The organism is Kibdelosporangium philippinense, from assembly GCF_021390435.2.
In the GTDB taxonomy this organism is placed as follows: domain Bacteria; phylum Actinomycetota; class Actinomycetes; order Mycobacteriales; family Pseudonocardiaceae; genus Kibdelosporangium; species Kibdelosporangium philippinense.
Map to the genome: position 1 here is coordinate 1,112,506 of NZ_JAJVCN010000003.1, position 111,819 is coordinate 1,224,324.

Annotated in this window: 122 protein-coding genes and 2 pseudogenes (2 of these 124 cut by a window edge); 52 read left to right on the top strand and 72 right to left on the bottom strand. The window is 64.9% G+C overall.

Annotated features, from left to right (window positions below):
* The 5 genes from LWC34_RS37125 to LWC34_RS37145 form a co-directional block, all read right to left on the bottom strand.
* Positions 1-1,316 carry the 5' portion of a molybdopterin oxidoreductase family protein gene (locus LWC34_RS37125; RefSeq protein ID WP_233730961.1) on the bottom strand. 667 nt of this gene lie to the left of the window's left edge, so the window shows 1,316 of its 1,983 coding nt (coding positions 1-1,316); the start codon lies at positions 1,314-1,316; its stop codon lies beyond the left edge, outside the window.
* Between the two features lie 151 nt (positions 1,317-1,467).
* Entirely contained in the window at positions 1,468-2,262 is a 795-nt protein-coding gene (locus LWC34_RS37130; protein WP_233729906.1) for a TIGR02569 family protein, read from the bottom strand.
* A 123-nt stretch (positions 2,263-2,385) separates the two neighbouring features.
* Positions 2,386-3,567, bottom strand: a complete 1,182-nt coding sequence (moeZ, locus tag LWC34_RS37135; protein WP_233729907.1) for an adenylyltransferase/sulfurtransferase MoeZ — start codon at positions 3,565-3,567, stop codon at positions 2,386-2,388.
* A 75-nt stretch (positions 3,568-3,642) separates the two neighbouring features.
* Positions 3,643-4,737 (bottom strand): DUF3152 domain-containing protein, encoded by a 1,095-nt coding sequence (locus LWC34_RS37140; RefSeq protein WP_233729908.1) that lies wholly within the window; start codon positions 4,735-4,737, stop codon positions 3,643-3,645.
* 51 nt (positions 4,738-4,788) lie between these two features.
* The gene (locus tag LWC34_RS37145; protein ID WP_233729909.1) at positions 4,789-5,748 is read right to left on the bottom strand and encodes an alpha/beta fold hydrolase; all 960 of its coding nucleotides are present in this window, start codon (positions 5,746-5,748) and stop codon (positions 4,789-4,791) included.
* 108 nt (positions 5,749-5,856) lie between these two features.
* Between LWC34_RS37145 and LWC34_RS37150 the strand changes: the two genes are divergently transcribed.
* Entirely contained in the window at positions 5,857-6,483 is a 627-nt protein-coding gene (locus LWC34_RS37150) for a TetR/AcrR family transcriptional regulator (RefSeq protein ID WP_233729910.1), read from the top strand.
* Between the two features lie 52 nt (positions 6,484-6,535).
* On the opposite strand, the gene LWC34_RS37155 is transcribed toward LWC34_RS37150, so the two are convergent.
* On the bottom strand, positions 6,536-7,444 hold the full coding sequence (locus LWC34_RS37155; RefSeq protein WP_233729911.1) for an AurF N-oxygenase family protein: 909 nt from the start codon (positions 7,442-7,444) through the stop codon (positions 6,536-6,538).
* Between the two features lie 59 nt (positions 7,445-7,503).
* Here LWC34_RS37155 and LWC34_RS37160 point away from each other — a divergent pair, with 59 nt between their 5' ends.
* Positions 7,504-8,205, top strand: coding sequence for a TetR/AcrR family transcriptional regulator (locus LWC34_RS37160; protein ID WP_233729912.1), 702 nt, complete (start codon positions 7,504-7,506; stop codon positions 8,203-8,205).
* Positions 8,202-8,504, top strand: a complete 303-nt coding sequence (locus tag LWC34_RS37165) for a DUF4873 domain-containing protein (RefSeq protein ID WP_233729913.1) — start codon at positions 8,202-8,204, stop codon at positions 8,502-8,504. The genes LWC34_RS37160 and LWC34_RS37165 overlap by 4 nt, the downstream gene beginning before the upstream one ends.
* Before the next feature lie 56 nt (positions 8,505-8,560).
* On the opposite strand, the gene LWC34_RS37170 is transcribed toward LWC34_RS37165, so the two are convergent.
* Positions 8,561-8,791 carry a DUF3107 domain-containing protein gene (locus tag LWC34_RS37170; protein ID WP_233729914.1) on the bottom strand — a complete coding sequence of 77 codons (231 nt, stop codon included), beginning with the start codon at positions 8,789-8,791 and terminating at the stop codon, positions 8,561-8,563.
* A 39-nt stretch (positions 8,792-8,830) separates the two neighbouring features.
* Complete coding sequence (locus tag LWC34_RS37175) at positions 8,831-9,502, bottom strand: ferritin-like fold-containing protein (protein ID WP_233729915.1); 672 nt, start codon at positions 9,500-9,502, stop codon at positions 8,831-8,833.
* A 212-nt stretch (positions 9,503-9,714) separates the two neighbouring features.
* Here LWC34_RS37175 and LWC34_RS37180 point away from each other — a divergent pair, with 212 nt between their 5' ends.
* The 3 genes from LWC34_RS37180 to LWC34_RS37190 are packed head-to-tail and all read left to right on the top strand — an operon-like array spanning position 9,715 to position 13,598.
* Positions 9,715-11,337 (top strand): DEAD/DEAH box helicase, encoded by a 1,623-nt coding sequence (locus LWC34_RS37180; protein WP_233730962.1) that lies wholly within the window; start codon positions 9,715-9,717, stop codon positions 11,335-11,337.
* A gap of 45 nt (positions 11,338-11,382) precedes the next feature.
* Positions 11,383-12,732: an Rv3212 family protein gene (locus LWC34_RS37185; RefSeq protein WP_233729916.1), complete on the top strand. Its 1,350-nt coding sequence runs from the start codon at positions 11,383-11,385 to the stop codon at positions 12,730-12,732.
* Positions 12,729-13,598: an alpha/beta fold hydrolase gene (locus tag LWC34_RS37190; RefSeq protein WP_233729917.1), complete on the top strand. Its 870-nt coding sequence runs from the start codon at positions 12,729-12,731 to the stop codon at positions 13,596-13,598. The genes LWC34_RS37185 and LWC34_RS37190 overlap by 4 nt, the downstream gene beginning before the upstream one ends.
* On the opposite strand, the gene LWC34_RS37195 is transcribed toward LWC34_RS37190, so the two are convergent.
* From LWC34_RS37195 to LWC34_RS37205, 3 genes are all read right to left on the bottom strand, one after another.
* Positions 13,595-13,966 carry a hypothetical protein gene (locus tag LWC34_RS37195; RefSeq protein ID WP_233729918.1) on the bottom strand — a complete coding sequence of 124 codons (372 nt, stop codon included), beginning with the start codon at positions 13,964-13,966 and terminating at the stop codon, positions 13,595-13,597. The two genes, LWC34_RS37190 and LWC34_RS37195, sit on opposite strands and share 4 nt — an antisense overlap.
* A 452-nt stretch (positions 13,967-14,418) precedes the next feature.
* Positions 14,419-15,252 carry a RecB family exonuclease gene (locus LWC34_RS37200; protein WP_233729919.1) on the bottom strand — a complete coding sequence of 278 codons (834 nt, stop codon included), beginning with the start codon at positions 15,250-15,252 and terminating at the stop codon, positions 14,419-14,421.
* Positions 15,253-15,261: 9 nt separating this feature from the next.
* Positions 15,262-15,891, bottom strand: coding sequence for a MarC family protein (locus LWC34_RS37205; RefSeq protein ID WP_233729920.1), 630 nt, complete (start codon positions 15,889-15,891; stop codon positions 15,262-15,264).
* Between the two features lie 154 nt (positions 15,892-16,045).
* Here LWC34_RS37205 and LWC34_RS37210 point away from each other — a divergent pair, with 154 nt between their 5' ends.
* From LWC34_RS37210 to LWC34_RS37220, 3 genes are read left to right on the top strand one after another with little or no spacing between them, the layout of a single operon-like run.
* On the top strand, positions 16,046-16,438 hold the full coding sequence (locus LWC34_RS37210; protein WP_233729921.1) for a GntR family transcriptional regulator: 393 nt from the start codon (positions 16,046-16,048) through the stop codon (positions 16,436-16,438).
* Entirely contained in the window at positions 16,435-17,310 is an 876-nt protein-coding gene (locus tag LWC34_RS37215) for an ABC transporter ATP-binding protein (RefSeq protein ID WP_233729922.1), read from the top strand. The genes LWC34_RS37210 and LWC34_RS37215 overlap by 4 nt, the downstream gene beginning before the upstream one ends.
* On the top strand, positions 17,307-18,311 hold the full coding sequence (locus tag LWC34_RS37220; protein ID WP_233729923.1) for an ABC-2 membrane transporter-related protein: 1,005 nt from the start codon (positions 17,307-17,309) through the stop codon (positions 18,309-18,311). Before LWC34_RS37215 ends, LWC34_RS37220 begins: the two co-directional genes overlap by 4 nt.
* A 58-nt stretch (positions 18,312-18,369) precedes the next feature.
* Here the strand turns inward: LWC34_RS37220 and LWC34_RS37225 are convergent, their stop codons facing one another.
* Genes LWC34_RS37225 through LWC34_RS37235 form a run of 3 tightly spaced genes read right to left on the bottom strand, consistent with a single transcriptional unit; the run spans position 18,370 to position 20,021 of the window.
* Positions 18,370-19,242 (bottom strand): PHP domain-containing protein, encoded by an 873-nt coding sequence (locus tag LWC34_RS37225; RefSeq protein WP_233729924.1) that lies wholly within the window; start codon positions 19,240-19,242, stop codon positions 18,370-18,372.
* Between the two features lie 35 nt (positions 19,243-19,277).
* On the bottom strand, positions 19,278-19,838 hold the full coding sequence (locus LWC34_RS37230; RefSeq protein WP_233729925.1) for a PH domain-containing protein: 561 nt from the start codon (positions 19,836-19,838) through the stop codon (positions 19,278-19,280).
* Between the two features lie 18 nt (positions 19,839-19,856).
* Entirely contained in the window at positions 19,857-20,021 is a 165-nt protein-coding gene (locus LWC34_RS37235) for a hypothetical protein (RefSeq protein ID WP_233729926.1), read from the bottom strand.
* 144 nt (positions 20,022-20,165) lie between these two features.
* Here LWC34_RS37235 and LWC34_RS37240 point away from each other — a divergent pair, with 144 nt between their 5' ends.
* Positions 20,166-20,591 (top strand): NUDIX domain-containing protein, encoded by a 426-nt coding sequence (locus LWC34_RS37240; protein WP_233729927.1) that lies wholly within the window; start codon positions 20,166-20,168, stop codon positions 20,589-20,591.
* A gap of 5 nt (positions 20,592-20,596) precedes the next feature.
* Here LWC34_RS37240 and LWC34_RS37245 read toward each other — a convergent pair whose 3' ends face one another.
* Together LWC34_RS37245 and LWC34_RS37250 are read right to left on the bottom strand one after the other, a co-directional pair.
* Entirely contained in the window at positions 20,597-21,691 is a 1,095-nt protein-coding gene (locus LWC34_RS37245; RefSeq protein WP_372496701.1) for a DUF2332 domain-containing protein, read from the bottom strand.
* Positions 21,691-22,194, bottom strand: coding sequence for a MaoC family dehydratase (locus LWC34_RS37250; protein ID WP_233729928.1), 504 nt, complete (start codon positions 22,192-22,194; stop codon positions 21,691-21,693). Before LWC34_RS37250 ends, LWC34_RS37245 begins: the two co-directional genes overlap by 1 nt.
* A 300-nt stretch (positions 22,195-22,494) precedes the next feature.
* Between LWC34_RS37250 and corA the strand changes: the two genes are divergently transcribed.
* Together corA and LWC34_RS57295 are read left to right on the top strand one after the other, a co-directional pair.
* The gene (gene corA, locus LWC34_RS37255; protein ID WP_233729929.1) at positions 22,495-23,565 is read left to right on the top strand and encodes a magnesium/cobalt transporter CorA; all 1,071 of its coding nucleotides are present in this window, start codon (positions 22,495-22,497) and stop codon (positions 23,563-23,565) included.
* 77 nt (positions 23,566-23,642) lie between these two features.
* Entirely contained in the window at positions 23,643-23,777 is a 135-nt protein-coding gene (locus tag LWC34_RS57295) for a hypothetical protein (RefSeq protein WP_284051792.1), read from the top strand.
* On the opposite strand, the gene LWC34_RS37260 is transcribed toward LWC34_RS57295, so the two are convergent.
* The 3 genes from LWC34_RS37260 to LWC34_RS37270 are packed head-to-tail and all read right to left on the bottom strand — an operon-like array spanning position 23,774 to position 26,051.
* Positions 23,774-24,571, bottom strand: coding sequence for an ESX secretion-associated protein EspG (locus tag LWC34_RS37260; protein WP_233729930.1), 798 nt, complete (start codon positions 24,569-24,571; stop codon positions 23,774-23,776). The two genes, LWC34_RS57295 and LWC34_RS37260, sit on opposite strands and share 4 nt — an antisense overlap.
* A 52-nt stretch (positions 24,572-24,623) precedes the next feature.
* Entirely contained in the window at positions 24,624-24,950 is a 327-nt protein-coding gene (locus LWC34_RS37265; protein ID WP_233729931.1) for a hypothetical protein, read from the bottom strand.
* A 12-nt stretch (positions 24,951-24,962) separates the two neighbouring features.
* Entirely contained in the window at positions 24,963-26,051 is a 1,089-nt protein-coding gene (locus tag LWC34_RS37270) for a WXG100 family type VII secretion target (RefSeq protein WP_233729932.1), read from the bottom strand.
* 89 nt (positions 26,052-26,140) lie between these two features.
* Between LWC34_RS37270 and LWC34_RS37275 the strand changes: the two genes are divergently transcribed.
* The 3 genes from LWC34_RS37275 to LWC34_RS37285 are packed head-to-tail and all read left to right on the top strand — an operon-like array spanning position 26,141 to position 28,948.
* Positions 26,141-26,812, top strand: a complete 672-nt coding sequence (locus LWC34_RS37275; protein ID WP_233730964.1) for a metallophosphoesterase family protein — start codon at positions 26,141-26,143, stop codon at positions 26,810-26,812.
* A complete protein-coding gene (locus tag LWC34_RS37280) occupies positions 26,802-27,638 on the top strand; it encodes a chromosome partitioning protein ParB (protein ID WP_233729933.1) in 837 nt (278 codons plus the stop codon). Before LWC34_RS37275 ends, LWC34_RS37280 begins: the two co-directional genes overlap by 11 nt.
* Positions 27,638-28,948 (top strand): hypothetical protein, encoded by a 1,311-nt coding sequence (locus tag LWC34_RS37285; protein ID WP_233729934.1) that lies wholly within the window; start codon positions 27,638-27,640, stop codon positions 28,946-28,948. The genes LWC34_RS37280 and LWC34_RS37285 overlap by 1 nt, the downstream gene beginning before the upstream one ends.
* Here the strand turns inward: LWC34_RS37285 and LWC34_RS37290 are convergent.
* The 5 genes from LWC34_RS37290 to LWC34_RS37310 all read right to left on the bottom strand — a co-directional run bounded on the left by LWC34_RS37290 (position 28,923) and on the right by LWC34_RS37310 (position 34,664).
* Positions 28,923-29,906 carry a hypothetical protein gene (locus LWC34_RS37290; RefSeq protein ID WP_233729935.1) on the bottom strand — a complete coding sequence of 328 codons (984 nt, stop codon included), beginning with the start codon at positions 29,904-29,906 and terminating at the stop codon, positions 28,923-28,925. The genes LWC34_RS37285 and LWC34_RS37290 overlap by 26 nt on opposite strands.
* A 483-nt stretch (positions 29,907-30,389) precedes the next feature.
* Positions 30,390-31,571, bottom strand: a complete 1,182-nt coding sequence (locus LWC34_RS37295) for an ABC transporter ATP-binding protein (RefSeq protein WP_233729936.1) — start codon at positions 31,569-31,571, stop codon at positions 30,390-30,392.
* A gap of 2 nt (positions 31,572-31,573) precedes the next feature.
* The gene (locus LWC34_RS37300; RefSeq protein WP_233729937.1) at positions 31,574-32,416 is read right to left on the bottom strand and encodes a carbohydrate ABC transporter permease; all 843 of its coding nucleotides are present in this window, start codon (positions 32,414-32,416) and stop codon (positions 31,574-31,576) included.
* A complete protein-coding gene (locus LWC34_RS37305; protein ID WP_308200190.1) occupies positions 32,416-33,351 on the bottom strand; it encodes a carbohydrate ABC transporter permease in 936 nt (311 codons plus the stop codon). The genes LWC34_RS37300 and LWC34_RS37305 overlap by 1 nt, the downstream gene beginning before the upstream one ends.
* Positions 33,348-34,664: an ABC transporter substrate-binding protein gene (locus LWC34_RS37310; protein ID WP_233729938.1), complete on the bottom strand. Its 1,317-nt coding sequence runs from the start codon at positions 34,662-34,664 to the stop codon at positions 33,348-33,350. Before LWC34_RS37310 ends, LWC34_RS37305 begins: the two co-directional genes overlap by 4 nt.
* Positions 34,665-34,979: 315 nt before the next feature.
* Here LWC34_RS37310 and LWC34_RS37315 point away from each other — a divergent pair, with 315 nt between their 5' ends.
* On the top strand, positions 34,980-36,368 hold the full coding sequence (locus tag LWC34_RS37315) for an IS1380 family transposase (protein ID WP_233723285.1): 1,389 nt from the start codon (positions 34,980-34,982) through the stop codon (positions 36,366-36,368).
* Between the two features lie 153 nt (positions 36,369-36,521).
* Here LWC34_RS37315 and LWC34_RS37320 read toward each other — a convergent pair whose 3' ends face one another.
* Both LWC34_RS37320 and LWC34_RS37325 read right to left on the bottom strand, forming a co-directional pair.
* Positions 36,522-37,046 (bottom strand): YflT domain-containing protein, encoded by a 525-nt coding sequence (locus LWC34_RS37320; protein WP_233729939.1) that lies wholly within the window; start codon positions 37,044-37,046, stop codon positions 36,522-36,524.
* A 50-nt stretch (positions 37,047-37,096) separates the two neighbouring features.
* On the bottom strand, positions 37,097-37,555 hold the full coding sequence (locus LWC34_RS37325) for a winged helix-turn-helix transcriptional regulator (protein ID WP_233729940.1): 459 nt from the start codon (positions 37,553-37,555) through the stop codon (positions 37,097-37,099).
* Between the two features lie 85 nt (positions 37,556-37,640).
* Here LWC34_RS37325 and LWC34_RS37330 point away from each other — a divergent pair, with 85 nt between their 5' ends.
* On the top strand, positions 37,641-38,174 hold the full coding sequence (locus LWC34_RS37330; protein ID WP_233729941.1) for a DUF899 family protein: 534 nt from the start codon (positions 37,641-37,643) through the stop codon (positions 38,172-38,174).
* A gap of 50 nt (positions 38,175-38,224) precedes the next feature.
* Here the strand turns inward: LWC34_RS37330 and LWC34_RS37335 are convergent, their stop codons facing one another.
* The 9 genes from LWC34_RS37335 to LWC34_RS37370 form a co-directional block, all read right to left on the bottom strand.
* Positions 38,225-39,418, bottom strand: coding sequence for an acyl-CoA dehydrogenase family protein (locus LWC34_RS37335; RefSeq protein WP_233729942.1), 1,194 nt, complete (start codon positions 39,416-39,418; stop codon positions 38,225-38,227).
* A 76-nt stretch (positions 39,419-39,494) separates the two neighbouring features.
* On the bottom strand, positions 39,495-39,647 hold the full coding sequence (locus LWC34_RS37340) for a hypothetical protein (RefSeq protein WP_233729943.1): 153 nt from the start codon (positions 39,645-39,647) through the stop codon (positions 39,495-39,497).
* Between the two features lie 90 nt (positions 39,648-39,737).
* Complete coding sequence (locus LWC34_RS37345; protein WP_233729944.1) at positions 39,738-40,520, bottom strand: slipin family protein; 783 nt, start codon at positions 40,518-40,520, stop codon at positions 39,738-39,740.
* Between the two features lie 66 nt (positions 40,521-40,586).
* Positions 40,587-40,910, bottom strand: coding sequence for a hypothetical protein (locus LWC34_RS37350; RefSeq protein ID WP_233729945.1), 324 nt, complete (start codon positions 40,908-40,910; stop codon positions 40,587-40,589).
* Positions 40,911-40,937: 27 nt separating this feature from the next.
* Entirely contained in the window at positions 40,938-41,240 is a 303-nt protein-coding gene (locus LWC34_RS37355; protein ID WP_233729946.1) for a hypothetical protein, read from the bottom strand.
* Positions 41,240-41,524 (bottom strand): hypothetical protein, encoded by a 285-nt coding sequence (locus LWC34_RS37360; protein ID WP_233729947.1) that lies wholly within the window; start codon positions 41,522-41,524, stop codon positions 41,240-41,242. The genes LWC34_RS37355 and LWC34_RS37360 overlap by 1 nt, the downstream gene beginning before the upstream one ends.
* A gap of 144 nt (positions 41,525-41,668) precedes the next feature.
* Positions 41,669-41,863, bottom strand: coding sequence for a DUF4276 family protein (locus LWC34_RS57300; RefSeq protein WP_284051793.1), 195 nt, complete (start codon positions 41,861-41,863; stop codon positions 41,669-41,671).
* 20 nt (positions 41,864-41,883) lie between these two features.
* On the bottom strand, positions 41,884-42,327 hold the full coding sequence (locus LWC34_RS37365) for a DUF4276 family protein (protein WP_284051794.1): 444 nt from the start codon (positions 42,325-42,327) through the stop codon (positions 41,884-41,886).
* On the bottom strand, positions 42,320-43,411 hold the full coding sequence (locus LWC34_RS37370; protein WP_233729948.1) for an AAA family ATPase: 1,092 nt from the start codon (positions 43,409-43,411) through the stop codon (positions 42,320-42,322). The genes LWC34_RS37365 and LWC34_RS37370 overlap by 8 nt, the downstream gene beginning before the upstream one ends.
* A gap of 171 nt (positions 43,412-43,582) precedes the next feature.
* On the opposite strand from LWC34_RS37370, the gene LWC34_RS37375 reads away from it, so the two are divergent.
* The 3 genes from LWC34_RS37375 to LWC34_RS37385 all read left to right on the top strand — a co-directional run bounded on the left by LWC34_RS37375 (position 43,583) and on the right by LWC34_RS37385 (position 47,011).
* Complete coding sequence (locus tag LWC34_RS37375) at positions 43,583-45,040, top strand: IS1380 family transposase (protein ID WP_233722402.1); 1,458 nt, start codon at positions 43,583-43,585, stop codon at positions 45,038-45,040.
* Between the two features lie 176 nt (positions 45,041-45,216).
* Complete coding sequence (locus tag LWC34_RS37380; protein WP_233729949.1) at positions 45,217-46,485, top strand: magnesium transporter MgtE N-terminal domain-containing protein; 1,269 nt, start codon at positions 45,217-45,219, stop codon at positions 46,483-46,485.
* On the top strand, positions 46,478-47,011 hold the full coding sequence (locus LWC34_RS37385) for a DUF1003 domain-containing protein (protein ID WP_233729950.1): 534 nt from the start codon (positions 46,478-46,480) through the stop codon (positions 47,009-47,011). The genes LWC34_RS37380 and LWC34_RS37385 overlap by 8 nt, the downstream gene beginning before the upstream one ends.
* Here LWC34_RS37385 and LWC34_RS37390 read toward each other — a convergent pair.
* The gene (locus LWC34_RS37390; RefSeq protein ID WP_233730966.1) at positions 47,002-47,421 is read right to left on the bottom strand and encodes a MarR family winged helix-turn-helix transcriptional regulator; all 420 of its coding nucleotides are present in this window, start codon (positions 47,419-47,421) and stop codon (positions 47,002-47,004) included. The genes LWC34_RS37385 and LWC34_RS37390 overlap by 10 nt on opposite strands.
* A gap of 152 nt (positions 47,422-47,573) precedes the next feature.
* On the opposite strand from LWC34_RS37390, the gene LWC34_RS37395 reads away from it, so the two are divergent.
* A complete protein-coding gene (locus LWC34_RS37395) occupies positions 47,574-48,698 on the top strand; it encodes an Mrp/NBP35 family ATP-binding protein (protein WP_372496703.1) in 1,125 nt (374 codons plus the stop codon).
* A gap of 468 nt (positions 48,699-49,166) precedes the next feature.
* On the opposite strand, the gene tatB is transcribed toward LWC34_RS37395, so the two are convergent.
* From tatB to sigE, 4 genes are all read right to left on the bottom strand, one after another.
* On the bottom strand, positions 49,167-49,559 hold the full coding sequence (tatB, locus tag LWC34_RS37400) for a Sec-independent protein translocase protein TatB (RefSeq protein ID WP_233729952.1): 393 nt from the start codon (positions 49,557-49,559) through the stop codon (positions 49,167-49,169).
* Positions 49,560-49,597: 38 nt separating this feature from the next.
* Positions 49,598-51,103: a S1C family serine protease gene (locus LWC34_RS37405; protein WP_233729953.1), complete on the bottom strand. Its 1,506-nt coding sequence runs from the start codon at positions 51,101-51,103 to the stop codon at positions 49,598-49,600.
* Positions 51,104-51,224: 121 nt separating this feature from the next.
* Positions 51,225-51,821 carry a hypothetical protein gene (locus tag LWC34_RS37410; RefSeq protein WP_233729954.1) on the bottom strand — a complete coding sequence of 199 codons (597 nt, stop codon included), beginning with the start codon at positions 51,819-51,821 and terminating at the stop codon, positions 51,225-51,227.
* Positions 51,818-52,399, bottom strand: coding sequence for an RNA polymerase sigma factor SigE (gene sigE, locus LWC34_RS37415; RefSeq protein ID WP_284051846.1), 582 nt, complete (start codon positions 52,397-52,399; stop codon positions 51,818-51,820). The genes LWC34_RS37410 and sigE overlap by 4 nt, the downstream gene beginning before the upstream one ends.
* A 217-nt stretch (positions 52,400-52,616) precedes the next feature.
* Between sigE and LWC34_RS37420 the strand changes: the two genes are divergently transcribed.
* Both LWC34_RS37420 and LWC34_RS37425 read left to right on the top strand, forming a co-directional pair.
* Positions 52,617-53,270: an O-methyltransferase gene (locus tag LWC34_RS37420; protein ID WP_233729956.1), complete on the top strand. Its 654-nt coding sequence runs from the start codon at positions 52,617-52,619 to the stop codon at positions 53,268-53,270.
* A gap of 44 nt (positions 53,271-53,314) precedes the next feature.
* Positions 53,315-54,192, top strand: a protein-coding gene (locus LWC34_RS37425; protein WP_233723324.1) for an IS5 family transposase whose coding sequence is annotated in 2 segments (ribosomal slippage) — positions 53,315-53,653 and positions 53,656-54,192 — 876 coding nt in all. Because the reading frame shifts where the segments join, the coding sequence is not laid out codon by codon here.
* A gap of 15 nt (positions 54,193-54,207) precedes the next feature.
* Here LWC34_RS37425 and LWC34_RS37430 read toward each other — a convergent pair.
* Positions 54,208-54,606 carry a hypothetical protein gene (locus LWC34_RS37430; RefSeq protein WP_233729957.1) on the bottom strand — a complete coding sequence of 133 codons (399 nt, stop codon included), beginning with the start codon at positions 54,604-54,606 and terminating at the stop codon, positions 54,208-54,210.
* Positions 54,607-54,669: 63 nt separating this feature from the next.
* Positions 54,670-55,887: a glucose-1-phosphate adenylyltransferase gene (glgC, locus tag LWC34_RS37435; protein ID WP_233729958.1), complete on the bottom strand. Its 1,218-nt coding sequence runs from the start codon at positions 55,885-55,887 to the stop codon at positions 54,670-54,672.
* A 103-nt stretch (positions 55,888-55,990) separates the two neighbouring features.
* Here glgC and glgA point away from each other — a divergent pair, with 103 nt between their 5' ends.
* Positions 55,991-57,169, top strand: a complete 1,179-nt coding sequence (gene glgA, locus LWC34_RS37440; protein ID WP_233729959.1) for a glycogen synthase — start codon at positions 55,991-55,993, stop codon at positions 57,167-57,169.
* A pseudogene (locus LWC34_RS37445) lies at positions 57,120-57,503 on the top strand (GtrA family protein); the annotation flags it as partial. The gene glgA and the pseudogene LWC34_RS37445, both read left to right, overlap by 50 nt.
* Before the next feature lie 11 nt (positions 57,504-57,514).
* On the opposite strand, the gene LWC34_RS37450 reads toward LWC34_RS37445, so the two are convergent.
* Positions 57,515-58,666, bottom strand: a complete 1,152-nt coding sequence (locus LWC34_RS37450) for an MFS transporter (protein ID WP_233729960.1) — start codon at positions 58,664-58,666, stop codon at positions 57,515-57,517.
* Between the two features lie 79 nt (positions 58,667-58,745).
* Between LWC34_RS37450 and LWC34_RS37455 the strand changes: the two genes are divergently transcribed.
* Entirely contained in the window at positions 58,746-59,624 is an 879-nt protein-coding gene (locus tag LWC34_RS37455) for a LysR family transcriptional regulator (RefSeq protein WP_308200191.1), read from the top strand.
* A 32-nt stretch (positions 59,625-59,656) separates the two neighbouring features.
* On the opposite strand, the gene LWC34_RS37460 is transcribed toward LWC34_RS37455, so the two are convergent.
* The 6 genes from LWC34_RS37460 to LWC34_RS37485 all read right to left on the bottom strand — a co-directional run bounded on the left by LWC34_RS37460 (position 59,657) and on the right by LWC34_RS37485 (position 63,561).
* Positions 59,657-61,129: a leucyl aminopeptidase family protein gene (locus tag LWC34_RS37460; RefSeq protein ID WP_233729961.1), complete on the bottom strand. Its 1,473-nt coding sequence runs from the start codon at positions 61,127-61,129 to the stop codon at positions 59,657-59,659.
* Positions 61,130-61,228: 99 nt separating this feature from the next.
* Positions 61,229-61,396: a DUF3117 domain-containing protein gene (locus LWC34_RS37465; protein ID WP_084429709.1), complete on the bottom strand. Its 168-nt coding sequence runs from the start codon at positions 61,394-61,396 to the stop codon at positions 61,229-61,231.
* Positions 61,397-61,690: 294 nt separating this feature from the next.
* Positions 61,691-62,236 carry a DNA-3-methyladenine glycosylase I gene (locus tag LWC34_RS37470; RefSeq protein WP_233729962.1) on the bottom strand — a complete coding sequence of 182 codons (546 nt, stop codon included), beginning with the start codon at positions 62,234-62,236 and terminating at the stop codon, positions 61,691-61,693.
* Positions 62,233-62,544 (bottom strand): DivIVA domain-containing protein, encoded by a 312-nt coding sequence (locus LWC34_RS37475; protein WP_233729963.1) that lies wholly within the window; start codon positions 62,542-62,544, stop codon positions 62,233-62,235. The genes LWC34_RS37470 and LWC34_RS37475 overlap by 4 nt, the downstream gene beginning before the upstream one ends.
* 16 nt (positions 62,545-62,560) lie before the next feature.
* A complete protein-coding gene (locus LWC34_RS37480; RefSeq protein ID WP_233729964.1) occupies positions 62,561-63,241 on the bottom strand; it encodes a permease prefix domain 1-containing protein in 681 nt (226 codons plus the stop codon).
* Positions 63,223-63,561 carry a PadR family transcriptional regulator gene (locus LWC34_RS37485; RefSeq protein ID WP_033389537.1) on the bottom strand — a complete coding sequence of 113 codons (339 nt, stop codon included), beginning with the start codon at positions 63,559-63,561 and terminating at the stop codon, positions 63,223-63,225. The genes LWC34_RS37480 and LWC34_RS37485 overlap by 19 nt, the downstream gene beginning before the upstream one ends.
* A gap of 106 nt (positions 63,562-63,667) precedes the next feature.
* Here LWC34_RS37485 and LWC34_RS37490 point away from each other — a divergent pair, with 106 nt between their 5' ends.
* From LWC34_RS37490 to LWC34_RS37560, 15 genes and pseudogenes are all read left to right on the top strand, one after another.
* Positions 63,668-64,897: a cytochrome ubiquinol oxidase subunit I gene (locus tag LWC34_RS37490; RefSeq protein ID WP_233729965.1), complete on the top strand. Its 1,230-nt coding sequence runs from the start codon at positions 63,668-63,670 to the stop codon at positions 64,895-64,897.
* 14 nt (positions 64,898-64,911) lie between these two features.
* Complete coding sequence (gene cydB / locus LWC34_RS37495; RefSeq protein WP_233729966.1) at positions 64,912-65,907, top strand: cytochrome d ubiquinol oxidase subunit II; 996 nt, start codon at positions 64,912-64,914, stop codon at positions 65,905-65,907.
* Complete coding sequence (gene cydD / locus LWC34_RS37500; protein WP_233729967.1) at positions 65,856-67,421, top strand: thiol reductant ABC exporter subunit CydD; 1,566 nt, start codon at positions 65,856-65,858, stop codon at positions 67,419-67,421. The genes cydB and cydD overlap by 52 nt, the downstream gene beginning before the upstream one ends.
* Before the next feature lie 101 nt (positions 67,422-67,522).
* Positions 67,523-68,400, top strand: a protein-coding gene (locus tag LWC34_RS37505; RefSeq protein ID WP_233723324.1) for an IS5 family transposase whose coding sequence is annotated in 2 segments (ribosomal slippage) — positions 67,523-67,861 and positions 67,864-68,400 — 876 coding nt in all. Because the reading frame shifts where the segments join, the coding sequence is not laid out codon by codon here.
* A 105-nt stretch (positions 68,401-68,505) separates the two neighbouring features.
* Positions 68,506-69,921, top strand: a complete 1,416-nt coding sequence (locus tag LWC34_RS58250; RefSeq protein ID WP_233729968.1) for an amino acid ABC transporter ATP-binding/permease protein — start codon at positions 68,506-68,508, stop codon at positions 69,919-69,921.
* Between the two features lie 119 nt (positions 69,922-70,040).
* Positions 70,041-71,357, top strand: a complete 1,317-nt coding sequence (locus LWC34_RS37515; RefSeq protein ID WP_233729969.1) for an MFS transporter — start codon at positions 70,041-70,043, stop codon at positions 71,355-71,357.
* Positions 71,311-72,486, top strand: a complete 1,176-nt coding sequence (locus LWC34_RS37520; RefSeq protein WP_233729970.1) for a radical SAM protein — start codon at positions 71,311-71,313, stop codon at positions 72,484-72,486. Before LWC34_RS37515 ends, LWC34_RS37520 begins: the two co-directional genes overlap by 47 nt.
* Positions 72,487-72,491: 5 nt before the next feature.
* Complete coding sequence (locus LWC34_RS37525; RefSeq protein WP_233729971.1) at positions 72,492-72,752, top strand: acyl carrier protein; 261 nt, start codon at positions 72,492-72,494, stop codon at positions 72,750-72,752.
* On the top strand, positions 72,749-73,987 hold the full coding sequence (locus LWC34_RS37530) for an ATP-grasp domain-containing protein (protein ID WP_233729972.1): 1,239 nt from the start codon (positions 72,749-72,751) through the stop codon (positions 73,985-73,987). Before LWC34_RS37525 ends, LWC34_RS37530 begins: the two co-directional genes overlap by 4 nt.
* Positions 73,977-74,927, top strand: coding sequence for a Gfo/Idh/MocA family protein (locus LWC34_RS37535; RefSeq protein ID WP_233729973.1), 951 nt, complete (start codon positions 73,977-73,979; stop codon positions 74,925-74,927). The genes LWC34_RS37530 and LWC34_RS37535 overlap by 11 nt, the downstream gene beginning before the upstream one ends.
* 317 nt (positions 74,928-75,244) lie before the next feature.
* A pseudogene (locus LWC34_RS37540) lies at positions 75,245-75,589 on the top strand (helix-turn-helix domain-containing protein); the annotation flags it as partial.
* Complete coding sequence (locus LWC34_RS37545) at positions 75,481-76,230, top strand: IS630 family transposase (RefSeq protein WP_233729974.1); 750 nt, start codon at positions 75,481-75,483, stop codon at positions 76,228-76,230. The pseudogene LWC34_RS37540 and the gene LWC34_RS37545, both read left to right, overlap by 109 nt.
* Positions 76,166-77,269 (top strand): condensation domain-containing protein, encoded by a 1,104-nt coding sequence (locus LWC34_RS37550; RefSeq protein ID WP_308200192.1) that lies wholly within the window; start codon positions 76,166-76,168, stop codon positions 77,267-77,269. The genes LWC34_RS37545 and LWC34_RS37550 overlap by 65 nt, the downstream gene beginning before the upstream one ends.
* Entirely contained in the window at positions 77,266-78,171 is a 906-nt protein-coding gene (locus LWC34_RS37555) for a phosphotransferase family protein (protein ID WP_233729976.1), read from the top strand. Before LWC34_RS37550 ends, LWC34_RS37555 begins: the two co-directional genes overlap by 4 nt.
* On the top strand, positions 78,168-79,190 hold the full coding sequence (locus LWC34_RS37560) for a hypothetical protein (RefSeq protein WP_233729977.1): 1,023 nt from the start codon (positions 78,168-78,170) through the stop codon (positions 79,188-79,190). Before LWC34_RS37555 ends, LWC34_RS37560 begins: the two co-directional genes overlap by 4 nt.
* A gap of 74 nt (positions 79,191-79,264) precedes the next feature.
* Here LWC34_RS37560 and LWC34_RS37565 read toward each other — a convergent pair whose 3' ends face one another.
* On the bottom strand, positions 79,265-80,179 hold the full coding sequence (locus LWC34_RS37565) for a glucosyl-3-phosphoglycerate synthase (protein WP_233729978.1): 915 nt from the start codon (positions 80,177-80,179) through the stop codon (positions 79,265-79,267).
* Positions 80,176-80,991 (bottom strand): dihydropteroate synthase, encoded by an 816-nt coding sequence (gene folP / locus LWC34_RS37570; RefSeq protein WP_235730609.1) that lies wholly within the window; start codon positions 80,989-80,991, stop codon positions 80,176-80,178. The genes LWC34_RS37565 and folP overlap by 4 nt, the downstream gene beginning before the upstream one ends.
* A gap of 157 nt (positions 80,992-81,148) precedes the next feature.
* Here folP and LWC34_RS37575 point away from each other — a divergent pair, with 157 nt between their 5' ends.
* Entirely contained in the window at positions 81,149-81,817 is a 669-nt protein-coding gene (locus tag LWC34_RS37575; RefSeq protein WP_233729980.1) for a lysophospholipid acyltransferase family protein, read from the top strand.
* 230 nt (positions 81,818-82,047) lie between these two features.
* A complete protein-coding gene (locus LWC34_RS37580) occupies positions 82,048-83,514 on the top strand; it encodes a Dyp-type peroxidase (protein ID WP_233729981.1) in 1,467 nt (488 codons plus the stop codon).
* A gap of 41 nt (positions 83,515-83,555) precedes the next feature.
* Here LWC34_RS37580 and LWC34_RS37585 read toward each other — a convergent pair whose 3' ends face one another.
* Positions 83,556-84,089 (bottom strand): LOG family protein, encoded by a 534-nt coding sequence (locus tag LWC34_RS37585; RefSeq protein ID WP_233729982.1) that lies wholly within the window; start codon positions 84,087-84,089, stop codon positions 83,556-83,558.
* Positions 84,089-84,844, bottom strand: a complete 756-nt coding sequence (locus tag LWC34_RS37590; RefSeq protein WP_233730968.1) for an LOG family protein — start codon at positions 84,842-84,844, stop codon at positions 84,089-84,091. Before LWC34_RS37590 ends, LWC34_RS37585 begins: the two co-directional genes overlap by 1 nt.
* A 215-nt stretch (positions 84,845-85,059) precedes the next feature.
* Between LWC34_RS37590 and LWC34_RS37595 the strand changes: the two genes are divergently transcribed.
* Complete coding sequence (locus tag LWC34_RS37595) at positions 85,060-87,255, top strand: M4 family metallopeptidase (RefSeq protein ID WP_233729983.1); 2,196 nt, start codon at positions 85,060-85,062, stop codon at positions 87,253-87,255.
* Here the strand turns inward: LWC34_RS37595 and dapE are convergent.
* Positions 87,245-88,309: a succinyl-diaminopimelate desuccinylase gene (dapE, locus tag LWC34_RS37600; protein WP_233729984.1), complete on the bottom strand. Its 1,065-nt coding sequence runs from the start codon at positions 88,307-88,309 to the stop codon at positions 87,245-87,247. The two genes, LWC34_RS37595 and dapE, sit on opposite strands and share 11 nt — an antisense overlap.
* A 66-nt stretch (positions 88,310-88,375) precedes the next feature.
* Between dapE and LWC34_RS37605 the strand changes: the two genes are divergently transcribed.
* Genes LWC34_RS37605 through LWC34_RS37620 form a run of 4 tightly spaced genes read left to right on the top strand, consistent with a single transcriptional unit; the run spans position 88,376 to position 91,016 of the window.
* The gene (locus LWC34_RS37605) at positions 88,376-88,633 is read left to right on the top strand and encodes a DUF6364 family protein (protein WP_233729985.1); all 258 of its coding nucleotides are present in this window, start codon (positions 88,376-88,378) and stop codon (positions 88,631-88,633) included.
* Positions 88,630-89,067 carry a PIN domain-containing protein gene (locus LWC34_RS37610; RefSeq protein WP_233729986.1) on the top strand — a complete coding sequence of 146 codons (438 nt, stop codon included), beginning with the start codon at positions 88,630-88,632 and terminating at the stop codon, positions 89,065-89,067. The genes LWC34_RS37605 and LWC34_RS37610 overlap by 4 nt, the downstream gene beginning before the upstream one ends.
* A gap of 24 nt (positions 89,068-89,091) precedes the next feature.
* On the top strand, positions 89,092-90,069 hold the full coding sequence (gene dapD, locus LWC34_RS37615; RefSeq protein ID WP_233729987.1) for a 2,3,4,5-tetrahydropyridine-2,6-dicarboxylate N-succinyltransferase: 978 nt from the start codon (positions 89,092-89,094) through the stop codon (positions 90,067-90,069).
* A 26-nt stretch (positions 90,070-90,095) separates the two neighbouring features.
* Entirely contained in the window at positions 90,096-91,016 is a 921-nt protein-coding gene (locus LWC34_RS37620; RefSeq protein WP_233729988.1) for a CHAD domain-containing protein, read from the top strand.
* A 32-nt stretch (positions 91,017-91,048) separates the two neighbouring features.
* On the opposite strand, the gene dapC is transcribed toward LWC34_RS37620, so the two are convergent.
* Positions 91,049-92,173 carry a succinyldiaminopimelate transaminase gene (gene dapC / locus LWC34_RS37625; RefSeq protein WP_233729989.1) on the bottom strand — a complete coding sequence of 375 codons (1,125 nt, stop codon included), beginning with the start codon at positions 92,171-92,173 and terminating at the stop codon, positions 91,049-91,051.
* Complete coding sequence (gene fdxA, locus LWC34_RS37630) at positions 92,134-92,460, bottom strand: ferredoxin (RefSeq protein WP_233730969.1); 327 nt, start codon at positions 92,458-92,460, stop codon at positions 92,134-92,136. Before fdxA ends, dapC begins: the two co-directional genes overlap by 40 nt.
* Before the next feature lie 156 nt (positions 92,461-92,616).
* On the opposite strand from fdxA, the gene LWC34_RS37635 reads away from it, so the two are divergent.
* Positions 92,617-93,342 (top strand): GNAT family N-acetyltransferase, encoded by a 726-nt coding sequence (locus LWC34_RS37635; protein ID WP_233729990.1) that lies wholly within the window; start codon positions 92,617-92,619, stop codon positions 93,340-93,342.
* Here LWC34_RS37635 and LWC34_RS37640 read toward each other — a convergent pair.
* From LWC34_RS37640 to LWC34_RS37695, 12 genes are all read right to left on the bottom strand, one after another.
* Complete coding sequence (locus tag LWC34_RS37640; RefSeq protein ID WP_233729991.1) at positions 93,324-94,094, bottom strand: hypothetical protein; 771 nt, start codon at positions 94,092-94,094, stop codon at positions 93,324-93,326. The two genes, LWC34_RS37635 and LWC34_RS37640, sit on opposite strands and share 19 nt — an antisense overlap.
* A gap of 3 nt (positions 94,095-94,097) precedes the next feature.
* A complete protein-coding gene (locus LWC34_RS37645) occupies positions 94,098-94,820 on the bottom strand; it encodes an MBL fold metallo-hydrolase (protein WP_233729992.1) in 723 nt (240 codons plus the stop codon).
* A 503-nt stretch (positions 94,821-95,323) separates the two neighbouring features.
* Entirely contained in the window at positions 95,324-95,542 is a 219-nt protein-coding gene (locus LWC34_RS37650; protein WP_233729993.1) for a hypothetical protein, read from the bottom strand.
* Positions 95,543-95,755: 213 nt separating this feature from the next.
* Complete coding sequence (locus LWC34_RS37655) at positions 95,756-96,145, bottom strand: hypothetical protein (RefSeq protein WP_233729994.1); 390 nt, start codon at positions 96,143-96,145, stop codon at positions 95,756-95,758.
* Positions 96,145-96,987: an N-acetyl-1-D-myo-inositol-2-amino-2-deoxy-alpha-D-glucopyranoside deacetylase gene (mshB, locus tag LWC34_RS37660; RefSeq protein WP_233729995.1), complete on the bottom strand. Its 843-nt coding sequence runs from the start codon at positions 96,985-96,987 to the stop codon at positions 96,145-96,147. The genes LWC34_RS37655 and mshB overlap by 1 nt, the downstream gene beginning before the upstream one ends.
* A 9-nt stretch (positions 96,988-96,996) precedes the next feature.
* Positions 96,997-98,004 carry an ABC transporter ATP-binding protein gene (locus tag LWC34_RS37665; RefSeq protein ID WP_233729996.1) on the bottom strand — a complete coding sequence of 336 codons (1,008 nt, stop codon included), beginning with the start codon at positions 98,002-98,004 and terminating at the stop codon, positions 96,997-96,999.
* Positions 98,001-99,116 (bottom strand): ABC transporter ATP-binding protein, encoded by a 1,116-nt coding sequence (locus LWC34_RS37670; RefSeq protein WP_233729997.1) that lies wholly within the window; start codon positions 99,114-99,116, stop codon positions 98,001-98,003. Before LWC34_RS37670 ends, LWC34_RS37665 begins: the two co-directional genes overlap by 4 nt.
* Positions 99,113-100,027, bottom strand: a complete 915-nt coding sequence (locus LWC34_RS37675; protein ID WP_233729998.1) for an ABC transporter permease — start codon at positions 100,025-100,027, stop codon at positions 99,113-99,115. Before LWC34_RS37675 ends, LWC34_RS37670 begins: the two co-directional genes overlap by 4 nt.
* A complete protein-coding gene (locus tag LWC34_RS37680) occupies positions 100,020-101,018 on the bottom strand; it encodes an ABC transporter permease (protein WP_233729999.1) in 999 nt (332 codons plus the stop codon). Before LWC34_RS37680 ends, LWC34_RS37675 begins: the two co-directional genes overlap by 8 nt.
* Before the next feature lie 74 nt (positions 101,019-101,092).
* A complete protein-coding gene (locus tag LWC34_RS37685) occupies positions 101,093-102,913 on the bottom strand; it encodes an ABC transporter family substrate-binding protein (RefSeq protein ID WP_233730000.1) in 1,821 nt (606 codons plus the stop codon).
* Between the two features lie 230 nt (positions 102,914-103,143).
* A complete protein-coding gene (locus LWC34_RS37690; protein WP_233730001.1) occupies positions 103,144-104,781 on the bottom strand; it encodes an ABC transporter family substrate-binding protein in 1,638 nt (545 codons plus the stop codon).
* Positions 104,782-104,891: 110 nt separating this feature from the next.
* Entirely contained in the window at positions 104,892-106,085 is a 1,194-nt protein-coding gene (locus LWC34_RS37695; RefSeq protein WP_233730002.1) for an FAD-binding oxidoreductase, read from the bottom strand.
* A gap of 62 nt (positions 106,086-106,147) precedes the next feature.
* On the opposite strand from LWC34_RS37695, the gene LWC34_RS37700 reads away from it, so the two are divergent.
* Positions 106,148-107,134: a helix-turn-helix transcriptional regulator gene (locus LWC34_RS37700; RefSeq protein ID WP_233730003.1), complete on the top strand. Its 987-nt coding sequence runs from the start codon at positions 106,148-106,150 to the stop codon at positions 107,132-107,134.
* Here the strand turns inward: LWC34_RS37700 and typA are convergent.
* Complete coding sequence (gene typA, locus LWC34_RS37705) at positions 107,058-108,956, bottom strand: translational GTPase TypA (protein WP_233730004.1); 1,899 nt, start codon at positions 108,954-108,956, stop codon at positions 107,058-107,060. The genes LWC34_RS37700 and typA overlap by 77 nt on opposite strands.
* A 165-nt stretch (positions 108,957-109,121) precedes the next feature.
* On the opposite strand from typA, the gene LWC34_RS37710 reads away from it, so the two are divergent.
* Positions 109,122-109,289, top strand: coding sequence for a hypothetical protein (locus LWC34_RS37710; RefSeq protein ID WP_233730005.1), 168 nt, complete (start codon positions 109,122-109,124; stop codon positions 109,287-109,289).
* Here the strand turns inward: LWC34_RS37710 and LWC34_RS37715 are convergent.
* Complete coding sequence (locus tag LWC34_RS37715) at positions 109,286-109,996, bottom strand: transglutaminase domain-containing protein (protein ID WP_233730006.1); 711 nt, start codon at positions 109,994-109,996, stop codon at positions 109,286-109,288. The two genes, LWC34_RS37710 and LWC34_RS37715, sit on opposite strands and share 4 nt — an antisense overlap.
* Positions 109,997-110,126: 130 nt before the next feature.
* Complete coding sequence (locus LWC34_RS37720) at positions 110,127-110,426, bottom strand: YciI family protein (RefSeq protein ID WP_233730007.1); 300 nt, start codon at positions 110,424-110,426, stop codon at positions 110,127-110,129.
* Between the two features lie 231 nt (positions 110,427-110,657).
* Here LWC34_RS37720 and trpS point away from each other — a divergent pair, with 231 nt between their 5' ends.
* The gene (trpS, locus tag LWC34_RS37725; RefSeq protein ID WP_233730008.1) at positions 110,658-111,623 is read left to right on the top strand and encodes a tryptophan--tRNA ligase; all 966 of its coding nucleotides are present in this window, start codon (positions 110,658-110,660) and stop codon (positions 111,621-111,623) included.
* Positions 111,624-111,729: 106 nt separating this feature from the next.
* Here trpS and LWC34_RS37730 read toward each other — a convergent pair whose 3' ends face one another.
* Positions 111,730-111,819 carry the 3' portion of an IS110 family RNA-guided transposase gene (locus LWC34_RS37730; protein ID WP_233723845.1) on the bottom strand. 1,179 nt of this gene lie beyond the right edge of the window, so the window shows 90 of its 1,269 coding nt (coding positions 1,180-1,269); the start codon falls outside the window, past its right edge; its stop codon occupies positions 111,730-111,732.

The window sequence follows — 111,819 nt, forward strand, 5'->3', positions numbered from 1 at the left end:
TCCGGCGGTGGCTGCAAGGCCGGCCGCCGGTGCAGGACGCGACCTTCGAGGTTGGTCAGCGTGCCTTCTTCTTCGGCCCACTGGGTCACCGGCAGGACGACGTCAGCCAGAGCCGTTGTCTCGTTCGGCACGAAGTCCGCTACTACCAGTAGATCCAAGTCCTTCAGGCGTTCGGTGACGTGCGACGCGCGTGGGGCGGACACCACTGGGTTGCTGCCGAAGACAAGCAGGCCTTTCGGCCCGTGCGGGCGGCCCAGCGCATCGAGCAGTTCATATGCCGACCGGCCGGGCCCTGGTAAAGAATCCGGGTCAACGCCCCACACTTCGGCGACATGGGCGCGGGCCGCGGGGTCGTCGATCTTCCGGTATCCCGGCAGCTGATCGGCTTTCTGGCCATGTTCCCTGCCGCCTTGGCCGTTTCCCTGCCCGGTCAGGCATCCGTAGCCGCTGCCAGGCTTTCCCGGCAGTCCCAGAGCAAGCGCTAGGTTGATCCACGCGCTCACAGTGTCAGTGCCGGAAGCGTGCTGTTCCGTGCCGCGAGCGGTGAGAATGTAGGCGTTCTTGGCTTTGGCAAGCATTCGAGCGACCGCGCGCTGGTCCGTCGCTGACACGCCGGTGATGCGCTCGACGCGCTCCGGCCACCATGCGGCGGCGATACGCCAAGCGTCCTCGAAACCCTGCGTTCTGCGTTCGATGTAATCGTGTTCCGCATACCCCTCGCTGAACACCGCATGCAGAATTCCCAGTGCCAGCGCGAGATCCGTGCCCGGTGCGGGTCGCAGGTGCAGCATGGCGCGCTCGGCAGTGGCTGTACGGCGCGGATCCACCACAATCAGCCCGGCCTTGATGTGCTGCATGAACGGCGGCATCGTCTCCGCCGGGTTCGCGCCGACAAGCAGAATCATGTCCGCGTCGTCAAGATCCGTGACGGGGAAAGGCATCCCGCGGTCCACACCAAAAGCCTTGTTGCCAGCGGCAGCGGCCGACGACATGCAGAACCGGCCGTTGTAGTCGATCTGCGAGGTCTTCAGCGCGACTCGCGCGAACTTGCCGAGCGCGTAAGCCTTCTCATTGGTGAGTCCCCCGCCGCCGAAGATGGCCATACCGTCACGCCCGAACTCCCATTGGATTCGCTCAATCCGCGAAGCCACGAAGTCCAACGCCGTGTCCCACGTCACAGGTTTGCCGTGCAGTAACGGTTTCGTAAGCCTCACCGGATTGGACAGCAACGCCCCGGACGTCCACCCCTTCTGGCACAACCCACCGCGGTTCGTTGGGAACTCTCGCGGCGTGACCAGGGCACCTTCCAGTATCATCCCGCACTGGAGCGCGCAGTAGGGGCAATGCGTCTCAGTGCTGTTGGCCGTCACGCGGCAAACGCTAAGGAGCGGTTGTTACCTAGGGATGCGGCCGTGTTTCGGCTGTGCGACATTGCCTGCTCAGCGGGACATAATTCGCCGTGAGGTGCTAAAGAAGCTGATCGACCTGCTCGGCCACGCGAGCGAGGCCCTTCAACGACTCCGCGGTAGAACGCGGGTGCAACGCGTGCACGGCAAGGCGGAAAAGCAACGCCTGCAGCATGGTCTGCGGCCATTCGGACAGGTGCGACCACCGGCCAATGATGCCATCGTCGGCGCCACCCCACGCCAACGCGTCCACCACAACGACAGCGGCGGCCCACTCCGGCGGCCGCCAGTACGGCCGGAAGTCGATCAATCCGGGGTCCTCGTCCCCGACGAACAGCACGTTCCCGAACAGGTCACCGTGCACGACCTGCTTGGTCAGCGTTGCGGGCTTCTGCTTGGCGTCCAGCTCGGCGAAGAGCTCGCCGCCGCGATCGGGTTTTAACGGCATGTCCAGCTCGCCGCTCGCCACCCGGTCGGCGATCGCGAAAAGGTCCTGACGGGCGTCGATGAACCGCGGCCTCGGCAGGCTCTTGAGGGCTTCGTGCAGCGTCAGGGACACCGAGATGACCTCGTCGTGTCGCGGCTCGGCGTGGCCTTCGATGAACCGGTACGCGGCCCAGCCGCCAACGACCCACCGGCCGTCGGTGCTCCTTAACGGACGGCCGATCCTGAGCCCTGGCACGTGCAGGTCGCCAAGCGCCTTGGCAACCCAAGCCGCTTCGGCGGGGCTGCTGGCCGGCTTGAAGGCGCCGTCCCCGCATCGCCACATCGGGCCGGCGTCAATCAACTCCGGCTCCGCGTCCCGTGCGCCGAATGCGGCACGGACGTGTGGTGGAGGCGGCTTCGGAGTACCCATCGGCAGGCACGCTACCGCGTCCCGCACCAATATCCAGCCCCGCCACGCCTTAGCCACCTCGTGAGTGGTTATGCGGGTTAGAACACGGCTAACCACTCACGAGGCGCACGCTGGGAAAACAGGTCAGTATGTCGGCAGGCTGGGGTCAACGTCCCGTGCCCAGCCGAGAACACCGCTGCCCACGTGCACGGCGTCGGCAAATCCGGCCTTGTGCAATGCCGCAAGGGCCTCAGCCGAGCGGGCACCGGACTTGCAGTGCAGGACAATCGGCTTGTCCTGCGGCAACTGCGCCAGTGCCTCGCCGGAGAGAATCCGGTCCTTCGGAATGAGCACCGCGCCAGGAATGGACACGATCTCGTACTCGTGCGGCTCGCGGACGTCGATCAGCGCGAAATTGTCGCCCCGGTCGAACTTTTCCTTCAGCTCGCGCGGGGTGATCGTGGAACCGGCCGCCGCCTTCTGCGCGTCGTCCGACACCACACCGCAGAACGCGTCGTAGTCGATCAGCTCGGTGATCTTCGGGCTTTCCGGGTCCTTGCGGATCTTGATCGTCCGGTACGACATTTCCAGTGCGTCGTACACCATCAACCGGCCCAGCAGCGGCTCGCCGATCCCGGTCAGCAGCTTGATCGCCTCGGTCACCATGATCGAACCGATCGACGCGCAGAGCACGCCGAGCACGCCGCCCTCGGCGCACGACGGGACCATGCCGGGAGGTGGCGGCTCCGGGTAGAGGTCGCGGTAGTTCAGGCCCTGGCCGTTCGGCGCGTCCTCCCAGAAGACGCTGACCTGGCCTTCGAACCGGAAGATCGAACCCCAGACGTACGGCTTGCCCAGCAGCACCGCGGCGTCGTTCACCAGGTACCGGGTCGCGAAGTTGTCCGTACCGTCGAGGATCAGGTCGTAGTCACGGAAGATCTCGAGCGCGTTCTCCGAGTTCAGGTGCGCCTCGTGCAGGTTCACCGTGACGAACGGGTTGATCTCGGCAATGGACTCGCGGGCCGAGACGGCCTTCGGCTTGCCGACGTCCGACACGCCGTGGATCACCTGGCGCTGCAGGTTCGACTCGTCGACCACGTCGAAGTCCGCGATCCCGAGCGTGCCGACACCGGCGGCCGCCAGGTACAGCAGCGCCGGGCTCCCCAGGCCGCCTGCACCGACAACCAGCACGCGAGCGTTCTTCAGTCGCTTTTGACCGTCGACTCCAACATCTGGGATGATCAGGTGCCTGCTGTAGCGGGCCACCTCGTCCTTGGTCAGCTCCGCAGCGGGCTCTACCAGCGGCGGCAGCGAACTACTGGGCATCGACTCCTCCTAAGCGTTGCCCCCAATCCAACACCGCCGCGGGCCGGACTCATTCCAGATGCCCACATTGCGGGATCAGGTGCCCGGCGCTTTTCCTTGCGGATTGGGCCACGGATTGACCTTGCAGACCTTGCCGTCGGCCTTGACCGGGTCACGTGTGCCCGGGACCGCGTCGTTGAGCTGGGCAACGTAGTTGTTGTTCACGCCGAACGTCTGCTGCATCATCACCGGCGCAAGCCCGTCGGCCTGCAGACAGCCCTCGTGACCACGGCCGAACGCGTGACCAACCTCATGGTTGATGGCGTAGATCCGGTAGTTGCCGCTGTCGCCGTTGAACGCCAGCGCGCCGCGCACCCAACGAGCGAGGTTGATGACAACCCGGCCGTCACGTGACAACCGGCACGAGGACTCATATGGGATCGTGCGGCCGCACAGCTTGTGGGTGGTCTCGGGCGTGGTCAGCGAGATGCGCACCTGCGGCTTGTCGGTCACGCGCTGCACGGCGATGCGGGGATCGCTCGTCCAGCCGCGCGGCTCGGCCAATGTCCGGTCGACCAGGCCCGCGAACGCGTCGTCGCCGCCACCCATTTCGGCGGCGTTGATGCCGTTCTCGACTTCGACCGTGTACGTGTAGGTCTGCTTGGTGCCCTGGCCGACCTTCGGGCCGTTTCCCGGAATGACCCGGAAATCGCCGGTGCCCGCCTTGGTGAACTCCGCGCCGGGCGGCAGGTCCGCGGTCGGGATCTTGGCGTCGATCGGGGTGACCGCGCGTTCGGTGGCATCGGGGGTGTCCGTGGGCACCTCATTGTCGCCGCCGAACGTGTCCGCGGCGGTGCCGTTGTTCGTCGCCTGCGCCTCGAGGGACGGCCCGGCTTTGGTGGTGTCCCACACCACCAGCGCGGTGATCACCAGCAGGATCGGGATCGCGTACAGCCGCCAGCCGTAAACAGAGAGAAGACCGCGTTTCTTGACCGGTGGCAGTCGCCGGAAGGACTCCTCGGCGTTGTGCTCGTCCGGTTGCCATGCCGCGGCGAGCGGTTCGCCGGACGCGCGGCGGCCTCCACGCTCGTACCGATCATCACCCGCACGGCGGCCCACCGGTCCACGTGCCGTTCCGGAGCGTGACTTTTTCGGGGGCGAGACTTCTCCTCCTTGGGTCTTCCGGCTCACGGCATACAGGGTGCCACATCACTCTCTGATAACGAATGCGCGACTCGGCCTCTACCAGGTTCCGTCTTTTTCGGCTTCGAAAAGTCCAAGTACTGCCCGCGCGACCGTCTCTGGCCGCTCCATTTGCGCCACATGACCGGTTTTCGGCAGCACGAGCAGCCGCCCTTTCGGGAGCAGCCGAGCGGTCCGCGGGGCCTTACGGACAGTAACCAATTTGTCCTCGGTGCCCCAGATCACCAGCGTCGGCGCGGTGATCTGCGGCACGATCCGCCAGAGCGACTGCTTCGGCGGTACGAGCCACGCCCGGAACAGCCCGAGCGTCGTGGCCATCAGGGCTTGCGCGGCCCACGAGAGCTTCGCGCGTTCGACGAAGTCGGCCGCCGTCTCCTCCAGCCGGTGCGGCGGGACAAGCGCTGGGTTGGCGAAACACAGCTTGACCAGCTGTTGAGCGCGCTGCATTGGCGTCAGCATGGCGAGCTGACGGCGGAATCGCGGCCCGACGATCGGCATCATCGCGAACGGGATCCGTGGGTCGGACATCCGGTTCGGGAACGGTCTGAGGTCCGGCACCGCGGGCGAAACCAGGGTCAGCGTCTTCACCAGATCGGGGTGTTTCGCCGCGAGGATCATCGAGTTGCCGAACAGGTGCACCGGCCCGAGGTCGAGGCCACGCAGGAATTTCGCGAGCGTCTCGGCGTGCTCGACAAGATCGAACTTGTACCCGGCAGGCGGCTCGGTCTGGCCCGCGCCGGGCAGGTCGACCGCTATGCCCTGGGCGTGCAGAGACAGCTGCGCGGCCAGGTCTGTCCAGTTCTTCGACGACCCGCCGAGGCCGTGCACGAAGACCGCTGTCTCATCGGTTGGGCCCGGTGTCCTGCGGATATGCAGGCGTACGCCGCCCGATTCGACGAACTCGCCGGGCCAGGCCAGCTGGGTGGTGTCCAGTGGCGGGCGCGGCGCGTCGGACAAGGGAACTCGGGTCAGCGGGGCCCGCTCACTGGTCACGTTCATCAGTCCAGTGTGCATGGACGTGGCGGCATCTTTGTGCGGACGAATATCGAGACGTCCGCCGGTCCGACATACCGGCGAGTAAGGTTTGGGGCGGAGCGAGGAGGCCGAATGTCGGAAACGATGCAGCAGGGCACCAAGAGCGCAAGACTGCCGAGGACCGCCCGGCGCGCGCAACTGCTTGCCGCGGCGCAGGACGTTTTCGCAGCTAACGGCTACCACGCTGCCGCGATGGACGAGATCGCCGAGCGCGCGGGTGTCAGCAAGCCAGTGCTCTACCAGCACTTCCCCGGCAAGCTCGAGCTGTACATGGCGCTGCTGCAGACCCACGCGGACGAGCTGATCGCCGGTGTGACCGGCGCGCTTCAGTCCACAACGGACAACAAACTGCGTGTCCAGGCGGCTGTCGGTGCGTATTTCGACTTCGTCGACAGCGAAGGCGAGGCGTTCCGCCTGGTGTTCCAGTCGGACATTCGCGGCGAACCGGTAGTCCACGAGACGATCGAGCGGGCGACAAAGGAATGCGTCGACGCCATCACCGCGACGATCACGGCCGATGCCGGAATGGACGAGGAGCGCGCGCGGCTGCTCGCGGTCGGCCTTGTCGGTGCCAGCCAGGTCGCGGCCCAGTCATGGCTGGCCAGCAACCGTCCGATCGAAAAGGCCGAGGCGGTCAAGCTGATCTCGACGCTGGCCTGGCGCGGAATCGGCGGCGGATACCCACTCCAACACTCGTGAGTGGTTATCCAGGTTAGAACACGAATAACCACTCACGAGCTTTGAGCTGGGGTTATGCGATCAGGAAAGAGGCTTTCCAGAAGCGCGTGCCTGGGGCGCCGACCAGTCCGGCCTCGTCGAGGAACTTCATGATCCGCTCGCCCGACCAGCGCAAGGTTTCCTGGTGGTGCGGGTTTTCCAGCGCGACCTTGGCCGCGTGCTTCGGATCGAGCCCGACGGCCTTGTAGACGCGCGGGTTGATCAGGCTGCGCGTGATCGCGAAGGCCACGGCCGCGATCAGCAGACGTTGGTACGGCAGCTCCCACTTGCGCAGGTTTTCCATGCCGCGTACCACTTCCTGGCGCGCGAACGTGACGTGACGTGCCTCTTCGAGGACGTGGATCCGGTTGACCATGCGGACAAGTGGCTGGACGTTCTCGTCCGCCATGCTCTCGCGCTGGATGCGGTCGAGGATCTCCTCGGCGATCAGAATCGAGCCGTACAGCGCGGGGCCGTAACCGATCACCGGCAGCAGCCTGCCCAGCTTCTTGAGGATCGGCGGCGGGCCGTACGCAGGCGCGCCGACTCGCTCGATGGCGCGCGCGAACATGGTCGAATGGCGGCATTCGTCGGCGATCTCGGTCAGCGCGTACTGGGCGTGCCGCGTGGTCGGGTCGATCCGGTAGACCTCCTTGAGCAGCATCTGCATCAGCAGGACCTCGAACCAGATGCCGTTGCTCGCGATGCTGGCGACCTCGTGCTTGCCGAGCTCGATGCGCTGTTCCGGCGTCAGCTGATCCCACAGTCCCGTGCCGTACAAGGAAATCCGGTGATCCGGCGCGTACCGCATGTTCTCCCGGAGCGGTGCCTGCCAGTCGATGTCGACCTCGGGGTCGTAGAACTTGTCGGCCGATGAGTTCAGCAACCGCTCGGCGGTCTTCTCACGGTCGGAACCCTGGGCAACTCGCAACGCGCGGCTCATCGGAACACCCCTTTAAGCGTTACCGGAAGTAACAGTTACTTCTGGTAGCATGCAGCGGCATGGGCGAACGTGTCAAGGGACAGGGCGACGCACGGCGCGAGCGCTGGCGTGAACACCGAGCTGCCCGCCGAGAGGAGTTCGTCGAAGCAGCACTGCGGGCACTCGCCGAACACGGCCCCGACCTGGGCATGGACCACGTCGCGCAGGCAGCAGGCGTAACAAAACCCGTGCTCTACCGCCACTTCACCGACAAAGCAGACCTCTTTGTCGCATTGGGACAAAGAGGCACGGAAATCCTGTTCGAGCGGCTGATCCCGGCGATCAACCGCGAAGAAGCCCCGGTGCCGAGGATCCGCAAGAGCCTCGACGCCTTCTTCGGCGTGATCGAGGACTACCCGAACCTGTACCGGCTGCTCGCCCGTCGGTCGTTTGGCGACCGTCCGGTGGACTCAGACCCGGTCCGTGAGGACAAAGAGCTGATCGCCGCGGCTTTGACCAGCTTGCTCGGCGACTACATGCGCGCGTTGAACCTGGATTCCGGCGCGGCGGAACCATGGGCCTACTCGATCGTCGGAATGGTCCAGACGACCGGGGAATGGTGGCTGGAGCGCCGGTCGATGTCACGGGACGCGATCGTCGAATACCTCACCACGATCATCTGGGCCGCGATCGACGGATTCCTGCGTCAGCACAACGTGCAAATAGCGCCGGACAAGCCATTCGAAGTGAACAAAGTCGTTCAGCTGAGGAGAATCCAGTGACCGAGCACGACGAAGAGGGCTACACCGGTCCGGCGACCTTGCTGGTCGGAGACAAAGAGGTCCCCGTCGAAGTGGAGCTGCGCGGGTACTTCCAGCCGATCGACGGCTACTACCACTGGTACGGCCGCGTGCGGGAAAGCTCTGAACTGGCATCCCTGGCAGGCGGGAAGAAGACCGCCGCGAGGGTACGAACTCCGCAAGGCGAGGCCGCAGCCGAAGTGTCCGATCCGGATCCGTGGAACAGGTACCGCATCACCGGGACGAGCACGCCACCGTTCCAGACAGACCTGACGGCCTAAAAGACCTCGTGAGTGGTTATCAAGGTTCTAACCTTGATAACCACTCACGAGTCTTTTCAGGACTTGACGGTGAAACCGACCTTGCGGGTGTCCGCGGTGCCGATCTCCACGTAGGCCACGCGAGCGGCCGGGATGATGTAGCGGCGGCCTTTGTCGTCGACAAGGGTGAGCTGGCCTGCGGGGTTCTTCAGCGCGTCGGCCACCAGCGCCTCAACCTCGTCGGGCGACAGGTTGCTCGTGAGGAGCAGCTCCCTTGGGCTGTCCACCACGCCGATCTTGACCTCCACGCTGACCTCCAGCTTGTGCCTCTTGGTGATGGGAGCAGATTATCCGAGTCCGAGCGCGGTCATCCGCTTGCCGTGCGCCTGCTGCAACCGCCGGAACAGCGCCGCGATTCCCGCGAGATCGCCGGAACCCGTCACGATCAGCTCCGTCAGCCCGTCGCGTTCGGCCACGATGTACTGGGCCTGCGTCAACCCTTCGCCCAGCAGCCTCCTGCCCCACAAGGTCAGTCTGTCGCGCAGCGTCCGGTCCGCCTCACACGCCGCGCGGACTTCGCGCTCAGCGAACGCCGAATGCCCTGTGTCGGCGAGCACACCGAGCACCAGTGCCTTCGTCGACTCGTCGAGCCAGTTCGCCAGCTGGCTGTAGAGGTCAGCCGCGAGACCGTCGAACACGTAGGCCTTCACGATCGACTCGTGCCAGCTGCGCGGCGGGGTCGACGCGTGGAAGTTCTCGAAGTGCTGGATGAACGGCTGCATCGCCTCGGTCGGCGCCACGCCGTGCGCGGTGAGGTACTGCTCGATCTTGCTGTAGTGCCCGATCTCGGCCGCCGCCATCACCGACAGCGCCGCGCGCCCTGCCAGGGTCGGCGCGCTGCGGGCGTCCTCTGCCAGCCGGTCGAACGCCGACAGCTCGCCGTAGGCCAGCACGCCCAGTAGATCAACAACTCCATCCTGTAGCCGTGCGGAGTCCACCACAGAATCAGCCTCGCTCATGGCGGTGAGCGTAACGGCAGGACAGCCCAGGTAGACTCGGTGTGACGCCCGGCGTACCCAACGCCGTGAGGCGACGTTGTATGACAGTGACGGCCAAGCCCGTCACGTGGAGGGTGTGTGCACGCCACGCTGGCCCTCCCGCGCAGGCGCCCCAGCGCCGAGCAGCGGTCGAGCGGCCCAACCAGGGCAGTGCGCACTGGTAAAGAGAGGCGATCACCCTGAGTTCTACCCAAGAGAATCTGGACCCGGTAGCGCTGGAACACAGCGAAGCCGGCGTTCCCGACACTGACACGTCCCACCCGCTGCAGGCAGGCGCTCCGGTCAGGGGCGACTCCCCGACCTTCGCCGAGTTCGGCGTCCGTGACGAGATCGTCAAGGCCCTGTCCGCCGCCGGCATCGATCGCACGTTCGCGATCCAGGAGCTCACGCTCCCGCTGGCCATGTCCGGCGACGACATCATCGGCCAGGCCCGGACCGGGATGGGCAAGACCCTCGGGTTCGGCGTCCCGCTGCTGCACCGGCTGCAGACGCCGGGCGACGGCACCCCGCAAGCGCTTGTCGTCGTGCCGACCCGTGAGCTGTGTCTGCAGGTCACGCACGATCTGACCGACGCGAGCAAGCACCTTGGCGTGCGGATCCTTTCGGTTTACGGAGGCCGCCCGTACGAGCAGCAGATCTCGGCACTGCGCAAGGGCGTCGACGTGGTCGTCGGTACGCCCGGCCGACTGCTTGACCTGGCCGAACAGCGTCACCTGGTGCTCGGCAAGGTCCGCTCGTTGGTGCTGGACGAGGCGGACGAGATGCTCGACCTCGGCTTCCTTCCCGACATCGAGCGAATCCTCGGAATGGTGCCCGACGAGCGGCAGACCATGCTGTTCTCGGCCACGATGCCCGGCCCGATCATCACGCTGGCCCGCACGTTCCTGCGCCAGCCGACGCACATCCGCGCCGAGGAGAACGACCAAGGCGCCATTCACGAGCGCACCCGTCAGTTCGTCTACCGCGCGCACTCGCTGGACAAGGAAGAGATCGTCGCACGGGCGCTGCAGTCCGAGGGCCGCGGCCTGACGATGATCTTCGCGAGGACCAAGCGGACCGCCCAGAAGGTGGCCGACGACCTGGCCGAGCGCGGTTTCGCGGCCGCGGCCGTGCACGGCGACCTCGGTCAGGGCGCTCGTGAGAAGGCGCTGCGCGCGTTCCGGTCCGGCAAGGTGGACGTGCTGGTCGCGACCGATGTGGCGGCGCGCGGTATCGACATCGACGACGTCACGCACGTGATCAACTTCCAGTGCCCCGAGGACGAGAAGACCTACGTGCACCGGATCGGCCGCACGGGCCGCGCCGGGCGCACCGGCGTCGCGATCACGCTGGTCGACTGGGACGAGGAGTACCGCTGGAAGTCCATCAGCGACGCACTCGGCCTTGACATGCCCGAGCCGGTCGAGACGTACTCCACGTCCGACCACCTGTACTCCGACCTGGGCGTTCCGTCTGACGCAACCGGCAAACTGCCGGACGAGATGCGGACCCGCGCAGGCCTTGACGCCGAGATCGAGGAAGACCTGACCGGCGGCAAGAAGAGGCGCAGGCGCAGCGGCTCCCGCAGCACCCGCTCGTCTTCGCGGACCAACGAGGCTCCGGCTGGTGACGGCGAAGAGCGTCCGCCACGGCAGCGTCAGCGCAGGCGCCGTCGCGCAGGCGAGGACGTCACAGCCGCTGAAGAGAAGCCCGCAGTTCAGGAAACCACCGAGAAGGCCGCTGACAAGCCACGACGCCAGCGCACGCGTCGCCGCGCAGGCGTCGAGGTGGCGCGTGACGCGGGCGAAACCTCGTGAGTACCGTGAAGTAAGGACTTTACGAGCATTCGCGAGGAGGACGACGTGCCGGACACCGCCGACCACGACGGGCACGGCACGGAGGATGTGCTCGACGGTCCGGTCCACGACGACCCGCCACGGCCACCGCGCACGTCGTTCCATCGGCGGCGCGACTTCATCGCCGTGGCGCTCATCGTGGTCGCGGTGGTCGCTGGCTGGGCGCTGATCGGCACGACCAGCGACTTCGCCGCGACGTCCTCGCAAACCGCGTCAGACAACGTGGAAACGCCAGAGGCGCCCAGCACGCTCCCGCCGTCGTTCGGCGAAGCGTGGCGGGCGCCTAGCGACGCGACTCCGATCCCCGTCGCGGTCGGCCCGACTGTGGTCACGGGTAACGGCAGGGAAGTCATCGGCCGCGACCCGTTGACAGGCAAGGAGCGCTGGCGTTACGCCCGCGACATTCCACTGTGCACAGTCGGTGAAGGTTTCAACGACGCGGTTGCGTTGTTCCGCAAGCCTTCCAACGCGTTGTCGTCGAACGACCCGTACAAGCAGGGGAACTGCAGCGAGGTCACGTCGCTCGACGCGACCACTGGCGAACGCGACCATCAACGTAACGGTGACGCCGAAAAGGACACTCAACTGCTGTCCGGCGGCTCGCACCTGACCACGACCGGAAAGCGCCTGATCAACACGTGGCGCAACGACCTCGTGCAGACGATGGAGTACGGCGCCGTTCCGGACATCGCCAACCCGGACAAGCAACCGCGCGTCGGCTGCACGTACGGCTCGATCGCGGTGACACAAGGTCGAATCGGCGTGATCGAACGATGCCCCTCGGCCAGCGACGCGACCGTGACAGGCGACGACCGGCTCACGGTCTACAACCCGGACGGCAAAGAAAACGAGAGCGACACACCAATTGTGTTCTTCAGCAACACAGTTGGCGGCTCGCGTGCGCAGATCATCGCGATGAACGAGAACTACACGGCGATCGCGCTGCCCGACCCGTCCCGGATTCAGGTGTACGACAGCGAAGGCAAAAGAATCGGCGAATACCCGATCTCGGTGCCGGAATCAGATTTCGCGAACGACCCCGCACGCGGTGTCGTCTCCGTGACCAAGTCGAACGAAGCGGTGTTCTGGTTCACCGGAACAAGGACGATCGGTTTGACATCGACGGACTTCCGTCCGCTATGGACAGTGGAGAACACCCTCGGCCCCGGCGTGATCTTCGCCGGATACCTGTTGCTACCAGTAAAGGACGCATACCTGGTGACCGATCCAGTGACCGGCGCGCGTGTCGCGCAGACAGCGGTCAACCGCGACGAGTACAACGGGCCTGTGCAGATGTCCACACTCGGTCCGATGGTGCTCGAACAGCGCGGCTCGACATTGGTCGCACTCCGATGACCCCGTCGCAGGTCAGCCCGCACGGAGCGAGGCGTGTCGACCTTCCCGGCCGCTACGGCCCGCTGGCGGCGCTGCGTCGTCCGGTGTCCGGCCAGGGCCCGATTGCCTTGCTGGTACCGGGATATACAGGGTCCAAAGAGGACTTCGTGCCGCTGCTTGATCCCATTGCCGATGCGGGAATCGAGCCGATCGCGATCGACCTTCCTGGGCAGTACGAGTCGCCTGGGCCGGTTGAGCTGGACGCGTATCTGCCTGCCGCACTTGGCGGTTTGATCGCCGAGCTGGTCGGGAAACTGGCCGCTGATGGACGTCCGATTCTTGTGCTTGGGCATTCGTACGGCGGTTTGGTCGCGCGCGGGGCCGTGCTCGCGGGGGCGCCGATTCGCGGGCTGACTCTGCTCAGCAGTGGGCCGGAGGAGTTGCCGATCGGCCCTCGTCGCAAGATGCTGGACTTGGCCGAGCCTGTGTTGCGTGAGCACGGTATTGAGGCGCTGGCGAGCTTCCGCAAGGCGATGTATGAGAACGACCCGAGCTGGCTTCAGCTTTCCGTGGAGCTGCGGGAGTTCCTGACTGAGCGGTTCCGGCGGACCACCCCGGAATGCTTGCTGGGCATGGCGATGGGGCTGCGGACCGAGAGCGACCTCGTCGACAGTCTTGCCAGGCAACTGGAAACCACTGCGACCCCATGCTTGGTGGCCTGCGGCGCCGAGGATGACGCCTGGCCCATCGCGGCCCAGCGGGACATGGCTGAGCGACTGGACGCGGACTTCGCCGTGATCCCAGGCGCCCGGCACTCACCGGCCGTCGAGAACCCCGAGGCGCTGCTTGGTGTGCTGTTGTCGACGTGGCGGATGTGGCTGGCCTAGATCCACCAGAAGAGAACGAGTACGAGCAAGGTGATCACGCCAATCCCCAGACCTGCGATCATCGCTGGGCGCCCGGAGCTGCGGTTGACCGTGCGTTGCGCGTAGATCGCCAGGCCTGCGGCGACGATGTGGCCAATGAGCTCAACCACGCCAAGACCCGGGACTCCCTTGCTCCAGGAGATGATCTGGAGGACAAAGATGGCGACGGCCAGCACTACCAGGCCCGCGGCCAGTGCTCCGGTGAGTTCGCGCCAGAAGCGGCCCTTCCGACGTTTGGGACGGTCATCGGTGGGGTTGTCTTCGGCCCGCGGGTTCTGGACTGGGTCGATGCCAGCACGCGATGCGTGGGCAGCACGCTCATCAGCCACCGGCCGCGGGTTTTGCACCGGCTCAATCCCGGCAACCGAACGATGAGCAGAGAGCTCCTCAGTGGCCGCATGAGGGATCCGGCCATCCGCGGCCGGGCGAACTGAGCCTCCCCCAGCCGAGCGCGGATTCTGCACCGGCTCCATCCCCACACGCGAACCGCGAGCAGAAAGGTCCTCGGTTGCGGCCTGCGGGCTCCGCGCCTCCGGGCCTTCCCCAGCGCCAGCACGCGACCGGCGAGCAGAAGCCTCCTCGGCAGACTGCGGTCTCCGAGGTCCCGTCGCTGCGCGACCCGATCCGTCCTCGGCCCGGGAGTGGCGCGCTGGGCGCTCTTCAGCCGCCGCATGCCGTCCAGCTCCCCCATACGGGTTCTGAGCTGGGTATTTGTCCGTCACCGCGTTTGTGTTCGCGTGTGGGTTCTGGGTTGGGAGTTCTTCGGTCACTTGCTCTGGCTTCACGGCGGCAACATCCCCCACGGGGCCGTCGGCGGCCCGGCTGCTTGACCTTCTGGGCAGTGGCGACGGAAGTCGCACCATGAGCATTGCCTTCCCACTTGCGGCGGGAACAACACGTCTGGATCGCCGCCCGCGTCGAAGGTGTCCGCCGCGAGCTGCAGTTCCTCCGCTGTTTCCTCCGCGCGTTTCTGGTGGCGGGCCAGTGATTCGTCGGTGTGCTCCCAGACTGCGACTTCGCCTGTCGGCAGGTGGTGAAGTTCCACGCGCCTGCATTTGCGGCGCAGGGTGCGTGTCGTCGCGATCGCGTACATCGCGAGCGCTTGGGAGCCGCGGGCATCGTCGGTGGTCAGTGCCTGGCGACCGGTCTTGTAGTCGATGATCACGAGTTCGCCGTCGCGGTCGTCGATCCGGTCGACTCGTCCTTCGGCCACGATCGTGCCCGCTGGTGCGGACACCCAGCGTTCGAGACCGATCGGGTCGACCGACACGTCCGTCTCCGAGAGGTAGCGGGCCACCCATTCGCGAGCGCGCTCACGGTAGACAGCAGCTTGACCTGAGTCAGCGAAACCGTCGTCTTTCCAATGGGTTGTCACGAGGGCCGCGCCGGTTTCGGCCGTCCGCTTGTTCAGCGGTAGGTCGAAGAACGCCCGCAAGGCGTTGTGCACCACGGCACCCAGGGTGCTGTGGGCGTACGCGCCACCTCTTTGCGGTGTCGGGCGGTCAATGTACGTCATTCGATAGCGGCGTGGGCAATCCACCCACGTCGCCAACTTCGACGGCGTCACCCGAACGAGTTTCTTCGGCATGCTGTCGAATCCGAGCTGCCCTTGCACACCACCAAGCTACCCGGAACCACTGACAAAACCGCGGACGGAGTCGGCCAAGAGTTGTACCGCGATCGCCGCGAGCAACAGACCTGCGATCTTGGCGAGCAGCGTGATGCCGCTCTCCTTGATCAACCGGATCACCACGCCGGAGAAACGCAGGCAGATCCACAGCAGGAAATGCACAGCCAAGATCGCCAGCGTGAGCGCGACGTACGAACCGGTCTTACCCTCCGCCTGCCGGACGAACACGATCGTGGCCGCGATCGCACCCGGCCCGGCCAGCAACGGCGTGCCCAGTGGGACCAAGGCGACGTTGACGTCCTCGACTTCCTGCGGCTCAGCCGTGCCGCGCCCGCTCAACAGGTCCAACGCGATGATCAGCAGAAGTAGGCCGCCAGCGCCCTGCAGTGCCGGGATGCCGATGTGCAGGTACGACAGGATGGCCTGCCCGCCGACCGCGAACAGGCTGATGACCAGCAGCGAGACGAGCACCGCCTGCATCGCCGCCTTCGCCCGCGCCGCCCGCGACTTGCGGCCGACCAGGCTGAGGAAGACCGGGATGGTGCCGGGCGGATCCATGATCACCACCAGCGTGATGGTGGTCGCGGTGAACATCCGCGCGTCGAAGTAGTCAGCCAGTGCCACGAGCACATCCAAACAGGACACACGCAAAACCGCAGGTAGCGACTCGTGAGTGGTTATGAGGGTTAGAACACGCATAACCACTCACGACCCTCACGGTGGCGATCAGCCCCGACTTTACCTATAGTGCCAGTTAGATAGATAAATGGAGGAAGTCGTGATCGAGTTCCATCTGAACGGCAGGTCGGGCCTGTCGCCGTACCAACAGCTGGTCCAGCAGGTCCGGCACGCGCTGCGACTCGGCCTGTTACACGAGGGCGACCAGCTGCCGAAGGTCAAAGACGTCGTCGCGCAGCTGGCCATCAACCCGAACACGGTGCTCAAGGCCTACCGAGAGCTCGAACACGACGGGCTCGTCGCGGCACGCCCCGGCGTGGGCACGTTCGTCACGGCCACGCTCAACGGCGGAGCGAACGCCGCCCTTGCCGGTTTACGGCAGGACCTGCAGCACTGGCTGGCCAAGGCCCGCAAGGCAGGACTCGACGAGGAAAGCATCGAGGCCCTGTTCACCACGACCTTTCGCTCCGCCGCACAGGAGGACATAGCATGATCCTCGAAGCCCATGGGCTGGGCAAGAAGTACAAGCGGCGGCGGGCACTCACCGACTGCACGCTGGAAATTCCGGCGGGTCACGTCACCGGGCTTGTCGGCCCGAACGGCGCCGGCAAGTCGACGCTGCTCAACCTGGCCGCAGGCCTGCTCACGCCGACCGAAGGCACGATCGAGGTATGCGGCGGGCGCCCGGGGAGTGGCGCCGAGCAGCTGGCCAAGGTCGGGTTCGTCGCGCAGGACACGCCGATCTACGCAGGCCTGACGGTCGCCGATCACCTGCGGCTCGGCTACGAGCTCAACCCGAACTGGGACAATGCGTTGGCGTACAAGCGGATCACCAAGATCGGCCTGGATCCGGCGCAGAAGGCAGGCAAGCTCTCCGGCGGCCAGCGCGCCCAGCTCGCGCTCACCCTCGGCATCGCCAAACGGCCGCAGGTGCTCCTGCTCGACGAACCCGTCGCCGCCTTGGATCCGTTGGCGCGCAGGGAGTTCCTTCAGGATCTGATGGAGGCTGTGGCCGAGCATGAGCTCAGTGTCGTGCTTTCGTCGCATCTCATCGCCGACTTGGAACGGGTCTGCGATCACCTGATCGTCCTGCTGGAGTCGCGCATCCGGATGACCGGCGAGTTCGACGAACTGCTGGCCACGCACTTCCGGCTGACCGGCCCGCGCCGGGACGTCAACACACTGCCCCGCGACCAGCAGGTCATCTCGGCCAGCCACACCGACCGGCAGACCACGCTGCTCATCCGCACGACCGAGCCGATTCTCGACCCGGCATGGTCGGTCGAGCAGGTCACCATCGAGGACCTCGTCCTGGCCTACATGAGCCGCCCGCAGACCCGTCCCGTACTGGAGGTCGCACGATGATCTGGTTGACCTGGCGGCAATTCCGGTTCCCTGCCGCGGCGATCGGCGCCATCGTCGCAGCCCTCGCCTTGGCGCTGCTCATCTTCCGGCTCCCGACAGCGACCGACGCGTTCGCGATGTCGAACCTGCTCACCGGGCGCGACGAGTGGCTCTACTACCTCAGTCTGATGGCGATGTACGGCCTCCCGGCGGTCATCGGCGCCTTCTGGGGCGCGCCGCTGATCACCCGCGAACTGGAGACGGGCACGTATCGGTTGGTGTGGAACCAGACCGTCACGCGCGGCCGTTGGCTCGTGGTCAAACTCGGACTGCCGGGCCTGGCTGCCATCGTGGCCAGCGGGCTGGCGAGCCTTGTGGTCACGTGGTGGGCGAACCCGATCGACACCGTGGGGGCCACCGGAAGTTACGGCGCCAGGATAGAACCTCTTGTCTTCATCGCACGCGGGATCGTGCCGATGGGTTACGCCGCCTTCGCGTTCATTCTCGGTGTCACCATTGGGATTCTGCTTCGGCGCACGGTGGTGGCGATGGCCGCGACGCTCGTGCTCTACGTCGTCGTGCAGCTCGTGGTCCCGTTGCTGCTCCGCCCGCACATGATGCCGCCGGACACCCAAACCCTGGCGATCAACGAAGACACCATCACCCTGACCAGGATCGACAACACCGGCAAGATCACCGACCTCGGCACCGAGACCGTGCCCAACTCGTGGCTGCTGTCCAACGACACCATCGACGCCAGCGGCACCAAGGTCATGCTCGGCGAAGCCGCCGGACTCGCCGAATGCAATCTGCCCGCGCCGAGCCTGCGCGTGCCGCCGCCCCAGAACTATCGGGAGACGTGTTTCGCCAAGCTCAGCAGCCTCGGTTATCAGCAGCAGCTGACGTATCAGCCCGCGAGCAGATTCTGGGCGCTGCAAGCCATCGAGACCGCGTTCTACCTCGTCTTGACGGCGCTGCTGACCTGGCTGACGTTCCGGCTGGTCCGCCGCCACCTGTCCTAGCCAAAACCCCAGCTCAGCCCTCGTGAGTGGTTAGCAGGGTTAGAACACGCATAACCACTCACGAGGGGCTCCAGCCGCGCAGCAACGGGACACCGGAGGCGCGGGACACCAGCTCGTCGAAAGCCTCCGGTGAGGTGGATTCCTGGCCGATCCTGATGGTCTTGTTGGTGCCGTGGTAGTCGCTTGACCCGGTCCTGATCAGACGCAGATCCACGGCTAGCTCCCCCAGCTCCGCACGAACCGAGGCGTCGTGATCGGGATGGTCGACCTCAAGCCCGGTCAACCCGGCAGCGGCCATCTCCTTGATCACGTCCGCGGTTACGGTTGGCCCGCGGTGGTGAGCGAAAGCGTGCGCGAGGACGGTCACGCCGCCCGCGTCGGCGATCATCTGGATCGCGGTGTGCACGGGAGTGTCCCTGCGGCCGACATGGAACCGGCCGCGAGAGTTGAGGAACACCCCGAAGGCCTCGTCGACGCTGGATACGACACCCGCCTGGACCAACGCCATCGCCAAGTGCGGACGACCGGCCGGCGAATCCGCGGGCAAGGACGCCATCAACGCGTCAGGGTCGACGGGATAGCCATCTTCGGCCATGCGCTGGGCCATCTTGTACAGCCGCGCACGGCGTTCCGCGCGCAGGCGGGATTGTTCGGCCACGATCGCCGGGGCGGTCGGGTCGAAGAGGTATGCGAGTAGGTGCACGGTGGCCGTGCCGCCGCGCCCGTTGGGCGAGGTGCAGGACAGCTCGGCACCTCTGACCAGCGACAAGCCGTCCGGCAGCGCCGCTTCTGCCTCGTCCCAACCGGCCGTCGTGTCGTGGTCGGTCAGCGCGATCGCGGACAACCCTGCCGCGGACGCCTTGGTGACCAGCTCCGTGGGCGTGTCCGTGCCATCCGAGACGGACGAGTGCGTGTGCAGATCGATCACCATGCCATCCAGTGTGCTGCATGGCATGGTGTTCGACGTCAGCCGTTCTTCTGCTTGCCCAAGGCCGCCTTCTTGGCCTTGATCATCGAGAACCGCTCGGCCTGCGCCTTCTTGTCACCGAACACCAGTTCCGAAATGGCGTCGTAGACCTGCTCTGGCTTGGGCAGATAGTTGATCCGGTTCAGCGCCTGGATCTGACCGGCCGACTCGACAACCATCGTGCCGTAGCCGAACAGCCTGCCCACCCACGATCTCTCGTACGTGAGGTCCGTCACCTTGCCGATCGGCATCATCAGGACCTTCGTGGTGAAGACACCGGTCGTCATCATGAACCGTTTGTCGGTCACCACGATCCGCTCCACCCACCACTCGAGAACGAGGTAGGCGAAGCGGAGCAGCACGATCAAAGCCGCGTACCACAACACGTTCTGCAACAGCCACATCGAGGCAGGCAGGATGTAGGACACCATCACCGCGACAGCCAACAGCGCTGCCGCTTCGAAGACATCCCACGCCAGCACTGCCCAATGCCGGCGAACCCGGATCACTCGTCGTTCGGAGTCGAGCAGGTACTCGTCTGGATCCCTGGGCGCGAACATGGCTCCAGTATCTCGCGCCTACCCGGCAAACACATGGCTGACGAACGTAACAATTGCTTCCGCAGCGTCCCTGATCGTGCCAATGATGTTGGTGACAATGCCCGCAGACGCCTGCGGTTGAGTTACCAGGAAGAACACGAGCAAAGCGACTCCGGTCAACACGAGGATCTTCTTCGTGTTCACGATGACCAACCCCGTCCTTCTCCGCACCCAGTGGCGCCTGTTGAAAACCGTTGTACCGCACCCAGTGGGCGGCTGACGAGAGTTGTACAGCACTCGGAGCACACGCTCGGACGGCGAACCGAAATCTCGCTACGCTACGTATTCATGCCAGGTGGGGTCGTTCGTAAGATCAGGTGTGTCGGAGGGGTGACCCACGACACATATGGCCGTCTTTTGATGATTCAACGTGCCCATGCCCCCGGCGAAGGCCTGTGGTCGATACCGGGCGGCAGGGTCGAACCGGGCGAGTCCGACCCCGTCGCTGTGGCCCGCGAGCTGCGAGAAGAGACCGGTTTGACGGTTTCGATAGGCCGTCTGGTGGGTGCTGTCACCCGGCCGGCTGCGAGCGGTTTGTACGAGATATTCGACTACGAATGCCGGGTCATCGGCGGCCTTCTGCGCCCGGGGGACGACGCCGCGCAGGCCGCGTGGATCGACCTGGCGACGTTCGGCACACTCGAACGGACGAATTTGCTCACCGATGGACTTGCTCCCACACTCCGGGACTGGAACATGCTCCCTCGTGCATGAATTTTCTACAGCCACACAAGGGTTTGGCCGTGTGCTCCGGTCCGCCCGAGCAACCGCGTGTCCGGCTTTCCGGATTCCCACCGGACGAGACCAAGCACCCCGCGGATCTCCCGGAAACTGTCCTCGAAGTCCGTCCGCCCGGGCACGAGATAGGTCATCGCGGCCAGGTAGTGCTCCTGGCTGACCCACCACAGCGGCCGTGCGGCCGCCAGCGAGGCCACGGCGGCCACGAACTCCTGCCGCCGCTCGTCGGACATGTACGGCAGCACATGGCTCGTCAGAACGACCAACGGGAGCTCGGCAGGCACCTGGGCGGCCGCCTCAGCGAGCCCGTCGACGGCGTCCCCGGTGACCAGGGTCGGCCGGTCCTTCTCCTGCATCTCGGCGGCGACACGCAGCCGGCGTGACCGCTCCGGCTGATCGGCCCAGACGCACGCCTCCAGCCACGCGAGCTCTTCCTCGTCGCGCAGGTCGATCGGGCGGCGGTCGAGACCCACCTTGGCCGCGACCGCGACCTTCTTGGGCAGCTTGGGCATCGGCTCGCCGGACACCGCGCAGGTCAGCACGAGCGGCGTTTTCGTCGGGCCCGCGTTGACCTGATCGCCTGCCTCGTTGGTGAACCGGTAGCCGTAGCGGTCGACGCCGAGCAGCAGGCCCGCGCTGGTGCCGACCTCGAGCAGCCCGATCGGCCCCTTGGCTTCCTTCGCCGCCTGCGCGATGGCCGGAAACAGCGTCGCGACCCGGCGGACCTCGTTGGTCTGGGTCGTGCGCGTGGAGATCAGCTCACGCATCTTGTCCGCGCGCTCGAGCACGAACTCGCGGAACAGCGGCCAGACCCGCTCGTCCGGGCCGTAGCTGCCGCCCATCGTCAGGTAGTAGTTGGCCAGCTCGATCCACGGCTCGGCCTGAACGAGGCGTTGCGCGGCGGCGAAGAACAGCGTGCCGTGCGCGAAATTCTCCGGTGCCGCGGCAAGCAGAGCGGCAACTTCGTCGTCGTCCTTGGCGTGTGTGGCCAAAAACTCGTAGAGCGGCGAGATGCCCGCGGCCTCGTTGACCGCGAAGTTGGTCAGCCGCGCCTTGGCCAGTTCGAGTGTCGCCATCAGGCCACTGGCTCCGGGCGGCCGGGCTGCTCGCCACCGCGCGCATCGCCGTACGAGCGCTTCGGCACCATCACCTTGCGGCGGAAAACACACACGATGGTTCCGTCCTGTTTGTACCCACGGGTCTCCACGTAGACCACCCCACGGTCGTCCTTGGACTTCGACGGCGTCTTGTCGAGCACTTCGGTCTCGCCGTAGATCGTGTCACCGTGAAAGGTCGGTTTGACGTGTTTGAGCGATTCCACTTCCAGATTAGCGATCGCCTTGCCGGACACGTCAGGCACCGACATGCCGAGCAGCAGCGAGTAGATGTAGTTGCCGACCACCACATTCTTGCCGAAGTCGGTTGTCTCGGCCGCATAGTGCGCGTCCATGTGCAACGGATGGTGGTTCATGGTGATCAGGCAGAACAGGTGATCGTCGTACTCGGTCACCGTTTTGCCAGGCCAGTGCTTGTACACCGCACCGATTTCGAACTCCTCGAAGTAGCGACCGAACTGCACTTGACCTACCTCCATGTAACGCTGCCAATGGGCGAGGACGACAGTGTGGTTGCACAGGGAGTATTCTGTGCAACTGGTGTGTGAGCGACTCCACCGCTGACACGACCCGACCCTGGGAGGTGAGGACGCATGAGTGGCACAGATAGCGCGCCGAGTACCAGCAGCGTCCCCACCGGACGGGTCGGCTTCGCCCGCTAGGCCCCGCGGTACCGGCCGGGACGCTTCCAAGGCCGGAGAGGATCACCCCGATTCCACTCCGGCACGTGTGACGCCCGTAGCACGACGAACGTTGGAGGCCTCATGGCTGCGATTCGCCCGCTCCGCGGAAAGCCGGAGCGCAACAACGTGCAAGCACCGATCCCGGTGCCGGTTTCCGCGTACGTCGTGAACTGCGGCATCTATCGCGACGGCACCCGTGTGCCCGGCCGGTGGACGCACGCGGAAGCGATCAAGGAAGTACGCAGCAGCGAGCACGGCTTTGTCTGGATTGGACTGCACGAACCGGACGCGGAGCAGATCAAGGGCATAGCGGACACCTTCGGCCTGCACGAACTGGCGGTCGAGGACGCGGTGCAAGCACATCAGCGGCCAAAGCTGGAGCGCTACGACGACACGTTGTTCATGGTGCTCAAGACAGTGCGGTTCGTCGAACACGCGTCACCCAACACCGCCAACGAGATCGTCGAGACCGGCGAGCTGATGGCGTTTCTCGGCAAGGACTTCATCGTCACGGTCCGGCACGGAAACCACTCCGGCCTCGCGTCGCTGCGCGCCGAACTGGACAAGGAACCGGACCGGCTGAAGATCGGCCCGGCCGCGGTGCTGCACGCGATCGCCGACCGGATCGTGGACAGCTATCTCGATGTCACCGAACGGTTCGAGGACGACATCGAGACGATGGAAACGACCATCTTCGCGCCGCGGACCCTGGTCAGCGCCGAGCAGATCTACCTGATGAAGCGGGAAGTGCTCGAACTTCGCCGTGCCGTGACACCGTTGGGAAACCCGTTGCGGCGCTTGGCAGAGGGCTACACACCGCTGGTGCCCGAGCAGGTGCGCTCGTACTTCCGTGACGTCGACGACCACCTGACGACCGTGACCGAACGGGTAACGGCGTTCGACGAAATGCTGAACACGTTGATCGACGCCACTTTGGCCAAGATCACGCTGCAGCAGAACACCGACATCCGCAAGATCACCGCGTGGGCCGCGATCATCTCGATCCCGACGATGGTCGTCGGTGTCTACGGGATGAACTTCGACTTCATGCCGGAACTTCGCTGGAAGTTCGGCTATCCGTTGGTGATCCTGCTTATCGTGCTGGTGTGCACGTGGCTCTACCGGGTGTTGCGCAAGAACCGATGGCTCTAGCCGAGCGCTTGACGCTCGGCGGTCATCCGGTCCCCTGCCCCATGTCCACCCCCTGACACCACACAGGGAGGCACATCATGTCCCGGTTCCTCTACAACCCACTGTTCTGGCTGGTCACGTTGATCGTCGCATGGCTGATCGTGATCACCGTGTCCATCGCGGGCAACCCGGAAGGTGCCCGCGCGCACTCGATGGAAACAACCCAGCATTAACGCAGCCCTGCGGCCAGTTTCCGCAGAGCTGCGCGGATCTCCTCGGGGGCGAAGGGGTTCACGCTCATCCAGGCACCGTCACCGTCCAGGTGGTAGCGGCCGTTCTCGGTATCCAGCCAACGGATTTCATCTTTGCGGTGCCAGTCGCCGTCAGATCTTCGCGCCAGTCCGGCTTGGCCATTGCCAAGCACGGGCTGGAGGTATTGGACCATCCGACGGGACACACGATCGTCGATACCGTGCTGTGCAAGGATTTCCTCCACCACGCGAGGCGGAAGCTTGCGTGGCCGGATACCGTCCTCGGTCGGTAGATCGGCGATCAGTGCCTCGAATGCTTGCTGTAAGGCGCTGTGCGGCAACGTGAATGGTGTCGCTGATGCGGCTTCGAGGCGTGGGATGATGTCGTAGAGTTCGTCGACGGCTTGGTCGAGCGTGACTTTGCGGACGATGACTGTCCCATATGGATCGTCTGCTCGTTGGACCACGATCAGCGCGTCCGTCCGGTAGGCGAGGACGACCGCGCCGACCGTGGTTTTTTCCTCAGCGACAACGAGATCGAGCACACCGCTGCCGAATCTGAGCAGGTGCACGAACTCGTCGGCGAGGCCGAGGGGGCCTTCGTCGTCGGCAAGACCACGTTCCGCCAGTTGCTCACGCGCGACGTGGAACACGAGGGCGCGTTCGTGCTCGGAGCGGCCGGTGTCCGGGATCTCGAGCGGGAAGGGTGGTTCTACTTCGGCAAAGGTGCAGAGAAGGTCGACTTCGACGGGGTGTAAGGAGATGTCGTGGTTCATCGAAAGTCATCCCGACTCGCCCCATCGACCGGCTGCGGCACCATGTCCCCGCTCATCTGAAGCCATCCCTGCTTACTTCATCAACCTCTTGATACTTCGATGCCGCTTTTTCAGCGCCGTCAACGAACTCCTGCAGGTTCGCCACAGCCTTCTCCAACTGCCCGGCAAGCCCGTTGTCACCGGCGATCCGGTCCGTGAACTTCTCCGCCAGCTCCCTCGCGGGTGGGCTCGTGCCCAGCTGCGGCGCCAACGCGGGGTCACGGAACTCGGCGACTTCCCGGCGTACCGCGTCCAGATCGGCTTTCACCTTCGCGAGCGCCGCGGCGAACTCACGCAGCTGGTCCGGGCTGACCTCCCAGCCCTTGCCCTCTTCATACATAGATGCCTTCCCCTACAGGCCGATGATCGGCGGCGCGGCCTTCAGATCGCCGGTGAACAGGTCTTCTTCGTGCGGGTACCGGCGCTTGTGTTCCTGGTCTTCCTCTTTCTGGCCGCCGGGCGCCGCACCCATTCCGCCCGGCCCATACCCAACGCTTCGTCCTCTGGCGGTGTCACCACCCCGGCCACCGCCCGTCATCGGGACCGCGACCCCGGGCACCGCTCCAGCGAATCGCTTGTCACGCAACGCATCGACATCGATCCCGCTTCCGGTGCCCACGCCCGTCAACGCGCCCCACCGCCCAGCGGCACTGTCCGCAAAGGACGGTACCGTCGTCCCGGATTCGAACGTGCCCGGCGGTTTGGCACCAGACGGCAAGGTACCTATCGGGCCACGTGCCCCCGGCCGGTTCCAGCTGGGATCGGTGATCCCGTCCGATGGTTGACCAAACTGCGGTGTGGCCCGGTCGATGCCCAGAATGGCCGTCTCGTACCGGGTCATGGTCTGTACGGCCTTGCGCTTGAGCTTCTTCTTGTTGCTGCCGAACCCGAACGCGCTCGCGATGCCGCCAAGGACCGCCCCAGCCGCGGCCCCGAACGGCCCACCAATCGCGAACCCAGCCGCCGCAGCGCCGCCAGCCGTGCCCAGACCTGACCACAGGCCGCCTTTGGGCGCGCCCGGCATGGTGCTCTGTGCCGAGGTCAGCGCGCCGCCGGAGTCGTCGACCGGTTCGGCGATCTTGGTCGCTGTCTGGCCGAGCCCGGAGATCCACTTGGCGTTGTGGGTAACCTTGGCGCGTGCCTCCTCCGCACCCGCGCCGGACCAGAACCGCATCAGCGCCGTCAACGAACGCTCCAGGTCATCGGCGCTGGCCGTCAACTTCTGCCCCTGTGTGCGCCAGGTCTCGGCCAGGAACTGCAACTGGCTGGGGTTCGCCTCCCGCGAGACCATCTTGATCAGCGATTCGAGGCTGTAGCCGTTCCAGTGCGTGCCACCGGTGACATACATGTCGTCTTCGACGCGACGGCCCTGCCGTGCCGGGAACGCGCCGCGGACGTGCTGGAGTAATCCCTGATAGAGACTGCCAAGGCCGGATAACACCTGTGTGTCCTCCCCGTCAGCGAGTGTCCGATTCTCCCGCCGAGCTCGTGACCGCGCGACGGCCGAAATGCGGTCGTACGCTCAATGCCGTGGCCAAGGTGCTGACCGTGTCCGACGAAGTCGTCGAATCGCTGTGGACCGATCACGTCCACCGGCATTCGGTCGATCTCGTGCTGGCCGCGGGCGACCTGCCGTTCGACTACCTCGAGTACCTCGCCAACGCGTTGGAACTGCCTTGCGTGCTCGTCCCCGGCAACCACGACGTGGACCTGGGCGGATATTCCAGGCGTCGCGGGCTGTGGATGCGGGACGGATTCCCTGCGCGGTGGCCCGGCCCGCAAGGCTGGGTGGACACCGATCGCCGGATCGTCGACGTGGCCGGGCTACGGATCGCCGGTCTCGGCGGCTCGATCCGGTACAGCCCTGGGCCGAACCAGTGGACCGAGCGTCAGCAGTCACGCCGGGTAAAAACGCTCGCCCGCGCTGCTCAGCGTCGGTACCGTCGAGATGGGCGTGGCGTTGACGTGCTGCTGACGCACTCACCGCCGTTGGGGGTCGGGGACCGTGAGGATCCACCGCACCGCGGCTTCGCCTGCCTGCACGACGCAGTGCGCCGGATGCGTCCGGCTTGGCTGCTACACGGACACGTCCATCCGCATGGCGAGGCTGTTCCCGAGCGGCGAATGGAACACACCAGGGTCGTCAACACGGTCGGCTACAAGATCCTGGACATCACGCCAGGAGGTGACGGTGCAGAGTGACACGGGATTTCCACGTGCCGACGCGGAAAACGACTTCCTCAGGGCGCGCCGCAAACAGGTGCTGTCCAGGCTGGCGGCGTGGCTGCGCCGCGAGCCCGACGACGTGAACATCATGCTCCCGTTCGACGAGGTGGTCGGCGCGCTCGGCCGCACCGGCGAGCGCAGGCTCGGCTCGCAGGTGATCCGCCTGGACTCGATCGTCGGCAGCATGGACCGGACCAGGGACTTCGACCGCCGCTTCCGTCCGACCTCAGGCCGCCTGCGCGAACGCTGGGAGAGGCTGGCGCGGGCGCAGCGCCGCGGCGAGCCGATCCCGCCGATCGAGGTGTACCGGGTCGGCGACCTGCATTTCGTGTCCGACGGGCATCATCGGGTCTCGGTGGCGATCGCGTTGGGGCAGGACACGATCGAGGCGTACGTGACGGAGGTGCGGACCAAGATCTCGGCGGACGGGATCCGGTTTCGCGGCGACCTGATCGTGAAGAACGACCGGAGGTTGTTCCTGGAACGCGTGCCGTTGTCCGGGCATGCCCGTGCGGCGATGGTGCTCAGCGACCCGTGGCAGTACACGATCCTGAGCGAAACCGTTGAGGCATGGGGTTTCCGGCTGATGCAGGACGAATCGAAGTTCCTGAACCGCACGGAGATCGCGGCCCGGTTCTACGCGGAGGAATTCGAGCCCGTGGTCAGCATGCTGCGGCAGGCCGGGCTGATCGGGGACCGGACGGAAGCCGAGGCGTACCTCGCGGTGAGCGAGCAGCGGTACCGGCTGATGCGTACGCACCGCTGGGATGACGACGTGATAGCCAAGCTGCGTAAGGGATAATGGACATCAACTTCTTTGCCGAGATCGTGCGGACCGGGACCTTTCTCGGCGCGGACGCGGGCATGAGCCAGCAGGAGGTTCAGCGTTACCTCGGCGACGATCCGTGGGAAACACCGACGTCCTGGGACTACGGTCTGGTCGAGTTCTTCTGGGGATCCCGTTTCGAAGTGAACCTCGGCCGGACAACGGAACTTGTGCCATTCTCCGCGCTTGCGGCTTTGGTTTCCCTTGTACCCCAGTCGGATGGGACGTACCTGCACGCCGCGTCGGATGTGGTTGTGCACGTTCAGGATGGCTTGGTTTCGAACATCGTGTCTCGTTCGGTTGGCGTTGGCGGATTGGACATTCCGGGCGACCGGGTGCCGGTGGTCAACGCACATCCGGATTTCTTCGCCGACATCGTGGAAACCGGAACAGTGCTTGGCGTGGACGCGGACCTGGATCCTTCGGTCGTCCGCCGGGTCTTTGGCGACTTCGGGTATGACAACGACAATAGTGAATCCTTCTGGTGGGGCTACGACCTCGTGGAGATCTTCTGGCACAGAAGGAAAATCGACGGAGTTCGGGGCTCGCATTTCAGCGTGCAGACCCATCGGCTCAACGCACGTAACCGGCCTTTACTTTTCGCCGACCTGGAAGCCGAACTCACGCGTCGTGGCATACCGCTGACGCCGTTGCCCACTCGCCCTCTCTTCGAGGAATACCAGGAGTACTGGCAGCCATCGTCGAGAATGGCGCTGACAGTTCACGTGCCATGCGGTGAAGTGGAATGGATCGGCTCAGACTTCCACCAGGATCACTCGCAGCCAGACTGGGGCGACTATCGCGCGATCTACCGCAGTATGAAGGAAGTAGTCAACTTCTCCCCCGCCGCACGCCTGAAATGGATCGCCAAGCACCGGCATGATTCGTGCCCGTGGGGCTGGTGGATGCGTCGCATTAGGACAATCACCAACCGTGCGACTTCGTCGGACGAGGTGCGTGACCGAGAGAAGTGGGTCGATTTCGGCTATTGGGCTTTGGCGCAGTGCCCATCGCTTGATGTGCCGCCAGCACTGGCCGCGCAGACGCTTGCGGAGTTCACGGCGACCCTCGAAGACACCCAGCCTGACATGCCACGGCCGTCGGCAGACACAGTGGTTCGGGCATGCCTCGCCTACGTCACCGGAATGGACCGCACGTCCAAATCCCTCCTCGCCGCCGCCCGTTTGCACAGACATGCTTTGCGGGACTTGGATTTGCTGGCATCCCTCGATTCGTGGATCGCGCGTTGGACGGACATTCCTAGCGTTTCGATGCCACGACTGTGACCCGCTCGGGCAACGGCCTGACTTCGTCCATCAACCGGTCGGCATAGTTGTCGAGTAGTCGCGTCCCAACCTGCTGCGCGTACCCGAAAAGCACGGCCCAGAGCAACAAAGCCGCCTGCGAGCCAACGTAAACAATCCCGCTGACCAAACCCGCGCCCAACGCCAGCAAACCGACAACCGACAACGCGGCGCCGAGCAAAATCTTCACCAAGGCCTGATACCCAATAAGGACATAGGGACTCAGGTCAGGTCGGCGCCGAATAAGCAGCAGGACAACGGAAATCGTGGCCCCCAAGGCCCCGAAGAGCTGCACCATCCAGACGTCCCACCCGGTGGGCGCTGTGGTTCCGGTCGGGCAAAGCAGTTGCGGCACAGCGGGATTCGGCGGCATGCACGTCGGCACGAGACCCGGTTTGAGCACGCCGACCAACCCCAGAGCCGTGTTGAGGACCAGAAGGGCGATGCTGATGACGATCAGTTTGTTCCTCAGGGCTCGGGCTGCGGCGTGCGCGTCGTCCGAAGCGTCGAAGGCAGCGCGCATCGCGTCGACAACCGTTGCCCTGTCAGGATCTTCCTGCTCCATGGCCTTGCGCCTCGGATCGCCGTCTTCGAGGTACATCCGAACCCTGGCCCTGAGTCCCGGAAGTCTCGACGGCAGGTCAGGATCGGCCGCGGCCAGATAGATCTCGGCTTCATGCAAGGCGCGCCATGCTCGCTCGATGTGCCAGCCCGACCACCAGGACGCGCCTGAACGCCACCACTTGTTGTCCGCGCTGCGCAGTGCCGCGTCCACGATCTCCAGCGAGACTTCCGCTGCTTTGCGGGCAACCTCTGTTGCCGGGGTCGGCGGCAGAGCGGCGAGGTCGGCGCGTACACGCCGGGCCCTCGACTCGACGGTCAGCTGCCAGTCAGTGACATCAGCCCCAACCTGCCAACCGACAGTGACATTTTCCACCATGATCGATCACCCCAAGTACATGGTGACACTCAGAGATGCCCGTTTTCAGGGGCCGACCGAGTGGTTTCCCCAGGTCAGAAGGGATAGCACAGCGTCGCGCACGAAAGCGCACGCTAAGCCGATCGAACTCGAACGGCGGACAAGGCACCGGAATGGCGGAATGACGCGGGGCAACGGTCGACGGACAGTGTCCGGGCGACATGCGGCAGCGCCAAACGCTCATGGCCACAGCAGGCACCTCACCATGGCCAACGTCGGACACACCAAGCCGAAATGGCTGCCCCCTTCGGCAACGGTGGACACACCATGCCGCAACGGCGGACACACTCTTCAGCAATGGTGGACACACCCTTCCGGAACGGTGGACACGGCCTTCAGGAACGGTGGACACGGATGCCGGAACGGTGTCTGGCACCGCTTCGCCAGCGCACCTGACTCATGCTTGCATGCTGGCACTGTGCCAGCATGCAAGCATTGGTGCTGTCAGCCGGAGTAGGTGAGGTTCTTGCCGTTCGATGGGTCGAAGAGCTGCACCTTGTCCGTGTCGAACCAGATGTCCAGCGAGCCGCCCTGCTGCGCCTCCGAAGCCGCCGAAAGCCGCGTGACGACCTGCGAGCCGCTGTCAGGCACATCGGAAGTCCCGGCGTCCGCCGCGAGTTCCTCCAGCTCCTGAGACGTCGCCTGGTCGCCCTCGACGGTGAAGTACGCGTACTTGTCCGACCCCATCGACTCCAGCACGTCCACCGAGGCCGTGAAGGTCGCCCCGCCCGCCTTCGCCGAGTCGTCGAGCAGGCGCGCGTCCTCGAAGTGCTCAGGGCGGATGCCGAGGATCACTTCACGGGGCGCGTCCGCGGCCTCGACCAAAGAGCGAATCCGGTCCGTCAAAGCGAACTTGCCCAAAGGCGAGTTGACTTCGTTGTCCGCCAATGTCGCAGGCAGGAAGTTCATCGAAGGCGAGCCGATAAACCCTGCCACGAACAGGTTCGCGGGCTGCTCGTACAGGAACTGCGGCGAGCCGATCTGCTGCACGAGCCCGCCGCGCAACACCACAACCCGGTCGCCGAGGGTCATCGCCTCGGTCTGGTCGTGGGTCACATACACGGTCGTCGTGCCGAGTTGCTTCTGCAGCTTGGACAACGAGGTCCGCATCTGCACACGCAACTTAGCGTCCAAGTTGGACAATGGCTCGTCCATCAGGAACGCCTTGGGGCTACGAACAATCGCGCGACCCATCGCGACACGCTGCCGCTGACCACCGGACAGGTTGCCCGGTTTGCGGTCAAGGTGCTGCGTCAGGTCCAGCGTGCGCGCCGCCTCTTCGACCTTCTCGCGGACGATCTTGTCGTCCACTTTGGCCAGACGCAGCGGGAACGCCATGTTCTCCCGGACGCTCATGTGCGGGTAGAGCGCGTATGACTGGAACACCATCGCGATGTCCCGGTCTTTCGGTGCTCGCTCGTTCACGCGCTCGCCGTCGATTCGCAGCTCGCCTTCGGAGATGTCCTCCAGGCCTGCGATCATGTTGAGCGTCGTGGACTTTCCGCAGCCCGACGGGCCGACCAGGATGATGAACTCGCCGTCGGCGATCGTGAAGTCCACTTCGGACACTGCCAGTGCGCCGTCCGGGTACCGCTTGGTCACCTTGTCAAGCACGATTTCAGCCATGATCAACCCTTTACCGCACCGGAGGTCAGCCCCGCGACGATGCGACGCTGGAAGAACAACACGAACAGGATGATCGGGATGGTGATCACGACGGCCGCCGCGGACACCGTCCCGGTCGGGTCCTCGAAGTACGAGGCGCCGGTGAAGAACTGCAGTGCCGCCGGCACCGTCCGCGACGCGTTCGTCGAGGTCAACGAGATCGCGAAGAGGAAGTCGTTCCAGCAGAAGATGAACACCAGGATCGCCGTGGTGAACACGCCAGGCGCGGCCAGCGGCGCGATCACCTTGCGGAACGCCTGCCCCGGCGTCGCACCGTCCATCTTGGCCGCTTTCTCCAACTCCCATGGGATTTCCCGGAAGAAGGCGGACAACGTGTAGATCGACAGCGGCAGCGCGAACGTGATGTACGGCAGGATCAGGCCCGGCCACGTGTCGAACAGACCAAGCGCTCGCTCCATCTCGAACAGCGGGGACACCAGCGAGACCTGCGGGAACATCGCGATCAGCAGTGAAACGCCGACCAGAGCGCGCTTTCCGGGGAACTCCAGCCGGGCGATGGCGTACGCGGCCATCGTGCCGAGGATCACCGCGATCACCGTCGCGATGATCGCGATGCCGATCGAGTTCACCAAGGCGCGCAGGAAGTCCGTGGTCTGGAAGATGTCGATGTAGTTCTGGAACGTCCACTCCGACGGGATGAAGCTCCGGTCGGTGAGCGTGCTCTTCGTCTTGAACGACAACGACAGGATCCACAGCACCGGCACCAGTGCGTAGACCACGACGACGACGTCGATCACGGTCCAGCGGAACACCCGGCCGGGTGTCCGGGTCGCCATCATGGCCATCAGCGCTTACCTCCTGGGTCGGAGCCAGGTGCGGACGTGCCGAACACCTTGATGAAGAGGAACGCGATGATCGCGACCGTGATGAAGATGAGCACCGACATGGTCGACCCGATCCCGAGGTTCAGGCCCTTGATCAGGTTGTTGTAGGTCTGGATCGACACCGACGACGTGCCAGGCGTGAGCACGAAGAGGTTGTCGAAGATGCGGAACGCGTCGAGCGTGCGGAACAGCAGCGCCACCAGGATCGCCGGCTTCATCACCGGCACCATCACCTTGGTGAACCGCTGCCACGGCCCGGCACCGTCCATCGCCGCGGCCTTGAGCAGGTCGTCCGGCACCAGCGCCAGACCAGCCATCAGCAGCAACGCCATGAACGGCGTCGTCTTCCACACCTCAGCCAGCACAACGATGAAGAACGCGGGCACCTGTTCAGTCAGCAACGAGCTACCGGGCGACACGAGATCGCTCAGATAGCCCGTGGTGTCCTGCCAAGCGAACTTCCACGAGAAGGCCGCGACGACAGTCACGATGCCGTACGGAATCAGCGTGACCGTTCGAACCAAGCCGCGCCCAACGATCGTGCGGTGCATGATCAAGGCAAGGCACATGCCAAGCACCAGCTCGATGATCACCGACACGACCGTGATCAACATGGTCAGCCCGAACGCCGTCCACCAGTAGTTGCTGCCGAGCACGGTGACGTAGTTGTCGAGGAAGACGAACTCGCTCTGGTTGGGGAATCTGAGGTCGTAGCGCTGCATGGACAGCCAGATCGAGTAGATGATCGGCCACGCGGTGACCGCGACCATCACGAGCGCGGCTGGCGCGCAGAGCATCCAGCCGAGCTTGCGTTCGGCGCGCTTTCCTTCCGACAGTTCAGGTTTCGCCTTCTTGCCGGACTTGGCCGGTGCGGGTTTGACCGCGGTGTCGGTCACGGCAGGACTCCCTTCGACTGGAGTGCGTCCTGCAGCTCACGACGCAGGCGATCGGCTGTCGCCGGTGGATCGATGGCCGACGGCGGCGACAGGATCGTCGAGATCACCGTCGACGCGTTCTGGTACGCCGGAGTAAGCGGCCGGGATTCCGACGAGTTGAGCGATTCCACGATCGTGTCCTTCATCGGATACGCCTGGTCCATCGTCGGATTGGCCTTGGGATCAGCCGGTTTCGACGGGTCGACCGGCGTCGTGTCCTCGTAGACCGAGCGGATGGTCGGCGGCAGCGACTCCTCGATCGCTTGGAACTTCTGGTTTTCCGCGTTACGCAGGCACAGCGCCGCCTCGAAGGACTCCTGCGGGTGCCGGGAGTACGCGCTGACGGCGAGGTTGAACCCACCGATCGTCGGTTTCGACGGCTGGCCGGGGTTCACGCCCGGATACTGCGTCCACTTCAGGTTCTTGAACCGGTCGGGTGCGTCCGACTGGATACTCGCGTAGACGAACGGCCAGTTGATCTGGAACGCGGCCTGGCTGTTCGGTTGCTGGAAGCCAAGCTGCACCTGCTGTTCCTTCGCCGCGTTCAGGTCCGACGCGGTGACGCCAGCGGTCGCGAGGCGCTTGAGGATCTCAAGCCCCTTGACCGCGCCCTGATCCATCACCACGCTCTTGCCGTCGTCGGACAGGATGTGCCCGCCAGCGGAGTTGACGATGGTGTTGTAGTTGACCACAAGGCCTTCGTATTCGGCCGCTGTCAACAGGATCTGGTATGGCTTGCCCTGCGCCTTGAGCTGCTCGGACGCCGCGATCATCTCGTCGAACGTCTTCGGCGGCGCCGGAGTGAGCGACGAGTCGTACCACAGCAGTTGGACGTTGGTGTTCTTGGTGGCCGCGTACAGCTTTCCGTTCCACTGCGCGGTGCTCAGCGGGCCGGGGAAGACGTCGCGTTCCGCCTCGGCCTTGTGCAGGCCCGTCCACTCGAGAATCCAGCCCGCTTCGGCGAACTCGGCGACCCAGACGACGTCGAGGCCGAGAATGTCCATTTCGGAGTCGTTCGCCGCGAGCCTGCGGACCATCTGCTCACGCTGCCCGTCGCCCTCCCGCGGCAGTTTGTTGTAGACGATGGTGTACCGGCCGTTTGCCTGTTCGTTGCACTTCGCGACGACCTTGTCGAAGACCTCTTCGGGTGAGTAATAGACGTTGATCGTCGTACCCGAGTCAGATCCGCAAGCGGTCAGCAGCGGAACGGCGAGTAGTGCCGCCCCGACAGCCCCGACAAGGCGCCTTCGCGTCGTGCGACTGGCGCTGCGCATGAACCCTGCCTCCTCGTCCCTGCGAGGAAACCGGGCATGCCCCTCACCGCGCGCCCGGCACCTCGGTGTGCCCCCGAACGCGGATGTGCCCAACCTCACCTGTAACGCGCTCGGGCCCACTGAACTTAGGCGGGTTGATCACCCCTCGCAAGCGAATCGCCGCTGTCTGCAGACACGATTACATCAAGGTATTAGCCCAGGTGTTTCACGCGGATAGCCGCGACACGAGCCGTAGATAGAACGAAGTGCCTGCCCTGTAAGGGAAACTGGGACTTGTCTAGGGTCCAGGTTCTCGAACGGGAAGGCACTTCGCGGATGAAGCGTATCGAACGGTCCCGCCGGGTCAAGGTCAGCGCGGACGGTACGGGTGTCGTGTCGCATGCCGGGGTCGGAATGCTGCGGGAACTGGCCTGGGATACCGGGCTGGTGAGCGGGATCAGCACTGCGCTGGCCGACACCTATGCCGGACGGTGGCAGCACGCGCCAGGCCGGGTGTTCACCGACCTGGCGGTCGCGATCGCAGATGGCGGCGACTGTGTCTCCCACATCGAGGTGTTCGGCGACCGGCACGAGGTATGCGGGCCGGTCGCGTCGATGCCGACCACCTGGCGGATGCTGGACCGCGTTGACCCGGCCCATCTGTCCAGGGTGCGTGCCGCGCGGGCAGCGGCACGGGAACGGGCCTGGGCCGCCGGCGCCACCCCGGACCTGACACAGCTGCTGCGGATCGATTTCGACGCCACAGTCACGATCTCGCACGCGGAGACCAAGCAAAACGCGGCGAAAACCTGGAAACGCACGTTCGGGTTTCACCCGTTGCTGGCGTTTCTGGACCGCCCGGAGGTCTCCGGCGGCGAGGCCCTGGCCGGGTTGCTGCGTCCGGGCAACGCGGGCAGCAACACCGCCGCCGATCATGTCACCGTGCTGGAGCAGGCGTTGGCCGCCCTGCCCGAGCACGCCCGGCCTCGGCCGGGTGACCCGGACACGGTGCGGGTGGTGGCCCGCTCGGACTCCGCCGGCGCCACCCACGCCTTCGCGACGGCGTGCCGGGATCGTGGGGTGTGGTTCTCCTTCGGGTTCCCCGTGGACGCCCGCATCCAGGCCATCGTGGATGAGGTGCCCGACCAGTGCTGGCAATCCGCGATCGAGTCGGATGGCGGGATCCGGGACGGCGCCTGGGTCGCCGAGGTCACCGGCCTGCTGGACCTGACAGCCTGGCCGGAAGGCTCCCGGGTGCTGCTGCGCGCCGAACGTCCCCATCCCGGTGCGCAGTTGCGGTTCACCGACGTCGACGGGCACCGGATCACCGCGTTCATCACCGACATTCCCGAGCGGGTGATCCCCGGTCAGAACGCCGGGCTGGAGCTTGACCACCGCCAGCACGCCCGGGTCGAAGACCGCATCCGGGAAGGCAAAGCCGCCGGGCTGCGTAACCTTCCCTGCCGGGGGTGGGATGAGAACGTCGCCTGGCTGGAAACCCTGCTGGCAGCCACGGATCTGGTGTGCTGGGCCAAACTGCTCGGGTTCACCGGCACACCGGAGTTGGCGCATGCCGAGATCGCCACCTTCCGCAATCTGGTGTTGCACGTGGCCGCCCGCATCACCCGCAGCGCCCGGCAGGTCCGCCTCCGTATCGACCGGACCTGGAAATACGCCGATGCCATCGCCGAGGCGTGGTTGAGGATCCGTGCCGCGTTCACCTGACCCGTCCACCCTGTCCCGACGACCCGAAAGACCCCGGAGCGGCCGACACGACAGCAGGTCGGCGGCATGCTCGCGCCTATCTCTCGAATCGCTCGCCGCGAGATCAACCAGACTCAACACAAGATCATCCCGGGATCACATGAAACACCTGGGTTAGGGGGTATTACCCGATGGGCGCATTGACAGCTTGGCCAGCAAGTCCCGGCCACGCTCGGCGTTGCGCGGCTGGCAAAGCACGTCGTAACGCCCGGCGACCAGTTGGCTCGCCGAGGCGAAGTCTCGCCGTCCTCGAGTGGACATGTAGCTGACCGCGGCGAAAGTCAGTCCGAACAACACGCCAGCGGCCACGCCGACGAGTACCGGAACGAGCGACACACCCTGGCTGGAGAAGTAGGCCAGCAGGATGCCGACGAACAAACCGAACCACGCGCCGGACAGCGCGCCGGTGCTCAGCACCTTCGCCCACGTCAGCCTGCCGACGATCCGCTCGACCAGCATCAGGTCGACGCCGACGATCGTCACCTCGGTGACCGGGAAATCCTCATGGGCCAGATGCTCGACCGCGCGTTGGGCGCCCTCGTATGTCTCGTAGGAGCCGATCGGCCAGCCTGATGGCGGCGTCGGCAACCGCGGCAACCCCGGATTGGGCCGCCCCGTCCCAGAAAAACCACCGGCCACGACAGTTCACCTCTCCAAGCAGCAGTGCTTCCATCCTGCCAAGCCGGACATCAAGACGCGAACCCGGCTGCTCCTGGGCCCGGTAGAACGTCCACGTCCGAGGCGTGCATCGGCTTCTGGCAGACCGAGCAGGTGAGCTCGACATGGCTGATCTCGCCGCAGGCGTGGTGCCGGTAAAGCACGGGCGGACCAGCCTCGCCGGCGGTCCACCGATCACCCCAGCGGACCATGACGAGCAGCAGGTCAGCCAGCTCCATGCCCTTGGTCGTGAGCACGTACTCGTACCGGCCGGTCGAGTACTCCCGCCGGTCGAGGACGTCGTTGGCGACGAGCCACTTGAGCCGTTCGGTGAGCACCTTGCGGGAGATCTTGAGGTCCTGCTGGATCTGGTCGAACCGGTTGATGCCGACGTAGACGTCGCGGAGGATCAGCGGCGACCACGGCTCCCCGATGACATCGAGGGTGCGTGCGATCGAACAGGCCAACTCCCCGAACTGCGTCCGCTGCATGGGTGGATTCTACCCTTCAGGGTTCCCTTAGGGAACTTACCGTGTTAGTTTCCTCAGGGAACTCATCAGTGAAAGGGGTCGCACGATGAACCGTCCGCCAGTGGTGTCAATGGACGAGTGGCAGGCAGCCAGGGATGCCTTGCTGGTCAAGGAGAAGGAGATCACGCACGCCACAGACGCGCTGGCTGCCGCGCGCCGCAGGCTGCCGATGGTCCAGTTGTCCACGGATTACACGTTCACCGCACCGGATGGATCGGCGGCCGGGTTGGTGGATTTGTTCGACGGCAAGCAGCAGTTGGTCGTGTACCACTTCATGCTCGAGCCTGGGTCGTCGCATGTCTGTGGCGGATGTGGGTCGTTCACCGACAATCTCGCGTCTGACCAGACGCATCTGAATGCCCGTGACACCCGGTTGATCCTGATGTCACCGGCCCCACAGTCGCAGATCGCCGCCGTGCGGTCCCGGTTCGGGTGGACGCTGCCGTGGTATTCGGCTTATGGCAACGATTTCTACGCCGATCTCGGGCTTGGCGGCATCTTCGGGTTGAGCGTGTTCCTGTTGGACGACGGCGAGGTTTTCCGGACGTACTACACGTCCGGGCGTGGGGTCGAGTACTGACCTCGTGAGTGGTTAGCGAGGTTAGAACACGCATAACCACTCACGAGGGTCTACCGGGACTTGTATTCGCGCAAAAGCCCGCGACTGATGATCGTCTTCTGGATCTCGCTTGTGCCTTCGCCGATCAGCAGGAACGGCGCCTCGCGCATCAGGCGCTCGATCTCGTACTCCTTGGAGTAGCCGTAGCCGCCGTGGATCCGGAACGCGTCCTGTGTCACTTCGGCGCAGTACTCCGAGGCGATCAGCTTGGCCATCCCGGCTTCCACGTCGTTGCGGGCGCCGGAGTCCTTGAGCCGTGCGGCATTCACCATCATCAGGTGTGCCGCTTCGACCTTTGTCGCCATCTCGGCGAGTTTGAAGGCGATGGCCTGGTGCTCGGCGATCGCCTTGCCGAAAGTCTTGCGCTGCTGGGCATAGTCGATCGCCAGCTCGAACGCGCGGACCGCGATGCCGCACGCGCGCGCCGCGACGTTCACCCTGCCGACCTCGACGCCGTCCATCATCTGTGCGAAGCCCTTGCCTGGCGCCTCGCCGAGCACGCGGTTGGCCGCGATCTCGTAGCCCGCGAACACCGCTTCCGTTGTGTCCACGCCTTTGTAGCCCATTTTGTCGATCTTGCCGGGGATCGTCAGGCCCGGCGCGACCTCACCGAACCCGGCGGGCTTCTCGACCAGGAACGCGGTCAGGTTCTGATGCGCTTTCGGTGCGCCTTCGTCGGTTTTGGCCAGCAAAGCGATCAATGTGGACGTTCCACCGTTGGTCAACCACATCTTCTGGCCGTCGATCGTGTACTTGTCGCCGTCCTTCTTGGCCTTCGTCTTGATGGCCGCGACGTCCGAGCCGAGGTCCGGCTCCGACATTGAGAACGCGCCACGCACATCGCCGGTCGCCATCCTCGGCAGGAAGTGCTGCTTCTGCTCTTCCGTACCGTGCTGCTTGATCATGTGCGCGACGATGAAGTGCGTGTTGATCACGCCCGACACGCTCATCCAGCCGCGCGCGATCTCCTCGACGACCAGCGCGTACGTCAGCAGGGACTCACCGAGGCCGCCGTACTCCTCCGGGATGGTCAGGCCGAAGAGGCCCATCTCCTTCATGCCCTCGACGATGTCGCTCGGGTACTCGTCGCCGTGTTCGAGGGCCTGCGCGTGCGGGATGACCTCCTTGTCCACGAATCCGCGGACCGTCGCCAGGATCTCGCTCTGGATGTCGGTCAGTCCTGCGGTCTGGGCAAGGCGAGCCATGATCTGCTCCTGAACGTCGATGTCAGTTACCGAGCAGTATCGCGCTTGGACAAGGTCCTGCAGTGTGAAGCGGCTCTCAGCTGGCGATATCCAGCGCGTGGCCGCAGTGACGGCAGCCAGCGGCGAAAACATGCACGTCACGCTGGCAGCCTGGGCAAGTCCGCATGCTGCGCTCGAGCAGGTCGTCCTGCGGGCGCTTGCGGAAGATCCGGAAACGTCTACCACTCATGCCGTCAAGCGTTAACCCGGTGATCCGCCCCGGGCAAATTGATCACACATTTTTGTGGCGGTGCTCATAGCAACCGAATACGCCGAGTAATTACTCAGTTTTCTCCTGTGATTGTCCTGTGACCTTCGCCGCGTTTTCCAGGAATCTGAGTAACTCGACCGGGAAGGGCAAAACGAGCGTCGAATTTTTCTCGGCCGCTACTTCTACGACGGTTTCAAGAAGCCGGAGTTGCAGTGCGGCCGGTGTGTTTGCCATCACAGCGGCCGCATCGGACAACTTCTGAGATGCCTGAAACTCGCCATCCGCGGCGATAACTCTTGCGCGCCGCTCCCGTTCCGCTTCCGCCTGCCGGGACATCGACCGTTTCATGGATTCGGGCAAAGCGACATCTTTGATCTCAACCCGGTCGATATGGATTCCCCAGTCAAGCGCCGGACTGTCGATCATCACCTCGAGCCCCTGGTTGAGCCGCTCACGGTTGGCGAGCAGATCGTCGAGCTCGCTTTTGCCGATGATCGACCGCAGCGAGGTCTGCGCCACCTGCCGCACGGCGTACCGGTAATCCTCGACGCCGATGACAGCCTGGACAGGGTCGATGACCTTGAAATAGACGACGGCGTCGACTTTGACCGTGACGTTGTCGCGGGTGATGCCTTCCTGCGCGGGCACCGGCATCGCGACGATCTGCATGTTGACTTTCCGCATCCGGTCGGCGATCGGCAGCATCATCGTCAGCCCGGGCTCGCGCGGCTGGCGATGCACTTTGCCCCAGCGCAACACCAATCCCCGCTCATATTGGTTCACGACTCGGGCAGAGAACCCGAGCCACACGCCGCCGAGTGCGACAACTCCGGCGAGAAGTTCGATGATCATCGGCACCACCCTCTGCCGTGCAGGTAATGCCGATGCTACGCCGATTCCCTTGCCAGAGCGCCTTTCTTACACCGGCTCAGGTTTCGCGACGCTGATCCGGAAATGGACGTCGCGAGTCAGGAAGGCGGCCTTGCCGCGCACCTGCACGGTCCAGATATCCTCGCCGGTCCGGAAAATCCACCGGCCGACGATCTTGCCGAGTATTCGCGGCTGGTATTGGCGCGCCATGATCGAGGCGTCAAGCACCGCGTCGGCACGGCTGCGGAAGACCCGCACGTGCGTGAGTGCCCAGACGGAGTACTCGCCAGCCGCCGTGTTCTCCTCGATCAGTACGCACCAGTCGTCCTGTACCGGCATCTGCATCGGATCTTGCGGTCTCCCCATGTCCACTGGCACATCGTGCCAACAGACCGGCGCTCACGCAGTCTCCGGTTTCGCGACAAGCACCCGGAAATGCGACGTCTGCTCCTTCGCGCCGCGCACCTGCACTGTCCACAAATCATCGCCCGTCCGGAAAACCCGGCGGCTACGCCCTTTCGGCGGGTGCTCGGGCTCGTAGCCCTTGGCCAGATTCGCGGCTTCCGTCAACGCGTCGCCACGACTGCCGAACGATTTGATCTTCGTCAGCTCCCACCGCGCGTAACTGGCGCTGCCGACCGTCTCCTCGATCAGGACGCACCATCGGTCGAGCGGCACCCGCCTGGTTTCCTCTTCCACCATCACACCTTCTTTCCCACTGAGACACGGAAGTGGTACTGACGCGTCGCACCCGGCACGCATACGACCCACGAGTCAACGCCGATCTGATAGACATCCCGGGCCTTGGCGAAGGTCGGGTGCTGTGGCTGGTACTCGCGTGCCGTCTGCTCCGCCGCGGCGAGCGCGTCCTCTCTTGTGTCGAACTTGCGGATCCGCGACACGCTCCAACGCTGGCCCTCGCCCATCCCGACCGTCTCCTCGATCAGCACACACCACTGGGTGACCGGATCCTGTACGCGTTCCATGCCCACCTTGACGCGCGGGCCGCGCCAGGCGTTACCGGCAGCGGCCTACTAGCCTGATCACGTGGCCGCCACAAACCGGGGTTTTCGCGGGTCAGCTCGCCGGTCTCGCGGTGTTCGGGCCGGATGGCGAACGGATCGGCAGGGTCAGTCAACCTCGAGCTTGGTCAACCAGCTGTCCAGGTGCGGACACTCCTTTCGAAGCGCCGGCAGACCAAGTTCTGCGATGGCCAGCGGGCCATCGGAGACTTTGATGTAGTCGGATCGGTATCGCGACAGCCGCTTGGACGGCGCGTTCGAAGGTGTGTCGTTCACCAGTTCCGCGCCGCCAGCCGACCGCATGTCCTGTCGCAACTTCTCACTCAGGCCTTGATCGCCTCCAGCTCGGCATTGGCCACGAACACCCACGCCTCAAGTTCGTGCAGGACCAGGTGTGGCAAGAACCTCGCATCGCCGAAATGCGCCCTCAGTTCCCGCTCCACGTGATCGACACGGTCATGAGCTGACCCGTTGGGTCTGTTGCTCATGCCCGGAGCGTCGGGAGGAAACCCGTAATAGTCGAGCACTGTGGTGAGCACCTTGAGGCTGGAGTCGCGAAGCAGATTGCGAAGTTCGATCTCCAACTTTTGCCAACTGCCGAGACCACCCCTGTGCGCCGGTCCGGATGCCGGTCGTTTCGTCTTCACAATCGACCAGTTCACCCACCACCCCACCGCGGTCAGATGAGGCGCGATGATGTCTCTCACCACGGTTTCTTCGGTCTGGCCTTCGACAAGCAGGTGCAACCGCCCACGAGAATCAGCCATGGGCCGCGGAACCCATCGGACGACCACCGATCAGGTTCTTCTCCCAGAGCTCGCCGAGCGAGTAGTCATGCATCCATGTTTCGAGGTCCGCCGGATCTGGCCGAGTGAACGCCGAGCCTGTCTTTGTTCGCTCGACCACGATCAGATCCTCGAGTTCGAACTGGTTCATCAGCGTCACCGACTGCGTGGCGATCAGCACCTGACTACGAGTGGCGGCCTGCCGCAACAACCCGGACAGCTGGACTATCGCATACGGATGCAGCCCAAGCTCCGGTTCGTCCAGTACGACAAGCATTGGCAGTTGAGGCTGGAGCAGGAGGGTCGTCAGGCAGATGAACCGCAATGTGCCGTCGGACAGCTGGTTGGCCGAGAACACCGCGTCTGAGTCGTTCTGCCGCCAACGCAACCGGATACGTTCGTTTTCAGGTTGAAGCACAAAGTCCCGAAAGAAGGGAGCCACCTGGCGGACAGTGCCGACGATCCGCCGGTACGCAGCACTGTCATTGTCCCGCAAGGCAAGCAGCATCGGCGCAAGATTGGCAGCATCCTGGCGAAGGCTCAAGTTGTCAGCCGTTGACGCGAACTGCTTCACCGGCGCGTCCGAACTTGTGTCGTGAAAATGGAAGACCCGGCAACCCTCAAGCAGTCCCGCGACATAGTCGGCGACTGGTTTGGCCGACGCGCGCAGGCGGGTCTCGCGGTGACCTCGCCCCAGACGGTCCAGATAGGGCTTCTCGTAGCCCTCCCCCTGAAAAGAGACTGTTTCCGAATCGAAGATCAACTCGTCGTCCGGAGCGGCGGCTAGAACTGCTTCGTACGCATTGGGCGAAGCCTTCAGCCGCAGCCGCACGCTGGAGTTGCCCGCTGCTTTGTTCAACAGCGCTGATGCTCCGCCATTGAAGCCAACGAAAAGCCCCAGTTCTCCGTCCACAATTCGGCCGAGCATCTCGAAAGCGCGAACGAAGTTGCTCTTCCCCGCGCCGTTGGCACCGACCAGGACGTTGAGGTCGCCCAGCGACACACGCGCCGAAGAGATCGAGGTGAATCCCTCGATCTCGATCGAGTCCAGCCGCTGGTTGGTCATACGATCACTCTACGGCTGGGCACCGACTGTCGGCAGCACGCGGACGCGCGTCGCCTCCCGCAGCCCATTAGCCCTGAGTATTCATGGCGATCTTGATTCGGGCGCCGTGTCGGAACAGGGAAAAGTGCTCCTGAGCTGGGAAGATGAGGTTGCTAATGCCTGTTCTTACCCATGAAGCTCTGGAGCACTTTCGACGTGGATGTTACTGGGTGGTCGCGGGATCTGGCGGTAGAAGTCGGTGGGCGTGGCGTGGTCAGTCATGCCGGGACCGCGGCGGTGCGGTTGCTGGCCGACCGCACCGGGTTGACGGAAGGCTTGTCGCGGGCGATGGCGCGGCGTGGGTTCATGCCGGTGCATGACCGTGGCCGGGTGTTCGCCGACACCGCGGTGTTGATCGCTGACGGCGGGCGGGTCCTGTCGGATCTGGCTGTCCTGCGCGATCAGGCCGAACTGTTCGGGCCGGTCGCCTCAGATCCGACGTTGTGGCGCACGTTGGACGCGGTCGGTCAGGTGCAGCGCAACAAGATCGCCCGTGTGCGTGCCCGGATCCGCGAGCATGTGTGGTCGTTGATCGAGCGACGGCACGGCCGGATTCCGCCGTCGCGGGTGGCCGACCGTGATCTGGGCACGACCGTGGTGGTCCGGTTGGATGGTTCGCTGGTGATCGCGCACTCGGACAAACAACTCGCCGCGGGAACCTACAAGGGCAGCTTCGGTCATCATCCGCTGCTGGCCATGTGTGACAACACCGGCGAATCGCTGGCCCTGTTGCTGCGCACAGGAAGCGCCGGATCCAACACGACAGCTGATCACCTCGAGGTCCTCGACGCCGCGATCGCCCAGATCCCGGCGAAACATCGAAGGAACCTTCTAGTCACCGTGGACGGCGCGGGCGCCTCCCACGGTCTCATCAAGTACATCACCGCGCTGAACGCCAAGCCAGGCAGGCAGGCGCACTACAGCGTCGGCTGGGAACTCGGTGCGCGGGAACGAGCCGCGATCGGCCGTGTCCCCGCGAAGGCATGGCAGGCAGTGCTCGATCACCACGGCGATCCTCGGCCGCTGGACAAAGCCGGCGTGGTGGAACTGACCGCGCTACTACGTCACCACCCCGACGGGGACCAACTGGAGAACTGGCCGGCCGATCTGCGGATCATCTGTCGTCGTGAGAAACCCCACCCCGGCGCACAGTTGTCCCTGTTCGAAGAAGCCGACGGCTGGCGCTACCAACTGGTGGCCACCAACACCCCGGGCAGCGGTTCGGGCGCCACCGTCCAGTTCCTGGAAGCCCGTCACCGCCCGCACGCCCGAGTCGAGGACCACGTCCGCTGCGGCAAGCAAACCGGCCTCGGTCACCTGCCCTCCACCAAGATCGAGATCAACCGGGCCTGGTGTCTGGCCGCCACCATCGCCATCGACCTGCTCGCCTGGCTGCGCCTGCTCTGCCTTGAGGGCACCCTCGCCAAAGCCGAACCCAAAACCCTGCGCTACCGGCTACTGCACACCGCCGCCCGCATCGTCCGCGGCCAACGCAAACGCAAGATCAAAATCCCGGAAACCTGGCCCTGGGCCGACCCTCTCGCCGCCTGCCTCCGGGCAGCGCTGGCCCTGCCACCACCAACTCGATGACCCCTGTCCCTGCCCCTCGACCTGAAAGGCCCGCCCCCCAACCCGGCGCCCAGCCAACACCGGCGGCCGGGCTCGAACCCTGACCATCACCACACAGCAACCAACTCAAGATCAACATCCGAACCGGCACAGGCGGACACGTCACCCACGTGAATGATCAAGGTTAGCCTGATCACGTGGCCGCCACAAACCGGGTTTTCGCGGGTCAGCTCGCCGGTCTCGCGGTGTTCGGGCCGGATGGCGAACGGATCGGCCGAGTCCGTGACATCGTCGCCGGGCTACGAGCCGACCGCCAGCCGCCGAGGGTGCTCGGCGTCGTCGTCGAACTGGCGACAAGACGGCGCATCTTCGTCCCCATCCTGCGGGTGACGTCGATCGAGGCCAACGCCGTGACGCTGTCGACCGGATCGGTCAACCTCCGGCACTTTCACCAGCGCCCCAACGAGGTCCTGGTCGTCGGGCAACTGCTGGACGCGCACGTCACGGTCGAAGCGACGGAGGCAAGGGCCATCGTCGAGGACATCGGGATGGAACCCACGCGTACCCGCGACTGGGTGCTCGGGCGCGTCGCGATCCGCCAGCGGATCGGCCGGTTCGGCAGGCGCGGCCCCGTCCGGATCGTGCGGTGGGAAGACGTGCGCGGCCCGGGAGTTCTCGAGCTGGCCGCGCAACCCCAAGGCGCGCAACAACTGCTGACCATTTTCGAGGGTATGCGCGCGGCTGACGTCGCCGTCGCGCTGCGGGACCTGCCACCCAAGCGGCGCTACGAGATCGCGGACGCGCTGGACGATGAACGCCTCGCGGACGTGATCGAGGAGTTGCCCGAGGAGGACCAGAAGGACGTGCTCGCGCACCTTGATGAGGAGCGTGCGGCCGACATCCTTGAAGCGATGGATCCCGACGACGCCGCCGACCTGCTCGCCGAGCTGTCCGAACTGGACAAGAACCGGCTGCTCGAGCTGATGGAACCGGAGGAATCCGCGCCGGTCAAGCGTTTGCTCGAATACTCGTCGAACACCGCCGGTGGTCTGATGACGCCGGAGCCGATCGTGCTGACGCCGGACGCGACCATCGCCGAAGCACTGGCACGGGTGCGCAATCCCGATCTGACGCCCGCCTTGGCCAGCATGGTCTTCGTGACCCGGCCACCCTCCGCGACCCCGACCGGGCGATACCTCGGCTGCGTGCACATGCAGCGCTTGTTGCGCGAGCCGCCGTCCGACCTGGTCGCGGGCGTGCTCGACACCGAGCTGGCCAAACTGCCGCCAACCGCGTCCCTCGGCGAGGTGACCAGGTATTTCGCCGCGTACAACCTGGTCTGCGCGCCGGTTGTGGACGAGACCGAGCACCTGCTTGGCGCGGTGACCGTTGACGACGTGCTTGACCACCTGCTGCCGGAAGGCTGGCGGGAGAACGGGTTGTGGGAGGCCACCACCGATGCCTGAGCTGCTGCCCCGCCGCAGGCTCGACCAGCCCGGCAGGCCGCGCCGGTTCCTGCGGTTCGAGATCGACCCCGAGGCGTTCGGCCGGTTCTCCGAACGGCTGGCCCGGTTCCTCGGCACCGGGAAGTTCCTGTTCTGGCAGACGCTCCTGGTGATCGCGTGGATCACGCTGAACCTGACGGCCGCGTCACTGGAATGGGACCCGTACCCGTTCATCCTGCTCAACTTGGCGTTCTCCACGCAGGCCGCCTACGCGGCGCCGTTGATCCTGCTCGCGCAGAACCGCCAAGACGACCGTGACCGCATCTCGCTTGAGGAAGACCGCAAACGCGCGGCACAAACCAAGGCGGACACCGAGTACCTGGCACGCGAGCTCGCCGCGTTGCGAATCGCCGTTGGCGAAGTCGCGACGCGCGACTACATACGCAGCGAACTGGACCGTCTACGCCAGGACCTCAACGCCAAACCGCGCCGCCGTGCGTCCGCGGACAGCATCAAGGACAACCCGTCTTGGCGGGATCAGGGCTGAGCGTCGGCCACGCGCTGCGACAAGTCGCCTATGGTGTGCAGCTCTTGCTCGTCGAGGAGCTCCACGAAGTGCCGTAGGACACCTGCCAGATGCGTCCGCGACGCGACTCCTAACCTCGACGCGCCCGCGGACGTCAACCGCGCGACCACGCCACGGCCATCACCGTCGACACGCTCCCGTACGACAAGACCGGCGCGTTCCAACCGGTCCACCAGACGGGTCACGCCAGAGCGTGACAGCAAAACGGCCTCAGCCAGCTCCGCCATCCGCAGGCAGTGGTCCGGCGCTTCGGCAAGTTCGGCGAGCACGTCGTAGGCACCGAGGGAAAGGCGTTGCTCAGCGAGCAATTCCGCCTCAAGACATCGCGTGACCTTGGCGTGCGCACGCAGGAATGCACGCCACGCGTCCATTTCGCTTCGGGTGGGCAACCGGGTTGCACCTAACTCCGGCACAACCCGATGTTACGGAACGCGCGCAACCAGATGCCCAGTGCCCTGTGACACTGCTCTGCGAGATAAGGGCGACCACGGCGTTTCGTCGTATGCGACGTAGCATCAGAAAGGTGATACCCACTGTCGAAGCGGTCCGTAAGGCCCTCGCGGGCGTGCAGGACCCTGAGATCCACCGCCCGATCACGGACCTCGGCATGGTCAAGGACGTCACCGTGCATCCGGACGGCCTTGTCGACGTCGGCGTGTACCTGACCGTGGCGGGTTGTCCCATGCGCGACAGGATCACCCGCGACGTGACCGCCGCGGTGTCCGTGATCGAGGGCGTACGCGAAGTACGAGTCGAGCTGGACGTCATGAACGACGAACAGCGCACCGCGATGCGCAAGTCGCTGCGCGGCGACGAACCGAAAATCCCCTTCGCCGAACCAGGCTCGTTGACGCGCGTGTACTGCGTGGCCTCCGGCAAGGGCGGCGTGGGAAAGTCGAGCGTGACGGTGAACCTCGCCGTCGCGATGGCCGAACGCGGCCTGTCCGTCGGCGTGGTCGACGCGGACATCTACGGCCACTCGGTGCCCCGGATGCTCGGCGCCGAAGGTAAGCCGACCAAGGTCGAGCAGATGATCATGCCGCCGCAGGCGAACGGCGTGAAAGTGATCTCGATCGGCATGTTCACCCCCGGCAACACCCCAGTGGTGTGGCGCGGCCCGATGCTGCACCGAGCGCTGCAGCAGTTCCTGGCCGACGTGTTCTGGGGCGATCTGGACATCCTGCTGCTCGACCTGCCGCCCGGTACGGGTGACATCGCGATCTCGGTGGCCCAGCTGATCCCGAACGCGGAGATCCTGGTGGTCACCACGCCACAGCAGGCGGCCGCTGAGGTGGCTGAGCGGGCGGGCGCGATCGCGCTGCAGACCCGTCAGCGGATCGCAGGCGTGATCGAGAACATGTCCTGGCTGCAGATGCCCGACGGTTCCAGGATGGACATCTTCGGCGAAGGCGGCGGGCAGACCGTGTCTGATTCGCTGTCACGGGCCGTTGGGTCCGAGGTGCCGCTGCTCGGGCAGGTGCCGCTTGATCCTCGGCTGCGTGAGGGCGGGGACGCGGGGACGCCTTTGGTCAAGCTGGAGCCCGAGGCCCCGGCTTCCGTCGTACTGAAGGACATCGCGAAGAGGCTGACCGTGCGGGCCCGTGGCTTGGCAGGTCGCATGCTTTCCGTCACCCCCGCAGGCCGCTGACGCCACACCCCACCACGAACCGCTGTGGCCCGTGCGGCTGCAGCGGTTTTTCGTTTCGGTCATCTCAGGTCGCCGTGTCCACCGTTCCGGAAGGGTGTGTCCACCGTTCCGGCACACCGTGTCCACCGTTCCGGCACAGTGAAATCCACGTTGCTGCATCGTGTGTCCACCATTGCCGCAGCGTGAGAGGCACTTTGCGGCACCCGAGGCACCTTGAGGTGGCGGCTGCGACGCCCGAAACTGTCAGACCCCACGGGTAACGTTGAAATCGGGGGTCCCCCGTGAGAATTGCTGTTGCGATGCGGCATGCCCACGGGACCGCTGGCCCAAAATTGTCGCACCCCTGCGCTACCGTAAAAACAAGGGATCCCCTGATGGCGGGCTTTGTCGGGTAGGGGCCATGACGAGCGGGTGGCCACGCGGCTTGGCGCTGCGAGCCCTGGCGCCGCGGTCAAACCCGCATCCGATTCAGGTGGCGTCGGGGTCGAACGGGGGCTTCTCGCCGGGGTTGAGCGGCGGAGGCGTTGAGCTGGCCGGAGGTGTGGCAGCTGGGGGTGGCGGCGTGTAGCCGTTTGGCTTCGTGCCGTTGGCTGGTTCGTCGTTGAACAGGTGCTGGCTGACCATTCGTTTCGGGTCGAAGCTGCGCAGCTCACGGAGGTTTTCCAGTGGTTTGCGCAGTTCGTCGAACTCTGGGCCCATCTCGTTGCGCAGTTGGTCGCGTGCGCCAGTGGCGAACTCGCGCACCTTGCGAATGCTCTTCCCGATCCACGCGGCCGCTGACGGCAGCCGTTCAGGTCCGAGAATGAACAGCGCAGCCAACAACAGGACGAGAAGCTCCGGCCACCCGATGCTGTCCAACATGCCGCACCCTCCACCAAGTCGAGTTTCAGCTTACCGACTCAGTCGGACTGCAGTACGACCTCGATTGTCAGCTCTCTGCCGTCACGCACGAGAGTGACCGGAACCTTCGCTCCGATGTCATACGTTCGTACGGCCACGGTCAACTCTGGTGAGTTGCGGACGATGCGGTCGCCGATCTTGGTGATGATGTCGCCTTCGCGGATGCCCGCTTTCTGGGCGGCGCCGTTCTCGGCCACGTTCGCGACACGGGCACCCTGCGAGCTGCCCGCGCTGACGTCGGTCACCGCGTTGATGCCGATTTCCGCGTGTTTGACCTGGCCATCCCTGATCAGGGCTTGGGCGATCTTTCGTGCGGAGTTGGCTGGGATGGCGAAGCCGAGACCGATCGAGCCTTTGTCCTCGCCTGCCAGGATCGAGGAGTTGATGCCGACGACCGCGCCGGTCACGTCGACAAGCGGGCCGCCGGAGTTGCCTGGGTTGATGGACGCGTCGGTCTGGATCGCGTCGTACGCGATGGGCGGATCGCCGCCGTCGCCAGGCAGCAGGCGGGGGCGGTGGACGGCGCTGACGATTCCCTCGGTGAACGTGTGGGACAGGCCGAGCGGCGAACCGACGGCGATCACGGTGTCGCCGACCGCGACCGCGTCGGAGTTGCCGAACTGCAGCACGGTCGGGTTGTTGACCTGCACTTTGATCACCGCGAGGTCTGTCTTCGCGTCACGGCCGACCAGCTTGGCGTCGACGCGGCTGCCGTCGGGGAACACCGCGGTCATCTTCACCGTCGGGTCGTTTGCCGCGTTCTCGATCACGTGGTTGTTGGTCACGATGTAGCCCTGGCCGTCGATCACGGCACCGGAGCCGGTCTCTCCACCGTTCGTGCCGATGACCTCGATGGTCACGACAGCGGGCGCGACGCGCTTGGCGATGTCGGCGACTGAGCCTGGCGGACGCTCCACGCCTGGCTGCACCTCGGCCAACGTCACATCGCTTGTCAACGAGTCACCGGCGCGCGCGATGACCCAGCCGACCACGCCGCCCGCGCCGCCGATCACCAGCACGACGACGGCGAGGATGATCAGCGCGCTGGTCTTCACGCGTCGCCCGAACAACAGCTCGGGCACGCTGAGCAGCTGCCCGCTGTCCTTGACCGCGTTGGCCTTCGCCTCTGGCTCGGGTTTGTCGAGCGCGGGCGGGCCGATCATGGCGCCGGCACCCGGGTCACGCCACGGGTCCGCTTCCTTCGACGACCACAGCGGCGAGTCGCCCTGTGCGTCGCCGGTCTGCTCGCCGGGCGGACGTTGCAGCACCACATCGGGGTTTTCCGGCGGACGGCTGAACGCCTCGGTCAACGCGGCCGCTGGCGGCGGCGTCGCGCGTAGCGCCGGGTCCGGGTGGCTGCCGTTGCGGCCGGCGAAAGCGCTGTCCACGCCCGCGGGCCTGCCGAACACAGCCGCCTGAGCGGGGTCGACCGCCGGCCTGCGCAGCGGGCGCGGACCGAGCCGGTCCGGCTCAGGGGTCGGGTCTTGCTCAGGGTGCTGGCTCATCGGTGATCAGAGTGCCTGTCAGGTGGTGAAAGCGCAGTAAGGACCTAGTCATGCCGCGAAGCCCCCGTTGTCGCAACGAGGGCTTCGTGTCCGTAGAGAAGAAAAGTCTATCTATGAAACGTCAGCGCAGAACAGGGCCGCCTGGCGCCACGAGGACCGGGGCGACATAGACGGGGGCCTTGGGCGCCCGTGCGACGGGAGCAGCGGCGTCACCACTGCTGCCGGGCGCACCGCCAGCCGGAGCAACGAGCGCGAGGGCGCCAAGGACCAGACCGGATACGACCACACCGGCGCCTTGCGCCGTGCGACGACCGCGGCCGATCACGTTCGGGCCTTGGCCGAGGCGAGGCTGGGAACCCAACGCGGCGTTGGTGCCGAGCGGTCTGCTCGTGCCGACGCGATCCGGCCGTTGGATGGCCACAAGCTGGCCGTCGTTGGTCATCGCGAGGTTGTCGGGTATGCCGGGCAGATCGGTGTTCTGAGGGATCGCCCGCAGATTGGCCAGCAGTGACGCCGGCATCGACGGGGAATCCGCAGCACGAACGGCTGCGCGCGCCTGCCGCTGAGCCGCGACCTCCGCGGCACAGCATGAGCAGTTCACCATGTGCGCGGTCGCGCGGTCACGCGCGCCCGGGGACAGCTCGCCGTCCACGAACGCCACGACTGCGTCCGGCATCAGGTGCTGCTCGGGCAGATTCCACCCGCGCAGATCGGTCATGCGGAAGCCTCCCCTGCCAATTCCCGGCGGCGCTCGAGCGCGACGCGCAGGGCCTGACGGCCACGGTGAATCCTGCTGCGAACAGTACCCAACTTGACGCCCAATGTAGCGCCGATCTCCTCGTACGACAGGCCTTCCACGTCGCAGAGGACAACGGCGGCACGGAACTCCGGCGGCAGCTCGTCGAGCGAGGCCTGCAGGTCCGGGTCCAGGTGGGCGTCCGTCCACACCTGCTCAGGCGACGGGTCGTCGCCCGCGAGCCGGTCGGTGTCGTCGGGCAGTCCCTCCATGCGCAGCCGCGAACGGCGGCGCGCCATGTCGAGGAACAGGTTCGTGGTGATTCGGTGCAGCCAGCCCTCGAAGGTCCCCGGCTTGTACGACGCCAGCGAACGGAACACCCGGATGAACGTTTCCTGAGTGAGGTCCTCGGCGTCGTGCGAGTTACCGGTGAGGCGGTATGCGAGCCGGTAGACGCGGTCAGCGTGTTCCCGCACGATCTGGTCCCAGGTCGGCGGCGTCCACGGCTGGTCGTCAAGCTCGACTGGCGTCGCCAGCGCGACGTCGGAATCGCTCATCAGGTGGGTATCCTCCCGCGGACTCAACTGCCCACTACGTTGCTCAACGACGGACTCGTTCACGGTGTTCCCCACTTCGGCTGTGCGACTCCCCTTGTTGTCGATAGCTTCGTGTACGGCGTTATGGGGTGGGTGAGAGTGAGCTAAGACGAACCTGAGAATCCGTCCTTCGGCGCGTTTACTGAGGGTTGTCTCAGAATCGGCGCTAATCTCGCGAGGTGTGACCCCCGAATGGCCGGCCGGGCTGCGTGACTACGTCGAGGACTACCTGGCCGAGGACGAGACAGTGGAGGACGCGACAGTGAGCGCCGCACGCGCCCGTGGGCGGGCGCTCGGCTGTGTGCCGATCGGTGCCGCCGGTGGCGCGGCGCTGCGGTTCCTTGCCACAGCGCTACGAGCGAAAGCCGTGGTCGAGGTGGGTACAGGGGCTGGCGTGAGTGGCCTTTACCTGCTGCGTGGGATGGCCGCGGACGGCGTGCTGACGTCGATCGACGTTGAGCCGGAGAACCAGGCGGCTGCCCGCAACGCGTTCGCGGCCGAGGGCGTCGCGCCCGGCCGGACCAGGCTGATCATGGGCCGGGCGCTGGACGTGCTTCCTCGGCTGACCGACTCGGGCTACGACCTGATTTTCGTGGACGCGGCCAAGACTGAGTATCCGAGCTATTACGAGCAGGGTGTGCGGTTGCTGAGGCCCGGCGGCGTGATCGCCTTCGACAATGTGTTGTGGAAGGGCCGCGTGGCCAATCCTGAGGACCGCGAACCGGACACGAACGCTATGCGGGAGGTCGCCCGCCTGGTCAAGGAGGACGAGCGACTGGTGCCGGTGTTGCTGCCCATTGGGGACGGCCTGCTGGTGGCTGCGAAGACGGCCTAGGGCCTGTTTCACAAGTTGATCAAGGTTTGAGATGATCTTGATTCGTGGGGCGTGGTGATCTGACCAACGAGCAGTGGGCGAAGCTGGAACCCTTGCTGCCCAGGGGCAAGAAGCCTGGCAGGCCGCCGAAGCATGCGAAGCGGAAGCTTATTGACGGGATCCGGTTTCGGGTTCGAACCGGTGTGCCGTGGCGGGATCTGCCGGAGCGTTACGGCCCGTGGGAGACGGTGTATGGCTTGTTCCGGCGGTGGCAACGGGATGGCACGTGGAAGAGGATTCTGGTCGCGTTGCAGGCGGACGCGGACGCTGCGGGCCTGATCACCTGGGATGTCAGCGTGGACTCCACGGTGGCTCGTGCGCACCAGCACGCGGCTGGTGCGCGTCAAAAGGGGATCTCCAGAAGGAGTCTCCGGGCGGGGTCGAGGTCGAACCGGCCGATCACGGGCTGGGGCGCTCCCGAGGCGGGTTGACGACCAAGACTCACCTGGCGGTCGAGCAGGGACAAAAGCCCTTATCAATCGTGATCACCGCTGGCCAGCGAGGTGACTCGCCCCAGTTTCAGGTGGTGCTCGACCGTATCCGGGTACCCCGGCGGGATCGCGGTCGGCCGCGCTGCCGCCCGAATCGGGTGCTCGGCGACAAAGCCTACGGGTCCCGCGCCAACCGCGCCTACCTGCGCAGGCGCGGTATCCGCTGCACCATCCCGGACAAGGCCGACCAGGTCCGCAACCGCAAGAACAAGGGCTCACACGGAGGACGACCACCCGCATTCGACAAGGAGATCTACAAGCAACGGCACGCTGTCGAGTGCGGGATCAACCGTCTCAAACGAAACCGAGCCGTCGCCACCAGATACGACAAGCTCGCCGTTCGCTACGAAACCACGGTCACCATCGCAGCGATCAACGAGTGGCTCCCATGACTTTCGAAACAGACCCTAGTAGTGGAGGCTTCCCTTGCTCGGCGTCTCCAGGTGGTCGAACACGGTGGCGCGCCGGATCCGCTCGATCCGGGCCTGCTCGGTGGACGCCTCGGAGATGCCCCTGCGCGCCCGCACCGCCAGCCGGGCCATCACGTACGCACCGAGTTGCGCGTCCGGCCACTTGCGCCAGTAGTCGGGTTTGCGCCGGGTCACGAATAGCTCGTCGGCCTTGCCGAGTTGGCCAATGACCGAGGCCAGCTCCTGGTGGACCTCGTGACGGGCGGCGCGGTGCCGGAGGCGCTTGCGCAGCGCGATGGCCTTCCGCGAGCTCTTGTCGTTTTCGCCGTACCAGTTGCGGCGGTCCTTCGAGTACGACAGCCGCTTCTTCTCCTGCGGTGACCTGCGCCTGCCCATGGTTTTTCCTCCCCACCTGTGACCTTTATGGAAACAGGTGGGGCAACGGGATTTCGCGCCTGCTCAGCTGACCTGGGCGCCCTTGCCGAGGACGATCACGCCGCCCGCGCTGACCGTGTACTTCTCGCGGTCGGCGTCGATGTCCACGCCGATCTGGGCGCCTTCGGCCACGACCACGTTCTTGTCCAGGATCGCCCGGCGCACGATCGCGCCCTTCCCAATGCGCACGCCTGGCAGCAGCACGCTGCCTTCGACAACCGCGCCGTCGTCCACAACCACGTCCGCGCTCACGACGGACTCGCGTACCGAAGCGCCGGACACGATCGTGCCTGGGCCGACGATGGACTCCACGGCGGAACCCGAGTTGACGAACTTCGCGGGCGGTAGGGGCGGCGTGGCCGTACGGATGGGCCATGCCTGGTTGTAGAGGTTGAACACCGGGTGCACTGACACGAGGTCCATGTGCGCGTCGTAGTACGCGTCGAGCGTCCCGACGTCACGCCAGTAACCGCGGTCGCGTTCGGTCGCGCCGGGTACGACGTTGTTGTCGAAGTCGTAGACGGCCGCGTTGTTGTCGTCCACGAGCATGGGGATGATGTCGCCGCCCATGTCGTGGTCGGAGTCCGGGTTCGCCGCGTCCGCGCGGAGCGCTTCGAGGAGTACCTCTGTGCGGAACACGTAGTTGCCCATCGAGGCGAACGTGACGTCCAGGTCTCCCGGCACGTGCGGCGGATCGGCGGGCTTTTCCAAGAAGCGCGTGATCTTGCCGGATTCGTCCGAGTCGATGCAGCCGAACGCGCTCGCTTCCGCGCGCGGCACGCGGATGCCCGCGACGGTCACGCCCAGCCCGGAGTCGACGTGTTGAGCGACCATCTGGGACGGATCCATCCGGTACACGTGGTCCGCGCCGAAGACCGCGATGTGGTCGGGACGCTCGTCGTACACCAGGTTGAGGGACTGGAAAATCGCGTCCGCGCTGCCGGTGTACCACCTCGGGCCGAGGCGCTGCTGTGCGGGCACCGGGGTGACGTACTGCCCGAGGATATTCGACAACCGCCACGTCGTGGAGATGTGCCGGTCGAGCGAATGGGACTTGTACTGGGTAAGCACGCACAGCCGGTGGTAGCCCGCATTGACCAAGTTGGACAGTACGAAGTCGACTAACCGGTAGTTGCCTGCGAACGGTACGGCTGGTTTGGCACGGTCGGCGGTCAGGGGCCAGAGGCGTTTGCCCTCCCCGCCCGCCAGCACGATCCCGAGCACCTTCGGCTGGCCTGTCACGGTTGGGACCCTAGTGTCCTGACCACGATCACGGCCAGATCGAAACGCGACGTTTGGCGCCACGTTCACCGGAACGAACCATTGGCAACTACGGTTACCAAGTGTGCGAATCGGTCTGCTGACACGCGAATACCCGCCTGAGGTGTACGGCGGGGCAGGTGTTCATGTCGGTTTCCTCGTCCCCCGGCTGCGTGAGCTGATCGAGGTGGACGTGCATGCTTTCGGTGGCCCGAGGGCAGATGCGCACTCGCACGGGCCCGCGCCTGGCCTTGAACACGCCAACGCGGCGCTGCAGACCCTGTCGGTCGATCTGGCGATGACGGCGGCGACCGAAGGCGTGGATCTGCTGCACTCGCATACGTGGTACGCCAACATGGCCGGGCATCTTGGCAAGATCTTGCACGGTGTGCCGCATGTCGTGACTGCCCATTCCTTGGAGCCCCGCAGGCCGTGGAAGGCCGAGCAGCTCAAGGGCGGATATCGGTTGTCCTCCTGGGTCGAGCGAACCGCGTATGAGGCCGCGGACGCGATCATCGCGGTCAGCGAAGGCATGCGCACGGACGTCCTTGACTGCTATCCAGCCTTGGATCCGGCGCGCGTGCACGTGGTGCGCAACGGGATCGACACGAGTGCCTATCACCCGGTCACCGAGACAGATGCCCTTGAGCACTACGGGATCGACCCGACGCGGCCGATCGTGGCGTTCGTCGGGCGGATCACTCGGCAGAAGGGCGTCGGGCATCTGATCGCGGCCGGGCATCAGATCGACCCGGACGCTCAGCTCGTGCTGTGCGCGGGCGCGCCGGACACGCCGGAGATCGCTGAGGAGACCAAGCTCGCGGTGTCCGAGCTGGCGGAGAAGCGGCCGGGCGTGTTCTGGATCCAGCAGATGCTGCAGCCCGCCGAGGTTCGGCAGATCCTGAGCCACGCGACGACGTTCGTGTGCCCATCGGTCTACGAACCACTGGGCATCGTGAACCTCGAAGCTATGGCGTGCGGCACAGCTGTGGTCGCCTCCGACGTTGGCGGGATCCCCGAAGTGGTCGCCGATGGCGAGACCGGGCTATTGGTCCACTACGACGAGCACGCCATCGAGGAATTCCGCTCTGGCCTGGCGGAAAAGGTCAACGAGCTGATCGGTGATCCCGCGAAAGCAGCCGCGATGGGCGCGGCCGGGCGGGCCAGGGCGGAGCGGGAATTCTCCTGGGCGACGGTCGCTCAGCAGACTGTCGATGTCTACAGGTTGGTCGTCCCTGAAGGCGATCTCAGTGAAAAGGGGTAATGCTTTAGAGGTGAAGCGGATTTTCACCCGGTACACGGTGGCGTCGCTGCTGGCGACGGCACTGAGTCAAGTGGTGCTGCTCGTGCTGTTCTGGGCGTGGGAAACCGACGCCATGACAGCCAGCACCATCGCGTTCCTGGCCGGGTCCGTGCCGCACTTCCTGCTGATCCGCCGATGGGCTTGGGGAAATGTCGGCAGTGCTGGCAGGCGGGCGGAAATCGTCGCCTACATCGTGGTCACGGCTGCCGGTGGTGCGTTGTCCATCGGCATCACCACGGTGATGGACTGGCTGCTCGCGCCCTTGATCGACGACCGCGGCTGGCGGTCGTTCGGCCTGGTCGTGACCTATCTGGCCAGCGGCGCGCCGGTGTTCCTGCTCAAGTTCTTCGCGCTGGACCGGGTGTTTCGCCGGAAGGCCAGCCACACGCACAAGGCAGCGAGCGACAGCCACAACACCGACACGGACACCAACAAGCTCCAGCCCCACGCCGCGTAGATGACGGTTCCGACCGTGCCGCCGATGCAGGCCCCGGCGTAGTACGCGGCCGAGTACAGCCCGGACGCTGGGCCTTTCATCGGAGCGGCCTCGTTCACCCACGAGCCCGCGGCGGCGTGCGCGGCGAAAAATCCCGCTGTGAACAGCACGAACCCGATGGCGATCGGCACGATTTGCGTCGGGATCGTGAGCAAGGCGCCCACAGCCGTCAGGCCGAGCATTCCAAAGAGGACTTTGTGCCGGTTCGACGCACGGCCGAGCGCGGCAGAGCTCACACCGCCGACCGCGTACGCGAGGAAGACCAGCGAGGCGATCTGTGGGCTGAGCGCGAGTGGCGGCGCGGCCAGGCGGAACCCGATCGCGTTGTACATCGCGACGAACGTGCCCATGCCGAGGAACGCGACGCCGTACAGCGCCCACAGGATCGGTTGGGCGACCGCTGATCTGAGGCCCCGCGTGGTCCGTTTCACAGGTTCGATTCGCTTCGGCAGCGCCCAGATCATGAACACGGTCACGACGCTGGCGAATATCGCGACTCCGGCGATGCCGCCGCGATACGTGCCGATCTGACCGGCGACCAACCGGCCGATCATTCCCCCGAAAGTATTGCCCGCGATGAGCATTCCGATTGCTTTCAGCCGACCTTGCTCGGCCAGATATGCCATGGCCACGGCCGGAAAACCGGCAAGTGCGAGACCTTGCACCGCACGCAAAAGGACCAAAAGCCGGAAATCGCCGACAAGCGGCAGACAAAGCCCGATCAGCGCGGCGATGACAACGGAACTGATAATCACCGGCCGCCTGCCGACGACCTCGGACAGCATCGACAGCGGAAGCACACCGACAGCGAGCGCGCCGGTGGCAACGCCGACCGTAAGTGCCGCGTGGCCAGGCGAGATGTTGAAGTCGTTGGCCAGTTGCGGCAGCACCGGCTGTGGGGCATAGAGCAGCGCGAAGCTAGCGAGCCCACCTGCTGCGATGCCGACGGTCAACCTGTCCACACCATTGGACGTTAAGCAGTGACAACTAATACGTCCAATACGGCATCATGGACCTATCAATACACACGCGCATGAATCATTGGCCGCGACGATCGCACCGCGGCTGGCCATGCTGCGCCTGCTCGCGCTCGACGGCAACGTGACCAGGGCCGCGGCGGTGTTGGGCGTGCCACAGCCAACCGTCAGCCGTTGGTTGGCCGCGCTGGCTGCGGAGGTCGGCGCCCCTGTCGTGGTGAAGGACGGTCGGGGCGTGCGGCTGACCAGAGTCGGTCAGTTGCTGGCCTCGGCGGCTTCAGCCGCGATGGGACCGCTGGAATCCGGCGCGCGGCAGGCGCTTGAGGAGATCGACCCGGAAAAGGGCCGTGTGGTGCTGGGGTTTCTACACATGCTCGGGCGGTCGCTGGTTCCGGAGTTGCTGCGGGCGTTCCGGTTCCGGCACCCGCGGGTGCGATTCGGGCTGATCCAGTCGTCGCGGGCGGAGATCATCGCCCGGATGCGGTCTGGCGAGGTGGACCTGGCGTTCTACAGCCCGCCGCCGGACGAGCCCGAGCTGGCGTGGGCACCCGTGCAGCGCCAGGAGATCAAGCTCGTGCTGCCCGACACGCACCGGTTGGCTCGGCGGTCCCGCGTTGAAGTGCGTGAGCTGGCTGACGAGGACTTCGTCGGCCTGGAACGCGGCTTCGGCATGCGTCAGATCACCGACGACATGTGCGCGGCCGCCGGATTCACGCCACGGCTGAGCTTCGAAGGCCAGGAGACCGACACGGTTCGCGGGCTGGTCTCGTCCGGCCTTGGCGTAGCGATCCTGCCGGAGGCCGAGCTGCCGACACCCGGCCTCGTCGAGATCTCGTTGACGCCACAGGCAAGCCGGGTGGTGGCATTGGTGTGGCCAGCCCACGACCAGCTAACCCCAGCGGTCCGGGCCTTCCGCGACTTTTCCGCAGCTCAGACCTCGTGAGTGGTTAGGCGTGTTCTAACTCAACTAACCACTCACGAGATGTACGAGCTCACTAGTTCCACCAAGGTCCTGGTGGAAAAGCCGGTCGCCCCTGGCACGACCTCGTCGTAGACCTTCTCGGCCCGTGCCGGTCCGGCGATGTCCATATGGGCCCACGGGATGCCGTCGGTGAACTTCTCCAGGAACAACGCGGCCGTGATGCCGCCTGGCCCCGGCGGGCACTGGCGCCAGTCGGCGATGTCGCTGACGACCTCGTCCTCAAGCTCGGCCAGCAAAGGCATCCGCCACCAGGATTCACCACTACGGGTTCCGGCATCGATGATCCGGGCCGCGAGGTCGTCGTCCGTGGCGAACAGGCCGCCGGTCCGCACGCCAAGTGCGACCTTCATCGCGCCGGTCAGCGTCGCCACGTCCACCATCAGGTCCGGCTTCACGCGGCGGATCGCGTAACCCATCGCGTCCGCGAGGACCATTCGGCCTTCGGCGTCGGTGTTGCTGACTTCGGTGGTCTGGCCGTCATAGTGCTTGACGATGTCGCCGGGCCGGTAGGACGAACCGGACACGTGGTTCTCCGCGATCGGCACCAGGCCGGTCACGCGCACCGGCAGGCCGAGCCGGGCGATGGTCACCAAGGCCGCGATCACCGACGCGCCGCCGCACATGTCGGTTCGCATCAGGTGCATGCCGTCGGCTGGCTTGATCGAGATGCCGCCGGTGTCGAAGGTGATGCCTTTGCCCACGTAGGCGATGTGCGGTCCAACTGGCTTAGCGGGACGCCAGGACAGTTCGACGAACCGGGGCGGGCTGGCCGAGCCGCCGCCGACCGCGAGCAATCCGCCGAACCCCTCGGCGGCGAGCCACTTCTCGTCACGCACGTCGACCGTGAGGCCGGGCAGCTGCGCGGCCAGTTTCACGGCCCTCGACGCCAGCCAAGCCGGGTCTTTCACGTTCGAAGGCGTGTTACCCATGTCACGTGTGGCTGTCGTGCCGAGCGCGATCGCCAGTGCACGATCCACCGCTGGCCGCAGCTCCTCCTCCGTCACCAGTCGCACAGTCTTCAGCCGCGGCTTCTGGGTCGAGGAAACCTTGTACCGATAGCCGCCAAGGGCCGCACCCAGTACGAACGCGGCGACGTGGTCGTCGGAGACCGAAGGCGGCAACGTGAGCTGCACGGCCTTCAGGACGCGGCGCCCCGCGTCGGCGTCGTCCGAAGCCCGCGCCTCAAGAGCACGAACCAGCGAGGCCCCGGCTTTACGCCACTCGGCCGCCGTCGCGCCGCCGATCCCCAGGACCCAGCGGCCATCGGCGACCGCGTGCACTTCACCGGCTTTGCCGGTCAGCCCCACGGTCGAGGCCCAGTCGGCACTCAGGTCCGCCCCACCCGGCCCCAGGGCCGGGGAGTCGCCGCTGTACGCGAGCACGGCGACGGGAATACCACGGCGAGGCGTGGCCGCCACCTCGAACTCGGGCATCGGACTGGGTAACGACGGCACGGGCGTGCGCAACGAAGACCTCCTGCGACTCGCTGTTAGACGTGACGCGGCCCCGGCTCCGCTCGATATCTAAATGCGCGCGGATACCGGGGCCCGCCTGAAGAGGAGTGGTCAGCCCGCGGCGGCCTTCAACGCGTCCCCCAGGGCGCTGGCCTCGTCCGGTGACATCTCCACCACCAGGCGTCCACCACCCTCCAGTGGGACGCGCATCACGATGCCCCGACCCTCCTTAGTCACCTCGAGGGGACCGTCTCCGGTCCGGGGCTTCATGGCCGCCATAGCGTGCTCCCTCCGTCATAGCCTGCCCACCGCAGGCCGGGTCCACCAGCCTCGGCTAACGCCATTCTCTCCTATCCGCTCACCGCGACGAAATCGAACCGATCTTTTGCGTGTCGTTTGGTGACCACTCGTCGACCTGGTGTGACAGATTCGAGGTAACGGGCCTGCCGCCGAGCACAACGACTTCCCCACGCGACACGCCGAGACGCGACACGCCGGGCTATTTTTCCCGTTTTTGGTAACGAGATGGTCACGCATCCAGAGACCATGCTCGGGTTCGATTTCTCGCGGCATTTACTTCGACCGCCAGCACGCGGCGATATGGTCGTCGACGATCCCGGTGGCCTGCATCAGCGCGTAACACGTCGTCGGCCCGAGGAACACGAAACCGCGTCGTTTGAGCTCCTTGGCCATCGCCTTCGACTCGTCGGTCACGGCCGGTACATCGGCCATCTTGCGCGGCCGCTTGTGCTTGGCCGGTTTGAATGACCACAACAACTCGTCAAGCGGCTCGTCGAGTGCGAGCACGGCGCCCGCGTTGCGGATCGCGGCGTCGATCTTGGCCCGGTTGCGCACGATCCCGGCGTCGGCCATCAGCCGCGCCCGGTCGGAGTCGTCGAATTCGGCGACCAGCTTCGGGTCGAACCGTGCGAACGCGGCCCGGAAGTTCTCCCTTTTGCGCAGAATCGTGATCCAGGACAAGCCGGACTGAAACGACTCAAGACACAAGCGTTCGTACATCGCGTCGACGCCGTGCAGCGGGGTTCCCCACTCTTCGTCGTGATAGGCCACGTAATCCGGCGTCGAGTTACCCCAATCGCAGCGGACTGGTTCTTTCACTTGACGGCCGCCTTGTCTTCGAGTTGCTGCTCGAGATCGGCGACTCGCGTGCGCAGTTCGTCGACTTCCGTACCGAGGCGCTGCAGAACCCAGTCCACCTCGGACATCTTGTAACCACGCAGCACCATCTGGAACTTCACTCTGCCGACGTCCTGAGAGGTGATGCCCTCGGACGGCAGCCGCGTTGGCGACGCGCCCGGCGGCAATGGCGGCAACTCCTCGCCACGGCCGAACAGCACCGAGGCGAGCAGGAAAACCACGGCCGCCACGAAGACCATGACGACGAGGTAGAACAACGCGGTGGTCACGAAAGCAATCTTGCCACTAGACCGCGAACCGGACTGCCTTTCGAGCCATCACGGTCAGCCGGGCCAGCACAGCGATCGCGGCCACGCTGGCCAGCAGCACCAGCGGAGTGCTCAGCATCAGCTGTGGGTTGACGATCGTCGACGCGATCCCCAGCGACAAGTTCGACAGCAGCGCCGCACTCACCGTCACGAGCGCCACACCAGCGGCGCACCGCGCGATCAGCCGGTTGTCGGCGATACGACGTGACATCAGCCGTCCGACGAGCAACGCGAGCGCGGTCGCGATGGACACGGCCCACGGCATGCTGTCGTTGATCTGCGTCAACGGCATGTACCACGCTGGCGGCGGGTTGCCAGCGGGCAAGTTCTCCCACGGCCCCAGGAAGATCAGCCTGCTGAGCTCCCAGCCGAGGTGCAACGCGGGCAGGATGAACAGGATCGAACGCAGTGTGCGCGTGCCGTACGCGACGGCCAGTTCGCCTTGGAAGTCCCTTGCGATCGCCCCGACGGGCCCGAAGTCGGCGACGGCTTTGCGTTGCGCGTCTTCGTCGCACAAGCCCGCTGACCGGTAGCAGTCGGCGGCGTCTTCGAGGCTGTCGCGCGCCTCGGTCACCATGTCGAGCTTGGTCTTCCGGTTTCCCCGTAACCGCGTGTCCAGATCCGCGACGTAGTCGTCGATCACGCTTGCGCCGGCCATGGCCCCTCCCCGAGTACGCCCTCGATCGCAGCCGTGAACTCACGCCATGCGTTGCGTTCCTGCACGAGCGCTCGTTGCCCTGCCTTCGTCAGATGGTAGGTACGGCGCTGTCGGCCGGACACAGTGCTCCACTCACTTGTGACGTACCCGGCTCTTTCCAGGCGTCGCAGCGCTGGGTAGACCGTGCCGGTTGGCAGGTCCAGCGCACCGCCACTACGCAGCTGAAGTGCTTCGATGATGGCATAACCGTGCAGACGCGTGCCGTCGAGAGTGGCGAGCAACAGCGCGTCGAGGTGTCCTCGCAGCACATCCGGCTTCATACGTAGCGAGTCTACGGGTTGGAAGTCACACCGCCCAGCGTTTTCTGCCGGTTTCAGGGAAAACCCCGATTGATGCGTAGCGTTCCGATATGTAGCTTCGCAACCTATGGACCTGGTACCCATCGCGCGACTGCAGTTCGCGACGACGACATCGCTGCACTTCCTGTTCGTGCTGCTCACGTTGGGTCTCGCGCCGCTGATAGCGCTGATCCAGACCCGGTACACGATCAGTCGCAGACCGGTGCACAAGCGGATGACCCGCTTCTGGGGGCACCTCTACGTGATCAACTACGTGCTCGGCATCGCGACCGGGATCGTGATGGAGTTCCAGTTCGGACTGAACTGGACGGGCCTGACGGCGTTCGCTGGCGACGTCTTCGGGGCGCCGCTGGCCATCGAGACGCTGGTCGCGTTCTTCCTCGAATCCACGTTCCTCGGACTGTGGATCTTCGGCTGGGGCAAGCTCAACCGCTGGGTGCACCTCGCGCTGATCTGGCTGGTCGTGCTCACCGCGTACCTGTCGGCGTTCTGGGTGATGGGCGCCAACGCCTTCCTGCAGAACCCAGTCGGCTACCGGATGGACGGCGACGTCCTGCGACTGGCGGACTTCGGCGCTTTCCTGAGCAACCCGTCGCTGTGGAACGCGCTCGCGCACGTGCTCGCCGCGGGTCTGCTGGCCGGCGGGATCTTCATGGCCGGCGTCAGCGCGTACCACTTCATCAGGCGTACGAGCGAGGTCGAGTTCTTCCGGCGGTCCATGCGACTCGGTCTTGGTGTGGCCGCGGTCGCCAGTTCGTTGACGATCGGTTTCGGGTTCCAGCAGTTCACCGTGCTCGACAAGGTCCAACCGGCCAAGCTCGGCGGTCCGGAGAAAGACGCTGTGGTGCAGGCGGCCGGTGAAGCGAAGTTCGGGCCTGGCACCTATTTGCCGCCGGATGTGGGGCCATTCCTCGGCAATATGATCATGATCGGTTTCCTGCTTTCGACGGCCGCGTGGGTCGCCTGGCTGCTGTGTTTCCGTAACTGGATCGTGAAGCTGCGGGTCCCGCTTTATCTGCTGATGGCCTTGATTCCACTGCCGTTCGTCGCGGCGATCTTCGGCTGGCTGTTTCGTGAGATGGGCAGGCAACCGTTCCTGATCAACGGATTGCTGCTCACGTCCGACGGTGTTTCGTCGGTCAGCGCGGACAGCGTGCTCGCTTCGTACATCGCGTTCACCATCGTCCTCGTCGGCCTCGTGATCACCAACTGGGTGCTGATCGCCCGTGTCGCCAAGCGCGGTCCGCGATTGGAGATGCACGTGGTGAAACCCGAGCCGATCATGGCGACACTCTGATTCTGGAGTATGAGATGGATTTCCTGTGGATTCTCACCCTTGCCGTGCTCGCGGCGGGCTATTTCGCACTGGCCGGCTACGACTACGGAGTCGGCATCCTGATCCGGCTGATCGGCCGCGACGAACCCGAACGAAGAAAGGTGTTAGGCACAGTCGGGCCATTCTTTCTCGGCAACGAGGTGTGGTTGGTGGCATTGGCCGGGATTTTGCTCGGCGTGTTCCCGAAGTTCGAAGGGAGATTGTTCTCCGGGGCGTATCCGGTCGTGTTGGCGATCGTGCTCGGCGTCATCGTGTTCACGGTCGCGGCACAGCTGCGCGGGCGGCTTGGGATCGGGCGTAAACCCTTCTGGGACTTGATGATCACGGTTGGCGCTGGGGTGACCGCGGTCGCGTGGGGCATGCTGCTCGGCGCGATGCTCGAAGGACTGCCGCTCGGTCCTGACGGGTATCCGACTGGCGACTTCAGTGGCCTGATCGACTCGGGAACTCTGTTGTTCGGCGTGCTGATGTTCTCGTTGTTCACGTTGCATGGCGCGGCTTTCCTCGCGGCACGGTCGACCGATCGGCTGGCTTCACGGGCGAAGCGCGTGGCCAAGTTGTTGATCACCCCGAGTGCGGTGACGGTTCTCGCGGTTGTGGTCAAGGCCGGATTCTCGTTGGATCTGGCCAATCCTTGGGTGTCTCTTTTCGGTGCTGGCCTGGTTGTTCTTGCTGTGTTCGCGGCTGGTTCGCTTGTGGACAAGCGGCCGATGGCTGCTGTCGTGTGCACGGGCTTGGCTTGTGTGTTGCCGGTTTTCGCTGTGGTTGCGGCTCATCTGCCGAATGCCTTGGTGTCTTCTTTGGAGGGTGGGGCCGGATTGTCGTATGACGCCATTGCTTCGTCTTCCGGAACGTTGGCGCAGATTGGCTGGCTCGCGTTGCCGGTCGTGCCCGCGGTGATCGGGCTGCAGGTGGTCGTATGGTGGATCTTCCGCCAGCGGGTGGACGAGCGGACGGGACTGTTCTGGTGATCCCCGACCTGCCGGGTTCCCGGCGCTATGTGTACACGCTGTGTTTGCTGGCCGCGTGCACCGCATGTCTCGTCCTGCTCCAAGCCGAGTTGCTGGCAGGACTGCTGACCGGAAGCGTCACCTTGGCATTGCCAATCGCGGCTTTGGCCGGACGTGCTTTGCTGTTGTGGGTTCAGGAAAGCGTTGCGGCCAGGTTTGCCGCGTCAGCCAAGGAGCACCTGCGGTCACGGGTCTTGCGGTCCACGATGGACTCCGCTGGCGCGCAGACCACATTGGTGACAAGAGGAATTGACGCGGTCGGCCCGTACCTGACCGGGTATCTACCGCAGATGGTCCTCTCGGCGACCGTGCCGCTGGCGGTGTTGGTCCGGTTGTGCATCGCGGACTTGACATCGGCGCTGATCATCGCGGGCACGCTGCCGTTGATCCCGATCTTCGCGATCCTGGTCGGCAAGCACACCAAGCGGCAGACCGAACGCCAGTGGGACCTGCTCTCCCGGCTGGGCGGCCACTTCCTGGATGTCGTGCGCGGTATGGAAACTCTGATCCTGTTCAAGCGGGCAGGCGCGCAGGCCAGGATCGTACGGGAGATGGCGGTCCAGCACGCCGACGCGACCATGAAAACCCTTCGGGTCGCGTTCTTGTCGGCCTTGGTACTCGAACTCGTTGCCACACTGTCCATAGCTCTGGTTGCTGTCCCAGTTGGACTGCGTTTGCTGAACGGAAGCGTCGACCTGGAGACCGCACTGCTCGTGTTGTTGCTCGCACCCGAGGCTTACCTTCCGCTACGAGCGGCTGGTACGAAGTTCCACGCGGCAGCCGAGGGATTGACCGTCCTGAAGAATGTCCTGGAGCTCAAGGAGAAGGCACCTTCGGTGGCCGTCAACACTCGGCCGCCGGACTTGCGTACCGCGAGAATCTCTTTGGAAGGCGTGACCGTGCGCTATCCAGGGCGCGAGGAGCCTGCCATACGAGACTTCTGGCTGACCATCGAGCCAGGTGAGCGAGTCGCACTGATCGGTCCAAGCGGAGCTGGGAAAAGCACAGTGCTGTCGGTCGTCCTGGGTCTGACCAAGCCATCGGAAGGCCGGGTCAGGGTCGGCGACATCGACCTCAGAGAGATCGCAGGCTGGCACGATTGCCTTACGTGGGTACCACAACGGCCGTGGTTGATGGCTGCCAGCGTAGCCGAGAACATCCGGCTAGCTGACGCCAATGCGACCGATGTGGACATTGACCGCGCAGCGGCAGCCGCAGTCCTCGACGTGAGCATGGACCGCCCAGGGCGCGAACTGTCCAGTGGGCAAAGGCAACGGGTCGCCTTGGCACGTGCGCTGCTTCGGCGTTCGGCGCCCCTGGTGTTGCTGGACGAACCAACCGCCCGATTGGACACTCAAACCGAGCAGGCTGTGCTGGCGGCGAGCCGGAAGTTGTTGGCTGGCAAGACCGCGTTGCTCGTCGCCCACCGCCCGGCCTTGCTGCCGGAGACGGACCGGGTGGTGCGAGTCGGATGAACCTGCCACTCCACCGGATGGCCTTTGCCGCGTGCACCGCTGTTCTTGCCGAACTAGGGCCTGTTTCACAAGTTGATCAAGGTTTGAGATGATCTTGATTCGTGGGGCGTGGTGATCTGACCAACGAGCAGTGGGCGAAGCTGGAACCCTTGCTGCCCAGGGGCAAGAAGCCTGGCAGGCCGCCGAAGCATGCGAAGCGGAAGCTTATTGACGGGATCCGGTTTCGGGTTCGAACCGGTGTGCCGTGGCGGGATCTGCCGGAGCGTTACGGCCCGTGGGAGACGGTGTATGGCTTGTTCCGGCGGTGGCAACGGGATGGCACGTGGAAGAGGATTCTGGTCGCGTTGCAGGCGGACGCGGACGCTGCGGGCCTGATCACCTGGGATGTCAGCGTGGACTCCACGGTGGCTCGTGCGCACCAGCACGCGGCTGGTGCGCGTCAAAAGGGGATCTCCAGAAGGAGTCTCCGGGCGGGGTCGAGGTCGAACCGGCCGATCACGGGCTGGGGCGCTCCCGAGGCGGGTTGACGACCAAGACTCACCTGGCGGTCGAGCAGGGACAAAAGCCCTTATCAATCGTGATCACCGCTGGCCAGCGAGGTGACTCGCCCCAGTTTCAGGTGGTGCTCGACCGTATCCGGGTACCCCGGCGGGATCGCGGTCGGCCGCGCTGCCGCCCGAATCGGGTGCTCGGCGACAAAGCCTACGGGTCCCGCGCCAACCGCGCCTACCTGCGCAGGCGCGGTATCCGCTGCACCATCCCGGACAAGGCCGACCAGGTCCGCAACCGCAAGAACAAGGGCTCACACGGAGGACGACCACCCGCATTCGACAAGGAGATCTACAAGCAACGGCACGCTGTCGAGTGCGGGATCAACCGTCTCAAACGAAACCGAGCCGTCGCCACCAGATACGACAAGCTCGCCGTTCGCTACGAAACCACGGTCACCATCGCAGCGATCAACGAGTGGCTCCCATGACTTTCGAAACAGACCCTAGCCGCCATCGGGCTCACCGCGACCGCCGCATGGCTGATCGTCAGTGCCGCCGCCCAGCTGCCTCTAGCCGCGCTAGCGGTAGCCATCGTGCTCGTCCGAACCTTGGCCATTGCCCGCGGTGGCCTGCGGTACGCCGAACGCCTGGCCGGTCACTCAGCTGTCCTGCGGGCGATGGCGGACCTTCGTGGCCAGGTCTACGCCGCGCTCGTAAGGCGTAAGGACATCCGGGAAGGTGACGCCCTCACCCGGGTCGTGTCCGATGTGGATTCTCTTCAGGACGGTCTACTTCGGTGCGTTGTTCCGGCCTGTGTCGCCGCAGCGGTCGGGGCGATCGGCCTGACAGTCACTGCTGTCATGTCAGCCACTGCATTGGTTGTGCTGCTGTGGGCCCTTGTGATCACAGGGCTTGTCTTGCCATTCGTGGCGGCGCGACTTGCGGCCCGGACCGCCCAACGGACAGTCCCGGATCGCGCCAAGCTCGCCGACCACATGCTTGATCTGATCCACGGGTCGGCCGAACTGGAGGTCTACGGAGCCCGCCCGGCCAAACTCAAGCAAGCCGAGGCCACGGCGGCATCCATCGCAGCGGTTGAACGCCGCCCCGGCGCATTCATCGGCGCACTGGGCATCACGGTCCAAATCGGAGCGGTGTTCGCGCTGATCACCTTGCTACCACCCGGACCTACCACGGCCGCGCTCGCGCTCGGCACATTGACCGCGATGGAGATCTTCCTCCCGCTGTCATCAGCCGCGGCACGATGGACGGAAGTCCGTCCAGCCATCGCTCGCATCCGAGCACTGTTGACCGAACCCGGGACGCCACCACGCGCCGCGCCTCAAGTCGATTTGGACTTGGCACCTGGCAAGCACATCGCCATAGTCGGCCCGAGCGGCGCTGGCAAGAGCGCGTTGCTGGCGGACATCGCCCGCAGGGAGCCCAGTGCACGTGGCGCAACGGCCGACGCGTACATCTTTGCCGGATCTATCCGAGAAAACCTCACGTTCGCCCAACCGCACTGCAACCAGGACGACCTCGACCGAGTCGCACACCTTGTCCGGCTGGACGAGTGGCTGGCCTCGCTGCCCCAAGGCTGGGACACAGTGATCGACGCGGACACAATTTCCGGCGGACAACGGCAACGCATCATCCTCGCCCGCGCCCTGCTCGCCGACGCACCAATCGTTCTCCTTGACGAACCCGTAGAAAGTCTTGACACGGACCAAGGTGACAAGATCCTCGCCGACATGAGAGCCGCGACCCACGACCGCGCGGTGGTTCTGGTGACCCACAGGCTCAGCCACCTCGACGGGTTCCAGGATGTGGTCGTTCTGGAGAACGGACGAGTCATCCAACGCGGCGCACACGCGGATCTTGTCTGCCAAAAGGGGTACTACCAGGACAGTTGGCGAGCCGAGGAGATGATCTCCGCGCTGGCGACTTCGCGCCGCACACCCATCTTGACCTGCGTGAACGAAAGTGACCTGGATCACATAAGGACTTAAATTCTTGCTTGAAGGAACGTCCATCAGTTGAGTGTCAACTAGAACTCAACGCATCTGGGGGGACACCGACAGTTCCGCGAACTGTGGCTTCGCCATGGGCTCGTAACGCGAGGGGGACGATGCGACCGACGAAACCACCGGCCGTTCTGCCCGTCGGGTTCCAGTGGTTCTGGGGCAGCCAGACGATGAGTTTCGTCGGCGACCGGCTGACCGGGTTTGCCGTACCAAGCGTTGCGATTCTGGTCATGAACGCGTCAACCGCCCAGGTTGGACTGATCACGGCGGCCGGATGGCTGGCGTACCCGGCATTCGGCATGATCGCGGGCGCACTGCTGGCCGGACGCAGGCGCCGGGGCGTGATGATCGCGGGCGAACTCGTCCGGTTCGCAGCGTTCCTGAGCATCCCGCTCGCGGCGCTGACCGGATGGTTGAGCGTCCCGCAGATGGTCGTCGTTGTCGCATTGGCCGGGATCGCAACGGTTTTCGTCGACATCGCCGGGCAGTCCTATTTGCCCACTCTGGTCACGCCAGGTCAGCTGTTCGCGGCCAACTCACGCCTGCAAGGCTCGGACAGTCTGTCCAAACTGATCGGACCAGCGCTCGCGGGCGCGGTGATGAACCTGCTCGGCGGGATCGCGGCGATCGGCGTGAACGCCTTGCCGTTCCTCGTCTCAGCACTAGGCCGGACCCGAATCAAGGTCGTTGAAGAACTTCCACCGCATCTAACCTCGCCACCTTCGATCGCGGCGCGGATCCGCGTCGGGGTCTCGTACGTCTGGAGTCAGCCGCTGCTGCGGCGAGTGGTCTGCGGAACCGCTGTGCGTGGTTTCGGAACCGGTGTGGTGGACGCGGTTCTGCTGCTGTTCGCCTACCGAGCACTCGGTTTATCCAGCCTGGGCGGTGGATTCCTGCTCGCGGCAGGTGCGGTCGGTGCCCTGCTGGGCGCGCTGATGACACAACGGATCGCCCGGCGAATCGGTGTCCGCGCGGCATTGCTGCTCAGCGCCTTGGAAGGGCTGCTGTGGCTGGCGGTCCCGGTCACGTTGTTCTTCGCGCCGGTCGTGTTCCTGCTGCTCATCCGGGTTTGCTCGGCGTTCTGGCTGCCGGTGTGGAACGTCCTGACAACCAGCATCCGGCAGTCATTGACCCCACCTGGTGAGCAGTCCACAGTGCACGCCACCGCCCGGACCATGGCGTCGTCCACGATCCCGTTCGGCTCAATGCTCGCCGGTGTCACCGCTGGCGCATTGACGACTCTGCTCGGCACCGCAACCGGCCTGGTCGTCGTCCTGGCCGCAGGCGGTATCTGCATCGCGGCAAGCGTCCTGCTGCTGCGGACCATCCCCAACGAACTTCCTGAGCTGGGCACAACGCAAGGAGGAGGATCGAATGCACCCGACCACCACACGAACGTTGAACGCCAAGGAGTTCGCTGACATCAAGCACACCGTCGCGATCCGGTCACGGGCGCGCAAGAGCTTGCTGGCAGACCCTGGATACGCCGCGCCACTGCCGCAAGAAGTCAGCATGCAGCTGACATACAAGTGCAATCTCCGTTGCACCCACTGCTACCAGTGGAACGAACAGGGTTTCTTCCGCGACTTCAGCATCGAGCGGCAGCGCACCGAACTGGAGATCGACGTCGTCGAACAGGTCCTGCGGACAACGGCACCCGTGCGATCGAAGACGTTCCTCTGGGGCGGCGAGCCGTTGATGCACTCGAAGTTCAACGAGGTCGCCGACCTGCTGGAACGCTATCCACGTACGGTCAACATGTGCACGAACGGCCTGCTGTTCAAGCGCAAACTCGAGGACCTGCTCAAAATCGGCTCGAACCTGAACCTGCTGATCAGCCTGGACGGACTCGGCGAGGATCACGAGGCGCTGCGCGGCAAAGGAACGTTCAAGCGCACGATGGAGAACATCCAGCTGATGCTGGACCTCAAGCGCGAAGGCAAGTTCGACGGCGAGATCTCGTTGTCCTGCATGGTGTCCCACGTGACCGTGTACAAAATGTACGAGTTCATGGAGTGGGCCGAAGAACTCGGCGTCAACACGGTGTACTTCCAGTTCCCCTGGTTCATCAGCCCGGAAGTAGCCGAAGCGATGGACAAGGTGTACGAAGAGTCCTTCGCATGGCTCAACCCTGACACCAAAACCAAGAAGCCGACCTGGCACTCGTACACCTATCAACTCCCCGAAGAGCAGATCCCGGTGCTGCGGGAATCCATGGCACGCTTGAACAGCAGGCCATGGCGAGTCCGCGTGCGCTATCAACCACAGCTGGAAGCCGACGAGGTCGAGGACTTCATCCGCGGCACGTCCCGCCCAGCGCAGCACCGAAACAAGTGCCTCGCCGTGTCCAACCGAATGGAGGTGCACGCGGACGGCGCGGTGAGTTCGTGCAAGTTCTTCCCCGAGTTCGTGGTGGGCAACCTGTATGACACACCGGTCGCGGAACTGTGGCAGAGCAACGACTTCCGTGAGATCCGCAAGATCCTGTCGGCCAACGGCATGATGCCGGTCTGCTCGAAGTGCATCCTTCTCTACCTGAACGGAGTGTGAAACCCATGTCCGACATCGAGTTCACCATCAAGACAGTGCTCGCGGGCGTGCTTGGCGCAGGTATCACACCCCTGGAGATCCGCTCGGACGCCGACCTTGTCGATGAATACGGCCTCGACTCGCTCCAGACAATCTCGTTCCTGCTGGGTATCGAAGACGCCTTCGACCTGGAGCTGGACTACGAAACCCTTGAGCTTGACCACCTGCGTTCGGTCAACCAGTTCGCCGCGTTCATCAAGTCGACAAGTGCCCTGGCGGCCCCGTGACGCCCGAAGATCTGCTTGCAGGATCGAGCATCAACGCAGCCCGACTAGGTACTTACGACTCGGAGAAGTGGTGGCGACCAGCGGATCAAGCCGCCCTCCCAGCGATTTCCCTCGCGGGCGCGGATGAAACCGTCGCCGCGATGGACGAACTCCTCGCGGGCCACTGCATGCCCGGTGACCGGCTGATCACCCGCTATCCCATGGCGACTGCCGTCCGAGATGGACTGGGGGCGGCGCGAATCACGTTCGATCACGTCGCCGTCGATGGGCCGCACGAACCGCTTGAGCGGAACGTGTCCCGCGACCTGGTCGCAGGGTTCACCGTGTCGCCCTACGCGGTCCTTCCGGACACAGCCAGGTTGACAGATCTACTGCCTGACAACGATGTCGTCGCCAAGGTGAACTCCAAGACCTGGTCCAACACACTGGCACAGGAGTTGGAGCTGCCCGGTACCGGAACAGTGGTCCGGTCGGTGGCCGAGCTGTCCGCGGCCGTGTCCCGTTTCCCATCCGCGATCGTCAAGGATCCGTACGGAGTATCCGGCCGAGGCGCTCTGGTTGTGGAATCCCCCGGAGTTCTGCGGGGGATCGAGCGGGCATTGACCAAGCAAGGCAAGCGAATCGAGCTGCTGGTCCAAGAGAAGTACACGGTAGAACGGGATTTCTCCGCCCACGTGCTGATTTCGCGGGACGGCACGTGGCAGCACCTCGGCATCCAGGTGATGACGAACCGGGGACTACGACACATGGGTTCCTCCCCCGCCACCCCCGAATTCACCGAGTTCCTGGCGGACAAGGGATATCTCTCGATCATCGACTCGGTAGCAGAGAGGTTGGTCAAGGCAGGCTATTTCGGCCCGGTCGGTGTCGACTCGATGCTCCTGCGGGACGGCACACTCATCCCCGTGCTAGAGGTCAACGCCAGACAGTCACTTGGCCTGCTTTCCCTGGTGCTGGACACACGCTTCCCCGTCGCCGCGCATCTTTCCCAGGTGGAACTCACCATCCCGCCCGGCAGCGGAATCTCCTCGATCGCGCAGGCACTTGGCGAAATCCTTTACACGGGCGGGGAACGTGAAGGCGTCCTCGTGCTCAACGGCAGCAAGCTAGCGGCACCAGGCGGCCGCGTGTACTTCGCACTGATGTCACCGCATCCTGATGTCCTGCGGCAGCGTGTCCTTGACGCCGTCGCGGCAGCAGGCATGATTGTTCGAGGAGTCGCCCATGCGGCTTGACATCGGGCTGATCGGTGCAACAGGAATCGCAGAGCGCGCGATCGTCGGACCGGCGAGTCGCCGCGACGACGTCCATGTCCTCGCTGTAGCCGCAAGCGATCCCGTTCGTGCCCGCGAGTTCGCTGCAAGGAACGGGATCAAACGCGTCCACGAGAACTACGACGCGTTGGTCCGCGACCCTGACATCAATGTGGTCTACGTGTCACTGCACAACTCCGCACACCACGAGTGGGCCGTTCGTGCCGCATCCCAAGGAAAACACGTCGTCGTCGAGAAGCCGCTGTGCCTGACGACCGAGGAATTCGCCTCACTCGAGAGCGCGGCTTCGACGCACGGAGTCCATGTCGTCGAGGCGATCCCGACAGCAGGCCATCCATGGCAGGCAGCCGTCCGCGAGATCGTTTCAGCGGGCGAGTTCGGCGCGCTGCAACGTATCCACACCAGAATCCAGTTTCTTCCACCAACTGCAGGAAGCTACCGCACCCGCCCGGAACTGGGCGGCGGTATCTTCTTCGACTCGGCGAGCTACTGGCTGCAGGCCGTGCAATCCACAATCGGTCTTGACGGCGCTATCGGCACGGGAGAGTCCGCATTCGACGGTCCGAACGGAACGGACACCGCATTTCAAGCTGAGCTGAATTGGAAAGACGGCCGGGAGGCCACATTGGACTGTTCGATCGGCGGAAAGCACATAGCCGAAGTGGAGTTCCTGTTCACAACAGCCTCAGTACGAGTCCGGAACTTACTCAGGCCGGTAGCAGCCCCGCTGCCACTGAACCTGTCGATCAAAGGCTCGAAGAACGAAATCCGTTCCTTCCCACCGATCGCGTACTACGAAGCACAACTGGACCGACTGTTCACAGTGCAGGACAAGCCAGCAGAGCGAATCGCGTTGATGGCTGGGATCTACGCGACCGCGAGAGGAGCCCTGGTCCGATGATCAAGCCATTGGCTGTCTGGCAACGATTCGCGCTGACGTTTGACAACAGTCGCCCTGGTTTCGCGACCGGCCCATGGTTCACGATGAACGCGGTCGTGGATGTCCGCGGACCACTCGATATCCGTCGTCTCGACCAAGCAGTCAAGGACTTAAAGATCTTTCGGTAATAGGGTGAGTCGTTGCGGGTGATTCGCCTTGCCTGGTAGGACAATCGTGGTATGCCAGAACCGTCACGATCGGCCGGCCAGCGTCGGAAAGCCCGGAGCGGCAAGAAAGTAGCTGCCCGCCGTGATTTTGAGGCGTTGCGGGAACGCCGGATGCGGGCTGCGGAGATGTTCGATCGCGGCAAGCGGCAGGTCGATGTGGTGGTGGAGTTGGGAGTCTCGGCGCAGACCGCTTCACGGTGGCACCGGGCGTGGTCGACCGGCGGACGGCAGGCATTGGCCGGGGCTGGCCGTGCCGGGCGGCTGCGTAAGCTGACCGATGAGCAGGTAGCCGCGGTGGCAGGCGCGCTGGCGCAGGGGCCGAAGGCGAACGGATTCCCGACCGACATGTGGACGCTGGCGCGGGTGGCCAAGGTGATCGAGAAGGTCACCGGGGTGCGGTACTCGCAAACCCAGACCTGGACGATCCTGCGCGAGCGGCTGGGCTGGAGCAGGCAGCGTCCCGCCCGCCGCGCCACCGAACGCGACCAGGAGGCCATCGACAGGTGGGTGAAAAAGGAGTGGCCGCGCATAAAAAAAGCGCCCGGCGCCGAGGGGCCTGGATCTGCTTCCAGGACGAGTCCGGATTCTCCCTGCTGCCCGTAGTCCGGGCCACCTGGGCGCCACGCGGCCAGACCCCGGTGCTGACCCACCGGTTCTCCTGGAAACGCCTGTCGATGTCCGGCGCGCTGGCCTACCGGCCCGACCGCAGCGAGGCGGTGTTCGTGTTCGGCATCAAAGAAGGCGCCTACAACACCGCCTCGCTGATCGAGTTCCTCACCGCTCTGCTCGATCACCTCGACGGCCAGAAAGTCACCCTGATCTGGGACGGCCTGCCCGCCCACCGATCGAACGACATGAAGGCATGGCTGGCCACCCAACGACACTGGCTGCGCGTAGAACCGTTGCCCGGCTACGCCCCCGACCTCAACCCGATGGAAACGGTATGGGGCAACGTCAAAGCACGCGAACTGGCCAACTTGTGCCCCGACACCATCGACGAAGCCCACACCGCCGCGCAGGCCGGCCTGGAACGTGTCGGCAGCAGCTACCAACTGTGCTTCAACTTCCTCGACCACACCGGCGGCCTTTCCCTATGACATAACTCACTCAAATACCGAAAGGTCTTTAGTCGCCAGGCACGACCTGCTGCGCTCCCGTATCGAAGACGAAACGCAGTTGATCAGGTCAAACGTCCCAGTCGAGCTGGAAATCACCGACGACACCGAACTATTGCACGCACCCATCGACTCGCACGCGCTGAGCCCACTCCGAGTCCGGCTGAAGCCTGTCGAAGCCGATCAACACCTGTTGTGCCTGCACATCCACCACCTGATGTCAGACCCAGCGACATTGTGGACATTGCTCGACGAACTCGCCGACTTGTACCGCGGGACGCTACCCGCACCCGCGGCCCAGTTCTGGCACTACGCCGAAGACCAAGCGCGACTACTGGCAAATAGCCGAGAAGCCGCCGAAGCATGGTGGCGGCGGTCCACCGAACTAGCGTCATTCGCCGCACCATCCCCGACACCAGTCGGACCTTTCGCGCTGCGCCAAAGGGTTCTGCCTGCCAGCGATGTCGCCGAGTTGGAACGATTCTGCCGCAGGCATCGCAGCACAATGTTCGTCTCATTGCTCGCCGGTTTGACGACCGGGATGCTGCCGTATCTCGGCCACGGCGACACCGTGCTGTTCACCACGTTGATCAGTCGACGCAATCGCGCGGAATGGCGGTCTCTGCCCGGTCCTTGCATCGTCCCTCTCGACCTGCCGGTGCCGCGGCCACCTTCAGAGCTGACCGGCGAGTACGTAACCGCGGTCCGAGACATAGTCCTAGGCGCACAGCAGCACGTCATGTGCCCGACGGCAGGCAGGGACGCGCCATACTTCGAGTACATCTCAGACGCACGGCCACAATCGTTGTCATTCGGCGACGCAACCGGTGCCGTGATCGACGCCGCAGGTCCCCGTGATACCGGAATGGCCACCGACTTGGGTATCCGGGCAAGGAAGACGGCCGATGGCGAACTGTTCGCGCACCTGAGCGGAAACGGCATCGGATGGTCAAAGGAGCGAACCTTGACCATCTGCGAAAAGCTGCCGTGGCGAAGTCCCATGTTTACGGAGGTTGCGTGACCAAGCGAGTGCTGTCATCGGAAGAACTGAACAGCGTACTGAAGACCTGCGGCATAGACCCAGCAGAAGTCCAAGTACGCGAACAACTCTCCGAAGGCATGTACAACACGGCCTACCGAATCCGGACAGCGGAAGCAGGTTACATCCTCAAGCTCGCCCCAGACCCAGCGTCACCATCGCTGACGTACGAACGCGGCTTGATGAACACCGAGGCCTTGTTCTACCGAGAGGCCGCGGACCTGCCAGTGCCACAAGTAGTCTACGCAGAGCCGGAATACCTGCTGATGACGGAAATGCCAGGAACACCATGGCATCCCCAAAAACTAGACCCGTCGCTGACGGAGAAGCTACGCACCGAACTCGGCACGATCGTGGCCCGTCTGCACAGAATCACCGGACCCGGATTCGGTTACCCGCAAATGGGTCTAGCGGACTCATGGCGATCGGCCTTCCGCACGATGGTCACAGCGGTCCTTGACGATGCCGCGCGCTACTTCGTCGAACTCCCTGTCTCAACCCAAAAGCTTTCGGACGCCCTAGACTCCCCGGCATTCAACGAAGTGACAACGCCCGTCCTGGTCCACTTCGACCTGTGGAAGGGAAACATCCTGATCGACAACGTGCGAATCACCGCCCTGATAGACGGTGAACGCGCGTTCTGGGGCGACCCCCTGGCAGAGATGGTATCCCTGGCCCTGTACGGCGACATCCGCACAGACAAAGCCTTCCTGGCCGGATACGGACCACTGGAGTTCACCGACGCAGCATCATTCAGACTGGCGTTCTACCAGGTCTACCTCTACATGATCATGCTGGTGGAGATGGTGCCAAGAGAAAGCTACGACCGAGCCTTCCACAAACTGGTGACAAAGAATCTGCTCGAAGCGGCGGCCAAGCTGTGATCGAGATCCTGACATCCGGTGTGGCGCTGGGAGTGCACGTCCCAGGCCTGCTGTTGGCAGACCGGCTAAGAGAACGCGGCATAGCGGCGAACGTCTCAGTGTTGGAACGAATGCTCCCACCGGAAACCCTGGAAACAACGACAAAGATGAAGTGGGCCTTCCACCGTGACTTCAGGGTCGCGTTGGCAGGCCAACGAGTCGCCAGAGACGCCTCAATCGCAATCCCGCACGAGGCCCAAGAAGCGCTGCTGTCCTCCTGGCGTGCGCGAAATGTCCAGAAGTTCGTCGTGTTCTCAGGATTCTGGCTCCCCATCCTCGAACAGTACAGCCCAGCCCCAGTCGATGTTTGCCACGTGGATTCCGTGATCTCCCCTTCCTTCCAGAAGGTCAAGACATCACTGAACCCACGCCCAATCTGGCTGGCGAATGCCACAAGCGGAACTATCCCGTACAGCATCCCAGTCACCCACACACCACCACTCCCCTGGGAATCCCGCGCCCACAGGCTGCTGGTGCATGGCGGCGGCTGGGGCATGGGGACGTATCGCGAACGTGCGACGGAACTCCGATCGCACGGATTCGAGCTCGACATCGTGGCGTACGAAGAACGCGATGTCTCGGCAGACCCAGGAATCCGCCATTTCGTGATCGACCCAACCTGGCACCCCTGGCTGGACAACGGCTACCCACCATTCGCCGAAGTGGGCACCCCCTTCACCCGCAGCACACACCACCACGCCTCCTTTGACCTGACCAGATCGGTCGTGGCGACAGTCAGCAAGCCAGGCGGAGGCACACTCCTGGACTCACTGTGGTCAGCAACGCCAGCAGTCCTGCTTGAACCATTCGGAGCCCACGAGAAGCACAACGCGACCCTGTGGGAAGACCTAGGCTTCGGAATTTCATTCGACAAATGGCGAGACGCCAGCTTCGATATGAAGATGCTGGAGAAGCTGCACAGAGCGCTACTGGTCGCCAGGGAGTCCCTAGTGGACTACTCGGCCGAGCTAGCCGGATGAACGAGATCTGGCAGGCCAAGCCGGAAGACTGGTTTGTCGTGAGTGGTTATCCGTGTTCTAACACGGATAACCACTCACGACAGATTGACTGAACGCATCGGTGGACGGTCGGCGACGTCGATCGGCGTAGTGTCCGGCAGCCATTCACCGGCGACCTGCACGAACTGGGTCAGCTCGGTGGATCCGGCGATATCACAGCGCCGCAGCATCGCACCAAGGATCTGACTGGCCATCACGCCAAGCTGCAGCAGATTCCGGTTCCGGTGCTTGCGCACCCCCAGATTGACCTGAGCGATGGCATCCAGTCCATAGGTCGAGTGGGCGTCGAGCAACAACCCGATCTCCACGGCGTAACCGGCCGCGAAAGACACCGATTCCAGGAACTCGCGACTCCCGGCGTACTCCCCGCCCAACGGCTGGACCAATCCCGAAAGCTCGGGGCGAAGAGCATTCAAAAGAGGCCGGGCCAAGAGCTCGGTGACCCGGCCACCACCGGTGCCGTAGTCCTCGGTCTCCAACCGCAACGGCCGCCGATAAAACCCCTTGACCAGGTGAACATCCTCAGTGAGCAGAGGCCCAAGCAAAGCAGGGACGAAAGCCGAATCGGGATCAACCAAGTCTGCGTCCAAGAAGACAACCAGATCCCCAGTGGTAGCAGCCAACGACCGCCACAGCACTTCTCCCTTGCCAGGCAAGGGAGAATACGAAGGCAGCACATCCTCCCGACGCACAACCCGAGCCCCGGCAGCGAGAGCAACTGAAGAAGTCCGGTCAGTAGAACCGGAATCCATCACGACGATCTCGTCCACAAGCGACCCGAGCAACGGCCGGACGCTGCCGACAACCTCCCCGACCGTGGCCTCTTCATTCAAAGCAGGCAAAACGACACTGACGGTACGGCCACCTTTGACGGCGCAAAGGTCGGAGACTGTCCACTGTGGTTCCTGCCAGGTCCGGGCCGAGAACCACGCACGAGCCGCAGGATTCACGCGAGCGCCCGCAAAACCCGAGCAGGCGGACGAGTCCCGGCAATACTGGCGACCATCTCAACCACCCGCCTCGTCTGCCGAACCTGATGCGCCCGAAAGACCCGAGCCCCCATCCAGGCAGCCACCGAAGTAGCCGCCAAAGTCCCGTCAACCCGCTCCTGCAACTCAACCCCCAGCGTCTCCCCGACAAAGTCCTTGTTGGACAAAGCCATCAACACCGGCCACCCGGTGGCCACAAGCTCGTCAAGCCGCCGCAGCAATTCCAGCCCATGCCAAGTGTTCTTGCCGAAATCATGAGTCGGATCGATCAGCACGCCCTCAGCGGGCACCCCCAACTCAACCATCCGGTTCGCCCTCGCCACCAACTCCTCAGCGACCTCAGCCACCACATCCCGATACTGCACCCGATGCGGATCTGTCCTCGGCTGCACCCCGCCGGTGTGCGAGCACACGATCCCCACCCCGAACTCCGCCGCGACCTCAGCCAACAGCGGATCCACACCCGCCCAGGTGTCGTTGAGCAGGTCCGCCCCCGCCTCGCACGCCGCCCTGCCCACCTCGTGACGCCACGTGTCCACGCTGATCACCACATCGGGGAACCGCTCACGCACCGCAGCCACAAACGGCACCACCCGCCGTAATTCCTCCGACGCATCCACGATCTCGCCGTGTGATCCGGCTCGCACGCCACCGATGTCCACGATGTCCGCGCCTTCGGCCACCGCCGCGCCAACCGCGGCCATCGCAGCCTCGGCGTCGAAGGTGGCACCTCGGTCGTAGAAGGAGTCCCTGGTGCGGTTCACGATCGCCATCACCAGCGCACGGTCGCCCGGCACCGCACGTGAACCGAACTTGAGGGGTCGCACCCAGTGATCGTGCCACGGGTTCCCAAGAACTTAGCGACCGCGATCTCGCATTTAACAAACCGCCTCTTACAGTGGAGGTATCCCCCACCGCAGGAGGCTCCCCTTGTTCTACCGCGCGCTGCGTGCCGTGTGCGCCATCATCGCGAAGGTGCTGTTCCGTCCACGGGTCGAAGGCCTGGAGAACATCCCGGCGAAGGGCGCGGTGATCCTGGCGAGCAACCATCTGTCCGTGTTCGACAGCATCCTGATCCCGCTGGTGGTGACCAGGCAGGTGAACTTCCTGGCCAAGGAGGAGTACTTCCTCGGCCGTTCGCCGTACAAGCGCGTCCGCGCCGCCTTCATGCGGGCGATCGGCCAGGTGCCGGTGCAGCGTGGGCAGGCGCGCGCGGGCGTCGCGGCGCTCGAAGCGGCGAGCGGGGTCCTGGAGAAGGGCGATGTCTTCGGCATCTATCCGGAGGGCACGCGGTCGCGCGATCTGCGTCTGCACCGCGGTCACACGGGCGTCGGCCAGCTCGCGCTGAGCACGGGCGCTGTCGTCGTGCCGATGGCGGTGATCGGGACCGAGCGGATTCAGCCTCCTGGCCAGCGTTTTCCCCGGCCCGCTCGGGTCACCATTCGAATTGGCAAGCCATTGAACTTTTCTCGCTATGACCGCATGCAGGCTTCACCTGCTATTCGTCGCGCGGTTACCGACGAGATCATGTACGCGATCATGGAACTGTCCGGCCAGGAATATGTCGACGCTTACCACAAACTCCCGGACGCTGCCTGAACGGCTTATACCACACCCTGCTGGGCCATCCTTGTGAATGGTGGTCACAACATCGGACGAATCGTCGCGCCGATTTGCTGCGCTGCGTAGAGCGTCCGACGGCCAATTGGCCTATTATTCCGTCGATCGAGTGAATCACCTTGAAGGTCCTGCTAGGCTCGGGCTCACTGGATGTAGGGGACGGCAATTGGGGGTCGTCCTGCTCGACCAGGGGGAATCCAGGGGGATTCATGACCGACCAAGGCGCGGACGCGGCTGGCCGCACACTGCCGCTCCGCCATTCCGACGATATCCAGGGCGACATTCTCGCCGGGTTTCGTAAGGACCATGAAACGGTCCTGCTGCTGCGCTTCCCGGACGATCAACGCCCGGTCCGGAAATGGCTGCGGCTGATGATCCCGCAGATCGCGACGACCCGCCAGGTCGCCGCGTTCAACGCGGAATTCAGCGCGGCGCGGCACGCCCGCGCAGGCATCGATCCGGCCGGATTGAGCCCCACCTGGGTAAACCTCAGCCTGACGTACGCCGGGCTGAAATTCCTGATGGGCGAAGAGCCTTTCCCGGACACGACGCTGCCTGGCGTGCAGGCGTTCATCCATGGCGCGTTCGCCCGTGCGGAGATCAACGGCGACGAGGGGGACAGCGCGCCGGACCACTGGCTGTTCGGCCGGGAAGACCAGCCAGTACACGCCGTGCTCACGATCGCCTCCGATGAGCAGGCCCAGCTCGAACTCCGCGCGTCCGAACTGCGCGTCGCGGCCGCCCGCGCGGGGCTGACGGTCGCGTTCGAGCAGGTCGGCGCGACCCTGCCGGGCGACGCGAAAGGTCACGAGCACTTCGGGTTCAAGGACGGCGTCAGCCAGCCCGGCGTGCGTGACTTCGACCGGCCGGACCCACGAGACCCGATCCACGTCGACGGCAAACCGGGCACCCGGATCCTGCCGGCAGGCGAGTTCGTGATCGGGCACCCGAAACTGACCGGGGACGCGCCCCCACTGCCCGACTGGACCCGCAACGGTTCGTTCCAGGTGGTGCGACGGCTGGCACAGGACGTGCCTGCCTGGTGGGCGCAGGCCGGTGCCGCGCGAAGGCAGCTCGAACAGGAGGGGGTCGAGCTGCCTCCCGGCACCGGCACAGAATGGCTGGCCGCCCGGGTGGTCGGCAGGTGGCGTTCGGGTGCGTCGGTCGCGCACAACCCGAACACCGAGCCACCGACCAAACCGGGCGCGCCGGACGACAATCTGATCAGCTACGCCACCGACGAGAACGGGCACACCACACCACATTTCGCCCATATCAGGAAAACCAACCCGCGTGACGGCATCGCAGGCGATTTCAAGAACGCCGACACCCGCCGGATCATCCGCCGCGGGATTCCGTTCGGCCAGCCTTTCGACCCGTCGTCAGGCGCTGGTCACGGCCCGGACACCGACCGCGGCCTCGTGTTCATCGCGTACATGGCCGACCTCGCCGAGCAATTCGAGTTCCTGCAGCAGCGATGGATCAACGACAAGGACTTCTTCCAGACCGACGCCGGGCACGATCCGGTGATCGGAAAGGACAGCGACATCACGCTGAAACTGGACACGAAGCCCGAAGGAAAGAAACTGCACTTCGCACAGTTCGTGCGCACTGAGGGGACGATCTATGCCTTCGCACCAGCACTCACAACCCTGCGCGACCTCGCAGGACGATAGGGACATGTAAGAAAAACCCCTCGTGAGTGGTTATCAGTGTTCTAACCCTGATAACCACTCACGAGCTTTTCCAGGTCCGTTTCGATGGTGATGAAGTCCCGATAACTGGCCCGGATGAACCCTTCGGCGACCATGTGGTCGACCATCGCGATCAGCGGGTCGTAGAAGCCGTCGATGTTCGCGATCCCGATCGGCTTGCTGTGCACGCCGATCTGGTACCAGGTCCAGATCTCGAAGAGCTCGTCCAGCGTGCCCGCGCCGCCAGGCAAGGCGAGGAAGGCGTCCGAGAGCTCGGCCATCAGGGCTTTGCGCTCGTGCATCGTGCTCACCACGTGCAACTCGGTCAGGCCTTGGTGGGCGATCTCCCGGTCGGTCATGCTCGTCGGGATCACGCCGATCACCTCGCCGCCCGCTTCAAGGGCCGCGTCGGCGATGATCCCCATCGTGCCGACCGACGCACCGCCGTACACCAGCGTGATGCCACGCTTGGCCAGCAGTTTTCCCAGTTCCGCTGCCGCGGCGGCGTACCGCGGCTTCGTGCCGGCCGCCGAGCCGCAGAAAACACAGATCCGCACTAGTGGACTTCTTCCCAGGCGCGGTACGCGTCCTCGACCACACTGATCGCGTCGTCCACGTCGTCGGTCACGTGGATCAGCGCGAGGTCCTTCTCGCCGACCTTGCCGGTCTTGAACACCACGTCCTGCAGCCAGCTGTGCAGGCCGCCCCAGTACTCGCTGCCGAACAGCACGATCGGGAACTTGGTGACCTTCTTGGTCTGTACCAGGGTCAGCGCCTCGAACAGCTCGTCGAGCGTGCCGAACCCGCCCGGCAGGCAGATGAAGGCCTGCGCGTACTTGATGAACATCGTCTTGCGGACGAAGAAGTACCGGAAGTTCACACCGAGGTCGACCCACGGGTTGAGGCCCTGCTCGAACGGCAGCTCGATGCCAAGCCCGATGGACAGGCCGCCGGCTTCCGACGCGCCCCGGTTCACCGCTTCCATCGTGCCCGGTCCGCCGCCGGTCAGCGCCGCGAAACCCGCCTCGGCCAGCGCCTTGCCGATCTGCCTGCCCAGCTCGTACTCGGGGTGGTCACGTGGGGTGCGCGCGGACCCGAACACGGTCACCGCGCGGGGCACCTCGGCGAGCGCGCCGAAGCCTTCAACGAACTCCGCCTGGATCCGCATCACGCGCCACGGGTCGGTGTGCACCCACGCCGACGGGCCTCGTGAATCGAGCAAACGCTGGTCTGTTGTCGTCGGTTCCTCGCTGCGCTCACGGCGCAAGGTCACCGGGCCCCGTTGCTTCTCCTTGGGGCGATCCTCGTTCATCGTCACCAGCTCAAGTCTAGTTGTGCTTGTCCGCCCAACCGGTGACTTATTCGGCTCGTCGTGGTGACCGCCTGAAAAACGGTGATCGGCTACCGACGAACGGCGGTAGCAGGCCGTGTTCACGACCCGTTTACTCATCGATGCGGTTATGCGCATAACCCCGCTTCTCTCCCCCTGCTAAAGGGGCGCAGCAGTGCGCCCAAAAGGAGCACGTCGTGAGAAGAACGCGAGCGATACTGGCGATCGCCGCCCTGACCTTGGCGATCCCAGTCGCGCAGGCCGAGGCCAGCGCGCCACAGCTAGCAGCCGACCCATTAGCCCGTGCCACCGCGGCGGCCGACCAAGCGGCCATCCTCGGGCTTGACGAACTCGCCAGGGGCGCCGACGAGACGTTCACCCGCGTCAGCACGACCCACGGCGGCGCGGGCGTCTACTACTCCGCCTACGAACGCTCGTACCGTGGCCTCAAAGTTGTCGGTGGCGACGCTGTTGTCGTGACCGACGACCAAGGCCGTGTGCGTGACACGACCGCCGCGGAGACCGCCCCGCTGAACGTCGACACCGCCGCCAAGATCGACGCCGCGACGGCCGCGAACACCGCACGCACCAAGGTCCAGACCGTCAAGTCCGTCGACGCGCCGAAGCTGATCGTGCTGGCAGGCGCGACGCCGAAGCTCGCGTACGAGGTCCTCGTCTCAGGGAACAACGGCGTCATCCCGAGCAACCTGCACGTGTTCGTCGACGCCAACGACGGCTCGGTGATCGAGAGCTACGACGACGTCAAGGCAGGCACTGGCGACTCGTACTACGTCGGCGACGTCCCGATCACCACCCAGCAGAACGGCGGCACGTTCGCCATGCGGGACACCACGCGTCCCGGCCTCGAGTGCGGCCTCGACAGCAACAAGGTCGTCTTCACCGGCCCGGATGACAACTGGGGCAACGGTTCCGGCACCGACATGGAGACCGCCTGCGTCGACGCCCTGTACGGCGCGCAGAAGGAATGGGACATGCTGCGCGACTGGATCGGTCGCAACGGCATCGACGGCAACGGCAAGACCTTCCCCGCGTACGTCGGCCTTCCGGCCGTGAACGCGTTCTGGACCGGCAGCTACACCCAGTTCGGCCGGACCCAGGACAGCCAGCGCCAGGTCATCTCGATGGACGTCGTCGGCCACGAGTTCGGTCACGGCATCTTCCAGTTCACCCCCGGCGGCTCCGGCGGCGGTGGCACGGAGAAGGGCGGCATGAACGAGTCCACCGGTGACATCTTCGGCGCGCTGACCGAGGCGTACGCCGCCAACCCCGAGGACCCGGCCGACTTCGAGGTCGGCGAAGAGGTCAACCTGGTCGGCCAGGGCCCGATCCGCTTCATGTACCAGCCGAACAAGATCGCCGGCCACCCCAACTGCTGGTCGACCTCGCTGCCCGGTTCGGTGCACGCCGCCGCTGGCCCGCAGAACCACTGGTTCTACCTGCTTTCCGAGGGCAGCAACCCGGGCGGCGGCAAGCCGGCCAGCCCGACCTGCGACAACAGCACGGTGACCGGAATCGGCATCCAGAAGGCGGGCAAGATCTTCTACAACGGCCTGCTGCAGAAGACGACCACCTGGAACCACGGCGCCGCCCGCAAGGCCACCTTGCAGGCAGCGGTTAACCTGTTCCCGGGCAGCTGCGTGGAATTCGACGCCACCAAGGCCGCGTGGAACGCGATCAGCGTACCCGCGCAGACCGGCGAGGCCACCTGCACCCCGCAGGGCGGCAACGACTTCTCCATCGCGTTGAACCCGGCCTCCGGGTCGGTCACGCCGGGGTCGAGTGTGGCCACAACCGTTGCCACGCAAACGATCCGCGGCAACGCGCAGAACGTCACCTTCTCCGCGAGCGGCCTGCCCGCCGGTGCCACCGCGACCTTCAACCCGGCTTCGGTCACCTCCGGCGCCAACTCGACGTTGACCGTCGCGACCACGTCGAGCACGCCTGCCGGGACCTACCAGGTGACGGTCACCGGTGACGGCGCCAACATCGACCACACCGCGCAGTACGCGTTGACTGTCGGCACAACCGGCACGCGGACCTTCACCAACGGCACGGACTTCCCGATCGCCGACTTGGCAACGGTCAGCAGCCCGGTCACGTCCACGGCCACGGGTTCGGCCACGTCACCGGTCAAGCTTTCGGTGACGATCAACCACACCTGCGCGTACGACCTGCAGATCACGCTGACCGGCCCAAGTGGACGGTCGTACAACGTGAAGGCCGCCGGTTCGGGCGGTTGCGGCCAGTTCGGCACCAAGACCTATGACGTCCCCGTGACTTCGGAGAACGCTGCGGGCACGTGGACTCTGGTCGTGGCTGACCGCTACCGCGTCGACACCGGCACGCTGGACACGTGGACGATCACGGTGTGAGCCACTGCGTCAAAACGCTTACACAGTCCTTGATCTGCTGAACGTGCACATGTTCTTCCTTGGTGTGTGCCAAAGTCGGATCACCGGGACCGAAGTTGACCGCGGGCATGCCGAGCGCGGCGAACCGGGCGACGTCCGTCCAGCCCAGTTTGGCGACCGGCGTGCCCCCGGCGGCTTCGACTAGTTCCTTCGCGGCGGGCGCCTGCAGACCTGGCAGCGCGCCCGCCGCGACGTCAACAACCTTGACGTCGTAGCCCTCGAACACCTCACGCAGGTGCTTTTCCGCCTCTGCCGGGCCACGGTCCGGCGCGAAGCGGTGGTTGATCGTGAGCACGGCCTCATCCGGGACAACGTTGCCCGCGACCCCTCCTTCGATCTTCACGGCCTGCAAGCCTTCCCGGTACGCGCAGCCGTCGATGTCCACGATCCGCGGCTCATAGGCTTCCAGCCTGCGCAGTGCGTCCCCGATCGCGTGAATCGCGTTGACACCCATCCAGCCGCGTGCGGTGTGCGCGCGCTTTCCCGTTGTCCGGACCTGGATGCGCATCGTGCCCTGGCAGCCTGCCTCGATCGTGCCGTTCGACGGCTCGCAGACCACCGCGACATCGCCCATCAGCCAGTCTTTGAGCTCACGCTCGATCCGGCCGAGGCCGTTGCGGGCGGCCTCGATCTCCTCGCAGTCGTAGAAAACGAACGTCAGATCGTGCTTGGGATCGGTGATGTTGGCGGCGATGTGCAGCATGACCGCGTCACCGCCCTTCATGTCGACCGTGCCGCAGCCGTGCAGGATCTCGCCTTCCCGGCGAGACGGCAGGTTGTCGTTGATCGGGACGGTGTCGATGTGACCAGCGAAAACGACCCTGCGCTCACATCCGAGGTTCGTACGGGCCAGCACGGCGTTGCCGGACCTCGTGACTTCGAGGTGGCCGAGCTTTCGCAGCGCGCGCTCCACCGCGTCGGCAAGAACGGCCTCGTTTTCCGAGACGCTCGGGATGTCGACGAGAGCGACGGTCAGATCCACCGGGTCAGCAGCAAGGTCCAGTTCAACGGTCACACCCGGCACGGTAGTCCACGTGGGTTTCACGTGCTCCACGTGAAACCCACGTGGTAGCCTTGTCCCATGAAGCGGAACATCACAGTGCAGTTAGACGAAGAGATCATCGACCGAGCGAAGGTGCTCGCAGCCAAGCGCGGCACCTCGGTCAGCGCCCTGCTCTCCCACCAGGTCATCAAGATGACCGAGGAAGCAGCTCGTTACGAGGCGGCCAAACAACGCGCCCTCGCCAGAATGGACAACGCCATCGATCGCGGGGGTGCCACCTGGACCCGCGAAGAGCTTCATGATCGTGCTCAGTATCGCAAGGACGGAACAAGTTGACAGGCGACCAATGCGGCTTGGTGTTCATCGACACCAACATCCTGATCTACGCACACGACCGGCAAGATCCGGTCAAGTACAAGATCGCGAAGGCAGCACTCGACACATTGTGGGAGGCCGACACCGGAGTACTGAGCACGCAGGTGCTGCAGGAGTTCTACTCGGTCGTGGTCCGCAAGCTCAAATGTCCCATGTCACACAGTGAGGCACGCGAGGTCGTCGCCGACTACGCCGAGTGGTGCCCGATCGACACCGAAGCGCAGTTACTGGTCTCAGCGAGTGTGCTCTGCGAGCGCTACCAACTCTCCTGGTGGGACGCATTGATCATCGAGGCGGCGCTTCGCTGCGGCGCCACGACGCTGCTGTCCGAGGACATGCAGCACGGCCAGACCTTCGGGTCGCTCACGATCCGCAACCCGTTCGTAGAGTCCTGACCCCGCGTTGGTTACCTTTTGCGGGTGAGCGCGAACCCCGAGTCGAGCGGCGCGTACGGCGTCGGCCTTGCCACAGTCACCTCTGATGGAACCGTGCTGGACTGCTGGTTCCCCAAGCCGAAGCTGGGCGAAGCGCCCGCGCCGGGAACGCTGCGCCTGTCCGAAATGGAGGCCGCGCAGGAGCTCGGCAACGGGATCTCCGCGATGCTCGGCCCGGACGATGCCCGCGGCGTCGAGGTCATCGCGGTCCGTACCGGCATCAACGCCCTCGCCGAGCCGCCAGCCGACGCGTACGACGTCTACCTGCGACTGCACCTGATCTCCTCGCGGATGGCCATCCCGAACAGCCTGAACCTCGACGGCGTCTTCGGCCTGCTCGCCAACGTCGTCTGGACCAACCACGGCCCGTGCCCAGTGGAGAACTTCGCGGCGACGCGCCTGGCGTTGCGTGCACGCGGCGCGGTCACTGTCCACGGCATCGACAAGTTCCCGCGAATGGTCGACTACGTCGTGCCCAGCGGCGTGCGGATCGCCGACGCCGACCGCGTGCGGCTGGGTGCGCACCTGGCGAGCGGCACGACGGTCATGCACGAAGGCTTCGTGAACTTCAACGCGGGCACCCTGGGCTCGTCGATGATCGAAGGCCGCATCTCGCAGGGCGTCATCGTCGGCGACGGCTCGGACGTCGGCGGCGGCGCGTCGATCATGGGCACCCTGTCCGGCGGCGGCAAGGAGACCATCACGATCGGCGAGCGCTGCCTGCTCGGCGCGAACGCCGGTATCGGCATCTCGCTTGGCGACGACTGCGTGGTCGAAGCGGGCCTGTACGTCACAGCGGGTACGAAGGTGAAGTTGCCAGACGGCCGCCTGGTCAAGGCACGCGACCTTTCCGGCGCCAACAACCTGTTGTTCCGCCGCAATTCGAGCACCGGCGCGGTCGAGGTCGTCGAGCGCAGCGGGTCCGGAATCGCCCTGAATGCCGCTTTGCACGCCAACGATTAACCCGGATTTCACCTAAACTTGGGCAGATGACCCTCACCCCCGCCGAACTTGGGTTGCCTGTCGAACCGGCCACCGCACGCCGCAAAGATCCGCCAGCCGTTCACGTTCGAGTACGGCTGGACAGTCAGCTCCGCGCGTTGCTAGCGCACGAAGCAGGCACCAAGTCGGGGGTGGATCCGGAAGATCTGCACCAGATGCGCGTCACCATCCGGCGCCTGCGCGCGGCAGTCAACGCCGACGGCGCCGGACTCGGTGACGTAGCACCCCCACTCCAGCTGGAACTGAAGTGGCTAGGCAACGCCCTTGGCCCAGTCCGCGACCTGGACGTCCAACTAGACCGCCTCAGGACAGAGGCTGCGGGTTTTGAAGACAACGAACGCGCCGCCGTCGAACGCCTCCTCAGCGGCCTGGTCAACGAACGCAAAGCCGCCCGCCGACGGATGCTCAGCGCGATGCGGACGAAGCGCTACGCGGAACTTCTGACATCGCTGGCGGCCGCGACTGCGTCCAAACCGATCTCGGAGGCGGTGTCTTCGGACAACGGCAAGGCTCCGGCTGTGGTCAGCGTGATCTACAAGCCTTACCGGAAGCTTTTCAAGGCTGTTTCGGCCTTGGGGCAGGACCCGCCGGATGAGCAGCTGCACGCCCTGCGGATCAAGGGCAAACGCTTGCGCTACGCGGCCGAGTTGGTCGGCTCGGCTGGCAAGGAACCGGTGAAGCAGCTGATCAAGGCCACGAAGGCGTTCCAGGAGGTGCTTGGCGAGCACCAGGATGCCGCCGTGGCCGAGGAAACCATCCGCCGCCTGCTCGAAGGCCAGGAGGAACCCGCGGTCATCTTCGTCGCCGGACGTCTGGTCGAACGCGAGCACGCCCGTCGCCTTGCTTACCGAGCCCAGTGGCGCGACAACTGGGATGCCGTTGCCGCCCTCGCAGATCACTTCTCGTGAGTGGTTATCCGGGTTAGAACACGGATAACCACTCACGAGGACAGGCGCGTTGCTGCTGCTTGGATCCGTTCATCGGTGGCCGTCAGGGCGACGCGCACGTGCTCGGAACCGGTTGGCCCGTAGAAAGTCCCTGGGGCCACCAAGATCCCACGCTCAGCCAGCCAAGACAGGGTCTTCCAAGCGTCCTCGCCCCGAGTGGACCACAGGTACAGCCCAGCTTCGGAGTGATCAATCGTGAACCCAGCCGACTCCAGCGCCCCACGCAAGATCGTCCGGCGGGCCCGGTAGCGCGATTTCTGGGACTCGACATGCGAGTCGTCCGAAAGCGCGACGGTCATGGCCTCCTGCACGGGCCGGGGCACCATCATCCCGGCGTGCTTACGGACCTCCAGCAAAGAAGCCACCAATGCCGGGTCCCCGGTGACGAAGCCCGCGCGATACCCAGCCAGGCTGGAAGACTTCGACAGCGAGTGCACCGCGAGGATCCCGGTCATGCTGCCTTCGTTCACCGAAGGGTGCAGCACGGACACGGGCGTGGTCTCCCAGCCGAGCGACATGTAGCACTCGTCGGACAACACGATCGCGCCGCGTTCACGTGCCCACGACACAACCTTGCGCAGGTGCGGGACGGGCAGCACGCGCCCGGTCGGGTTGGACGGCGAGTTGAGCCAGATGATCGCTGGGTTCTGCGGGCCGAGAGCGGTCAGGCCGTCTGATCGCACGACCGTGGCTCCCGCGAGCAGGGCGCCGACTTCGTACGTCGGGTACGCCAGCTCCGGGATCACAACCAGCGACCCGGCGCCGACGCCGAGCAGCGTCGGGAGCCAGGCGACCAGTTCTTTCGAACCGATGGTCGGCAGGACGTCTTTTTCAAAGACGCCCTCGACCTCGAAGCGACGGCGAAGGGCCGCGACGGCCGCTTCGCGCAGTTCGGGCGTGCCGTGTGTGGTGGGGTAACCGGCACGGTCCGATACCGACGCGAGTGCTGCTCTGATCTGGTCAGGCACGGGGTCGACGGGGGTGCCGACCGAGAGGTCGACCACCCCGTCCGGGTGTGCCTGTGCCTGCGCCTTGAGATCCGCGAGCGAATCCCAGGGAAAGTCCGGCAGACCCGCGCTCAATGCTCGGTCTCGCGCGGCGCCAGGTCCTTGATCCACTGCGGGTCGGCCGCCACCTTGCCGACCTTGGACGCCCCGCCGGGCGATCCGAGCTCGTCGAAGAAGTCGACGTTGGCCTTCGTGTAGTCCTTCCACTGATCGGGGACGTCGTCCTCGTAGTAGATGGCCTCAACCGGGCAGACCGGCTCGCAGGCACCGCAGTCGACGCACTCGTCAGGGTGGATGTAGAGCATCCGGTCGCCTTCGTAGATACAGTCGACCGGGCACTCTTCGATGCACGCCTTGTCGAGCAAGTCGACGCAGGGCTCGGCGATGACGTAGGTCACGGTGCTCTGCTCCTTCAAAGAAACCTTGTACACGCGCGTTCGGGAAGTACGCGTTGTGGCCAGTATCCCCCGTCCACGCTGCCTCCGAGTACCCGGTGCCGCAGGGTGACACTTATCTCAGCAAGTGGGCGCCACTGATCACTGGAGAATCAGGGCATGGACGCCGTGACCCGCCTTGAGCACGAATGCGCACAAGCCTGGCCCGCCCTGGTGGACGAGCGGCTCGGCGACTGGCGGATGCGCGCGGCCGGCGGCTTCACCGGGCGCGCGAACAGCACCTTGACCTGCGGAGATCCGGGTGTCGACTTCCCCATGGCGCTGCGCAGGGCCGCTGGTTTCGCGGAGCGCAACGGCATCCAGCCGACCGCGCACGTGGTGATGGGTTCGAAAGCCGATGCGGCGATGTCCGAACACGGCTGGGTGGTCAACCTTGACCACCCGGGCGGGGCGGAGTCTCTGGTGATGACGGGGCCGTTGACGCCTGGCACGTACGAAGGGGCGAGGATCGACGACCAGCCGTCTCCCGGATGGTGGGAACTCGCGGCAGGAACCGAGCAGCCGAGCGCCGCGCAGCGACACGTGCTGTCCTCTATGCCCGGAGTCGCATACGGCCTGGTCGAACAGGACGGTGAGGTCGTCGCGGCCGTACGAGGCGCGGTCGTGGGAGATCTTCTGCACATCGCGCGCCTGGCTGTCCGGCCATTGCACCGGCGCCAGGGTCTGGCGGCCGGGTTGCTCAAGACGCTCTACGCGTGGGCTGAGGCGAAGGGCGCGACGCGGCAGGCGTTGCAGGTTGCTGAACACAACATCGCGGCGATCCGGCTGTACGAGACGCTCGGGTGCACCGAGCACCACCGTTACCGCTACTGGATCCCCTGCTGAGCGAGCCATTTGGTGCCACGCTTCGCGGCGCGTTTCAAGGCTGAGCGCTCGCCGAGGTAGTCGCCTGCCATGCCGACGACCGGCAGCATGCCCAGCGCCTTGTGGTAGATCCGCCCCTGCGGGCGTTTCTCCAGCTCACCGGTGATCGCGAAGAGGATCCGTGCCTGCCGCCACAGCCATTTGAACCCCGCTTTGACGCTGAACCGCTTGCCTTTCACGGGTTCCTCGGCCGGTTCGTCCTCCGGTGCCAGCTTGGCGACCACTTCCTCGTCGGCGGCCGCGTCACCCGAACCACGTGCGACGACCGGGTCGATGTCCCGTTCGAACAGCACCGAGCCCAGCAGGCGGACCCGGATGCCGATGTCGTCGACGCCGTGTTCGGAAGCGATGGCGCACAACAACAATCCCTGGCTGGCCGAGCCGAGCATGTCCTGCAGCGGCAGCCGGTCGCCCCAGACACCCGCAAGGCCGGTGACCGACGCGAGCAGCGACGTGAACCGGCCGACCCGGCTGATCCACCAGTCCACCCGCTCGTCGATCGGCAGCTGCCCCCAGCCCTTCATGCCGGGGCGTTTGATGCTCGCGACGACGGCCTTCACTTTGTCCAAAATAGACTTGTCGACATCCGGGTCGGCCGGATCGACCTCAACCGGTTCACCGTCGTCACGCAGCTTCGTCAGCATCGGATCGCACCGGCGGATGAACACCCGCAAGACCGCAGCCACATGCTGGTCGGTAATCGCCTCCGCCACGATTCAGCAGCGTAGAGCCATCCCCTCGACAGCCGCAGCAATATCGCCGGAAAACTCCGCGTAGGCGGACGACACCGCGGCCGCCCGGTCACTTCCCGGCCAGAAATGGGTCAGGAGCAGGCGTTTCGCGTTCGCCCGCGCGGCCCACTGGCCTGCTTCACGCGCGGTCAGCAAACTCCGGGCGCCTTGTTGCGGCTCGATCAACGTCGCCTCGGCGATGAACAGATCCGCGTCTTTCGCCAGCACGGCCAACGCCGGATCCGGCCCGGTGTCGCCGGTGTACGCGAGCACACTGTCCTTCGTGGCCAGCCGGACACCCGAATTCGGAACGTGATGGGGCAATAGCATTCCGGTCAGCTCGAATGGGCCAACCGTGTACCCACCAGGCAGTTCGTGGATGTCGAAGGCCGCGGACAGCGGCGGATTGGGCTCGACGACGTTCAACCTGCCAGCCACTCCTGGCGTGCAGTACAACGGAATCCGCGGCATCCCGCCGTAGAACCTGGCGCGCAGCAACGCGTTGAGGTCCACGCAATGATCCGGGTGCTCATGCGTGACGACCACCGCGTTCACCGACTCGGCCGGGCAGATCTCGAAAAGTCTGGACGCCACGCCGAACCCCATGTCCAGCACCAGGCGAAAGCCGTCATGCTCGACGAGAAACCCACTACACGCGCGGCCAGGCTCCGGCCATGCCCCGCAGCTGCCGAGAACGGTGATCTGCATGCCACTAGCCTTGCAGAAGCACGGTGATCACGTCGGCACGACCGCCAGCTTGCCCCGTTTCCGCTGGCCCCACCACCCGCCAAAGCCCGCCACCAGGGGAGCCCTTGATTTAACGTTACCGCAGGGGTACGACACTGTGGTCCGCGTTGCTGTGGCCTGCGTTGCCGCAGGCATGCGGCATCACAACAGCAATTCTCCCGAGAACCCCCGATTTCAACGTTAGCCAAGGGGTACGACAGTTTTCGGCTGAGTCCACTGTGGAATTTCAGGCACGAGCCCTCAGCTGACCCCTTCGCGAAGGCCACATCGGCGGGCTGGAAAGCGCCGAGCGAACGCCACTGCCAGGGCAGATCATCAGGACCGTTGATCCGGACGAGGTTTCGTCGCACCGGACCGGACTGACCATTGATCAGCGCACCGATTGGTGCTGACATCCTTCTGCCACCGGTCCGGATCTGTCCGGTTTGGACTTCCGGGCTCGCGTACCGTCTGCTTCGGAACAACTATCCGACAATGCGAGGGAATGCATGGGTATCAGGAACTTCGTCGTACGAATGACCGCGCTCACGTTGGTGGCAGCCGGTGGCCTGTCCGTGGCGCCGGGCGTGGCGCTCGCCGGATGGAATGGCCAGCACATCCACTTCGTCGCACCGCCTGGTATTGATCTCGTTTCGGTTGTCGGAATCAACCACCTTGACAGCCCGCAGGACGAAATTGTGCATCTGTCCTCCGTGCGGGACCGACGTGGGAACGTCCTATTTACGGAGGGCAGCTCGGGCCTGTGGTGGAAGACGTCCAGTGACGGAGTCAAGGTCAGGATCAGCTGGCGCCGGGCGTCCGACAAGAAATTTGTCCACGACACGCAATGTGACGTTCCACAGTCACAGCCTGGAGACTCTGTCGATTGCCACTACTAAGCGGATAGATTCCGCCGGTCACACTTTGTACGGTTGCCTGCCCGCCATGCCGCCGAGCGTGATCGAACCAGCCAGTGCGCCACAGGCGAGCAACAGCAAAGCCCGCCAGTCCCCGATCAGCACGACATCGCCGCCAGGCCCGGGGAATGCCGCCACGAACACGCACAGCAGCCAAATCCACAGCGGCGAACCCGCGATCGCCAACCGCGGTGAAATCCGGTGGGCGCGTTTGATCAGCCACGGCAGCGTCACCAGGGCGACGATGGCCGTGATCGGGAACGGGAGTCCGCCGACCATCGGCAGGATCGCGCCGTCGAACCGCAGCGGCAGGTACAGCAGCTCGAGCAGCGCGAGCGCCAGGCTGAGCAGCAGCAGGCCGATCAGCCGGAACCACAGCCGCACCGTCATCACAGGCCCCCGAACAGGTCGGATCCCGCGTCGTCCGGGCGTCCGCTGGCCAGGATGTAGTACTCGTGGTCCACGATCGGCTGTGCGATGTCGTTGGACAGGGCGTAACACGACGAGCCCGAATCGTCCTGCCAGACCGTGACCTGGGTCTGGTGCGCACGCAGGGCCCGCAGTTTCATGTCGAGATGGTCAGCGATCGGGACCACTGTGGTGATCTCGTCGTCCGGGGTGACCGGCAGCTCACCGGGTTCCGGTATGCGGTACGGCAGATCGGTCACCCGAGCCAACTCGGCCACTCCGGCCTCGGTGGCATTTTTGGACGTCACCACGTGGAAAACCCTCCGCACGTCCGCCTGCGCGCACGCGACGGTTGTGATCTCGTGGGCTCGGATGTGGTCGGGGTGCCCGTAGCCGCCGTCGGGTCCATAGGTGACGACGACGTCTGGTTTGACCTCACGCAGGATCGCCAGCAGCTGCTCGGCCTGTTCGGTGAAGTCGCCGTTGATGAAGGCTCGTGGATGCTCATTGGACGGCACGCCGACCATTCCTGAGTCACGCCAGCGGCCGATTCCGCCGAGGTAGCGGTGGTCGACGACACCCAGCGCCGCGCACGCCGCCCGCAGCTCACCATTGCGGTAGCCGCCGAGCTGGTCGGATTCGTTCGCCGCGAGCAGCGCGAGGCCATCGGGGATGATCTCGCCCTCTTCGCCGAGCGTGCAGGTGACGAGGGTGACATGGGCGCCGTTGGCCGCGTAGCGCGCGATGGTGCCGCCGGTCCAGAGACTCTCGTCGTCCGGGTGGGCGTGCACCAGCAGCAACCTGGGAGGAGCGGTCAGCATCACCCCTCAAGCCTAAGCGCCCGCGGGATGCGGTAGTTCCTCGGCGAAGTGACAGGCTGAGACGAGACCGCCGGAACCATGCGCGACCAGCGGTGGTTCCTCGCTGGCACAGATGTCCTGCGCCTTCCAGCACCTCGTCCGGAACCGGCATCCAGACGGCGGGTCGACCGGGCTCGGCACGTCGCCGGTGAGCACGATCCGCCGCCGTTCACGCTCCTGACGTGGGTCGGGAACGGGCACCGCGGACAACAGCGCCTGCGTGTACGGGTGGGTCGGCCGGGTGTAGATGTCCTCCTTCGGCCCGATCTCGACGATCTTGCCCAGGTACATCACCGCGACCCGGTGTGAGATGTGCCGCACCACGGACAGATCGTGTGCCACGAACAAGTACGCCAGTGTGAACCGCTCCTGCAGTTCTTCGAGCAGGTTCACCACACCGGCCTGTACCGAGACGTCCAAAGCGGACACCGGCTCGTCCAGTACGACCATTCGCGGGTTGAGCGCCAACGCACGGGCGATGCCGATGCGCTGCCGCTGACCGCCGGAGAACTCGTGGCCGTATCTGTTGCGGTGCTCGGGGTTCAGGCCGACGAGTTCGAGCAGTTCGTCCACTCGCTGCTGACGTTCGGCGGCGGATCCCTCGAAACCGTGGATGTCGAACGGTTCCGCGACGATGTCGTTGATCTGCCAGCGTGGGTTCAGCGACGCGTACGGGTCCTGGAACACGATCTGCATGTCCCGGCGAACCGCCCGCATCTCCCGCGATCCGAGCTTGCTCAGCTCCTTGCCGTCGAACTTCACCGAGCCCGAGGTGGGCTTGTGCAGCTGCAGCACGGCACGGCCGGTTGTGGACTTGCCACAGCCGGATTCGCCTACCAGGCCTAGGGTTTCGCCCGGCGACAGGGTGAAACTCACGCCCGACACGGCGTGTACTTGCCCGACCGTGCGCGGGATGATCCCGCCGCCGCGCACCGGGAACGTCTTGACCAGGTCGTTCACTTCGAGCATCGGCGCGCTCATACTTCCTCCGCCCGCTGCTCTTCGAGCCGCTTCGCCACCTCGGCCAAGTCTTCGACCTGCACGAGATCCGGGTTTTCCGCGACGAGGGCGGCCGGGTTCTCCACCACACCGATCTCCTCGGTGTCGAACAGCGTGCGTGGGTCGTCGATCCCAGCGAGGTGCTGCCATCGGATACAGCGCGAACTGTGATCCTGGCCCGTTGGCAGCAATTCGGGCTCGCCTTTATGACACTCGTCGATGGCGAGCGGGCAACGCGGGGAGAACACGCAGCCGCTCGGCAGGTTCATCAGTGACGGCGGCGCGCCTTTGATCGGGGTGAGCTTGTTGCCCAGCAAGGACGGGTTCGGGATTGATCCGAGAAGCCCTACCGTGTAAGGCATCCGCGGGGTCTCGAAGATGTCGAACACGCCGCCGGTCTCCACGATCGTGCCGCCGTACATCACTTGCACGCGGTCGACCATGCCAGCCACGACCCCGAGGTCATGCGTGATCATGATGATCGCCGCGTTGGTCTCGTCCCGAATGGACAGCAAGGTCTCCAGAATCTGCGCCTGCACGGTCACATCGAGCGCTGTCGTCGGTTCGTCCGCGATGATCAGCTCGGGATCGTTGATGATCGACATCCCGATCACCGCACGCTGCCGCATTCCGCCGGAGTACTCGTGCGGATATTGACTCGCCCGCTGCGATGGTTGCGGAATGCCAACCAGGGCAAGGGTTTCCACTGCCTTGGACCAGGCCGCAGACTTCGACACGTCGTGATGCGCCCGATAGGCCTCTGCCAGCTGATACCCGACGGTGAAGACCGGGTTGAGTGAGGTCATCGGGTCCTGGAAGATCATCGCGATCCGATTGCCGCGATAAGGCCTGATCTGCTTGTACGGCAAGCCAACCAGCTCGTCGCCATGGAACTTGATGGACCCGGTCACCGTGGCCGACTTGGGCAGCAGGCCCATCACCGCCATGCACGACACCGACTTGCCCGAGCCGGACTCGCCGACGATACCGAGAACTTCCCGCTCCCCCAACGAGAACGAGACGTCACGGACCGCGTGCACGACACCGTCCTCGGTGCTGAAGTCGACCGAAAGGTCAGTGACCTCGAGCATCATGCCCGCACCCTCTTCTGCCGTGGATCGAACGCGTCCCGCAGGCCGTCACCGATGAAGTTCACCGACAACGAGATCAGCACGATGAAGATGAACGGGAAGTAGAACAGCCAAGGGTGGATGAGCAACTCGTTCTGGTTCTCGTTGATCAGCAGCCCGAGCGAGGTATCGGGATACTTCACGCCGAGACCGACGAAGGACAACGCCGATTCGAGCAGAACCGCCTGTGCCATGGCGATCGTGGCGTTGACGATCACGACGTCCATCGTGTTCGGCAGGATGTGTTTGAAGATGACCCGGCCGGGACCGCCGCCGAGCGCACGCGCGGCCTCGACGAATTCCTTCTCCCGCAACGAAAGAACCATGCCTCGCACAGTTCGCGCGGTGACCATCCAGTTCGTCAGGCCGAGGATGATCGCGACCTGCAGCCAGTTGCTGGACCCGCCGCCTTGTGACAGCTCGGCGGTGGAGAACGTGTTGCGCGAAAGCACTGCGGCGACAAGGAAAGTCGGGATGATCAACACGAGGTCGGTCAACCGGGACACCGCGCTGTCCACCCAGCTGCGGTAGTACCCGGCGATCGAGCCGAGGATGACACCGACAGCCGTGTTGATCAGGGCGGCGACCACCGCGATCTGCATGGAGAACCCGGTGCCGCTGAGCACCTTGGCGAACACGTCGTCGCCGATCTGGCCGGTGCCGAACGGGTGGTCGAGCTCGGGTGGCAGGTAGCGGCCGAGGTTGAGGTCCGACGCGTCGTACTTCCACAGCATCGGGCCGAAAACGGCGAGGAAGACAAGCACGGCGAAGATGACCATGCCGACGATCGCGGCCCGGTGCCGGAAGAACCGGCGCACGATCAGCTGCCATTGCTTGCGTGGCTTGGCCGCCATCATGGTTGCGTTCTCAGCCAAGGCGGATCCTCGGGTCCAAGCGGGCGTACAGCAGGTCGGCGATCAGGTTCGCGGCGACGACGATGATCGCGGTCACCATCACCACGCCGAGCACCATGTACGGCTCTTTGTCGTAGATGCTGCGGATGAGCAACCTGCCCATCCCCGACCAGTTGAACACCGTCTCGGTGATCACCGCGCCGGTGACGATGGAGCCGAAGTTCACCGCGAACACGGTGATCACCGGGATCAGGCCGTTGCGGAACGCGTGCCGGAAGACCACCCGGCTGCTCGACAGGCCCTTGGCCTGCGCGGTGCGGACGTAGTCCTGGCCGAGAACGTCCAACATGGACGCTCGCTGGAACCGGCTGTACAGCGCGAACTGGATCGCCAGCAAAGCCAGTGTCGGCAACAGGAACGTCCCGATGTACTGGGTGACCTGATGGCCGAAGCTGCCGTTGAACCCGCCTGGCGGTGGACCTGCCGTCGTTATCCACCTGTCCATCCCGATGGACTGGAGGAAGTCGTTGAACGGGATAGCCGCGCTCTTGAGGATCAGGCCGATACAGAACACCGGCATGGAGAACAGCGCGAAGGCGACGCCGGTCGCCGCGTAATCGAAGATCGAGTACTGGCGGATGGCACCGATCACTCCAACGGCCATCCCGATCATCAGCGCGAGGATCTCGGCGCCGATCACCAGTCTGAACGTGGTCCACAGGCCGTGCATCACTTCGGTTTTGACGTCACGCTCGCCCGCGCCGGGAATGACCGTCGTTCCCCAGTCACCCTGGACGAACCCGGCGATCCAGTTGCCGTAGCGCTCGAAGAACGGGTCGTCGTACCCCATTCGCTCGTACTCGGCCGCGATCTCGTCCGGCGAGCGCGGTTCCACCAGCTTCCACTCGCCCAGTGGGTCGCCCATGCCCTGCACGAGCGCGAACACCAGGAACGAACCGACGATCAGCAGCGGGATCGTGATCAGGATCCGCCGCACGATGTACCGCAACACTTCTGCTCCTCGCCCTGGTCAGAGCTCGTGAGTGGTTACGCGTGTTCTAACCCGCGTAACCACTCACGAGGGTCTTACCGCCTGCACCAGGCCCACATGTCCCACGTCGGACCGCCCTGGAAGTTCAGGAAGGTCACGTCGCTCGCTTTGCCGGAGGAGTCGCAGACGCCGATGCTGGCCTCGGTCGCGGCCATGTCCGGCACCTGGAACAGCGGAATTGTGTGCAGGTCGGCGGCCATCAGCTTGTCGACATCGTTGAGCTGCTTGACCCTCGCCGGGTAGTCGAGGTTGCTGTTCGCCGCGGCGAGCAACGTGTCGACCTGTGCGTTGGAGTAGCTGTTGTAGTTGCCTTCGCCGCCCTTGTCCTTGGAGAAGTAGTTCTCCGAAAAGTTCGACTTGTTCAGCGCGCCGAGCCAGGCGAACAGCGCGGCGTCGAACTGGCCGCGCTGCAGCTCGCCGTCGTGGAACTTGTCCTTCTGGCCGCTGTTGATCTGGATGCCGGCTTCCTTGCACTTCTGGCTGATCAGCTGCCAGGACTTGTGCCTGCGGTCGAGCGTCTTGTAGCTGAGAGTGAACTCGGCACGGGTGCCGCCCTTGGTGTAGATCCCGTCGCCGCCGAGCGTCCAGCCGCCCGCCTCCATGACCTTCTTGGCCTCCGCGACGTTGCCCTCGCCGACACCGGCGTAGTGGTCTTCGTAGCCGACCTCGTTCGGCATGAACATGACGTTGCCGAGCGGCTTGGCGTTCGCGTCGATGTCCTTGACGAGGTTGTTGACGATCGCCTGGCGGTCGACGCAGGTCGCGACGGCCTTACGCAGCTCGGGGTTGTCCTTGAACAACGGCCGCGCCATGTTGAAGTCGATGTGCTCGTAGGTCTGGCCGCCCTGTGCGATCAGCTTGATCGACGGGATCTGCTTGAGCTGGATCGCCGTCGGTGCGTCGGCCTGGGTGTCGACGACCTGGATTTCCTTGTTCTGCAGCTGCTGCGACGCGGACTGGGCGTTGGTGTTGGTCCGGATCGTCACCTGCGAGGGCGCGGCCTTCGGACCCCAGTACTTCTCGTTGCGCACCAACACGGTCACGTCACGGCTGTCCGAGCTTTTGATCTTGAACGGGCCACCGGAGATCGCGTTCTCCGGTTTGAAGCCGAGCCAGTCCTTCGTGTACGCGTTGATCGCCTGCTCGGTGACCAGCTCAGGGCTGGTCCGGGTGAGCTTGGTGATGTCCGGGATGCCCGCGTTGCGCTCGAAGATGTGCGCGGGCAGCATGCTGTTGTTCCCGGTGTAGGAGAACAGGCCGCGGTAGTCGGCGTATGGCTTGTCGAAGACCACCGTCGCGGTCTTGTTGTCGTCGGTGCACCTGACTTCCTTGATGTCCTGGTACCCCGCGCTCGCCGAGGTGAACTTCTTGCCGGTTTCCTCGCCACGGACCAGGAACTGCAGGTAGATCTCCTTGCAGCCGATCGGGGCACCGTCTTCCCATACGGCGGCCTTCTGGAACTTGTACTCGATCGTCTGCGGGTTGGTCGACGTGACCTTGACGGATTCCATCAGGTCGCCGTCGATCTGCTGCTCGAACGCGCCGTTCTCGACCACGCCGATGTACACCGACGGCTGCAGGGCAACGACCGTGATCAGGTTCGCGCCGCTGTTGGTCGCACTGATCATGTTCTGGTAGTTGCGCGGCCCTTCCTCGGTCGTGGTGGTGAGCTCACCCATGTCCGGGACTGTGGGGCGCTTGTAGACCTTGTCCTCGCCGCCGATCTCCCTCGGCTTCGCGTCCTGCTGGTTGACACCGCCGCCGGTCGAGCTGTCGGTGCCCGCGCTGCACGCGCCGAGCACCAGGCTCGTCGCAGCCAGCAGCGCCATCGCGGAGATAGCCGTTGATCTCCTCATTGGTACGTGCCCTCCTAGCACAGAGCATCCCTTTCGCACTCGAAAGAACGCCCATAAACCCGCACGCGCGCACCTGGCCGTGCAACGCGCTGCCGTGGAACGCTAGGAACCCCAGTGGCACGGGTCACCAACCGGAGACTGATCGTGACCAAAGGGTGACAAGGTGATCGCACTCGGCGATCTTACGATTACTTGCCGGTACTATTCAGCATTCGGACGAATACTCACCGTTAGTTTTGCTTCCGTTGCCACGTGACCGCGGACGCGAAGGGCGCATTGAGCGGCGCCGTCAGATCACCGGTGGTCAATTCCGCGCGAGCCGCGACGGAATCCGCCGATTGGAACAACGGAAGCGCCACCGCCTGGCGCCATAGCCGCGGCTCGACGATGCCGATCGCTTCCGTTAACGGCCTCGACCCATTCAAGGCGGAGTCAATCGTCGGCTGGAGGCTCATGTCACAGAACCCGGCGACATTGCCTGGCAAAACCGTGCTCGCGTCATTTGTGCCCGTCGTGCATCCGTACACAGAAGCCATCACAGCGGCCGGGTTGTCACCGACCGGCCGTGGCGCGACCAGGATGTTGGGGCCTGCCTCCGTGCCACTTGACCGCATCAGCTGGTCGGCGATCGGCGTGAGGAGCTTGACCTGCACGCCCGCGGCGACGAGCTGCCGCTGGACCTCCTTGGCGACCTGGAGGTACGGCTCCTTGTCGGCAGGCGCCCCCAGCGTGACCGACAGCGGGCGCCCCTCCCGCGTCCAGACGCCCGACACAAGCGAGAAGCCAGCCTGGGTGAGCAACTCCTGCCCCGCCGCCGCGTTGTGGACCGGCGCGCCAGTTGGGGCGTATCCCGCCTGTGACGGCGCGAGCACCAGAGAATCGGCCCGCACGCTCGGGCCACCACCGGTGCCGACCTTGATGACCTCGTCCCGGTCGATCAGGTTGATCAGGGCGGTACGCACCCGTTCGTCAGCAAAGTCAGTACCGGACGGCCTGAAGAAAAGGCTGACCACGCTGGGCCTCGGCGCGGCTTTCACCGTCACCCGCTCGCCCAACGCCTGCAGCATCGTGACGCCGCCCGCGTCCGTCCGCGCGACGACCAGCTGGTCATGTCCGGTTCTGAGGGCATCGGTCAGCCCGGCCTGGTCGGCCCGCCGCAGAATCACCCGATCAGCCAGGGCGGGCTGCTCCCAGTAGCGCTCGTTGCGCTCCAGCACGATCTCACCGCGCGCCGCGTCAACCTGCTTGATCGAGAACGGGCCGGCGGTGGCCGGGAAGGAGCTCTCCAGCACCTGATCCCAGCCGCCAGGAGCGTCTTTCAGCAGGTGAGCGGGCAGAAGATTGGAAAAGAGCGACCGCCAGCCAGGGTAGGTGGAGGCGAAGGTGACCTGGACGACCTTGCCGCTTTCCTCGGACTTGATGTCGGTGATCTGCCGGTATCCAGCGGAATCGACACCACCGGGCTCGTCCCGCATCTGCTCGCGGAGGTAGAGGAAATCCTCGGCGGCAATGGGCGCGCTGTCGGACCACGCGGCGTCCCCACGCAACCGGTAGGTGACGGTGTACGGCGAGTTGTTCGTGACATCCGCGGAGACCATCAGGGTCCGGTCGAGCTGCGGGCTTCCGTCCGGAGCCGTCCGGAACACACTCGGCAGCAGCATGGTCGACAGCGCGGTGGTGATCGTGGACTGATCGGCCAGCACATGCGGGTTGTAACCACCGGCGATGCTGTCGACACCGACGACGATCTCGCCGGGTTTCGCCGCGGGAGCCGAGGGCACCGGCGGGACCGTGCCGACGACCGGAGGCGGTGGCGTGACCGAACAGCCAGCAACCATCGCCAGCGCAGCAGTGACTGCGACTGCCATTCGCACGAATCGGCACCCCCTTGACTGACAGGATGCCATTGTCCTCGCCCTCACGCAGCCGAGTTTCCCAGGCCCCGGCTGATCGTGTCGGCGCATTAGCGAGGTTCTGGTCACAGGGGGAAGTTGGCGCGAAAGATCCCGGCCGGATCGACAGCCGCCCGGATAGCACACAGCCTGTGAAAGTCCTGTGGCTCGAAGGCGGCCGCGACCTGCTCGGCAGTGATCGCGCCGAACGTGAAGTTCAGGCAGCGGCCGATGGTTTGATCCGACCATGAATTGAGCACGCGAGAGTGAACTGCGCGTACCCGATCGGTGTCGGCAGGGGAAAGTACGCCCAATGCGTAACCAGCTGTTCGATGGCCGACGGCATTGGAAATCTTCGGTTCTCGTGCCAAAGCGCCGCCAAGGTGCCGCAGGCCGATGACGCACATGTCGTCTCCCGCGGGTACGGGCGTGAGCCGAGCAGGATCGAGGTCTTTCAGCAGGATGCTTTCGCCGCGGTAGGGATGGGGTTGGTCGGGTTCGTTGAACACGATCTCGGATTCGGCGTACGGAACCTCTTTGAGGCCCTGGCCCAGCGGTCGCAGAAGTTCGTCACCGTCTTGTTCGGTGCCGAGATAGGCGATCTGGATCTGTGCGATCTGCCGTCCGTCCGGGAAGGTCATCATCGAGCAGGCCGAGGTCATCTCTTCAGGGACGTCGGAGGTCCACTGGTACCAGGTGCTCGCGATCTCGGGATTCTCCTTGAGGTCGAAGACAAGTGCGCCGCCATAGATGCGGTCGACCGGCATGAGATCGATCTCCATCCCGGTGACCACACCGAAATTGCCGCCGCCACCCCGCAATGCCCAGAACAGATCTGGATCACTCGCTTGCGTGACTTGCCGCAGCCGTCCGTCCGCCGTGACAAGGTCGATCCGGCGGACGTGGTCGGCGGCGAAGCCGTAACGCCTTGCCATCAAGCCAATTCCGCCGCCCAAGGTGTACGAAACCGCTCCGACACTGGGAAGGCTGCCGGACAGCGGCGCAAGACCATGCGGCGCGGCAGCTTCGATCACGTGGCGCCACCTGGCACCAGCCTCAATCCACGCGGTGCGCTCGACTGCGCTGACTCGCACGCTTGTCATTTTCTGCGTGCAGATCAACACTCCCGTGCCGTCTAGTGGGGCCGCCATTCCATGGCCGGTTGCGTGCACCGCAATCGGCCCGCCTTGCCGGACAGCGTCCTGAATGTCCGCGGGGCTTGTCGCATGGACGACAACTGCGGGCTTGTGCGTGGCCAACAACTGGTAACTCTCGATCATGCGATGCACGCTAGGACCGGTTGCGGACAGCAGCGGTCCGCAATGACGGGTGTAATGAGGGCATGCCCACTCGACTTCTACGGCTGCTGTCCTTGCTGCACAGCCGACCAGAGTGGTCCGGTGGTGAGCTGGCCGCCGAGCTCGACATCACCACCCGAACCGTGCGCCGTGACGTCGAACGCCTACGGCAGCTCGATTACGTCATCGAGGCAACCACCGGCACCGCCGGGGGTTATCGCCTGATCTCCAGCCCCAAGCTCCCACCACCGCACCTCGACGAGTCCGAGGCAATTGCGTTGATGATCCGGGCGGGCACCGACGAAGACGCCATGCGAGCACTGACCAAGCTGATCGATCTGCTGCCCGCCCGCCAGCGCCCACGCCTGGCCGTGCTCAAAGCGACAACCACCGCGATCCGCCGCCCAGTTCCCAACACTGATCCCGCGGTGATCGCGACACTCGCCTTGGGGTGCCGGGAAAGCGAAATCCTCACGTTCGAGTACTTCACCCGCGAAGGATCACCGTCGTCTCGCCGGGTTGAGCCGCACAGCATAGTCACTGTGGAGGGTCGCTGGTATCTGCTTGGTTTCGATATCTACAGGGAAGATTGGCGAACATTCCGACTCGACCGGATCAGCGAGCCGATGTCCACACGGCACAGATTCACGCCACGCGAACTGCCCGCGAAGGACGCAGCCACCTACCTGACCGAGTCGATGAAGCGAGCGTCCTATCAGCACACGGCACTGATAACCGTTCCCCTGTCAGCGGAATCGGTCCGCGCACGTATCTTTGCCCCGATTCCCGGCACCATCACCGAGAATCACGGAACTTGCACCATCCAGCTCAGCGCTTCCAATGCCGAACTGATCACCCAATACGTCGCCGCGATCGCGGCACTGTCCCCGATCAAGCTTGAAGCCGCTGACGAGGAAATCCATCAGCGGCTTCGGAAGCTTGGAACCGAGTTGATCAGCTCTGGGTCTTGGCGCGCGAACGGGCCCGGGCACGCTGGGTCGAGTCGAGGATCAGTTTGCGGACACGGATGACCGCGGGCGCGACCTCGACGCATTCGTCGCTGGCGCAGAACTCCAGTGCTTCCTCAAGGCCCAGCTTGCGGGGGCGGGCGAGGCGCTCAAGCTCGTCACCGGTCGACGACCGCATGTTCGTGAGCTTCTTTTCCCGTGCCACGTTGACATCCAGGTCCTCGGCGCGCGGGTTCTCGCCGACGACCATGCCTTCGTAGGCGTCCTGACCCGGCTCCACGAAGAACGTGCCGCGGTCGGCTAGCTGGATCATCGCGTAGGCCGTGATCGGGCCGGTGCGGTCGGCGACCAAGGAGCCGCTGTGGCGGGTACGCAGTTCGCCGACCCACGGGAAGTAGCCTTCGAACACGTGGTTCGCGATGCCCGTACCGCGGGTTTCGGTGAGGAACTCGGTACGGAATCCGATCAGGCCACGGGCCGGGACCACGTACTCCAGGCGGATTCGGCCGGTGCCGTGGCCGCCCATGTGCTCCATCTTGCCTTTGCGGCCCGCGAGCAGCTGGGTGATCGCGCCGAGGTGCTCCTCCGGCGCGTCGATCGTCAGGCGCTCGAACGGCTCGCACAGCTTGCCGTCGATCGTGCGGGTGACCACCTGTGGCTTGCCGACGGTCAGCTCGAAGCCTTCCCGCCGCATGGTCTCGACGAGGATCGCCAACGCGAGCTCGCCACGGCCCTGGACCTCCCAGGTATCCGGACGCTCGGTCGGCAGGACCTTCACGCTGACGTTACCGACGAGCTCGGCGTCCAGCCGCGCCTTGAGCACACGGGCGGTCAGCTTGGTGCCGCCGTTGCGTCCGGCGAGCGGCGAGGTGTTCACGCCGATGGTCATCGCGATGGCGGGCTCGTCGACCGTGATCCGGGGCAGCGGCACGGGGTTGTCGACGTCCGCGAGCGTGTCGCCGATGGTGATGTCCGGGATGCCGGAGATGGCGACGAGGTCACCAGCGGACGCCTCTTCCGCGGGGACACGGTCGAGCGCTTCGGTGATCAGCAGTTCCGCGATACGGACGTTTGAAACCGAGCCATCGGCACGGCACCACGCGACCGTCTGGCCCTTGCGGAGCTTGCCCGCGTGGATCCGGCACAGCGCGATACGGCCGAGGAAGCTGGAGGCGTCCAGGTTGGTCACCAGGGCCTGCAGCGGGGCGTCGGGGTCGCCGGTCGGCGACGGGATGTGGTTGAGCAGCACGTCGAACAGCGGGTCGAGGTTCTCGCTGTCCGGCAGGCCGCCGTCCACTGGCTGGTTCAGCGAGGCACGGCCGGCGCGCGCCGAGGCGTAGACCACAGGCAGGTCGAGCACGGCGTCGAGGTCTTCCAGGTCAAGGTCGCCGGCCAGGTCGAGCAGCAGGTCGTGGCTCTCGCTGACGACCTCCTCGATCCGGGCGTCCGGGCGGTCGACCTTGTTGACCACGAGCACGACGGGCAGGCCCGCGGCCAGCGCCTTGCGCAGCACGAACCGGGTCTGCGGAAGCGGGCCTTCGCTGGCGTCGACGAGCAGCAGTACGCCGTCCACCATGGACAGGCCGCGCTCCACCTCGCCACCGAAGTCGGCGTGACCTGGGGTGTCGACCACGTTGATGGTCACCACACCGTCCGGGGTCTGCCTGCGTACGGCCGTGTTCTTGGCCAGGATCGTGATGCCTTTCTCCCGCTCGAGTTCGCCGGAGTCCATCACGCGGTCGACCAGCTCGGCCCGTTCGCCGAAGGCGCCGGACTGACGCAGCATGGCGTCGACGAGCGTGGTCTTACCGTGGTCGACGTGCGCCACAATGGCGACGTTGCGCAGGTCCGTCCTGGTCCTGCTGGCAGTGGCCGATGCGGGCACGCGAGAGCTCCTGTACCTCGAGTATGGGAACGGCCTCACGCTTCCATGCGGACGAGGCCCAGCAGAAAGGTTACCCTGACCAAAGGTGTGACCAGCCGCACAGGACGATCAAGAAAGGTTAACCTAGCCTTACTTCGACTCGATTCGAGGCTATCTGGAGCGCGCGTGGGCAAGAAGAAGATCAAGGCCAAGTACGTTGGCAAGACGCCAGCGGAAACCGTGCGCAACCTGATGAAAGCGGGCAAGGTCAAGAAGAAGTGCTGCAAGTCGAAGGACCGCTGCGGCAAGTGCCCCGTGCTGGCGTTGCGCCGCGCGAAGGACGTCGCTGCCTAGCTCAGTGTCCAACCGCTCAAAACCGGATCTGCCAGCACCCTGATCGGCCTGCACAGGGTTTGCCCGTGTTTCGCGAAGAGTTCATCTCGTGACGAGAACCGGCCGAGGTCGGTGAGCACCGTCGCGGACAAATCACACGAGGTGCCCGTCACCCCGTCCCAGTCGACGGCCGTGCGCGACAGCGCGTCGAAGAGCGTCTCCCTGTCGGCGTTGGTAAACGCGCCACACGCGCTTCGTGACGGCAGGCTGCCAAACAACTCCGCCGCGCCGAGCCATGCGCCCTCCGCATAGAACTCCGGCCACGCCAGCACAACCTCGGACGGCACGACGTAACGGAACCGTCGGAAGCGCGGGTACCAGAAGCGACCGTCGACGACGAGGCCGCGCACGCGCGTCGGGATACCGGAGGCACGGGCGACCGCCTCCAGCACGGCAAGGCGTTGGCTGCACGAGCCACGGCCGCGTCGCAGGGTGTGTGAAACGGGTTGGGTGTCGTTCAACGCATACACCGGACGCACAGTGGAAGCGATCAACTGGTGCGCGGAACGAAGAAGATCGAGAGGGTCTTTTCCGGAAAGCCGCGAAAGCAGCGACGTCACCCGAGGGTGGTCCCAGTCCACCACGCGAGTGACCGACAGATCACCGTCGGCTACCAATGCGGATGGCCTTCGGTCACGCCACCACGGCGTAAAGAGAACGCACGTCACACAATGATTATGCCTCGGCTAGGTAAACGGTTATTCAAATGCCCATTTCCGCGCTAGGTCGGCCCGGACCGGCAGTCGGTCGATCCGGGCAGTTCGATGATGGCCGAAACATTCCGGAAACGTGATTTCGCTAGCTGGCAAGTGCCTCGTTGACGCGAAGCAGTTCCGGCGCCGTCCGCGACGCCTCGAACTCGACAACCTCGTGCCGGACCATCCTTGCCATGTCGAGGGGATCCGTTGCCAGCATGGCTTCCAGCTTCGCCCGTGGCATCGGTCGGGTGATGATCACCCGGCCGGTCTTGCCCGGCTGTCGGCCAGAGCACAGAAAGTGTCCGGCGTCGTAGTGCCTGCTTAGCCATTCCATATGATCAGGCAGCAGATAGTCGATCTCTTCTATTGGCGCTTTGTAGGCCAGCATCACGATGTACATGCGATTTACGGTACGCCCGGCCTACCACTATCGGAATCAAATCAGGGCCGCATATACGCGTTCTTAATGCCGACTCTGCTACCCTTCCGATCATGCACAGCAGCAGCCAGAACTGGTGGGCCGCCACAGGCGGCCGACTCGCTGTGCGCTGATAGCCACAGGCCGCCCGACCGGGCGGCTTCTTTCTTGCCTCCCGTCAGGCGGCCACGTCCGTTGAACTGGGAGGATTCCATGACTCGACTGTCCGCGGTGACACCGTCCGGGCACGCCCAGCTGGGCAACTACCTCGGGGCCATCCGCCGGTGGGCCTGTGAGGGCGCGCCGGACGACCTGTATTTCGTCAGCGACATGCACGCGATGACGACTGCCTACAACCCGCAGCGCCTCCGCGCGCTCAGCCGGGAGATGCTCGCGATCTTGATCGGCTCGGGGATCAAGCCGGAGAGCGTGTTCGTGCAGTCCGATATCGCGGCCCAGCTGTCCACGCTGAGCTGGGTCTTGGAGTGCACGTGCACGTTCGGCGAGGTCGCGCGGATGATCCAGTTCAAGGAGAAGTCCGCTGGCGCCAAGACCGTCCGGCTCGGTCTGCTGACGTATCCGGTGCTGATGGCCTCGGACATCCTGTTGCCGGGCGCCGATGAGGTCCCGGTCGGCGACGACCAGGCGCAGCACGTCGAACTGGCACGGGCGCTGGCTCGACGGTTCAACACCACGTACGGCGAGGCGTTCGTTGTCCCGCAGGCGGTCACGCCGAAGGTCGCGGCGCGCATCCGTGACCTGGCCGATCCGGACCGCAAGATGGCGAAGTCCACACGCAACGAGACCGGGGTGGTGTTCGTGCTGGAAGACGCGGACATGATCCGGCGCAAGTTCCAGCGGGCGGTGACCGACACGGCCGGCCGGGTCGAGTACCGGCCGGACGAACAGCCGGGCGTGGCTAACCTGCTGGAGATCCTGAGCGCGTGTACCGGGCAGTCGCCGAAGACAGCGGCCGAGGGCATCGGCTCCTATCGCGAGCTGAAGGAGACCGTGGCCGATGCCGTCATCGAGGAACTGCGTGACGTGCGCAAACGCACGCAGGACCTGCTAGCCGATCCGGCTGAGCTCGACCGGATCCGGGCGACCGGGGCCGAGCGGGCCGCGCAGCGCGGCGAGCATCGGCTGTCCTCCGTACTCCGCCTGGCCGGGATCGCTTGAAGGACTCGTGAGTGGTTATGCGTGTTCTGATCCGAAAATCGATGGTGAGTGGGCAGGCCGAAGGCACCCGGCGTAGCGCAGCGGAGCCGGGTTGGTAGTTGGGTTGTCAGGCCGCGGGTTCGAGGGTGACGCGATAGCCCAGAGCGGCCAGTTGGCTGATGTGGTTGCGGACCTTGCGTTGAGTGTTGGTGTGCTG

What these genes read in the sequence shown, in the direction of transcription:
- LWC34_RS37130 (WP_233729906.1), bottom strand. Translation starts at nt 2,262, where the DNA reads ATGGGTACTCCGAAGCCGCCTCCACCACACGTCCGTGCCGCATTCGGC.
- moeZ (WP_233729907.1), bottom strand. Translation starts at nt 3,567, where the DNA reads ATGCCCAGTAGTTCGCTGCCGCCGCTGGTAGAGCCCGCTGCGGAGCTG.
- LWC34_RS37145 (WP_233729909.1), bottom strand. Translation starts at nt 5,748, where the DNA reads ATGAACGTGACCAGTGAGCGGGCCCCGCTGACCCGAGTTCCCTTGTCC.
- LWC34_RS37150 (WP_233729910.1), top strand. Translation starts at nt 5,857, where the DNA reads ATGTCGGAAACGATGCAGCAGGGCACCAAGAGCGCAAGACTGCCGAGG.
- LWC34_RS37155 (WP_233729911.1), bottom strand. Translation starts at nt 7,444, where the DNA reads ATGAGCCGCGCGTTGCGAGTTGCCCAGGGTTCCGACCGTGAGAAGACC.
- LWC34_RS37160 (WP_233729912.1), top strand. Translation starts at nt 7,504, where the DNA reads ATGGGCGAACGTGTCAAGGGACAGGGCGACGCACGGCGCGAGCGCTGG.
- LWC34_RS37175 (WP_233729915.1), bottom strand. Translation starts at nt 9,502, where the DNA reads ATGAGCGAGGCTGATTCTGTGGTGGACTCCGCACGGCTACAGGATGGA.
- LWC34_RS37190 (WP_233729917.1), top strand. Translation starts at nt 12,729, where the DNA reads ATGACCCCGTCGCAGGTCAGCCCGCACGGAGCGAGGCGTGTCGACCTT.
- LWC34_RS37215 (WP_233729922.1), top strand. Translation starts at nt 16,435, where the DNA reads ATGATCCTCGAAGCCCATGGGCTGGGCAAGAAGTACAAGCGGCGGCGG.
- LWC34_RS37220 (WP_233729923.1), top strand. Translation starts at nt 17,307, where the DNA reads ATGATCTGGTTGACCTGGCGGCAATTCCGGTTCCCTGCCGCGGCGATC.
- LWC34_RS37225 (WP_233729924.1), bottom strand. Translation starts at nt 19,242, where the DNA reads ATGGTGATCGATCTGCACACGCACTCGTCCGTCTCGGATGGCACGGAC.
- LWC34_RS37230 (WP_233729925.1), bottom strand. Translation starts at nt 19,838, where the DNA reads ATGTTCGCGCCCAGGGATCCAGACGAGTACCTGCTCGACTCCGAACGA.
- LWC34_RS37240 (WP_233729927.1), top strand. Translation starts at nt 20,166, where the DNA reads ATGCCAGGTGGGGTCGTTCGTAAGATCAGGTGTGTCGGAGGGGTGACC.
- LWC34_RS37245 (WP_372496701.1), bottom strand. Translation starts at nt 21,691, where the DNA reads ATGGCGACACTCGAACTGGCCAAGGCGCGGCTGACCAACTTCGCGGTC.
- corA (WP_233729929.1), top strand. Translation starts at nt 22,495, where the DNA reads ATGGCTGCGATTCGCCCGCTCCGCGGAAAGCCGGAGCGCAACAACGTG.
- LWC34_RS57295 (WP_284051792.1), top strand. Translation starts at nt 23,643, where the DNA reads ATGTCCCGGTTCCTCTACAACCCACTGTTCTGGCTGGTCACGTTGATC.
- LWC34_RS37260 (WP_233729930.1), bottom strand. Translation starts at nt 24,571, where the DNA reads ATGAACCACGACATCTCCTTACACCCCGTCGAAGTCGACCTTCTCTGC.
- LWC34_RS37265 (WP_233729931.1), bottom strand. Translation starts at nt 24,950, where the DNA reads ATGTATGAAGAGGGCAAGGGCTGGGAGGTCAGCCCGGACCAGCTGCGT.
- LWC34_RS37285 (WP_233729934.1), top strand. Translation starts at nt 27,638, where the DNA reads ATGGACATCAACTTCTTTGCCGAGATCGTGCGGACCGGGACCTTTCTC.
- LWC34_RS37290 (WP_233729935.1), bottom strand. Translation starts at nt 29,906, where the DNA reads ATGGTGGAAAATGTCACTGTCGGTTGGCAGGTTGGGGCTGATGTCACT.
- LWC34_RS37295 (WP_233729936.1), bottom strand. Translation starts at nt 31,571, where the DNA reads ATGGCTGAAATCGTGCTTGACAAGGTGACCAAGCGGTACCCGGACGGC.
- LWC34_RS37300 (WP_233729937.1), bottom strand. Translation starts at nt 32,416, where the DNA reads ATGGCCATGATGGCGACCCGGACACCCGGCCGGGTGTTCCGCTGGACC.
- LWC34_RS37310 (WP_233729938.1), bottom strand. Translation starts at nt 34,664, where the DNA reads ATGCGCAGCGCCAGTCGCACGACGCGAAGGCGCCTTGTCGGGGCTGTC.
- LWC34_RS37315 (WP_233723285.1), top strand. Translation starts at nt 34,980, where the DNA reads ATGAAGCGTATCGAACGGTCCCGCCGGGTCAAGGTCAGCGCGGACGGT.
- LWC34_RS37325 (WP_233729940.1), bottom strand. Translation starts at nt 37,555, where the DNA reads ATGCAGCGGACGCAGTTCGGGGAGTTGGCCTGTTCGATCGCACGCACC.
- LWC34_RS37330 (WP_233729941.1), top strand. Translation starts at nt 37,641, where the DNA reads ATGAACCGTCCGCCAGTGGTGTCAATGGACGAGTGGCAGGCAGCCAGG.
- LWC34_RS37335 (WP_233729942.1), bottom strand. Translation starts at nt 39,418, where the DNA reads ATGGCTCGCCTTGCCCAGACCGCAGGACTGACCGACATCCAGAGCGAG.
- LWC34_RS37340 (WP_233729943.1), bottom strand. Translation starts at nt 39,647, where the DNA reads ATGAGTGGTAGACGTTTCCGGATCTTCCGCAAGCGCCCGCAGGACGAC.
- LWC34_RS37345 (WP_233729944.1), bottom strand. Translation starts at nt 40,520, where the DNA reads ATGATCATCGAACTTCTCGCCGGAGTTGTCGCACTCGGCGGCGTGTGG.
- LWC34_RS37355 (WP_233729946.1), bottom strand. Translation starts at nt 41,240, where the DNA reads ATGGTGGAAGAGGAAACCAGGCGGGTGCCGCTCGACCGATGGTGCGTC.
- LWC34_RS37360 (WP_233729947.1), bottom strand. Translation starts at nt 41,524, where the DNA reads ATGGAACGCGTACAGGATCCGGTCACCCAGTGGTGTGTGCTGATCGAG.
- LWC34_RS57300 (WP_284051793.1), bottom strand. Translation starts at nt 41,863, where the DNA reads ATGCGGTCGGCTGGCGGCGCGGAACTGGTGAACGACACACCTTCGAAC.
- LWC34_RS37365 (WP_284051794.1), bottom strand. Translation starts at nt 42,327, where the DNA reads ATGGCTGATTCTCGTGGGCGGTTGCACCTGCTTGTCGAAGGCCAGACC.
- LWC34_RS37370 (WP_233729948.1), bottom strand. Translation starts at nt 43,411, where the DNA reads ATGACCAACCAGCGGCTGGACTCGATCGAGATCGAGGGATTCACCTCG.
- LWC34_RS37375 (WP_233722402.1), top strand. Translation starts at nt 43,583, where the DNA reads ATGAAGCTCTGGAGCACTTTCGACGTGGATGTTACTGGGTGGTCGCGG.
- LWC34_RS37385 (WP_233729950.1), top strand. Translation starts at nt 46,478, where the DNA reads ATGCCTGAGCTGCTGCCCCGCCGCAGGCTCGACCAGCCCGGCAGGCCG.
- LWC34_RS37390 (WP_233730966.1), bottom strand. Translation starts at nt 47,421, where the DNA reads ATGGACGCGTGGCGTGCATTCCTGCGTGCGCACGCCAAGGTCACGCGA.
- tatB (WP_233729952.1), bottom strand. Translation starts at nt 49,559, where the DNA reads ATGTTGGACAGCATCGGGTGGCCGGAGCTTCTCGTCCTGTTGTTGGCT.
- LWC34_RS37405 (WP_233729953.1), bottom strand. Translation starts at nt 51,103, where the DNA reads ATGAGCCAGCACCCTGAGCAAGACCCGACCCCTGAGCCGGACCGGCTC.
- LWC34_RS37410 (WP_233729954.1), bottom strand. Translation starts at nt 51,821, where the DNA reads ATGACCGATCTGCGCGGGTGGAATCTGCCCGAGCAGCACCTGATGCCG.
- LWC34_RS37430 (WP_233729957.1), bottom strand. Translation starts at nt 54,606, where the DNA reads ATGGGCAGGCGCAGGTCACCGCAGGAGAAGAAGCGGCTGTCGTACTCG.
- LWC34_RS37465 (WP_084429709.1), bottom strand. Translation starts at nt 61,396, where the DNA reads ATGGCGGCCATGAAGCCCCGGACCGGAGACGGTCCCCTCGAGGTGACT.
- LWC34_RS37480 (WP_233729964.1), bottom strand. Translation starts at nt 63,241, where the DNA reads ATGGCCGGCGCAAGCGTGATCGACGACTACGTCGCGGATCTGGACACG.
- LWC34_RS37485 (WP_033389537.1), bottom strand. Translation starts at nt 63,561, where the DNA reads ATGAAGCCGGATGTGCTGCGAGGACACCTCGACGCGCTGTTGCTCGCC.
- LWC34_RS37490 (WP_233729965.1), top strand. Translation starts at nt 63,668, where the DNA reads ATGGACCTGGTACCCATCGCGCGACTGCAGTTCGCGACGACGACATCG.
- cydB (WP_233729966.1), top strand. Translation starts at nt 64,912, where the DNA reads ATGGATTTCCTGTGGATTCTCACCCTTGCCGTGCTCGCGGCGGGCTAT.
- cydD (WP_233729967.1), top strand. Translation starts at nt 65,856, where the DNA reads ATGGTGGATCTTCCGCCAGCGGGTGGACGAGCGGACGGGACTGTTCTG.
- LWC34_RS37515 (WP_233729969.1), top strand. Translation starts at nt 70,041, where the DNA reads ATGCGACCGACGAAACCACCGGCCGTTCTGCCCGTCGGGTTCCAGTGG.
- LWC34_RS37520 (WP_233729970.1), top strand. Translation starts at nt 71,311, where the DNA reads ATGCACCCGACCACCACACGAACGTTGAACGCCAAGGAGTTCGCTGAC.
- LWC34_RS37525 (WP_233729971.1), top strand. Translation starts at nt 72,492, where the DNA reads ATGTCCGACATCGAGTTCACCATCAAGACAGTGCTCGCGGGCGTGCTT.
- LWC34_RS37535 (WP_233729973.1), top strand. Translation starts at nt 73,977, where the DNA reads ATGCGGCTTGACATCGGGCTGATCGGTGCAACAGGAATCGCAGAGCGC.
- folP (WP_235730609.1), bottom strand. Translation starts at nt 80,991, where the DNA reads ATGGCGATCGTGAACCGCACCAGGGACTCCTTCTACGACCGAGGTGCC.
- LWC34_RS37580 (WP_233729981.1), top strand. Translation starts at nt 82,048, where the DNA reads ATGACCGACCAAGGCGCGGACGCGGCTGGCCGCACACTGCCGCTCCGC.
- LWC34_RS37590 (WP_233730968.1), bottom strand. Translation starts at nt 84,844, where the DNA reads ATGAACGAGGATCGCCCCAAGGAGAAGCAACGGGGCCCGGTGACCTTG.
- LWC34_RS37605 (WP_233729985.1), top strand. Translation starts at nt 88,376, where the DNA reads ATGAAGCGGAACATCACAGTGCAGTTAGACGAAGAGATCATCGACCGA.
- LWC34_RS37620 (WP_233729988.1), top strand. Translation starts at nt 90,096, where the DNA reads ATGACCCTCACCCCCGCCGAACTTGGGTTGCCTGTCGAACCGGCCACC.
- LWC34_RS37635 (WP_233729990.1), top strand. Translation starts at nt 92,617, where the DNA reads ATGGACGCCGTGACCCGCCTTGAGCACGAATGCGCACAAGCCTGGCCC.
- LWC34_RS37645 (WP_233729992.1), bottom strand. Translation starts at nt 94,820, where the DNA reads ATGCAGATCACCGTTCTCGGCAGCTGCGGGGCATGGCCGGAGCCTGGC.
- LWC34_RS37650 (WP_233729993.1), bottom strand. Translation starts at nt 95,542, where the DNA reads ATGCACAATTTCGTCCTGCGGGCTGTCAAGGTGGTTGATTCCGACAAC.
- LWC34_RS37655 (WP_233729994.1), bottom strand. Translation starts at nt 96,145, where the DNA reads ATGACGGTGCGGCTGTGGTTCCGGCTGATCGGCCTGCTGCTGCTCAGC.
- LWC34_RS37665 (WP_233729996.1), bottom strand. Translation starts at nt 98,004, where the DNA reads ATGAGCGCGCCGATGCTCGAAGTGAACGACCTGGTCAAGACGTTCCCG.
- LWC34_RS37670 (WP_233729997.1), bottom strand. Translation starts at nt 99,116, where the DNA reads ATGATGCTCGAGGTCACTGACCTTTCGGTCGACTTCAGCACCGAGGAC.
- LWC34_RS37685 (WP_233730000.1), bottom strand. Translation starts at nt 102,913, where the DNA reads ATGAGGAGATCAACGGCTATCTCCGCGATGGCGCTGCTGGCTGCGACG.
- LWC34_RS37690 (WP_233730001.1), bottom strand. Translation starts at nt 104,781, where the DNA reads ATGGCAGTCGCAGTCACTGCTGCGCTGGCGATGGTTGCTGGCTGTTCG.
- LWC34_RS37695 (WP_233730002.1), bottom strand. Translation starts at nt 106,085, where the DNA reads ATGATCGAGAGTTACCAGTTGTTGGCCACGCACAAGCCCGCAGTTGTC.
- LWC34_RS37700 (WP_233730003.1), top strand. Translation starts at nt 106,148, where the DNA reads ATGCCCACTCGACTTCTACGGCTGCTGTCCTTGCTGCACAGCCGACCA.
- LWC34_RS37720 (WP_233730007.1), bottom strand. Translation starts at nt 110,426, where the DNA reads ATGTACATCGTGATGCTGGCCTACAAAGCGCCAATAGAAGAGATCGAC.
- trpS (WP_233730008.1), top strand. Translation starts at nt 110,658, where the DNA reads ATGACTCGACTGTCCGCGGTGACACCGTCCGGGCACGCCCAGCTGGGC.